Annotated in this window: 112 protein-coding genes and 5 pseudogenes (2 of these 117 cut by a window edge); 44 read left to right on the top strand and 73 right to left on the bottom strand. The window is 46.7% G+C overall.

Features of this window, described 5'->3' with window-relative positions; all coding sequences use genetic code 11:
• The 4 genes and pseudogenes from P3339_RS02690 to mnmH form a co-directional block, all read left to right on the top strand.
• Nucleotides 1–496, top strand: the 3' portion of a protein-coding gene (locus P3339_RS02690; RefSeq protein ID WP_282952351.1) for an SRPBCC family protein. The gene continues 161 nt to the left of window position 1, outside the view; only the last 496 of its 657 coding nucleotides appear in the window; its start codon lies beyond the left edge, outside the window; it ends in the stop codon at nucleotides 494–496.
• Nucleotides 493–1,077, top strand: a complete 585-nt coding sequence (locus P3339_RS02685; protein ID WP_282952350.1) for a hypothetical protein — start codon at nucleotides 493–495, stop codon at nucleotides 1,075–1,077. Before P3339_RS02690 ends, P3339_RS02685 begins: the two co-directional genes overlap by 4 nt.
• A 1-nt stretch (nucleotide 1,078) precedes the next feature.
• Nucleotides 1,079–1,984: a sterol desaturase family protein gene (locus P3339_RS02680; protein ID WP_282952349.1), complete on the top strand. Its 906-nt coding sequence runs from the start codon at nucleotides 1,079–1,081 to the stop codon at nucleotides 1,982–1,984.
• Between the two features lie 483 nt (nucleotides 1,985–2,467).
• Nucleotides 2,468–3,561 (top strand): annotated as a pseudogene (gene mnmH, locus P3339_RS23725) (tRNA 2-selenouridine(34) synthase MnmH).
• Between the two features lie 42 nt (nucleotides 3,562–3,603).
• Here the strand turns inward: mnmH and P3339_RS02665 are convergent.
• From P3339_RS02665 to P3339_RS02620, 10 genes and pseudogenes are all read right to left on the bottom strand, one after another.
• Nucleotides 3,604–4,533 carry an SDR family oxidoreductase gene (locus P3339_RS02665; RefSeq protein WP_020414412.1) on the bottom strand — a complete coding sequence of 310 codons (930 nt, stop codon included), beginning with the start codon at nucleotides 4,531–4,533 and terminating at the stop codon, nucleotides 3,604–3,606.
• Nucleotides 4,534–4,538: 5 nt separating this feature from the next.
• Nucleotides 4,539–4,931, bottom strand: a complete 393-nt coding sequence (locus tag P3339_RS02660) for a VOC family protein (RefSeq protein ID WP_020414411.1) — start codon at nucleotides 4,929–4,931, stop codon at nucleotides 4,539–4,541.
• Between the two features lie 54 nt (nucleotides 4,932–4,985).
• On the bottom strand, nucleotides 4,986–5,354 hold the full coding sequence (locus tag P3339_RS02655; RefSeq protein WP_020414410.1) for a DUF2750 domain-containing protein: 369 nt from the start codon (nucleotides 5,352–5,354) through the stop codon (nucleotides 4,986–4,988).
• A 183-nt stretch (nucleotides 5,355–5,537) separates the two neighbouring features.
• Nucleotides 5,538–6,074, bottom strand: coding sequence for a 23S rRNA (uracil(1939)-C(5))-methyltransferase RlmD (rlmD, locus tag P3339_RS02650; protein WP_282952346.1), 537 nt, complete (start codon nucleotides 6,072–6,074; stop codon nucleotides 5,538–5,540).
• Nucleotides 6,014–6,901, bottom strand: coding sequence for a TRAM domain-containing protein (locus P3339_RS02645; RefSeq protein ID WP_282952345.1), 888 nt, complete (start codon nucleotides 6,899–6,901; stop codon nucleotides 6,014–6,016). The genes rlmD and P3339_RS02645 overlap by 61 nt, the downstream gene beginning before the upstream one ends.
• Nucleotides 6,902–6,948: 47 nt before the next feature.
• Nucleotides 6,949–7,656, bottom strand: a complete 708-nt coding sequence (locus tag P3339_RS02640; protein WP_020414408.1) for a M48 family metallopeptidase — start codon at nucleotides 7,654–7,656, stop codon at nucleotides 6,949–6,951.
• Nucleotides 7,657–7,685: 29 nt separating this feature from the next.
• The gene (locus P3339_RS02635) at nucleotides 7,686–8,114 is read right to left on the bottom strand and encodes a hotdog fold thioesterase (protein ID WP_020414407.1); all 429 of its coding nucleotides are present in this window, start codon (nucleotides 8,112–8,114) and stop codon (nucleotides 7,686–7,688) included.
• A gap of 75 nt (nucleotides 8,115–8,189) precedes the next feature.
• Nucleotides 8,190–8,801 (bottom strand): DUF2799 domain-containing protein, encoded by a 612-nt coding sequence (locus tag P3339_RS02630; RefSeq protein WP_282952344.1) that lies wholly within the window; start codon nucleotides 8,799–8,801, stop codon nucleotides 8,190–8,192.
• A gap of 45 nt (nucleotides 8,802–8,846) precedes the next feature.
• Nucleotides 8,847–9,496, bottom strand: a pseudogene (locus P3339_RS02625) (MBL fold metallo-hydrolase).
• A 37-nt stretch (nucleotides 9,497–9,533) separates the two neighbouring features.
• On the bottom strand, nucleotides 9,534–10,427 hold the full coding sequence (locus P3339_RS02620) for a hypothetical protein (protein WP_282952343.1): 894 nt from the start codon (nucleotides 10,425–10,427) through the stop codon (nucleotides 9,534–9,536).
• Between the two features lie 435 nt (nucleotides 10,428–10,862).
• Here P3339_RS02620 and malT point away from each other — a divergent pair, with 435 nt between their 5' ends.
• The 6 genes and pseudogenes from malT (at nucleotide 10,863) to P3339_RS02585 (ending at nucleotide 19,236) form a co-directional block, all read left to right on the top strand.
• A complete protein-coding gene (malT, locus tag P3339_RS02615) occupies nucleotides 10,863–13,577 on the top strand; it encodes an HTH-type transcriptional regulator MalT (protein ID WP_282952342.1) in 2,715 nt (904 codons plus the stop codon).
• Nucleotides 13,578–13,821: 244 nt separating this feature from the next.
• Nucleotides 13,822–15,170: pseudogene (locus P3339_RS02605) on the top strand (alpha-amylase family glycosyl hydrolase).
• Nucleotides 15,164–15,469, top strand: coding sequence for a hypothetical protein (locus tag P3339_RS02600; RefSeq protein WP_282952339.1), 306 nt, complete (start codon nucleotides 15,164–15,166; stop codon nucleotides 15,467–15,469). The pseudogene P3339_RS02605 and the gene P3339_RS02600 overlap by 7 nt, the downstream one beginning before the upstream one ends.
• Nucleotides 15,470–15,787: 318 nt before the next feature.
• Nucleotides 15,788–16,030 (top strand): cation-transporting P-type ATPase, encoded by a 243-nt coding sequence (locus P3339_RS02595; protein ID WP_282952338.1) that lies wholly within the window; start codon nucleotides 15,788–15,790, stop codon nucleotides 16,028–16,030.
• A complete protein-coding gene (locus P3339_RS02590) occupies nucleotides 16,027–18,318 on the top strand; it encodes a plasma-membrane proton-efflux P-type ATPase (protein ID WP_282952337.1) in 2,292 nt (763 codons plus the stop codon). The genes P3339_RS02595 and P3339_RS02590 overlap by 4 nt, the downstream gene beginning before the upstream one ends.
• A gap of 42 nt (nucleotides 18,319–18,360) precedes the next feature.
• Complete coding sequence (locus tag P3339_RS02585; protein WP_282952336.1) at nucleotides 18,361–19,236, top strand: polyphosphate kinase 2 family protein; 876 nt, start codon at nucleotides 18,361–18,363, stop codon at nucleotides 19,234–19,236.
• A 16-nt stretch (nucleotides 19,237–19,252) separates the two neighbouring features.
• Here the strand turns inward: P3339_RS02585 and P3339_RS02580 are convergent, their stop codons facing one another.
• Complete coding sequence (locus P3339_RS02580) at nucleotides 19,253–19,996, bottom strand: alpha/beta hydrolase (protein WP_282952335.1); 744 nt, start codon at nucleotides 19,994–19,996, stop codon at nucleotides 19,253–19,255.
• 566 nt (nucleotides 19,997–20,562) lie between these two features.
• A complete protein-coding gene (locus tag P3339_RS02575) occupies nucleotides 20,563–20,973 on the bottom strand; it encodes a GFA family protein (protein ID WP_282952334.1) in 411 nt (136 codons plus the stop codon).
• A 112-nt stretch (nucleotides 20,974–21,085) separates the two neighbouring features.
• Here P3339_RS02575 and P3339_RS02570 point away from each other — a divergent pair, with 112 nt between their 5' ends.
• Complete coding sequence (locus tag P3339_RS02570; protein WP_282952333.1) at nucleotides 21,086–21,451, top strand: winged helix-turn-helix transcriptional regulator; 366 nt, start codon at nucleotides 21,086–21,088, stop codon at nucleotides 21,449–21,451.
• A gap of 94 nt (nucleotides 21,452–21,545) precedes the next feature.
• On the opposite strand, the pseudogene P3339_RS23280 reads toward P3339_RS02570, so the two are convergent.
• The 3 genes and pseudogenes from P3339_RS23280 to P3339_RS02560 all read right to left on the bottom strand — a co-directional run.
• Nucleotides 21,546–21,796 (bottom strand): annotated as a pseudogene (locus tag P3339_RS23280) (DUF1203 domain-containing protein); the annotation flags it as partial.
• A gap of 371 nt (nucleotides 21,797–22,167) precedes the next feature.
• Nucleotides 22,168–22,482 carry a cupin domain-containing protein gene (locus P3339_RS02565; protein WP_026305209.1) on the bottom strand — a complete coding sequence of 105 codons (315 nt, stop codon included), beginning with the start codon at nucleotides 22,480–22,482 and terminating at the stop codon, nucleotides 22,168–22,170.
• A 57-nt stretch (nucleotides 22,483–22,539) separates the two neighbouring features.
• On the bottom strand, nucleotides 22,540–23,421 hold the full coding sequence (locus tag P3339_RS02560) for a LysR family transcriptional regulator (RefSeq protein ID WP_020414395.1): 882 nt from the start codon (nucleotides 23,419–23,421) through the stop codon (nucleotides 22,540–22,542).
• 121 nt (nucleotides 23,422–23,542) lie between these two features.
• Between P3339_RS02560 and P3339_RS02555 the strand changes: the two genes are divergently transcribed.
• The 3 genes from P3339_RS02555 to P3339_RS02545 are packed head-to-tail and all read left to right on the top strand — an operon-like array spanning nucleotide 23,543 to nucleotide 25,054.
• Nucleotides 23,543–24,217, top strand: a complete 675-nt coding sequence (locus tag P3339_RS02555; protein WP_020414394.1) for a type 1 glutamine amidotransferase domain-containing protein — start codon at nucleotides 23,543–23,545, stop codon at nucleotides 24,215–24,217.
• Nucleotides 24,218–24,273: 56 nt separating this feature from the next.
• A complete protein-coding gene (locus tag P3339_RS02550) occupies nucleotides 24,274–24,726 on the top strand; it encodes a DMT family transporter (protein ID WP_020414393.1) in 453 nt (150 codons plus the stop codon).
• 37 nt (nucleotides 24,727–24,763) lie between these two features.
• Nucleotides 24,764–25,054: a putative quinol monooxygenase gene (locus P3339_RS02545; protein ID WP_282952332.1), complete on the top strand. Its 291-nt coding sequence runs from the start codon at nucleotides 24,764–24,766 to the stop codon at nucleotides 25,052–25,054.
• A 145-nt stretch (nucleotides 25,055–25,199) separates the two neighbouring features.
• On the opposite strand, the gene P3339_RS02540 is transcribed toward P3339_RS02545, so the two are convergent.
• The 4 genes from P3339_RS02540 to P3339_RS02525 form a co-directional block, all read right to left on the bottom strand.
• Nucleotides 25,200–26,216 (bottom strand): aryl-sulfate sulfotransferase, encoded by a 1,017-nt coding sequence (locus P3339_RS02540; protein WP_282953539.1) that lies wholly within the window; start codon nucleotides 26,214–26,216, stop codon nucleotides 25,200–25,202.
• The gene (locus tag P3339_RS02535) at nucleotides 26,108–26,578 is read right to left on the bottom strand and encodes a fibronectin type III domain-containing protein (RefSeq protein WP_282952331.1); all 471 of its coding nucleotides are present in this window, start codon (nucleotides 26,576–26,578) and stop codon (nucleotides 26,108–26,110) included. Before P3339_RS02535 ends, P3339_RS02540 begins: the two co-directional genes overlap by 109 nt.
• A gap of 361 nt (nucleotides 26,579–26,939) precedes the next feature.
• Nucleotides 26,940–27,320 (bottom strand): DUF1269 domain-containing protein, encoded by a 381-nt coding sequence (locus P3339_RS02530; RefSeq protein WP_282952330.1) that lies wholly within the window; start codon nucleotides 27,318–27,320, stop codon nucleotides 26,940–26,942.
• Nucleotides 27,321–27,328: 8 nt separating this feature from the next.
• Nucleotides 27,329–27,646: a hypothetical protein gene (locus P3339_RS02525; RefSeq protein ID WP_282952329.1), complete on the bottom strand. Its 318-nt coding sequence runs from the start codon at nucleotides 27,644–27,646 to the stop codon at nucleotides 27,329–27,331.
• 768 nt (nucleotides 27,647–28,414) lie between these two features.
• On the opposite strand from P3339_RS02525, the gene P3339_RS02520 reads away from it, so the two are divergent.
• Together P3339_RS02520 and P3339_RS02515 are read left to right on the top strand one after the other, a co-directional pair.
• Nucleotides 28,415–28,624, top strand: a complete 210-nt coding sequence (locus P3339_RS02520; protein WP_282952328.1) for a hypothetical protein — start codon at nucleotides 28,415–28,417, stop codon at nucleotides 28,622–28,624.
• A complete protein-coding gene (locus tag P3339_RS02515; protein ID WP_169337133.1) occupies nucleotides 28,582–29,028 on the top strand; it encodes a L,D-transpeptidase family protein in 447 nt (148 codons plus the stop codon). The genes P3339_RS02520 and P3339_RS02515 overlap by 43 nt, the downstream gene beginning before the upstream one ends.
• A gap of 68 nt (nucleotides 29,029–29,096) precedes the next feature.
• Here the strand turns inward: P3339_RS02515 and P3339_RS02510 are convergent, their stop codons facing one another.
• Nucleotides 29,097–30,503, bottom strand: a complete 1,407-nt coding sequence (locus tag P3339_RS02510; RefSeq protein WP_020414386.1) for an alanine/glycine:cation symporter family protein — start codon at nucleotides 30,501–30,503, stop codon at nucleotides 29,097–29,099.
• A 166-nt stretch (nucleotides 30,504–30,669) separates the two neighbouring features.
• A complete protein-coding gene (locus tag P3339_RS02505; protein ID WP_282952327.1) occupies nucleotides 30,670–32,187 on the bottom strand; it encodes an MFS transporter in 1,518 nt (505 codons plus the stop codon).
• Nucleotides 32,188–32,371: 184 nt separating this feature from the next.
• Between P3339_RS02505 and P3339_RS02500 the strand changes: the two genes are divergently transcribed.
• The 3 genes from P3339_RS02500 (at nucleotide 32,372) to P3339_RS02490 (ending at nucleotide 40,216) form a co-directional block, all read left to right on the top strand.
• Nucleotides 32,372–34,813: a glycoside hydrolase family 31 protein gene (locus P3339_RS02500; protein WP_282952326.1), complete on the top strand. Its 2,442-nt coding sequence runs from the start codon at nucleotides 32,372–32,374 to the stop codon at nucleotides 34,811–34,813.
• 52 nt (nucleotides 34,814–34,865) lie between these two features.
• On the top strand, nucleotides 34,866–36,797 hold the full coding sequence (locus P3339_RS02495; protein ID WP_282952325.1) for an alpha-amylase family protein: 1,932 nt from the start codon (nucleotides 34,866–34,868) through the stop codon (nucleotides 36,795–36,797).
• 302 nt (nucleotides 36,798–37,099) lie between these two features.
• On the top strand, nucleotides 37,100–40,216 hold the full coding sequence (locus P3339_RS02490) for an FG-GAP repeat domain-containing protein (protein WP_282952324.1): 3,117 nt from the start codon (nucleotides 37,100–37,102) through the stop codon (nucleotides 40,214–40,216).
• An 88-nt stretch (nucleotides 40,217–40,304) separates the two neighbouring features.
• Here P3339_RS02490 and P3339_RS02485 read toward each other — a convergent pair whose 3' ends face one another.
• A complete protein-coding gene (locus P3339_RS02485; protein ID WP_282952323.1) occupies nucleotides 40,305–42,356 on the bottom strand; it encodes an alpha amylase C-terminal domain-containing protein in 2,052 nt (683 codons plus the stop codon).
• The gene (locus P3339_RS02480; protein ID WP_282952322.1) at nucleotides 42,353–42,850 is read right to left on the bottom strand and encodes an alpha-amylase family glycosyl hydrolase; all 498 of its coding nucleotides are present in this window, start codon (nucleotides 42,848–42,850) and stop codon (nucleotides 42,353–42,355) included. The genes P3339_RS02485 and P3339_RS02480 overlap by 4 nt, the downstream gene beginning before the upstream one ends.
• A 2,029-nt stretch (nucleotides 42,851–44,879) precedes the next feature.
• Here P3339_RS02480 and P3339_RS02475 point away from each other — a divergent pair.
• Nucleotides 44,880–45,731: a universal stress protein gene (locus P3339_RS02475; RefSeq protein WP_282952321.1), complete on the top strand. Its 852-nt coding sequence runs from the start codon at nucleotides 44,880–44,882 to the stop codon at nucleotides 45,729–45,731.
• Between the two features lie 60 nt (nucleotides 45,732–45,791).
• Here the strand turns inward: P3339_RS02475 and P3339_RS02470 are convergent, their stop codons facing one another.
• Entirely contained in the window at nucleotides 45,792–47,444 is a 1,653-nt protein-coding gene (locus tag P3339_RS02470; protein WP_282952320.1) for an alpha-amylase family glycosyl hydrolase, read from the bottom strand.
• Between the two features lie 276 nt (nucleotides 47,445–47,720).
• Here P3339_RS02470 and P3339_RS02465 point away from each other — a divergent pair, with 276 nt between their 5' ends.
• The 6 genes from P3339_RS02465 (at nucleotide 47,721) to P3339_RS02440 (ending at nucleotide 52,485) form a co-directional block, all read left to right on the top strand.
• Entirely contained in the window at nucleotides 47,721–48,005 is a 285-nt protein-coding gene (locus tag P3339_RS02465) for a hypothetical protein (protein WP_282952319.1), read from the top strand.
• Nucleotides 48,005–48,580: a DUF3014 domain-containing protein gene (locus P3339_RS02460; RefSeq protein WP_282952318.1), complete on the top strand. Its 576-nt coding sequence runs from the start codon at nucleotides 48,005–48,007 to the stop codon at nucleotides 48,578–48,580. Before P3339_RS02465 ends, P3339_RS02460 begins: the two co-directional genes overlap by 1 nt.
• A 127-nt stretch (nucleotides 48,581–48,707) precedes the next feature.
• On the top strand, nucleotides 48,708–48,956 hold the full coding sequence (locus P3339_RS02455) for a hypothetical protein (protein ID WP_282952317.1): 249 nt from the start codon (nucleotides 48,708–48,710) through the stop codon (nucleotides 48,954–48,956).
• A gap of 10 nt (nucleotides 48,957–48,966) precedes the next feature.
• Nucleotides 48,967–49,155 (top strand): hypothetical protein, encoded by a 189-nt coding sequence (locus P3339_RS02450; RefSeq protein WP_282952316.1) that lies wholly within the window; start codon nucleotides 48,967–48,969, stop codon nucleotides 49,153–49,155.
• Nucleotides 49,156–50,231: 1,076 nt separating this feature from the next.
• On the top strand, nucleotides 50,232–52,142 hold the full coding sequence (locus P3339_RS02445; protein WP_282952315.1) for a VCBS domain-containing protein: 1,911 nt from the start codon (nucleotides 50,232–50,234) through the stop codon (nucleotides 52,140–52,142).
• A 43-nt stretch (nucleotides 52,143–52,185) separates the two neighbouring features.
• Nucleotides 52,186–52,485 (top strand): hypothetical protein, encoded by a 300-nt coding sequence (locus P3339_RS02440; RefSeq protein ID WP_020414371.1) that lies wholly within the window; start codon nucleotides 52,186–52,188, stop codon nucleotides 52,483–52,485.
• A 151-nt stretch (nucleotides 52,486–52,636) separates the two neighbouring features.
• Here the strand turns inward: P3339_RS02440 and P3339_RS02435 are convergent, their stop codons facing one another.
• The 5 genes from P3339_RS02435 to P3339_RS02415 all read right to left on the bottom strand — a co-directional run bounded on the left by P3339_RS02435 (nucleotide 52,637) and on the right by P3339_RS02415 (nucleotide 59,676).
• Complete coding sequence (locus P3339_RS02435) at nucleotides 52,637–54,145, bottom strand: tryptophan halogenase family protein (protein WP_282952314.1); 1,509 nt, start codon at nucleotides 54,143–54,145, stop codon at nucleotides 52,637–52,639.
• A gap of 134 nt (nucleotides 54,146–54,279) precedes the next feature.
• A complete protein-coding gene (locus P3339_RS02430; RefSeq protein ID WP_282952313.1) occupies nucleotides 54,280–57,147 on the bottom strand; it encodes a TonB-dependent receptor in 2,868 nt (955 codons plus the stop codon).
• Between the two features lie 166 nt (nucleotides 57,148–57,313).
• Entirely contained in the window at nucleotides 57,314–58,276 is a 963-nt protein-coding gene (gene glk / locus P3339_RS02425) for a glucokinase (RefSeq protein WP_020414368.1), read from the bottom strand.
• A 227-nt stretch (nucleotides 58,277–58,503) separates the two neighbouring features.
• Nucleotides 58,504–58,812, bottom strand: a complete 309-nt coding sequence (locus tag P3339_RS02420) for a DUF1272 domain-containing protein (RefSeq protein ID WP_211214947.1) — start codon at nucleotides 58,810–58,812, stop codon at nucleotides 58,504–58,506.
• Between the two features lie 564 nt (nucleotides 58,813–59,376).
• A complete protein-coding gene (locus P3339_RS02415; RefSeq protein ID WP_282952312.1) occupies nucleotides 59,377–59,676 on the bottom strand; it encodes a hypothetical protein in 300 nt (99 codons plus the stop codon).
• Between the two features lie 450 nt (nucleotides 59,677–60,126).
• Between P3339_RS02415 and P3339_RS02410 the strand changes: the two genes are divergently transcribed.
• Nucleotides 60,127–60,720, top strand: coding sequence for a TetR/AcrR family transcriptional regulator (locus P3339_RS02410; RefSeq protein WP_282952311.1), 594 nt, complete (start codon nucleotides 60,127–60,129; stop codon nucleotides 60,718–60,720).
• Nucleotides 60,721–60,923: 203 nt separating this feature from the next.
• Here P3339_RS02410 and P3339_RS02405 read toward each other — a convergent pair whose 3' ends face one another.
• The 5 genes from P3339_RS02405 to P3339_RS02385 are packed head-to-tail and all read right to left on the bottom strand — an operon-like array spanning nucleotide 60,924 to nucleotide 66,359.
• Entirely contained in the window at nucleotides 60,924–61,955 is a 1,032-nt protein-coding gene (locus tag P3339_RS02405) for a hypothetical protein (RefSeq protein WP_282952310.1), read from the bottom strand.
• A 55-nt stretch (nucleotides 61,956–62,010) separates the two neighbouring features.
• Nucleotides 62,011–62,835, bottom strand: coding sequence for a hypothetical protein (locus P3339_RS02400; RefSeq protein ID WP_282952309.1), 825 nt, complete (start codon nucleotides 62,833–62,835; stop codon nucleotides 62,011–62,013).
• Nucleotides 62,835–63,194: a hypothetical protein gene (locus P3339_RS02395; RefSeq protein ID WP_282952308.1), complete on the bottom strand. Its 360-nt coding sequence runs from the start codon at nucleotides 63,192–63,194 to the stop codon at nucleotides 62,835–62,837. Before P3339_RS02395 ends, P3339_RS02400 begins: the two co-directional genes overlap by 1 nt.
• 11 nt (nucleotides 63,195–63,205) lie before the next feature.
• Nucleotides 63,206–64,021, bottom strand: coding sequence for an outer membrane lipoprotein-sorting protein (locus tag P3339_RS02390; protein WP_020414362.1), 816 nt, complete (start codon nucleotides 64,019–64,021; stop codon nucleotides 63,206–63,208).
• The gene (locus P3339_RS02385) at nucleotides 64,002–66,359 is read right to left on the bottom strand and encodes an efflux RND transporter permease subunit (RefSeq protein WP_282952307.1); all 2,358 of its coding nucleotides are present in this window, start codon (nucleotides 66,357–66,359) and stop codon (nucleotides 64,002–64,004) included. Before P3339_RS02385 ends, P3339_RS02390 begins: the two co-directional genes overlap by 20 nt.
• Before the next feature lie 813 nt (nucleotides 66,360–67,172).
• Here P3339_RS02385 and P3339_RS02380 point away from each other — a divergent pair.
• Nucleotides 67,173–68,474 carry an amidohydrolase gene (locus P3339_RS02380; RefSeq protein ID WP_282952306.1) on the top strand — a complete coding sequence of 434 codons (1,302 nt, stop codon included), beginning with the start codon at nucleotides 67,173–67,175 and terminating at the stop codon, nucleotides 68,472–68,474.
• A 44-nt stretch (nucleotides 68,475–68,518) separates the two neighbouring features.
• On the opposite strand, the gene P3339_RS02375 is transcribed toward P3339_RS02380, so the two are convergent.
• Nucleotides 68,519–69,994, bottom strand: coding sequence for a DEAD/DEAH box helicase (locus P3339_RS02375; RefSeq protein WP_040629100.1), 1,476 nt, complete (start codon nucleotides 69,992–69,994; stop codon nucleotides 68,519–68,521).
• Nucleotides 69,995–70,441: 447 nt separating this feature from the next.
• Between P3339_RS02375 and P3339_RS02370 the strand changes: the two genes are divergently transcribed.
• From P3339_RS02370 to P3339_RS02365, 3 genes are all read left to right on the top strand, one after another.
• Entirely contained in the window at nucleotides 70,442–70,633 is a 192-nt protein-coding gene (locus P3339_RS02370) for a hypothetical protein (protein WP_282952305.1), read from the top strand.
• Nucleotides 70,600–71,043 carry a GNAT family N-acetyltransferase gene (locus tag P3339_RS23275; RefSeq protein WP_353056907.1) on the top strand — a complete coding sequence of 148 codons (444 nt, stop codon included), beginning with the start codon at nucleotides 70,600–70,602 and terminating at the stop codon, nucleotides 71,041–71,043. Before P3339_RS02370 ends, P3339_RS23275 begins: the two co-directional genes overlap by 34 nt.
• A gap of 368 nt (nucleotides 71,044–71,411) precedes the next feature.
• Nucleotides 71,412–72,131, top strand: a complete 720-nt coding sequence (locus P3339_RS02365) for an alpha/beta hydrolase (RefSeq protein WP_282952304.1) — start codon at nucleotides 71,412–71,414, stop codon at nucleotides 72,129–72,131.
• 120 nt (nucleotides 72,132–72,251) lie between these two features.
• Here P3339_RS02365 and P3339_RS02360 read toward each other — a convergent pair whose 3' ends face one another.
• Nucleotides 72,252–73,310, bottom strand: a complete 1,059-nt coding sequence (locus P3339_RS02360; protein WP_282952303.1) for a hypothetical protein — start codon at nucleotides 73,308–73,310, stop codon at nucleotides 72,252–72,254.
• Between the two features lie 425 nt (nucleotides 73,311–73,735).
• Here P3339_RS02360 and P3339_RS02355 point away from each other — a divergent pair, with 425 nt between their 5' ends.
• Together P3339_RS02355 and mmsB are read left to right on the top strand one after the other, a co-directional pair.
• Nucleotides 73,736–75,247 (top strand): CoA-acylating methylmalonate-semialdehyde dehydrogenase, encoded by a 1,512-nt coding sequence (locus P3339_RS02355; RefSeq protein WP_282952302.1) that lies wholly within the window; start codon nucleotides 73,736–73,738, stop codon nucleotides 75,245–75,247.
• Nucleotides 75,248–75,289: 42 nt separating this feature from the next.
• Entirely contained in the window at nucleotides 75,290–76,180 is an 891-nt protein-coding gene (mmsB, locus tag P3339_RS02350; RefSeq protein WP_282952301.1) for a 3-hydroxyisobutyrate dehydrogenase, read from the top strand.
• A 132-nt stretch (nucleotides 76,181–76,312) separates the two neighbouring features.
• Here mmsB and P3339_RS02345 read toward each other — a convergent pair whose 3' ends face one another.
• Nucleotides 76,313–77,035 (bottom strand): SDR family oxidoreductase, encoded by a 723-nt coding sequence (locus tag P3339_RS02345; protein ID WP_020414351.1) that lies wholly within the window; start codon nucleotides 77,033–77,035, stop codon nucleotides 76,313–76,315.
• 121 nt (nucleotides 77,036–77,156) lie between these two features.
• On the opposite strand from P3339_RS02345, the gene P3339_RS02340 reads away from it, so the two are divergent.
• Complete coding sequence (locus P3339_RS02340) at nucleotides 77,157–78,071, top strand: LysR family transcriptional regulator (protein WP_282952300.1); 915 nt, start codon at nucleotides 77,157–77,159, stop codon at nucleotides 78,069–78,071.
• A gap of 68 nt (nucleotides 78,072–78,139) precedes the next feature.
• On the opposite strand, the gene P3339_RS02335 is transcribed toward P3339_RS02340, so the two are convergent.
• Nucleotides 78,140–78,412, bottom strand: coding sequence for a hypothetical protein (locus tag P3339_RS02335; RefSeq protein ID WP_282952299.1), 273 nt, complete (start codon nucleotides 78,410–78,412; stop codon nucleotides 78,140–78,142).
• 1,378 nt (nucleotides 78,413–79,790) lie between these two features.
• Here P3339_RS02335 and P3339_RS02330 point away from each other — a divergent pair.
• Entirely contained in the window at nucleotides 79,791–80,222 is a 432-nt protein-coding gene (locus P3339_RS02330) for a LytR/AlgR family response regulator transcription factor (RefSeq protein WP_282952298.1), read from the top strand.
• 791 nt (nucleotides 80,223–81,013) lie between these two features.
• On the opposite strand, the gene P3339_RS02325 is transcribed toward P3339_RS02330, so the two are convergent.
• A complete protein-coding gene (locus P3339_RS02325) occupies nucleotides 81,014–81,334 on the bottom strand; it encodes a hypothetical protein (RefSeq protein ID WP_020414347.1) in 321 nt (106 codons plus the stop codon).
• Nucleotides 81,335–81,659: 325 nt separating this feature from the next.
• On the bottom strand, nucleotides 81,660–82,142 hold the full coding sequence (locus P3339_RS02320; protein ID WP_282952297.1) for a hypothetical protein: 483 nt from the start codon (nucleotides 82,140–82,142) through the stop codon (nucleotides 81,660–81,662).
• Between the two features lie 659 nt (nucleotides 82,143–82,801).
• Between P3339_RS02320 and P3339_RS02315 the strand changes: the two genes are divergently transcribed.
• Entirely contained in the window at nucleotides 82,802–83,269 is a 468-nt protein-coding gene (locus P3339_RS02315) for a hypothetical protein (protein WP_282952296.1), read from the top strand.
• 190 nt (nucleotides 83,270–83,459) lie between these two features.
• Here P3339_RS02315 and P3339_RS02310 read toward each other — a convergent pair whose 3' ends face one another.
• From P3339_RS02310 to P3339_RS02190, 25 genes are all read right to left on the bottom strand, one after another.
• The gene (locus tag P3339_RS02310) at nucleotides 83,460–84,428 is read right to left on the bottom strand and encodes a contractile injection system protein, VgrG/Pvc8 family (protein ID WP_282952295.1); all 969 of its coding nucleotides are present in this window, start codon (nucleotides 84,426–84,428) and stop codon (nucleotides 83,460–83,462) included.
• Between the two features lie 10 nt (nucleotides 84,429–84,438).
• Nucleotides 84,439–84,648 carry a tail protein X gene (locus P3339_RS02305; RefSeq protein ID WP_020414343.1) on the bottom strand — a complete coding sequence of 70 codons (210 nt, stop codon included), beginning with the start codon at nucleotides 84,646–84,648 and terminating at the stop codon, nucleotides 84,439–84,441.
• On the bottom strand, nucleotides 84,638–85,078 hold the full coding sequence (locus P3339_RS02300) for a phage tail protein (RefSeq protein ID WP_020414342.1): 441 nt from the start codon (nucleotides 85,076–85,078) through the stop codon (nucleotides 84,638–84,640). Before P3339_RS02300 ends, P3339_RS02305 begins: the two co-directional genes overlap by 11 nt.
• Entirely contained in the window at nucleotides 85,075–86,790 is a 1,716-nt protein-coding gene (locus P3339_RS02295; protein ID WP_282952294.1) for a phage tail tape measure protein, read from the bottom strand. The genes P3339_RS02300 and P3339_RS02295 overlap by 4 nt, the downstream gene beginning before the upstream one ends.
• Before the next feature lie 173 nt (nucleotides 86,791–86,963).
• Nucleotides 86,964–87,236: a phage tail assembly protein gene (locus P3339_RS02290; protein WP_282952293.1), complete on the bottom strand. Its 273-nt coding sequence runs from the start codon at nucleotides 87,234–87,236 to the stop codon at nucleotides 86,964–86,966.
• 98 nt (nucleotides 87,237–87,334) lie between these two features.
• On the bottom strand, nucleotides 87,335–87,844 hold the full coding sequence (locus P3339_RS02285; protein WP_020414339.1) for a phage major tail tube protein: 510 nt from the start codon (nucleotides 87,842–87,844) through the stop codon (nucleotides 87,335–87,337).
• Between the two features lie 33 nt (nucleotides 87,845–87,877).
• Entirely contained in the window at nucleotides 87,878–89,386 is a 1,509-nt protein-coding gene (locus P3339_RS02280) for a phage tail sheath subtilisin-like domain-containing protein (RefSeq protein WP_282952292.1), read from the bottom strand.
• Nucleotides 89,387–89,425: 39 nt separating this feature from the next.
• On the bottom strand, nucleotides 89,426–90,052 hold the full coding sequence (locus P3339_RS02275; RefSeq protein WP_282952291.1) for a hypothetical protein: 627 nt from the start codon (nucleotides 90,050–90,052) through the stop codon (nucleotides 89,426–89,428).
• 17 nt (nucleotides 90,053–90,069) lie between these two features.
• The gene (locus P3339_RS02270) at nucleotides 90,070–91,377 is read right to left on the bottom strand and encodes a phage tail-collar fiber domain-containing protein (RefSeq protein ID WP_020414336.1); all 1,308 of its coding nucleotides are present in this window, start codon (nucleotides 91,375–91,377) and stop codon (nucleotides 90,070–90,072) included.
• 78 nt (nucleotides 91,378–91,455) lie between these two features.
• Nucleotides 91,456–92,004, bottom strand: a complete 549-nt coding sequence (locus P3339_RS02265) for a phage tail protein I (RefSeq protein WP_020414335.1) — start codon at nucleotides 92,002–92,004, stop codon at nucleotides 91,456–91,458.
• 13 nt (nucleotides 92,005–92,017) lie between these two features.
• The gene (locus tag P3339_RS02260; RefSeq protein WP_020414334.1) at nucleotides 92,018–92,617 is read right to left on the bottom strand and encodes a prolyl hydroxylase family protein; all 600 of its coding nucleotides are present in this window, start codon (nucleotides 92,615–92,617) and stop codon (nucleotides 92,018–92,020) included.
• On the bottom strand, nucleotides 92,604–92,954 hold the full coding sequence (locus tag P3339_RS02255) for a 2OG-Fe(II) oxygenase (RefSeq protein WP_282952290.1): 351 nt from the start codon (nucleotides 92,952–92,954) through the stop codon (nucleotides 92,604–92,606). The genes P3339_RS02260 and P3339_RS02255 overlap by 14 nt, the downstream gene beginning before the upstream one ends.
• A gap of 20 nt (nucleotides 92,955–92,974) precedes the next feature.
• On the bottom strand, nucleotides 92,975–93,247 hold the full coding sequence (locus P3339_RS02250) for a hypothetical protein (RefSeq protein ID WP_282952289.1): 273 nt from the start codon (nucleotides 93,245–93,247) through the stop codon (nucleotides 92,975–92,977).
• 9 nt (nucleotides 93,248–93,256) lie between these two features.
• Entirely contained in the window at nucleotides 93,257–94,192 is a 936-nt protein-coding gene (locus P3339_RS02245) for an immunoglobulin domain-containing protein (RefSeq protein WP_282952288.1), read from the bottom strand.
• 29 nt (nucleotides 94,193–94,221) lie between these two features.
• Nucleotides 94,222–96,027 (bottom strand): collagen-like domain-containing protein, encoded by a 1,806-nt coding sequence (locus tag P3339_RS02240; RefSeq protein ID WP_282952287.1) that lies wholly within the window; start codon nucleotides 96,025–96,027, stop codon nucleotides 94,222–94,224.
• A 258-nt stretch (nucleotides 96,028–96,285) separates the two neighbouring features.
• Nucleotides 96,286–98,124, bottom strand: a complete 1,839-nt coding sequence (locus P3339_RS02235; protein WP_282952286.1) for a hypothetical protein — start codon at nucleotides 98,122–98,124, stop codon at nucleotides 96,286–96,288.
• Between the two features lie 13 nt (nucleotides 98,125–98,137).
• Nucleotides 98,138–98,500 carry a hypothetical protein gene (locus tag P3339_RS02230; protein ID WP_020414329.1) on the bottom strand — a complete coding sequence of 121 codons (363 nt, stop codon included), beginning with the start codon at nucleotides 98,498–98,500 and terminating at the stop codon, nucleotides 98,138–98,140.
• Between the two features lie 2 nt (nucleotides 98,501–98,502).
• Entirely contained in the window at nucleotides 98,503–99,453 is a 951-nt protein-coding gene (locus P3339_RS02225) for a baseplate assembly protein (RefSeq protein ID WP_020414328.1), read from the bottom strand.
• Entirely contained in the window at nucleotides 99,450–99,791 is a 342-nt protein-coding gene (locus P3339_RS02220) for a GPW/gp25 family protein (protein WP_282952285.1), read from the bottom strand. Before P3339_RS02220 ends, P3339_RS02225 begins: the two co-directional genes overlap by 4 nt.
• Nucleotides 99,792–99,799: 8 nt before the next feature.
• Complete coding sequence (locus P3339_RS02215) at nucleotides 99,800–100,396, bottom strand: phage baseplate assembly protein V (protein ID WP_020414326.1); 597 nt, start codon at nucleotides 100,394–100,396, stop codon at nucleotides 99,800–99,802.
• A complete protein-coding gene (locus tag P3339_RS02210) occupies nucleotides 100,393–100,965 on the bottom strand; it encodes a hypothetical protein (protein WP_020414325.1) in 573 nt (190 codons plus the stop codon). The genes P3339_RS02215 and P3339_RS02210 overlap by 4 nt, the downstream gene beginning before the upstream one ends.
• A gap of 180 nt (nucleotides 100,966–101,145) precedes the next feature.
• Nucleotides 101,146–101,583, bottom strand: coding sequence for a hypothetical protein (locus tag P3339_RS02205; protein WP_282952284.1), 438 nt, complete (start codon nucleotides 101,581–101,583; stop codon nucleotides 101,146–101,148).
• On the bottom strand, nucleotides 101,580–101,813 hold the full coding sequence (locus P3339_RS02200; RefSeq protein WP_282952283.1) for a hypothetical protein: 234 nt from the start codon (nucleotides 101,811–101,813) through the stop codon (nucleotides 101,580–101,582). Before P3339_RS02200 ends, P3339_RS02205 begins: the two co-directional genes overlap by 4 nt.
• A gap of 54 nt (nucleotides 101,814–101,867) precedes the next feature.
• Nucleotides 101,868–102,164 (bottom strand): hypothetical protein, encoded by a 297-nt coding sequence (locus P3339_RS02195; protein WP_020414322.1) that lies wholly within the window; start codon nucleotides 102,162–102,164, stop codon nucleotides 101,868–101,870.
• Nucleotides 102,165–103,612: 1,448 nt separating this feature from the next.
• On the bottom strand, nucleotides 103,613–103,900 hold the full coding sequence (locus tag P3339_RS02190) for a hypothetical protein (protein ID WP_020414320.1): 288 nt from the start codon (nucleotides 103,898–103,900) through the stop codon (nucleotides 103,613–103,615).
• Nucleotides 103,901–104,078: 178 nt separating this feature from the next.
• Between P3339_RS02190 and P3339_RS02185 the strand changes: the two genes are divergently transcribed.
• Both P3339_RS02185 and P3339_RS02180 read left to right on the top strand, forming a co-directional pair.
• A complete protein-coding gene (locus P3339_RS02185) occupies nucleotides 104,079–104,438 on the top strand; it encodes a helix-turn-helix domain-containing protein (RefSeq protein ID WP_282952282.1) in 360 nt (119 codons plus the stop codon).
• On the top strand, nucleotides 104,425–104,880 hold the full coding sequence (locus P3339_RS02180; protein ID WP_020414318.1) for a helix-turn-helix domain-containing protein: 456 nt from the start codon (nucleotides 104,425–104,427) through the stop codon (nucleotides 104,878–104,880). The genes P3339_RS02185 and P3339_RS02180 overlap by 14 nt, the downstream gene beginning before the upstream one ends.
• Before the next feature lie 220 nt (nucleotides 104,881–105,100).
• On the opposite strand, the gene P3339_RS02175 is transcribed toward P3339_RS02180, so the two are convergent.
• Together P3339_RS02175 and P3339_RS02170 are read right to left on the bottom strand one after the other, a co-directional pair.
• Complete coding sequence (locus tag P3339_RS02175) at nucleotides 105,101–105,418, bottom strand: hypothetical protein (RefSeq protein WP_282952281.1); 318 nt, start codon at nucleotides 105,416–105,418, stop codon at nucleotides 105,101–105,103.
• A gap of 54 nt (nucleotides 105,419–105,472) precedes the next feature.
• Nucleotides 105,473–105,967, bottom strand: coding sequence for a hypothetical protein (locus P3339_RS02170; protein ID WP_020414316.1), 495 nt, complete (start codon nucleotides 105,965–105,967; stop codon nucleotides 105,473–105,475).
• Between the two features lie 335 nt (nucleotides 105,968–106,302).
• Between P3339_RS02170 and P3339_RS23270 the strand changes: the two are divergent.
• The 4 genes and pseudogenes from P3339_RS23270 to P3339_RS02155 form a co-directional block, all read left to right on the top strand.
• Nucleotides 106,303–106,470 (top strand): annotated as a pseudogene (locus tag P3339_RS23270) (helix-turn-helix domain-containing protein); the annotation flags it as partial.
• Nucleotides 106,471–106,791: 321 nt separating this feature from the next.
• A complete protein-coding gene (locus tag P3339_RS02165; RefSeq protein ID WP_282952280.1) occupies nucleotides 106,792–107,088 on the top strand; it encodes a phage replication initiator YdaU family protein in 297 nt (98 codons plus the stop codon).
• Between the two features lie 52 nt (nucleotides 107,089–107,140).
• Nucleotides 107,141–107,680: a hypothetical protein gene (locus P3339_RS02160; protein WP_282952279.1), complete on the top strand. Its 540-nt coding sequence runs from the start codon at nucleotides 107,141–107,143 to the stop codon at nucleotides 107,678–107,680.
• 97 nt (nucleotides 107,681–107,777) lie between these two features.
• Entirely contained in the window at nucleotides 107,778–108,023 is a 246-nt protein-coding gene (locus P3339_RS02155) for a hypothetical protein (protein ID WP_020414313.1), read from the top strand.
• 369 nt (nucleotides 108,024–108,392) lie between these two features.
• Here P3339_RS02155 and parE read toward each other — a convergent pair whose 3' ends face one another.
• The 6 genes from parE to P3339_RS02125 all read right to left on the bottom strand — a co-directional run bounded on the left by parE (nucleotide 108,393) and on the right by P3339_RS02125 (nucleotide 114,104).
• Entirely contained in the window at nucleotides 108,393–110,279 is a 1,887-nt protein-coding gene (gene parE / locus P3339_RS02150; protein WP_020414312.1) for a DNA topoisomerase IV subunit B, read from the bottom strand.
• A gap of 14 nt (nucleotides 110,280–110,293) precedes the next feature.
• A complete protein-coding gene (locus tag P3339_RS02145; protein ID WP_282952278.1) occupies nucleotides 110,294–110,914 on the bottom strand; it encodes a YqiA/YcfP family alpha/beta fold hydrolase in 621 nt (206 codons plus the stop codon).
• A gap of 76 nt (nucleotides 110,915–110,990) precedes the next feature.
• Nucleotides 110,991–111,668, bottom strand: a complete 678-nt coding sequence (locus P3339_RS02140; protein ID WP_282952277.1) for a hypothetical protein — start codon at nucleotides 111,666–111,668, stop codon at nucleotides 110,991–110,993.
• Nucleotides 111,669–111,966: 298 nt separating this feature from the next.
• A complete protein-coding gene (gene cpdA / locus P3339_RS02135) occupies nucleotides 111,967–112,791 on the bottom strand; it encodes a 3',5'-cyclic-AMP phosphodiesterase (RefSeq protein ID WP_245556712.1) in 825 nt (274 codons plus the stop codon).
• A gap of 41 nt (nucleotides 112,792–112,832) precedes the next feature.
• Complete coding sequence (locus P3339_RS02130; protein WP_020414307.1) at nucleotides 112,833–113,354, bottom strand: DUF1249 domain-containing protein; 522 nt, start codon at nucleotides 113,352–113,354, stop codon at nucleotides 112,833–112,835.
• A gap of 87 nt (nucleotides 113,355–113,441) precedes the next feature.
• Nucleotides 113,442–114,104 carry an NUDIX domain-containing protein gene (locus tag P3339_RS02125; RefSeq protein WP_020414306.1) on the bottom strand — a complete coding sequence of 221 codons (663 nt, stop codon included), beginning with the start codon at nucleotides 114,102–114,104 and terminating at the stop codon, nucleotides 113,442–113,444.
• A gap of 157 nt (nucleotides 114,105–114,261) precedes the next feature.
• On the opposite strand from P3339_RS02125, the gene P3339_RS02120 reads away from it, so the two are divergent.
• A complete protein-coding gene (locus tag P3339_RS02120) occupies nucleotides 114,262–115,302 on the top strand; it encodes a glycosyltransferase family protein (protein ID WP_020414305.1) in 1,041 nt (346 codons plus the stop codon).
• A gap of 39 nt (nucleotides 115,303–115,341) precedes the next feature.
• Nucleotides 115,342–115,343: a 2-nt sliver of a glycosyltransferase gene (locus tag P3339_RS02115; protein ID WP_040629039.1), read on the top strand. It continues 1,054 nt past the right edge of the window; only 2 of the gene's 1,056 nt are visible here; its start codon straddles the right edge of the window (only 2 of its three bases are visible, at nucleotides 115,342–115,343); the stop codon falls past the right edge of the window.

Below are 115,343 nucleotides of genomic sequence, written 5' to 3'. Positions count from 1 at the left end.
CCTGTTCAAAGTACATCGGAAAACCTTAGAAACAGTCACACCAACCCAAGATGCCTACTACACCGCGGGCTGCAGCAGATGGGCCCTGACTGGAGGCACAATCAAGTCCTTTCTTGGCTTTGGCAAGCCAGAAGATTACCAACTACTGATGCTGCCTCCTAACTTTGTTGCCATTATCGATCCTGTCTCTTTTAGCTGGATGTCCGTTATTCCACGCCATGCGGGTGAAACAGAGGTCCAATCCGGCTCACTGATTTACAACGACCATGGCAGCAATCGCTCTACCCGTAAATTTACGGACAGATTCTTTGCCGAAGACCAATGGATTTGTGAACGAGTTCAACGAGGTATGAACTCATGCTCTGGAAAAGGCGGCACACTAGTTGAGGCAGAGCGCATTGTTGTGGATTTTCACCACTTTCTTGCTTCGCGCCTATTTGGCTGTCCCAGTATCCCTATTTATCGAACATCTACGAGCCGGGAGAGTAGAAATTGAAACTTTGTCATGCCTTACTTTTAACAGGTGTTATTGCCGGCTCAGTGACTTTTCTTGCCTGGGCCCAGCCTTTAGCTCCTGAAACAAGAGCACATATAACCAATGCAGCGAGTGAACCAGGAATTGCCACAAAATCTGATGCTAAATCCTTAGCGCAATCAGGTTCAGAGATTCTTCCAAAAAGAATCTATGGCATGACCCGCTTCATTGCTTTGGAAAACGCTGGCAACCTGGTTGAATTACTATTGCAGCGCGAGGATGTATACACTCGGCTTAAACCGGGCCCTCATAAGATATTTATTATCTACCAGAAATTTTCGAAGAACTACCATGAAGCCCGGGTAACGGTAGGGTTACCGAAGGAAAGCTTCTTATTTCTGAGCAACGTCAGTGAGCCCATACCGGATGGTGATGTCACCCACATTGGAGGAAGCACGGATACTTCCCCAGATGGACTTGAAGGGCACTGGCAACTGGTTCACTTTGGCCCAACACTGCAAGCAGTCATTGAGAAATATACTCTGTCAGAAAACGGGATTGTTCGCTCTGTTGATATTTATCAGGTTAATGAGAAACAGTGACATGAACTTTTTAACTGCAATGTTTACCCAGGAACAGATTGAACACTTAGAGGTGTGGGTGAATGATGGCTTCTTTTTACTGGCTATGGTGGTATTTGTATTCGAACTGCTACGTTATGCTCTCAAGCGCAAACTGACCCTAAACATGCTAGGTGATTCGGCTAGCAACTTCATTACCCTGGCTGCTTTTATTGCAATTACCTCATTAATTGCTGCGCTTTTTTATGTGGCCGCATTTTTCTTTGTTTTTGAAAATTTCAGCATCGTCCAACTACCCATTACCGGCTGGACCATCATGGCCTGCCTGATCCTTGCTGATCTGGCTTACTACTGGGAGCACCGCTTTGCCCACAGAGTCAATTTGGCCTGGGCTTCCCATACAGTGCACCACAGCTCACCCTATTTTAATATTTCTGTAGCCTACCGATTTGGACCACTGGATGGCTTGTTGCCTTTTTTCTTTTACCTGCCATTAGCCATGCTCGGGTTTAATCCGCTTCTCATTTTCTTTAGCGAAATGATTGTGCAGGTTTACCAAACATTACTGCATACTGAGGCAGTTAAAAAACTACCTAGACCGATCGAATGGATTTTAAATACCCCATCCCATCACCGGGTGCATCATGCTGCTAATCGTGAGTATCTGGATAAAAATTATGCCGGTATTCTAATTATTTGGGACCGGATTTTTGGAACCTTTGCTGAGGAAAAATCAACTGTGCGGTACGGGGTTTTTCCCAGAATTAACAGCATCAACCCGTTTACCATCTTTTGCCACGGCTACGCCAAGCTATTCCGGCAGCTCTGGCAGGCTAATAGCTGGAAAGCACGCTGGCATCTATTGATAAAATCCCCTGAGTGGATATGGAAACATCACCAGAATCGCAATTGTTTTCAACAAAATTAAATACTGCGCACCAATAAAGGCAGATTTTTCTATCTGTTAACTATAAATTAAATGGTTCTATCTCATAAACTATTTTGACCATTTTTTGATAAGTGATACTCACGAGCAAGCCTGAACTAGTTAACAAAGACAAAGCGATAATTGCACCCTATTTATTCTCATAACTTAATCTGGCATCAATGTGGCAGAGTATTTCTCCTAAAATCCCAATAGAGAAACAGAAGTAAAAGAAATCCATTTTATTACGCTCAACAATTTCTCAGGAACAGCCCTGCCACTCGCTATATTTGTTGGATATTCCATATTACATACGGACTATTAGTGCTTTTTTACCATCGACAACATATCTTATCTTCCATATCTCAGTTTTCCTCACTCCGGCGAATGACTTTCAAAGCCAGGATATTCTCTTCAGGCATCTGGTTCACAGAAGCGGCATCAAGTATCTTATCGATATTCCCCATATTAATAGAGAGGCTTCCATTGCGGCAGGGTACATCCAATTACCGAGAAATTTTCCTCCGTGATACTCCACTACTGGATGTGCGCGCACCGGTAGAGTATCAGCGTGGGGCCTTCCCCTCTGCAGAAAATCGTCCATTACTGGATGATCACCAACGCGAACTCATCGGCACCGAATACAAACGGCGAGGACAGCAGGCCGCCATAACCCTTGGATGGAAACTCGCCACTCAAGAGGTGGTACAGGCACGTCTCATCGCCTGGGAGGCTTTTCTCGATGAGCACCCACAAGGCTATCTCTACTGTTTTCGTGGTGGCCTACGCTCACATACTACTCAGAAACTGCTTCGCGACGCAGGTTTTGATTACCCTCTGGTAGAGGGTGGTTACAAAGCTATGCGCAACTACCTTCTTGGTGAACTGGAAATCCAAAGCCGGCAGTTATCATTTGCTGTTATTGCTGGCCATACCGGCAGTGGAAAAACGGAACTGATCCAGTCGGCCAGTCGAGCTCTGGACCTGGAGGGCATAGCCAAGCATCGTGGTTCCAGCTTTGGTCGCACCGGATACAAGCAACCAACGCAGATCAATTTCGAAAACCAAATCAGTATCGACTTACTCAAGCTGACACAAACCTCTGAAAGGGTTTTTATCGAGGATGAAAGTCACCTCATCGGACGCTGTGCCCTCCCCCCGCCCTGCAAAGCGCAATGAAAGCTGCACCACGTATACTGGTTGAGGAACCCGTAGAGAATCGTGCCCGCCGTATCGTGCGCGATTATATCAGTGAGGCCTTACCACGTTTTGGCGACACTGAATCCCCTGCTGCGGCACTTGGAGCGGATCTGCGTGACAGCTTGGGGAAAATACGCAAACGCCTAGGCGGGCTGCGCTATCGGCAATTAGACACACAACTGGCCGAAGCCAATGGGGAGCTACAGCGCAGTGGCAACAGCGACGCCTATATTCCATTGGTGATGGCACTGCTGAAGGAGTATTACGATGGGAGTTATAGCTATCTGATGAAGAAGCGTGATAGTGAAGTCCTGTTTCGCGGTACCTACGCTGAAGTGAAAGCCTGGTTGGCAGATTCGGAAACTCTTATCCCCAATTAACTTTCACCCAGCACGATTACCGCAATAATCAGAAGCTACATATCAAGCCTTATGTGCCAACCGATTCAATTTAAAGCGACGCAGCATTATCCAGTCCCGAAGTCCGCGGGGCAGCCAGCGTGCCAACCAGGGCAATAAGCTACTGCGGTTTCCAATGCGTACCAGAGTTCGTGGCCGCTTTCGAAGTAACTCACGCACCAACTTACGTGCAAGCGTGCTGGCCAGAGTGGCATTTTGCTGCGACTCCTGTGCGCGGGAGCGCACGGCCTCCTCCTGGCGCTTATATAAAGAGTCCGGCGGCAGTAACCCGCGCAGTGATACCTCTGCATGACGGCCAAATTCCGAGGCGATAGCCCCCGGCTGCACCGTCATCACGCGAATGCCAAAAGGCTTTAACTCGAGACGCAGTACTTCGGAAAGTGAGTGAAGGGCAGCCTTGGAGGCACAATAAGCACCAGAGAAAGGTGTCGCCAGTACGCCGGATACCGAACCAATATTACAAACAACACCCCCCTTGCCGGCACGCATTAACGGCACACAGGCGCGGATCAGTGCAAGCGGTGCGAATACATTAGTGCGAAACTGATTTTCCAGGGCCCGAGTATCCAACTCCAGCAACGGCCCCATCTGGCCATAGCCGGCATTGTTGATCAGAATATCGAGGCGGCCATAGGCGGCTTTAAGAGCGTGAACAACGCGGTTTATATCCGCCTGGCTGTTTACATCCATGGCTTCAGTGGCAATGCCCAAATCAGCAAGCTCCTGCAAGCTCTCCGGACGCCGCGCCGTGGCAATAACAATTGTACCGCGACGATGCAACGCCAGGGCCAGCTCACGCCCGATACCGCTGGAACATCCGGTAATCAGTGCGACTCGGTCTGGCGCCACATAGCCCCGTCCGATCTGGGCCAGGCTCTCAGCTGCAAAGCCCTGACTTGAAGTGCGAAAGCTGGATACTGGCGGTCTGTTCACGGGGACTACTCCGTTAACTGTTCCAAAACCTCCGGCTGAACTTGTGGGTGCTCAATCAACCCAAAAATATTGCCGTAGGGATCGAGAAAACTTGACATCAGCACGCCCTCGCCAACATCCACCACATCGCTATGTTGTCGCGCACCCATGGTTCCGAGACGTTCGACCTGTGTGGCCATATTCGCAACCGCCCAATAAGCGACCACGCCATCCGCACGGCTGATCGCACTGCGCGCGTCTGGATTCAAGCCCAGTTCACATTGGCCAATTCGAAACCCCACATAACACTCACTATCAAAATAGGGTTTCTGCTGCAGTAATTGTGTGTACCAGTCTTTGGCTTCAGCAATATCTGTTACACCGTAAATAACCGTGTGCAAGCCGAGAATCTGCCCCATTTGAGACACCCTATTGTGTGATTTTTATCCACTGATGGGGCACTATGGCGCAGCTTACTGCAGTTCCTGCTCCAGCTGCTCCAACAGGTCGAGTGGTTCCAGCTCCACTCCCTCCAGTTCAACATTCCAATTCAACCCTACCAGCAGCACGTCTTCATGCATACCGGTAAGCCAATCGTCCATAAACTCTTCCAGATCGATAGCTACAGCTTCATACTCGGCCCAATCACCTTCACAGTGCATCTCAGCAAATTCACGCTGCGACCAAAACGGCATTACTTCAGTCTGTGCACGTTTTTCTGATTCACACAGCGCAAAACCCTCTTCCCCCTGTAGTGCCCAAACACAGCCCTGCTCAGCAGCCTCAGGCAAAAAGCGCGCACAGTTCTCTTCAAAATCATTCGTTAGGGGTGCACTTTGCATAACATCTTCGCTTAATGGATTTGCCAGCAGTGTACGTTAGTTTTCTCTTCGCACCAATGCAGTAACCTGGCGTAATTTTCCCGGCCTGGCCTTAGCGAGGCTCACCAGCCATTTTTAACTTATGCATAAAACCCAGCTAATTTTTTCTTTATCTCGAATATTTTTGCTTAGACAATTATCGGCTTAGGCATCCCTTTCAAATACCGCCATAGATTCAACGTGATCGGTATCGGGAAACATATCCATGACACACGCCTTTGTCAGGTGGTAACCGAGCTGTGTCAAGGCCCCCGCATCCCGCGCAAGGGTTGCAGGATTACAGGACACATAGACAATTTTCTTTGCATTAAAACTCGCAATACTCCGCACAGCCTGCAAAGCACCACTTCGCGGCGGGTCCAGCAGAATCTTATTAAAGCCGCCCTGGGCCCAAGGCTGATTTATTATTTCCTCATTCAAGTCTGCTGCGTAAAATTGCACATTATCCAAAGTATTCAGCTCGGCATTCTCTACACCGCGACGGGTGAGTGCCCCCACGCCCTCAATGCCAACCACCTCGCCGGCACATCGCGCCAAAGGCAGGGTAAAGTTCCCCAGGCCACAGAAAAGGTCCAATACCCGCTCATCGGGTTGGGGATCCAGCCATTGCAGGGCTCTACTTACCATTTGGCGATTAATTTCGAAATTGACCTGGATAAAGTCCAATGGCTGGAAACGCATGGTGAGATCAAACTCTGGCAGCGCGTAACTGAGGAAGGCCTCCCCTGCTCCGGCCATAAACGTCGAACTGATGTCGAATCACCAGGTTGTATATACATGTGTATACCAGATACTTTTGCGAAGCTTATCCAGCGCTCTCGGTCACCTTCCGATAACGGCTTTAGGTGGCGCAGTACCAGAGCCGCAACATCATCACCCACAGCCACATCCAACTGAGAAAAATAGGCTTTGCCATCGCAGTCAGCCACAAGCTGTTTTAACGTCGGTATTTGTCTGGCAATTGCCGGGTGCAGTACATGGCATTCATCGATATCCGTCAGATCATTACTGCGTTTTTCACGGAAGCCAAAAATTAACTCTTTCCCCCTACGGGATTTTAACTGGCGAATGCCGATACGTGCCTTGCGCCGATAGCCGTAGGATGCAGCAACCAAGGGCGGTAATATCTCTTTGGGCTCAATACCAGCAAAACGAATAAGTTGGTCCAGCAGGATTTTTTGCTTCTCAATAATCTGCGCACCAATTTCCAGGTGCTGCAGAGAACAACCTCCGCAGAAGTTGATATGAGGACAGCAAGGCGCGCTACGCTGAGGTGATGCCTGCAAGATTTCCACCGCTGAGCCCTCATCGAACCGGGCCCGACGAGCGCTATAACGAAAAAGTACTTTTTCACCAGGCAAAGCGTTATCGATAAATACAGTTTTCCCCGCAACGCGGGCAATGCCACGCATATCATGGCTGAACTTCTCTACGCAGGCTTCGGCCTGCGCCGGCAAATTTTTTGTCACCGGCTTGCGCGAGGTAATAAAACGCGGTTTCTTGCTCATGTTAATTAATTGAAGAATTCGAAAGATCTGATTTGTACTGATATTTTTTACACAGTGAGGCGGTGGCCATTATCACGGAGCCAACGGCGCAATTCTTTGAAACGGGGACAAACACTTTGCACCAACACCCAAAAGTCACGGCTGTGATTGTGATGTTGCAGATGGCAGACCTCATGGGCAATGAGGTAATCCACTACAGGTTCCGGAGCCAGACAAACCAACCAGTTGTACTGTAGCTCTCCACGGATACTGCAGTGCCCCCACTTGCTTTTAGTACGCCGTACCCGCACTGAAGAAAATGTCAGCCCCAGTCGATCCGCCACCAACTGGGACTTTTCCGTTAACAGGACCAGTGCTTCGCGCTGATACAAGCGCTGCAAAGCTCCTTGAAGTTGCTCCTGTTCAGGAAATTGGGTGCGGGTATAAAGAAGGATTGCCGCTTCACCAATTCCTGCAGCTTTAGTACTAGAGGCACGCGCAAGTGGCAATGACCTGCCGAGCCATGGAAATCGCTCACCAAAAGCATATCGGTAACGCGGCACCTGGGATGCCCGCTGACTGGCGGCCAGTAATTGGGCTCGCACCCACTGAATATTGTCCTGCAGAAACTGATGGCCATGGCGAGCTGCACAGCGCTGAGGGATACGTACCTCTACCCCTGACTGCGCCAATATCAATCCCAATCGCTTGCGTCGGGGTGAACGCACCAAGCGATAGGGAATATCCTCAAAAATAAATTCATCCGCCTCACTCATTGGAGGCACCCCAAAAAATTTGGCATCTGCTAGCCACCGTGAGCCACCACCGCCATGGTGATTCGGGAAATACAGCTTAACTTGCCATTGGGTGCATAAATCAATATTTCCCAAACCTGGCTGCTTCGTCCAATATGCACAGGCTTAGCCCGGCCAGTAACTTCACCCTCCGGCACCGGTCGCAGGTGGTTGGCATTAATCTCCTGCCCAACACAGTAGTATTTATTGGGATCCACCAACAGGTTGGCACCAATAGATCCCAGAGTCTCTGCCAGCACCACATTAGCACCACCGTGTAAAATCCCAAAAGGCTGGCGTGTACGGTGGTCCACCGGTAGTTTACCCTCTAAGTAATCTTCACCAATTGCCGTAATTTCCAAACCGAGATAGCCGGGCATGCAGTTAGCACTGCCCTGATTAATCTCTTCCAAGGTCGGAGTACTGTGCCAAATTGCCATGAAAAACTCTCTAGAAATGAAATCGTAAAGGTGATCATCTGAGTTTAACCACTCGGTAGCACACCACCGTTAAACTCACCAATAAAAAAAGGCGGAGGAGAAAAAACCACGGGGATAAAGACCGGGGATAAAATAACGAGGACCGAAAAGCCCATAGCGATGCAGCTCCAAATCCAACATGCGTAACTCCCACTCGAGCCGACTGTACTGGAAATACAGGGCGCGGCGCTGGCTGTCACTGTCAGTGTGCCGGAGGGCATAATGCAGAGAGTAAAGCTCCCGCTCTAAGTTGTCGCGACGCCACAATAAGTTTTGATACTGTTGTTCGATACGGTATTCAACGAGTCCACGCTGGTAATTTTCGACGAAGAGATCAGCAGTAGGGCCTGTACATACCCCTTCATACTTGTACCCCCGACGCCCTTGCCGATAACCATTATCCGGGGTGCAGAACTGCTCTATACCTTCCTCATGACCGCGCAACCAAGCCTCATTATCCACATAGATTTCGTAACTCAGGCATTCCTGAGCCAACTCCTGCACCAGCAGCGGGGAGCGTCCGCGGGCACCGTCCTGAACGCCACGCTCATACCAGAGCCCAGCGCGGCACTCATCTTCGGAAATTACTGCACAACCACTTAACACAGCAGCAAAAATAAGTAGGTATAAACTCACTTTCGTAGACATAGGGTCGGCCTCCCGTATTAGTTACTGTTCTCCCACAATAAAAACTCAGCCGAAACGTTTATCAGCTACGAAGGGGTTGGTTTTACGCTCCTGGCCAAAAGTCGACATAGGGCCGTGCCCAGGTACAAAGCGTACCTCGTCACCGAGCGGCCACAAGCGCTCCTTGATCGAGCGTATCAGAGTATCGTGATCTCCCTGGGGAAAGTCTGTGCGTCCGATAGAGCCCGAAAACAGCACATCCCCCACCAGGGCAAGGTTACTGGGACGGTGAAAAAACACCACATGGCCCGGCGTGTGGCCGGGACAGTGATAAACTTCGAGCTCTTCCTCACCCACAGTAACGGTATCACCCTGCTCCAACCAACGATCCGGAGTAAAAACTTCCACCGCGGGAAAGCCAAACATCTGGGCCTGCATGGGCAGCTGTTCTATCCAAAAATTATCATCTTGATGAGGGCCCTCAATGGGTAATTGCAGCTGCCCGGCTAGCGCAGCTGTCCCCCCACATGGTCCAAGTGGCCGTGAGTAAGGAGTATCTTCTCCAACTTGAGGCCGCGCTCCTCTACAGCGGCAAGGATCTTGTCAATATCACCGCCAGGGTCCACTACCGCAGCGCGCTTGCTGTCCTCGCACCAAAGCAATGTGCAGTTCTGCTGAAAGGGAGTAACCGGGACCGAATGAAATTGCAGCGACATAGGTATCCTTAATGGGATCAGTTACAGGGAACAGAGATTATACCGTGAGTACCCGTTGAGATCGCTGAGCAGGTGCCGAACCTCCACGCTGTCCGTTTTGCAGCAGCGCGCGCAAGTCCCCAAGCAGCTGTTGCAGCACCAGGTCACTGGACCAGTAATCTTCCAGAGGCAACACCTGTGGACCTTGGCTACCCATATGGGAATCACTTAGTGGACGCGTCTCATAATCTTTATACACGGCCTGGTTATAAGTAGGACTCAGTGGCTTTAGGGGCCAACCAAATAAATCATCGGGGTGATAGAAGTTCTTCCAACGAAATCGATAGCCGCGGGAGTCCGCGGTGACCGCCTGGATCTGCTCACGCCCCCTGCCAGCACACCAGAGCGGATTACTGGCTCCGAGGGTGTACCAGTAGCTCAGGGTCTTCAGTCGCAGGAAGCGTTCTCGCGCAGAACCCTTACGCACACCTCCGGGACCACCATCACGCCAAATTCCATGGCCAACACTCGAACGCTGGGCATCCCAGAGGTAATTGGAAAAACTGACGCAACCGAAAGAATGACTTAATAGCACCACCGGTGTTCGCTCACCGGCCGCTGCTGCAGCCTTTTGCAACATGCGATAAATCGCCCCTTGGGTTTTCTCATAGGCTCCATCACGCTGCTGGATATCTCCCAATTGGGCTGCGCCCTGGGCCATAGTACAAAGCAAGAATTTGCGCGCGCGCAGATAGTCCATCTCGCTCTTGCACATCCCCTGGAACACCCGATCTGTATTGCCCTGAAGGGATTCCACTGCCGTCAGGGTATCGCAATACAAGCGCGACCAGTCACCGCCGAGAGCATCTTTTAACGCCGAGAATAATGGGCTCGCAAAATCCCTGGGGGCCACCCCGGCTCCCGCAACGGCCAGGACTACAATATCTGCCATATTTGCCTCTTCTTATTATTTTTGTTGAATTGGCATCAGACCCTCTGCACACCCGACAGTGATCCAAATTGAACTCACTGCGTAAAAATATGTTGCGTATTTTGGCAAAAATAATCCGGTCAGGAGGACCGGAAATTGCCGCTATAACAATGCGCTAGAAGGTGATTAATCTGGTCGGTAAGACCAGTTTGCACGCCAGCTTTCGGGGGCAAAGGGACGTGCCCCTGCCGGCGGCTAATCTTAAGGGATCAGTGTGACTAATTTGATCCGCCCAGTAATATACTGCCCAAAGTCAAGTCCGCGCCAGTCTTAATCGAAACAAATCTACCAATTCTACCCCTGCCCCCTGTCGCAGCGCTGTCACATTAGCGCTTTCCTGGTGCATAATAACCTTTGTACAAAAATCAGACGTTTAAAACGATCCCGCCCGCAGCGATGCTATTAACCTCCAAATACAGCCTGCCGGATTGCCCCGAGCACACACTGGCGCGCCCCCGCCTGCTGTCGTTACTTAACGACGGTCACAGCGACCAGTTGCTGTTGGTAACTGCACCGGCGGGCTACGGTAAAACCACACTTGTCACCTCCTGGGCCTCAGGCCAGGATAACCCGGTGGCCTGGTATACCCTGGATGCCAGCGACAACGAACCGAATCAATTCTGCCGCTACCTTGTGGAGAGTGTGCACCGCGCAACCGGCAACGGCGTACCCCAGACCTACCAGTTGCTAACAGCACCCCAGTGTCCGGACCCAACCTCTGTCGTCAGCCATTTGCTGGCTGAATTGCGCGGACTGCCTTGCGAGCTGCGCATAGTGCTGGACGATTATCACCAGATCGATAATCAGGTAGTACACGACACAACCCGTTTTCTTCTGCGCCACGCCCCCGCCGGTGTGGGCGTCGTCCTCACCAGCCGCAGCCAGCCGCCCCTGGGGCTCGCTACCCTGCGTGTACAGGGACGCCTACTCGAGCTGGGCAGCGATGCCCTGGCACTCACTACCGAGGAAATCGCCCAGCTGCTGAAGCAGCGCCTGCCATTTAACCTGGACGCTGATCGCGCCGCCCAACTACAGCATTTAAGTGAGGGCTGGCCCCCGGCTGTGCAACTATTCACGCTCTCTGTACGCGACCGCGAAGAGGTCGACCGTTACCTGGCAGAACTGGAGCAGGGCCATAGCCATATTCTCGACTACCTCGCCGAAGAAGTACTGGAACGGCTTGAACCCCAGCTGCGTGAGATGCTCGCATGTACCTCAATCCTCACCCGCGTCAATGCCCAGCTGGCAGAGCGCCTGAGTGATCGCAGCGATGGCCAGCAAATGCTGGAAAGTGCGGCCAGGCGTGGGCTCTTCCTACAGGCACAGGATTCCAGTCGACGGTGGTTCCGTTTTCACCCAGTGTTTGCGCGTTTCCTGCAGCGTCAACTGAGCGACCGAGATCAGTTGCAGCATTTACACACCATTGCCTGCGACACCTGGCAAGAGCTGGGCCAGCCGGTTGAAGCCCTGCGTCACGCCCTCGCCGGTGGTGACCGCGAACGCCTGCGCCAGCTGCTGAACGAGCAGGGAGAGCGGTTACTGCGCGGGGGCCAGTCCCGCCTGTTGCGCGATTGCCTTGAATGGCTGGGCGCTGAAGAGCTACAACTCAATGCGCGATTTACCCTGCTTTCAGCCAAGATGGCGCGGGAAAACTTTGAGTACGACCAGTGTGAGAAGAACCTCGCCGCCACTGAGAGCTGGCTGCAACGCCAGGATCCGCAGCAATGGCACCAGTATGAGGGTGCCTTTGCCACTATGCGCGCCCAGGTCGCTATCGCCCGCGGCCAAACCCTACAAGCCAAGGAATACGCTGAGGAAGCCCTGGGGCTGTTGCACCGTGAACAGCTGGGGGAGCGAATTTCCGCATTACTGGTGACCGGCGAAACCAGCTTCTGCCTTGGCGCATTGGAACAAGCCCTTGCACATATGCAGGAAGTGGAAGCCCTGGCTATTGCCGAGAAAGATATTCCCAGTGTCGCGTGGGCCATCTGCCAGCAGACCGAGATCGCTTTCGCCCAGGGTCTTTTGAAAAAATCCGCCACCCTGCAGGAAAAGGTGTACAACCTGGTGCAGAAACACCACCTTTCCACCCTACCAATTTCCGAGTTTGTCTGTCGCCTGCGCGGCCAATTGCAGTGGGAGTGTGGAGACCTGGAAGGCGCCGAGCGCTCCGCCCGCCGGGGAATGCAAATCAACCGCAAAGTGGGAGAGCACTGGCTTTTGCCTGAATACACCCTATTGCTGAAAATTGCTCAGGCGCGCGGCGAGAAAGAGGAGTCCCAGGAATGGCTCGACCGTATTGAGCGCCTGCTCTCAGGCGAACGCTATCATCGCGACTGGGTTGCCAATGCCGACGCCACCCGTATCCGCACCTGGCGCGCCCTGGGCAATCAACAGGCTATTACCACCTGGCTGGAACAGGCTGAACCGGTAGCCGACAGGCCCAGCAATCACTTTGAGCAATGTCACGGACGCAACCATGTACGCGCATTGATTGAGCTACATCGCTGGTCTGACGCCAATCGCTTGCTGAGCCGCTTGCAGCAGGTCGCCAAGGAGTGCGGCCTGGTGACGGACCGTCTACGCAATCGGGTATTGGAGTCCCACCTGCTTTGGCTGCGCGAGCGGCACGGTGAAGCAGTGGAAGCCATTTCCGTGGCGCTGCAGTTGGCCGCCGGGCGAGACTTCCGCGCCAGCTTCCTGCAGATCGGTAAACCACTGATCGTCATTCTGAAGGCCGCCCTGGAGCAGGGTCTGGAGGAGGCAGAAGCCACCAAGGCGCAGGAATTGATTCGCGTGACCCAGCAACAACCTGAACTGGATGGTGGCATTCGTATTGAACTGGATGACACCATCATCCGGGAGATTCTCGCCAGCGATGCGGTACCCGATTTCCTGCGCCATTCGCCACTGACTCCCAGGGAGTGGCAGGTACTCAATGCCATTCACTCGGGGCTATCGAACGAGCGCATTGCGCGTCACTTCAAGGTGGCACCCAGTACTATCAAGACCCATATCCGCAGCCTCTATCAGAAACTGGATGTCAAAGACCGCCAAGAGGCCATCGCCCTGGCCGAGCAAATGCTGCGTTCAGTGCAGGATCGCCCCTGAGACCACTCACAGCACAAGGATGTACTGACGCATTCCCACCGCAGCTCACTATAATTTGACGACACACCCAGGGTGAGTCAGATATTAGTGTGTCCTCCAACTACTCTCCCCCAGCGCGCCACAACTCTCAGCCTCTCCCCCTGGGTGGGGAGGAGGTAGACCACTGCACGCTACCCCATACTCGGCGCATCCTTCCAGAGTGGGCCTGTCCCACCCTTCAAATAATGAAACAAGGCAGTAATCCATGAGCGGCAACAGCACAGAATGGTGGCGCAATAGTGTTATCTACCAGATTTACCCCCGCAGCTTCTGCGATGCCAATGGCGATGGTATCGGCGATCTTCCCGGTATTACGCAAAAACTGGATTATGTGAAATCTCTAGGCGTAGATGCCATCTGGATCTCCCCTTCTTTAAATCCCCGATGGTGGATTTTGGTTATGACGTGGCGGATTATCGCGATGTAGACCCGATTTTTGGCAAACTCGAGGACTTCGACCAACTGATCGAAGCAGCCCATGAGCGCGGCCTGAAAATTATTATCGACCAGATCCTCAGCCATACCTCAGACCAGCACCCCTGGTTCAAAGAGAGTCGCTCCAGCCATGATAACCCCAAGTCAGACTGGTATGTATGGCAAGATCCCAGGGACGACGGCACCCCGCCAAATAACTGGGTATCCGTATTTGGTGGTGGCTCATGGCGCTGGTGTACCCGCCGCCGCCAATTTTATCTGGCTAACTTTCTCAGGGAACAGCCGGACCTCAATGTGCACAACCCAGAAGTGCAGGAGCAGCTGCTAGCCGACATGAAGTTCTGGCTGGACCGAGGAGTGGATGGTTTCCGCCTGGATGCAGTGAACTTCATTTTCCACCAGCAGGCCCTGGCTGATAATCCAGCGCGCCCACTCAGGATTGACGAAAAAGGGTTGCCGCCGGTGAATCACTACGATTATCAATGGCATCAACACGATAAGTCCCAACCTGAAAACCTCGTCTTTTTACAACGCGTCCGCAAGCTGATGGATCAGTATCCGGGCACGGTTACCGTGGGCGAGGTGGGCGATGACAACACCCACAAGATCATGGCCGAATACACCACAGAAAACCGACTGAACATGGCCTACTCCTTCGATCTGTTGACCGAGGATTGCAGCGCTGAATTCCTGCGGGAAACACTGGAGAAAAACCGCGAGGTAATTGAGAGGGGTTGGCCCTGTTGGTCCATCAGTAACCACGATGTACCCCGCTCGATTAGCCGCTGGAACAAAGGCTTCAGCGATGAATTAACCCATGCGCGCGCCCCGCTATTCCTGCTTATGCAGCTGACCCTGCGCGGCAGTGTTTGTATATATCAGGGGGAAGAACTGGGCCTGCCGGAAGCGGATATCGCTTTTGAGGATTTGGTCGACCCTTATGGCATTAACCTATGGCCCGAATTTAAAGGTCGCGACGGTTGCCGTACGCCTATGCCCTGGTTGCAGGGGGCGGCGAAAGCGCCGGCTTTTCCGCCAGTAAACCCTGGCTACCTGTTTCAGAAGATCACCAGCGACGCGCCGTCAGCATCCAGGAAGATAGCCAGCACTCCATGCTGAACCAGTTTCGCGCCCTGATTGAATGGCACCACACATTGCCGCCAAGCTTAGCGACAGCACAACAGGCAGTGATCAACACTGATAACGAATTATTGGTATTTATTCGCCGTGCCGCAGGAGAAGAACTCCTTGTTGCCCTGAATCTAGGTAAACACAGCGAGCAATATACCCTGCCTGAAGAGTTTACTGGTGCCCAAGACATTACCCCAAGCCTGTTTAAAAACCAGTTTAACAACAGCACCTTAACCCTGGATCCTGCTGGAGCCTGTGTACTGCACCGGAAAAAACCCAATTCGTAACCCGCTAACCCAGGTGTTTTTTTGACCGGTAGTTACTGCTGCTGATCGCTATTTTCAGGAAAATAACAGCACCTCTCCCAGGTATTTTGTGTTGCTTTTCTGTGTCTCTGCAACGTCAGCTTATCCTTTCGACGTCTGCTTCCTCGCCGGCCCCGTGCCGGCCTTTTTATTCCCCATTGAAAATCCTCGCAGGCAGCTCTTACAACATTTGGCTTCGACCCTGCTGCTAAATTAGATATTTGCAAAAGTACAAATTAACTGCCCTGTAAAATTACCCGGAATTTATGCTCAACGCCTGCGACCAAATGGAATATGCCCGTGCCTGAATCTGGGCCAGGAATTCAAACTGCGAATACCTCGTCGGTAGTGGCCAGCCAGGTAGATCTGCAAAAGGCAGAGCTTGGCGACGTCTATTCTGCACTCAAAACTACACCTAAGGGCCTAACCCGGAGTGAAGCTACAGCTCGGCTTAAGCAGTACGGCCCCAATACGATTCAAGAGAAAGAACAGAGCGCACTCGCCAGGTTCTTCCGTTTTTTTGGGGCCCCATTCCCTGGATGATCGAAGCCGCCGCTTTACTTTCCGCACTTATTGGGCACTGGCCGGACTTCGCTATCATCATGGCACTGCTTCTCTACAATGCCATTGCCGGATTCTGGCAAGAGCATAAAGCCTCCAATGCCCTCGCCGCCTTGAAGGCCAGTATGGCTCCACAGGCCGAAGTACTACGGGACGGCAAATTCCAGACTATTGCAGCGGCCAACGTGGTGCCAGGTGATATTTTGCGTATAAAGCTTGGTCAAGTGGTACCAGCTGATGTGCGCTTTATCGACGGCAAATCTATTAGCATCGATCAAGCCGCTCTCACCGGCGAGTCCCTGCCGGTCAGCAAAAAAGTGGGAGATATTGGCTACTCAAGCAGTATTGCAAAACGTGGAGAAATGAGCGCTGTTGCTATTGGCACCGGCCGCAATACTTTCTTTGGACGCACCGCAAAATTGGTCGCAGGTGCAGGCCAGGAGGCCTCGCACTCACAAAAAGCCGTCACTCATATTGGCGACTTCCTGATTGTGCTCTGCCTGATATTGGCGATGTTACTGGTTGGGACCCAGCTGTATCGGGATATAGTAATAGCGCCCAACTGGCACTGGTCCGACATTATCAACATTTTGCGCACAGTATTGGTGCTGCTAATCGCCTCCATTCCGGTAGCTATGCCCTCAGTGATTACTGTTACCAATGCCCTGGGTGCGTTGGCACTATCGCGCAAAAAAGCTATTGTTTCCAAACTCGAATCTATTGAAGAACTCGCCGGTGTGGATATCCTTTGCTCAGATAAAACCGGCACTCTAACGAAAAACCAGTTGAGCTTACATGATCCAAAATTATTTGATGCTCAAAGCAGCGATGAACTTATTCTCGCCGCAGCTCTAGCTTCAGAATCCGCTTCCAGTGACCCCATCGATCAGGCAATTTTTGCCGGCCTTAAAAATAAAAATCAATTAAATAACTTTCGACTAAAAGAATTCACTCCTTTCGACCCCGTTACTAAGCGTGCTCAGGCGCAGGTCACAGACGATAAAGGACACTTACTTTCTTTTTGCAAGGGTGCCCCCCAGGCGGTGATGGCACTGTGCAATCTCAACGGTGATAAAGCAGAGAAAGCAAAATCCTGTGTAGAGGAATTAGCTTCTCACGGCCTTCGTTCACTGGGAGTGGCACGCTGTAATAATGGAAATAACTGGTCTTTTCTCGGAATTCTTTCCCTCGAAGATCCACCTCGGGATGACTCTAAACAAACTATCAGCAGGGCGCGGGAACATGGACTACAGGTAAAAATGATTACTGGAGACGATGTCGCGATCGGTAAGGAAATCGCCTCCCAGGTAGGTATCGGCCAGAATATATTTGCAGCAGGGGATGTATTTGATCAATCGGAAAATATGGACCACCTGCCAAAGAAAGTGGTTGACTGTGTAGAGCGAGCCGACGGATTTGGCAGGGTATTTCCAGAACATAAGTATGCCATTGTAAAAGCATTGCAAGGGCGCGGGCATCAGGTAGCTATGACTGGTGACGGTGTAAACGACGCTCCTGCCCTTAAACAGGCCGACTGCGGTATTGCCGTCAGCGGCGCCACCGATGCCGCTCGCGCTGCGGCTGCTATTATTCTTACCGCCCCAGGATTATCGACCGTTGTCGATGCTATCGACGAAGCACGAAAAATATTCGAACGTATTATTAATTATGTGCTTTTTCGGGTTTCCATGACATTGGACATCATGGTTGTTGTGGTATTCGCTACCATTCTTTTTGGGTTCTCTCCCCTTACCCCCGTAATGATTGTACTTGTCGCATTACTGGATGATATTCCCATAATGACCATCGCCTACGACAATACCTTACTGCCCAAAGAGCCGGTACACTGGGAAATGCGTGATCTGCTGCTTGGGTCAACGATTATTGGAATTTTTTCTATTGCACAAACAATGGGCCTCCTTTTAATTGGCATGGAATGGCTACAGAATAGCCAGTGGCAATCCTGGATATCACTTAGTAAGGAACAAATCCAGACAATTATTTTCTTGCAAATTGTCGCTGGTGGTCATCTGCTGCTGTTTGTAGTGCGCTCACGTAAAGCTTTCTTTAGTAAACCATTCCCAGCAATGAAACTGTTTTGTGCGATTGTCGGCACTCAAATCCTGACGGTGCTAATGTGCGGATTCGGCTGGCTGGTTCCCGCCATCCCTTGGAGTATTATTGGCTTGGTATGGCTATATATGATCATCTGGATGTTCGCCCTGGACTTGGTCAAAAAATTACTCTACCGCCGCCTGCAGGACATTTGAAAAGAGTTTAACTTTTTCTCAATTCACTGAATGGGAATAGCCATGGATTGTTTTAAAACCTTTCAGGTTAAACCTGGCAGTAAAGTCAAACTGGATAAAATAGATCCAGGATTCAAAGACTGTTACAACAGTCGCCAAGAAGCCAATCCAATAATAGAAAAGCTCGATAGGAGAATTCGTGCCCAGCAGTACCTGATGTACGCAGAACATAAGCACTCATTATTGATCTGCTTGCAGGGCCGGGATGCTGCGGGCAAGGATGGCACTATCAATCATGTATTGGGTGCTATGAATCCCCAGGGTTGTAACGTAACCAGTTTCAAACAACCATCTAAAGAAGAAGCTGCTCATGATTTCCTCTGGCGATGCCATAAGGTAACACCGGCTCAGGGCCATGTGGCTATTTTTAACCGTTCACACTATGAAGATGTCCTGATTCAACGGGTTCACAATATGGTACCCAAATCGATATGGTCTAAGCGCTATGAGCATATCAATAATTTTGAAAAACTACTGGCCGACCATGGCACCCTGGTCCTGAAGTTCTTCTTGCATATTGATGCAGATGAACAGTTAAAGCGTTTCAAGCAACGTATTGATGATCCCACAAGGCATTGGAAAATCAGTGAAAATGACTACACAGAGGCAAGCTACTGGGATGCCTATACCAATGCCTTTGAGGATGCATTAAGTAAATGCAGTACGGCTTATGCTCCGTGGTTTATCATCCCAGCAAATCACAAATGGTTTCGTAACCTAGCAGTAGCTTCTATCGTTGCAGATGCTATGGATGCTCTGAAGATGAAATTCCCTGCCCCCACTGTCGACATAGACAAAATCAAGAAAAAATATCACAGCCTGGATAAGATAGATATAGAGGAGGGGCTGGTAAATGCCCCTAAAAATAAAAAGCAGTGAATCTCAGCCACACAGGCTAATTACCTTGCACGTTCTTTATGGAAAAGAATTTCTCAAAAGCATCATAGACAGCCAGATGTAAAGCATCACCGTGATCCAGCTGCCCAAAATAACCAAAGTGCACCCTGGCTTTATTTTTCTCACTATCTAACTTAGTGAATAGCGACCTTGTCAATCTCTCCATAACCTCACCCTCTTTCCCTACGCCGACATAAACTAATTCATCAGCACAGCAATCTTTTGGAAGATCAGCCAATAATGATCCTCCACTCCACCAAAGACTTGGACTGATGATAATATAATTGTCGAAGTGTTCTGCACGCCTAAATAGAATTTCGGTAGCTAGAAGCCCTCCTAATGACTGGCCTATCAAGGTAGAATCCCCTCTCACCCGATAGTGACTTTCAACCAGTGGCCGCACTTCCTTATCAAAAACTCTATAAACTGATCTGCCCCCTGAAGATGGGAATTCCTTACGATCCCGGGATTCCGTAGAGGGGAAGGTAAAATCCCGCTTTCTGCCTACATTCACAACTCCAACAAGAATCGACTCAGGAACCATATCAATCCAGAAAAAGGAACCAAACTGTAACAAGGCTGCAATATGAATAAAATCTTCATTTGTAGATCCATCCAAAAGATATATTACTGGATAGTCCCTTTTTGGTTCTCTTTGATCACTCTCCGCTAGGTAAACATTCAGGCTACGCTTTTCATCCGATATTTTGGATGGAAAACTTATAGAATCTCCAATAACCAAAGGTGGTTTTTTAAAATCCTAAGGTCCCAACAACAGCTGACACCAGTGAAGTACAAAAGAGGATAAGCTATTTAGCTATTATTTTCACAATGGTAAAAATAAATTTTATTATTGAGTAAGGCGACATTAATCACTAGATTTCCACCCAAAATCATACAGCAATCAGTATAAAATTAACTATCGAAAAAACTATTAGATAGTACTACTACCCAGACAGTTTGTCTGCAACCGGACTGATATATCCAGTCCGATTGTATGTCACAGACTGCTGCGTGGTTAACTACCTCAGCATTCCTGCTGAGCATTAAATTCCCTTTTCTTGGCCTCATACCACTCCTGCATCACTTCAGGACTTTCCATCAGATTCTGCTTTTTTGCATGGCTTGTAAGTGAAGGGGATCCTGTTTTTGATACATCTCGACACCATGCCTTTTACTCATTTCCGCCATCTCTTCAAAGGTGCTGGCGCGAAACTCAAGGTCACAAGCATCTCCTAATTGTGTACACGTCATTATTCTCATTGGGATATCCCTCATTCAGTGATGGCCTTTTCAGCTCCAATCAACTTAGAGCTCAGGCATCTTTTCAAATTTAGAGAGGTCTGGGTCCATATAATCCCAGGAAGCACCACTGCCCGAGTACACGACCATGGATGGTCTGAACTTTTCCAAGTCGTGCAAAGTTCCTGCCCGCAAAAATTCAAACTGGGGCATTCCACTATTTTCCGCAGATATATGGGAGCCGCAATGAGGACAGAACCCTCTTGTTATCAGGTTGCCACTTTCCGCATACTTTTCATGGTATGTGAGCTTGCCAGAAATATTAAGACTATCTTTTGGAACTGCAATATTCGATATGTGTCCTGCACCACTAATTTTCTGGCAGTCCGTACACTGGCAATGCCCCGCCATTACAGCATCACTATCACACGTATAACTTACAGCACCACATAGGCACTCCCCTGATAAATTTGACATTTTTTCCTCCATAGTAACTTACGATTTTGAAGTTATTAAATCCTATAAGCATAACTTCAATTTTGCAAGTTACTGTATTACTATTTATCGCATTGAATCGAATGGAACAACCGTGACCCCTGATAAGAACTTTTTGCGCTCCGGATGTCCGATAGTGAGCGGACTGGATGTATTTGGTGACAAATGGACCTTGGTAATACTCAGGGACTTGATTTGTGGAAAAGAGACTTATACCGAACTCGCTAATTCACCAGAGAAGATTCCAACAAACCGGCTGGCCGAAAGGCTTAGAATGCTGGAGTCGGAAAAAATTATTGAAAAATCCTTGTACCAGGAAAAACCCAAGCGTTACAAATATCTGCTAACAGAGAAAGGCCGAGATATTTTGCCGATCCTCCAGGAAATTGCCCGATGGGGCAATAAATATATTGAAGATACCTGGGTTCCACCTAAATGGTTTATGCAAAAAGAAAGGTAATTTAAAGCAAAGTAGAAGTTGTTCAGCTGTTAGACTGATTATCAGTCATCCAGAGCAAGAATTAGCTTTGTCACAAAAGGTAAATACCACAAGATCATATACGGTATACAGCGCAAATAAAGCAACCAGGAGCTGCATTGTGAATATGAACATAATCAACCTTTGCACTACTGAACATTTTTTTAGCCCAGCTTCCAAGTCAACCCCCTGGCATACCTCTGCCGTCACCATTAAATCATTACAACAGTATGCCCTTAAAGAGAGTAGTCGGTGCTTCAACATCTCTGGAATTTCATTAACATTCAATGTTGTCGGTTTTGCACCCTCCCTAATAAAAACCGGACCTGAGGCACAGTAAAAGCCTCGTTAATTGAAATGTACGAATGGTATACAAAGTATTCGTTCACCAACCTCAGCATCTAGCAGTGAGATCCTCAGGGATAACCAGGGCTGGCATCTGCGAATTTCCAATCCATATTTTTAAATTTTAGATGAGGTTCTGAGCAGTTATATAAGTGATGTAAATTCGCTGGATCAAGACCTTTAATTTGAAAATTCACGCTAATTTTTCCCTAACTGATAATTAGGCCAATAAGCATAGTTTCCAAACAAGCCTTCGGCAGGCCAATTTCGGAAGTGCAATAGGTACCAATATGGTTTTACAGGTAACCTTAAAATAGGATTATCCTTGAATGCTTCATTAGAAATGGCGACATCTATGTATAAAAAACAGCAAGCCAAACTGTAGCTTCTTCTGAAGAGGTCTCCAGTACCCGATGCTTTCTCCCCGCTGTAATCTCGACAAAATCACCAGCCTCCAAGCGCACCTTCTCACCGCAATTAAATTCAATCAATCCATACCCTGATAAAACGATTACCCACTCGTTCTGCTCCTGATTATACCAACCCTGTTCAGGGGAGGATTGCCCATAAGATACGATTCTCTCAATACGCATATCCCCTGATTTAACAATGTCTGTAAAGTGCTCCACAGATGTATCTGCAGGTAAGTGAGCGAATATATTTTTCATCCAGGCCAACTCATTATTGATTAGTCGAGGATACATAAGGTAGCTACTTGTTCAAAATTATTCTTTCCAACCAGAGAAATACTCAACCAAGTAGTCAATCGCCATTCTTGCGCGTAGTGGCAAGAAGCGACGATTCTGGTAGACAATCCAGCTACTGGCTCCCCTGCTCCAGAAAGGTTTAAGAATTGGCTTTAACAAACCTTCCTCAACAACTTCACTAAAACTGCCCTTAGGCATATAGGCAATACCTAACCCCTGTTTACAGGCTTCTACAACGGTATGGGCATTATTACTTCTCCAGCGCCCCTTAACCTTCACAACCTCTTGTCCTCCATTTACTTCAAACATCCATTGATCATTATTTGTCACAATACAGCTATGTACTTTCAGTTGACCAGGGCGCTCGGGAATGCCGTTTCGTCTTAAATATTCTTTGCTGGCAACTGCCATCATCTGCCGGTCTGCAAGCTTTCGAGCTACCAAACCGGAATCTTCCAGGCGACCATAGCGAATGGCAAAGTCGATACCATCTTCAACAAAATTAACCATCCGACTATTGAAATCCATATCAATATTTAATTCTGGATGCTCTACACCAAATTCCATCAGGGCCGGGGCGACATATTGCTCGGCAAAGAGGCCAGCACAGCTCACCCTGAGGGTTCCACTGAGCTGGAACTGCTGCTGGCTTACCTGTTCATTCGCCTGTTGCAATCCAGTCACCAGTTCCTTACAGCGCTGGTAATAGACTGCTCCAGCCTGGGTAAGGCTGACCAGGCGTGTGGTGCGGGCCAGAAGGGCGCAGCCCAAACGTTCTTCCAAACGTGAGACCTGCCGACTGACATGGCTGGTGCTACACCCCAACTGCTTCGCTGCCGCAGAGAAACCCTGGCTTTCCGCCACAGCTACAAACTCGACCAAGCCGTCAAAATTTTCCATATTTCAAACTTCTATTATTGCTATATAGCAAAGGTATTTAACCGAATAGATATATTATCAGCAGATTAAGGACAATCTACAATCCCTCCCCACTGAATGCTTACCAATAGAGGAAACAGACATGAAGAAAGTACTTATCCCGGTTACCAATCACGCCACCCTGGGTGAAACCGATCAAGCCAACGGCACCTACTCACCCGAACTGACCCATGCCGTTCATGTATTTAAGGAGAATGGCATCGACTACGATATTGCCTCAATCAAAGGCGGCAAGGCTCCTATTTACGGTACGGATATTGAGGGCGATGAGGTAAACCAGAAGATGCTGGACGATGAGGATTTCCAGAACCGTATCAACAATACCATCCCCGTAGATCAGCTGAATATTGACGACTACGATGCAGTATTTTATCCAGGGGGATTCGGCTTGCTCTCCGATCTGGCAACTAATGAAGAATTCGCCAAACTGAGTGCTGAGCACTATGAAAAGGGCGGCATCCTGGCGGCAGTCTGCCATGGTCCAGCTGGCTTCCTGCCCATCACCCTAAGCAACGGGGAAAAGCTTTTGGCCAGCAAATCGGTAACGGCTTTTACCCGCGAAGAAGAGATTGACTTCGGTACTATTAACGATATTCCCTTCCTGCTAGAAGAGTCTCTCGTTAGAACTTCGGCCCGGTTTAACAAAGTCCAGCCCTGGCAGGAGTTTGTTATTGAGGACGGACGTGTAATCAGCGGCCAAAACCCAGCTAGCGCACACGGCGTAGGCTTGGCCATTGCCAAGCAACTTGCCAGCTAATAGGGCTGCGGGCCGGTCCAAGTACCGGCCCACAACCTTGAGTAGAGGTTCCAAAAGTGCAAAATGCAATTTTTTATCCGTCCTTAATGCTCCTGGCAGGTGTCGGTATACCGGTAATGGCAACACTGAACAGTGGTCTCGGTGTTAAGCTCGGTAGCTCAGCCCTGGCAACGACACTACTGTTTTTTGTTGGATTGGTAATCTCCTCAGTTTACCTCTTTAAAACGGAAGGGATCCCAGGCGAGATTTTTCACAAAGGCATTTCCTGGTATTTCTACCTCGGCGGGATTTTAGTCGCATTTTATATATTGAGTGTCACTTGGGTGTCCCCAAGATATGGAGTGGGCAATGCAGTATCTTTCGTTCTTCTTGGACAGCTGCTCGCTATTAGTGTTATCGATCACTTCGGATTACTTGGGGCGCAGCAATCCAGCCTGGACACAAAGCGCCTAATTGGACTGGCCATGATGGTTATTGGTGTTTTGCTAGTAGTTAAACGCACTTCGTGACCTTTTAAGCACAATTTAAACCTTTGGAGTAGAAGCAATGGCTAATTTATACGTTATGGCGCGAGTCACAGCCCAGCCGGATAAAGCATCCCCGGTATTAAAACTGCTAACAGAACTGGCAAAGGAATCTGAAAATGAATCCGGCTGCCTATATTATAAAATACTGCCCGCCACGGATCAGAGTAATATATTTACGACTCTTGAACTATGGGAGTCTGCGGAAGCTGAGCAGCAGCATTGGAACACAGACCATTTGAAAAATATACTATCCCAGCTAGCCCCACTTTTAGCAGAAGAAGCAAGAATTGAAAAATACACTGAATTATAAAATATAAATTAAGTTAACTGACTATGGAGTTTTCACTCAATAGGTAAAAGCAAGTCCACAGCATCTGATTAACTGTGGACTTGCTGGGCTTTTAAAGGTAGGCCTTTATCAATTGGAAAAGGGTAATAATGGAGCGGCTATCAAACTAGTTGTTTCCAGAACTTCTACCTAAAAGTTCAGCCCAACTAACACGCTCTGCTCGGTAAATTGTGGTATCAACAACCTCCACCTCCCAAGCAGTCTCAGGTATATCTCCTGATGTCACTTCTATCAAGTGCGCATTGCGATCACCACCTGTACTTGCACTTCCTGGGCCCCCAGCACATATTAAGATATTTCCACCTATAAGCTCATCGACATCTCCAAGAGATGCAGTATATTTAGGCGCAACAAATTCCCAGGTTTGCTCCGCAGACATAGTTTCCGTATCTAATCGAAATTTAACTGCGCGGCTGTTGTAAATATCTCCACTTAATTCAGACTCATTTCTATTGTCATAGACTAATATTTCTCCATCGCCAGTCTTCATTGCAGCATGCTGGGAAGCCATCCAGCTTCCATTATCAAGGGCGAACAACTTTTCTGATAGCTCTTTAGAAACTACTGAGTCCCTCCCCATAATCCAGTTAATTTCACCACTCTTATGGTCGATACTGACCACCCAACTTTGGGAACGGCTGGAGAGAAGAATAGAATCATCTTCAGCGATATAATGCAGTGCATTAGAGTGAGTCCAATCCAGAGCCCCATTGGATAACACTCTTGCGGCCAGATCGCCTGGGAAACGGCCTGTATCCAGGTGATCAAAAGCAGACCACTCCCATACAATGTTACCCTGGGTATCGAGCTCTATAATTGCGTCTCCCTGTAATAAAGTTCCATTGATTGTTTCGGTTTCATTGCTCAATAGCAGTATGTGACCATTTTCTAGTAATAGAGCATCATGATGGTAAGGGGGCAGCTCAATAGAGGATAGGGTTTCCCCTGTAAATGAAATAGTGCGCGCCTCACCACTCAATAACAACAGTAGGCGTCCATCATGCAGATTTCTCGCTATCTTGGTACCTGTTGCAGGCAAATCACCATGTAAGTACCAGACAAGCTCGCCCTCTTCATCAAATCCCCAGAAAGTACTACCAGTATTGCCTGATGGCGCGAAAATGGTAAGCCCCCTTCACCCTGCTCATTTTTTGCAAGAAGATTTACCTCAGGTACTCCAGTGGGTTGAGGGCCCGTCTTAAACTCCACAGCCTCACTCAATACTTTTTCACCAGACTCAAATACAGCTACTGCTGTGAATTGATAAGTCGTATCAGATCGCAAACCGAGCACTACTCGGTTATGATCAGTCCCGAAATCAGTATAAGCCGTACGCCTTCTTTCTGTATCAGCAGAGTTGAATCTGATGGCCACTCTCGCATTAGACGCTGTGACCACACTGGCATTAACCATCAGACTATTATCAGGATGAGGGCTCAGTATTAACTCCACTGCCCCCAGAGTTGTTTCATCCGCCTGACTCACCTCTGCCCTGGAAAACCCGCTAAGGAATATATAAAATAATAAAAAAATTTCAGTAACACATTCTTCTTATACATGTTCTACTCCGTTTATTTATGGAAACCCAACTATTCAACGGAACCCAAGGGATTTGGTTTACATAAAATTAATTTTTTACTCTTCCATAAGCAAATACCACATTCATAGCAATATCTATTCGAACATTTTCATAAAAACAGGAAAAAGTTTAATACCACCCCCAAAAAACAAATAACATACGTAAATCAGTTTTTAATATCGGCAAACAAAACTTTAAGCCAGCATAAATCTTCTGGGCCCAGGTGTGCTTTTTACGCCAGCTTTTATTAGAATAAATATCTTTATATTAATGAAAAATTGCTTTCTCAGTTAATCCTCTCCAGTGCTTGCCATCCAAATCTGGAATTGATCCACTAGCCAGATTAGGGTCATTCAACGGATCATGTTGTTCTTGCGTAGTTCTTAAGGCCAATTCCAATTCCTGTAAAATTGGATTGATAACCTTGAGAGTACTAGCCTCAGAAAACTTTAGGGCAACGTCTTTCTCTGCTTTTGCTATGGCTCTCTTAGATTGAGCTTCATCAATTTTCTCACCGACTGGACGCAATCCAAATTTGTTGACTATCCCACCTACACCGGGAACCAGTACTTTCGCTGCCAATCCAGCACCAACAATAGGATTGAAAACCGCCGCCACACCACCAATGAGCAACATTCCCAAAGTCATTTTTCTATCTAAAGCGTCAATATCATCGGCGAGCTTGGCTTAAGGATTTCTGTGCTTTTCTTTATGCTCAAGTGAAAATTCCACGGCAGACTCCACCATGAATTTACGCAGGCTGCCTTCATAATATTCATTGGAGAAGTGAAAATACGCCGCTTAGGCAGGTCATTAACTTCTGGGGTTTCTTTGGGCAGACACCGCATAGTATGCAAGGTAAAACCTACCTCTGAAAGTTCAAAAGGAATTACAAAGTAGTGTTTTTCATCAAAGACCTGAGCAGTTTTATTATTCCTCTCGGAAGAGGCAAAAACAGGCAGCTCTTCAATCAACCCCTGAACAACCTTAACACCGGAAGTAAAGCCCTCAGGAATTCACGAAGATAAATCATCCAGTATATTCTTGCTCTTATTTAGATACTTTTTCATAATTATTCTACTCCCCCCCCCTTTTTACTACATCACGTCTCCATCTCTACCAGTTATCCGGAGAATATTTTTCTATTCCATGAACTTAAGTTTTCATAAAACCCCTTTCGCTCAATCTTTTCTGTCAAAGGATAATCGGTAGACAAAATAGGGGCACCGAGTAGTCCGAAATGGTATCAGCTTTATTAGTTCAAACGCTGACCAACGAGCTTGGCACTAACAAAGAAGTCCCTTATTCCATTTTGGTGTGATTGGCCCAAGATGGCGACCTTAACATCCTCTTGACCTGTAGTGGCAAATACCACTGCTAACCCATCCCGCAGTAAATGCCGAATATAACGGCAATCTGCACTGGGGAATCACTCACTGTTGTCTTATCCCACTTAACTGGGAGCCTGTCTCTCGCCCTGGGATTAGTAACAGTAGTTCGCAACTGCGGTTGTTTGCACAGCCCACGGGCAATTGAGAGGTGTGTAATGCATAACCGACCTTCGCTGCAAAATCATCGAACTATACATACACAACGGAAAACACCCCTACAAAAAGTGCAGGGATCTCTACGTAAAAACTCTTCATTCGCCGCCGCACTGGTGGTTGTAGGATCGGCAATATTAGCTCCCCTGGCCTATGCCGTAGATTACTCCAATCCCCACGCCCGCCAAGGCTCGAGATATGTCTCTCACCAGGGACATGGAGGGCACTATGGCGGGCATTCCAGGTACAGCAGGGATTACAGATACAGAAGGGATTACAGGGGACACTCGAGATACAGCAGGAATCAAAGGGGATATTCAAGATACGGCCGATACCAAAGGGCACAACCACGATATGGCCAGCATATGTGGTTCAAAGCCCATGTGCAGGGTACGCCACGCATTGTGATCGACCTTAGTGACCAGATAGCCTACTTCTATAAAGGTGGGCGCCTTGCCGGTATGTCTCCTGTCTCTACCGGCAAACCCGGCCATCGCACTCCCACAGGCAACTTCCGTATTTCTGAGAAGAAATATAGTCATCGCTCAAACTTATACGGTCACTATATCAGTGCCCGCGGCCAAGTACTGCGCAGCAATGTGGATGTACGCCGCCATCGCAAACCCGCCGGGTCTCGCTTCCGCGGCGCATCAATGGATTACATGATGCGGATTAACGGCCCGGTCACCATGCACGCCGGTTATGTACCCGGTTACCCGGCCTCCCATGGATGCATCCGTATCCCCTGGCATATGGCGAAGATTTTCTACCGCCACGCTAGAGTTGGAACAAAGGTATCCGTCGTACCTTAGGCAAAATTGGAGCGCTATAAAAAGGCGGACTTAACAGTTCGCCTTTTTCTTTTATTGGGAAGTCTCTGCTATTGGGAAACTTTTGCCCCCTTCCGCCTTGAAACTTCCATGCGGGTGAAATAATCATGAGCAGCTCGATTAACATGTCGCGCCAGCAACAGTGTAGATACCATGGTAGGTACGGCCATCACAGCGTACATGCCAATAATAATACTGTTAACTGCACTCAAGGACGCCACCGCCCCCAACACAATCAGCACCATATAGAGCCCGGTATAAAGCCCCTGCCAGCGACTGCCAAAAAGAAACACATAGCACTTCATACCGTAGTACCAGCAGGTAACGATTGTACTAAAGGCCAAGGGAAACACCATAAACAGCAACAGAATGGGCCCCAGCTGGCCAAACACCTGAGAAAATGCCTGTGCGGTCAGAGTCACACCAGCCACACCCTCACCTTGCTGCCAAGCCCCGGTAAGTAATATTACCAGGGCGGTACAGGTGCAGATCAGCAGGGTATCCACAATAGGCCCCAACATAGCAACCACGCCTTCGCGCACCGGCTCGCAGGTTTTTGCCGCACCGTGCGCCAATGATTCGGTACCGATACCCGCCTCATTAGAGAAAGCCCCTCGGCTTACGCCGATCGTGATCACTGTACCAAGAGCACCACCGGCAATCGCTTGGCCACTAAACGCATCACTAAAAATAAGGGCAAATGCCGCTGGAACCTGCTCCCAAAAATTTCCGATCACAATCAGGGTCAAGGTGAAATAAAACAGCACCATCCCTGGCACAATTCTCTCGGAAAATTTGCCAATACGCTGGATTCGCCCGGCAATCACGTACGCTGAGGCAATAGCGATTAATAAGCCAATAATAAAATCAAACAACAGAGAACCACCCGGTGCTACCCAGCCCAGCGGTTCGGCGAAAGACTCTCGCAATAATTGAGTAGTCTGGTTGGACTGAAATACCGGCAACATGCCGCACAATCCGGCCACAGCAAATAAAACAGCCAGTGGCATCCAGCGTTTACCAAGACCTTCACGGATGACATACATGGGACCACCCTGCAACTCCCCATTCGTATCACTGCCACGAAACATCACGGCGAGGGTCGCGGTATAAAATTTTGTAGCCACCCCCACCAAAGCGGTAACCCACATCCAAAAAATGGCCCCCGGCCCACCGGCGGTAATGGCAATGGCCACACCGGCAATATTGCCCAGCCCCAGAGTACCGGAAAGTGCTGTAGATAGTGCCTGGCTATGATTTACCTGGCCTGGATCATTTGGGTCATCATAGCGACCACTTAACAGCCCGATACTATGCCCCAAATGACGATAGGGTCGGCCACGAGAATAAAGCAGTAATGCCAATCCGCCACCAACTAGCAAGACAAGCAGCGGTGGCCCCCAGACAAAATCGGCAAAGATCTTTAGCGCTTGTTCGATTACATTAAAAAAGGACATAGGAGATTGTAATTTTCTGTGAGACAGAGCCAGTCTAGGTAGACAGGCACCAAACTGTCAAAATCCAGGGGCTCCCCCAGAGTTTCTGGCCAATCCATTCAGATAGACTAACACCAATAAAAAAGCCCCTGAATAAGGGGCTTATTAGCGGAAAAAGAGATTTAATTTAAGCTGTAGTACCAGCCCGTAATTCAGTTTCCGATTCTACAGTTTCCCGCACAAAAAATACTGATACCGCACCGAGCAGCATACTCACCCCGGCCAAAACAATAATGTAAATCGCCTGGTTGTCGAACACCGACTTCAAGATCAGCCCCGCCACCAAAGCAGAAACTATCTGGGGTGCAGCAATTGTGAAATTAAAGATTCCCATATACACACCGGTTTTATCTGCCGGCAAGGTGTCGGATAAAATCGCGTAGGGCATTGCCAAAATTGCCGCCCAGGCAATACCGACACCAATCATTGGCAGTAACAAACCCAGTGCACCGCTGGGCACAGAGACCTGGGTGATCAGCAGATTCACCTCGGTCGGCTCGCCACCCTGAAACAGCAAGAACCCAATATAACCCAACCCTCCCAGCGCTAAAGATAGTGAGTAAGTCAGTCTGCGCCCCAGCAGTTGAGCCACCCTCGCCAACACAATCGAAAACAACGCAGCAAACAGCGAATAGGCAGCGAAGATAATGCCCACCCAGTCACCCGCCGCACCCTTAGCTGCGGCGATATACGTGGGAATTTCATTTACAGTTTCAAGGTAAGCGGGATCAAACCACTTGGCTTCCACTCCCCAAACATGCTGGGTAATCGCTGGGGTTGTGTATACCCACATAATAAACAGGGCGAACCATGAGAAGAATTGCACCAGGGCCAACTGGCGCATAGTGCGGGGCATACTCAGCATCAAACGGAAAAAGCCACCCAAACGCTGTAAAAGTGTCCCTTTCTGTTCCCGCTCTTTTTGCAACTGCTCAGCATCAAGGCCTTTATAAGCATTGTACTGCTCCGGTGGGTATTCCTTGGTACGCACAACTGTCCAAAGCACACTACCCAATAATACTGTTGCACCTATATAAAAAGCCCAGATCACCGAAGGGGCCACTTCGCCGGCACGGGCAGTATTTTCCAGGCCGATAACATTGGTGAGAATAAATGGAAGCATAGAGCCAAAAATGGCACCGATATTAATCAGTAGGGATTGGATGGAATATCCCAAGGTGCGCTGCTCTGAGGGCACCATATCTGCCACCAGTGCACGGAAAGGCTGCATGGTGACATTGAAGGCGGCATCCATCAGTGCCAGCATTACACCGCCGAACAAAATTGGCGCCACCAGAGCTACGACAATTCCAGCATTGGGCATAAACGCCATACCCAGAGCTGCGGCAATAGCACCAAACAGGATATACGGATTGCGGCGCCCAAAACGGCTCCAGGTACGGTCCGAAGCAGAGCCCACGATAGGCTGCACAATAAGCCCCATCAGCGGAGCCACTATCCAGAAAAGTGACAGCGAGTGTAAATCCGCCCCCAAATCAGACAAGATCCGGCTGGCATTCGCATTTTGCAGGGAGAAGCCAAACTGCACTCCCAGGAATCCGAGGCTGACATTCCATACCTGCCAGAAGGGCAGGCTCGGCTGTTGGGCCCGGGGCGCGGCGGCGCCGTTTACTGATTGGGTCATTGGGATCACCGCATCTCTATTTATGCTTATTTTGCCATTCTGTCACGCCAACCTCAGGTCTCCATCCTCCCCACAGGGGGAGGATGCAAGCACTAAATAGTGCCTTAGCATAGGCTTGGGTCCCCTGTGCCCGCACAGGTCCTGCAGCCACAAATAGTCAAATAATCAACTGAAGTTCCGCGCGATGATCCCAAATCTGCCCCTTCTGCGTCTAATTGCCCTTGCCAGCACCCTCTGCTTGAGCGTACTCGCTGTAGCCGGTGAATCAAGAAGTTACCTGGCACATCAGCAAAGCAAAGACTCACTTACCATACAATTAAATGATGGCGAGGTCTCCCTTACACCGGTCGGCCCTTCGGCACTCTCCCTGCACTACCACAGCGAAGGTATCAAACAGCTGCCTTCTTTTGCTATTGACGACAAGCCGGAAAGTTCGTTCAAGGCCCAGTTGCGGGACGGAGAGGACAAGCTCATCTACCAAACTGGCTCCCTTACAGCAATTATCCACAAGTCTCCCTTCCGAATTGAGTACTTTCGCGGTAAAGAGCCAATCCTAAGTGAAGAAAGCGGCTTCTTTGCCACCGAGACAATGCGCGGATTCCGCTTTGCACTGTCGCCAGAGGAAAAACTACTGGGCGGTGGAGAGCGGGTTATGGGGATGGACCGTCGCGGTCAACGCCTGCCCCTGCATAATCGTGCCCATTACGGGTACACCACCGAATCCAACCAGATGTATTTTTCCCTGCCTGCAGTACTGTCCAGCAACAAATACATTCTGCTGTTCGACAACTCTGCCACCGGCACCCTGGATCTGGGCGCAAACGAAGAAGATATCCTGCAATTTGAAGCCGTAGCCGGGCGCACCGCTTACATCGTGGTAGCCGGTGAGACTTATCCACAGTTGCTGGAAAATTATGTATCCACCACCGGCAAACAGCCCCTGCCACCCCGTTGGGCCCTGGGTAACTTCGCCTCCCGCTTTGGCTATCACAGCGAAGCCGAAGTCCGCGCAACCGTGGATAAGTTTGCCGAAGAAGATTTCCCCCTGGACGCCCTGGTGTTGGATCTCTATTGGTTTGGCCCGGATATTAAAGGCCATATGGGCAACCTGGCCTGGGACAAGGAAGCCTTTCCCGAACCAGAAAAGATGATGGCAGACCTTAAAAAACGCGGCATCAATACCATTCTGGTGACCGAGCCTTTTGTCCTCTCCACCTCCGAGCGCTGGCAGGAAGCCGTGGCGAATAATGCCCTGGCCAAAAACCTGGCCGGAGAGCCCAAGCGTTTTGATTTCTACTTCGGCAATACCGGCCTGATCGATGTCTTCTCCGAAGATGGCCGCGACTGGTTCTGGAATATTTACGACGGGTTATTGGAACAGGGCGTAGCCGGCTGGTGGGGCGACCTGGGTGAACCGGAAGTTCACCCCTCCGATACCGTTCACGCAATCGGTATGGCCGATGAAATCCACAACGCCTTCGGCCACGCCTGGGCACAATTACTACACGAACGCCAAACGGCAAAACACCCTGAACGCCGCCCCTTTATTATGATGCGCGCCGGTTTTGCCGGCTCCCAGCGCTACGGCATGATCCCCTGGACCGGCGACGTTGCTCGGGAATGGGGTGGCTTACAGCCCCAGGTGGAATTGGCTCTGAGTATGGGCTTGCTGGGCTTTGGCTACACCCATTCAGACCTGGGTGGCTTTGCCGGTGGTGAGAAATTTGACCGTGAACTCTACATCCGCTGGTTACAGTACGGCGTATTCCAACCGGTTTACCGCCCGCACGCCCAGGAGCATATTGCTTCCGAGCCAGTTTTCCACGACCGCCGCACCCGCGACATCCTGCGCGAATATGTAAAACTGCGCTATCGCCTGTTGCCCTACAACTACACCCTCGCCTTCGAAAACAGCCAGACCGGCATACCGTTGATGCGCCCGCTGTTTTTCGAAAACGAAAGTGATCTGTCCCTACTGGACTACAAGGATGCTTACTTGTGGGGTCAGGATTTCCTCGTTGCCCCAGTCGTGGAAGAAGATGTGGATGAGGTGGCGGTAAAACTGCCCGGCGGCACCTGGTTCGATTACTGGACTGATGAACAATATTCTGGCGATCAGGCCCTGGTAGAAGTGAACCTGAAAACTATTCCTGTACTGGTGCGGGCCGGCGCCATTATTCCCACCATTGACGGTATTCACAGCAGTCGTGATTACTCCAGTAAAAACCTGACCTTGGATTACTACGCGCACCCATCAGCAGCAAAATCTGAGCGCTATGTTTATGAGGATGATGGTGCTACCGCGCAAGCTTTTGAAAAAGGCAAATACGAGAAGCTGCATTTCTCAGCAGAAAACAAACAGCAGGGTTTATCCTTTTCCTTTAGGCGTGAAGGCGAGGGCTATACCGGTATGCCGGAGTCCCGCAAGGTCACTTTAAAGATTCACAACTGGCAACAAGTGCCCGTGCAGCTCAATATTACCGGCAAATCCCTGCCTATTTTCGACAGTGAAAAAGACCTTGCTCAGACACCCCATGGGGCCTGGTACAACAAGCGCAAGCAGCAACTGCTGGTTAAATTTGACTGGCATAAAGAACCGCTGGATTTAACGCTCAAAAATCAATAATTCAGCAAACCGCTGTTCACTGACTAAAAACTTTTAAAGTCATCAGGAAACAATGAAGAAGTTACATTCCCTGTTTATTGCCAAACTCATTTCGGCTTCATTACTAGGTGCTGCTCTATTCGGCGCTGCCAGCTGCAGCCAGGAGAGCGGCCCGGAAGAAATACAGCCCGCTGAAAAAGTTGCAGAGAAAAAAGCGGTTATCTACCAAGTGCTGCCGCGCTTATTTGGCAACACTAACAGCACCAACAAACCCTGGGGCACACTCGAAGAGAATGGTGTGGGTAAGTTCTCCGACTTTACCCCAAAAGCACTGAATGAAATCCACGCGCTGGGCGCCACCCATATCTGGTACACCGGTGCCCTGCACCACGCGCTCGTTGGCGACTATACGGAATACGGTATCAGTAACGATGATCCAGACGTGGTTAAAGGCCGCGCCGGCTCTCCCTATGCCATCAAGGATTACTACAGCGTAAACCCGGACCTGGCCAATAACCCAGCAGAGCGATTACAGGAATTCCGCGCACTGGTGGAACGCAGCCACGCAGCCGGTCTGAAAGTGATTATCGATATAGTGCCCAACCATGTAGCCCGCGCCTATCATTCTCTCGATAAACCCCAAGGCGTACAGGATTTTGGAGCTGGCGACAACACCCAGGTCACCTACGCCCGCAACAACAATTTCTACTATGTGGTGGGCGAAGACTTCCGCGTGCCCGTTGCAGAAGACAGTTATCAGCCACTCAATGGCGAAGTCAATGATCTTGTCGATGGGCAGTTTATAGAGAGTCCAGCGAAATGGACCGGTAATGGCGCGCGCAGTGCACAACCTGCCATGCACGACTGGTATGAAACGGTCAAAATTAATTTTGGCGTTCGCCCCGATGACAGCAAGAATTTTTCTGAGCTACCCCAGGAATATGCCGAGCGCGACTACCGGGCCCACGCCCAGTTTTGGGCAGACAAGAAAGTCCCGGACACCTGGGAAAAATTCCGCGATATCGCCCACTACTGGCTGGACTTTGGCGTGGATGGATTCCGCTATGACATGGCCGGTATGGTACCGGTAGAATTCTGGAGCTACCTGAATTCCTCCATCAAAATGCGCAACCCCAACACACTGTTACTTGCCGAAATCTATACTCCGGAGCGCTACCGGGACTATCTGCACCTGGGCAAAATGGATTACCTCTACGATAAAGTCGGCACCTACGACGCTATTCGCGCGGTCATGGAGAACAAGGGCAGTACAGATAAAATCGCAGAGGTGCAGGCAGGCCTGGTAGATATTTCCTCTCATATGTTGCGCTTTATGGAGAACCACGACGAGCAGCGTATTGCCAGCCCACAATTTTCTGGCAACCCAGAGGCAGGCAAACCTGCAATGCTGGTATCCGCCGCGCTCTCTCCAGCCCCTACCCTGGTTTACTTTGGCCAGGAGTTAGGAGAGCCCGCCAACAAAGATGCCGGCTTCGGTAGAGCCAGCCGCACCACCATTTTCGACTACTGGTCAGTACCCAGTGTGCGCCGCTGGAATAATGAGGGCGCTTTTAACACTGCTCTGCTGACAAAAGAAGAAAAAGAATTGCGCAGCTTCTACCAGCGACTGCTCAACTTCTCCAAGCAAAGCTCTGCCTTACGTGGTAACTATTTAGATTTGCATAAATACAATCGCAAGCAAAGTACTGGCTATGGGGAAAAGCAATTTTCCTTTGCCCGCTGGGACAATTGTGAAAAACTATTGGTAATAGCCAACTTCAGCAGTCGACATTCTGAATTTGATTTTGTTTTACCAGAAGAGTTACTTCGTAAATGGAATTTGAAAGATGGAGTGTATCAGGTTAAGGGCCAGATTTCTGATAGGACGATAAATCTCCTAATAAATAACAGGCTAGGGAAGATTCACTTTAAACTAAAACCCTTTGAAAGTAACATATTCCACATTTCAAGTGCATCACCTCAAAATTCACCAACAAATATTTAGTGAAATTATATCGGGGAGTGGACACTCCCCACAAATTCAGAATCGATAAAAATCATATTTCTGGCTATTTCTTTTCTGGAAATCATTCACATCCCCCATTTAAAACCAGATATACGCATCGAAAAACTGTGAAACGGTCAACAATTACTTAAAGAAATAAAAAAATATTTATTTTGCCTCCCATTACAAATAACATGCATCGATTCCAATAATATTAGCTAATAGAATACTAATAACTGAGACACTCGAACCAGTTACAGGGAAATCATGTTGATTATTGCTGCAGATACATGGAGGACAATGTGAGTATATATATTAATAAACCCTGGATTAAACTCATTAATCTGGCAACTATGTCTATAATATTGACCGCTTGTGGAGGAGGGTCATCCAACAGTAGCTCTAATAGTGAGCCCTCCTCAGGTCAAGGGGATGGAGCAAACAATACTCCTCCTGTAATCAATAGTTTATTACTATCACCTGAACAGGCATATAACGATACACCCCTCTCTATTCAGCTAGATGCAACCGACGAAGACGGTGACCAGCTGGAAGTCAGTTATATATGGAAAAATAACGAAGAGGTTATTGGTGAAGCAACCAATAGCAACCTTGAACCTGCCTACTTTAACCGCGGCGACAATATTCTTGTAGAAGCTTCTGTCACCGATGGCAAAGATACGGTAACGCAAACCGCATCTATTACTATTCAAAATAGAACACCGGTTATCGAGAACCTAAGTTTTATTAACTTGCCTGTTTTTACCCAGCCGGATCTAAAAGTTACTTCAACAGTCTCTGATGAGGATGGTGATCAGATAACCTCCACGTATCGGTGGTCAGTTAACCAAAAAGAAGTTATCGGTGTAACAACAGATACATTACCTTCGGACTACTTTTCAAAAGATGACCAAATAACAGTAACATTAATCGCCTCAGATGGCGATCTAGCTACCGAGCTATCTGCCAGCACTGAGGTACAAGATTCCCTGCCTGTACTGACTATTGTCAATATGCCGGAAACCGCACAATATGGTGCTGAAGCCACTTTTCAAATAGTAGCTGAAGATTTTGATAACGATCCATTCACGCTTGAATTTCAAGCACGCCCCAATGGTATGGAAATGGATGAAAGTGGTATGGTCAGTTGGACGCCAACTGGGCCTATGTTCGATACGGAGATGGATGTCACTTGGGAAATTCTACTGACCCAATCAGAATATTCACATAGTGAAAGCAGAACAATTAAAGTACTCGACCAGAATCGGCAATTTCCACTTGCAAGAGGCCATTCAAATATATTTTCTAAGATTCAATTATCAACTGTTGGAGATTTTGATGGAGATGGAGCACAAGAAGTATTGTCCACCAGTCAGAACAGCAGGCGACTTTCTATCTGGGGATATGACGGTTCTGATTTCGCAATTAACTGGGAATACCCTTTCTCGATAAGCAGCTATAATGATGGTCTTTCACCCGCATCAACTATTTCATCTGTTGCCTCTGCCGACTTCGATGGCAATGGCCTAGATGAAATATTGGTAGGGTTAAAATATTATAACTCCTTGGTAGGAGACCCGCCCCAATTAGGCCTGTATAAATTCAATGAAAATTTTAAGCCTGCGAAAATTTCAAGTGTTGATGGTTACGATATTCATGAAATCAAGGTTTACAATCTGGACAATGACCCAAATTTAGAGATCATTCTATTAGTCCAAACCACAACCTCCCCTTTTCCAGTACCTGACGGTTATCAGCGCAAAGAAAAACTAGTCATTCTGGACAGCACAGATTTTTCAATTAAATGGCAGTCAGAATCACTAGCCCTAGGGACTAATTTTACCATCGGTAATTTAGACCTTGATGATGAAATGGAAATCGTAACCGGTAATGGCTTTCTATTGGACCGTGATGGAAATAGTTATAAAACAGCTTGGCACTATGAGAATGGTTTTACTAGAGAATGGCGTAGTATAGAAACAGCAGATATAAATATGGATGGGGTAGAGGAAATTATTGGAATTCACCCGGACACCGGATATCTTACTGCGTACGACACTACAACGAAAAGCATAATCGCTGAGAATCCGGGTTCCATAGATTATTTTCGCATCATCCAATCTCCAGAGGAAACGTCTGCAAGGTTTGTGACGACATCAGGTTCGTTCCCAGTAGTATATTCCTTTAGCCCAGATACTCTCCAATTTACCAGCTTATTAACAGGAGAAAGAACAATACCTAATCAATTCTCCTCAAATGTGATGATTTTCAATATGGATGGAGATCCAGAACTGGAGTATCTTTATTACGATGGAAAGAATTTGGCAATTTTCTCAGAAAATCCAGGAGACTCTAAGCTCCAGTTAGAATGGAATTCAGATGAAAGAGCACCCAACTTCCGCAGCTACATGCTTCCTATAGAACAACATGAGTCTAATACTTCTGAGATCCACGCTTTAGTTCTTTCGAATTCCCTAGATGAACCCACATATGTATTTTCTTTAGACTCAAGCAACGGAAAAACCTCTTTGAGCCCAGAAATCTATCTTCCAAAAGGCGATGATTATGACACTCAATTAACACTTTTAGACTTACAGGATGACGGCATAAAAGAGCTAGTTTTCGTAAATAATGAAAGGCCTGGAATTTATGATTTCTTTTCAGAGTCAATAATCTGGTCTGGAGAAGCCACAGGGTCAGATCCAAGGCACATGGTAGTAGGTAAACTTGGCAATAATACGGAAAGCAGCATCGTAGTCACGAATGAGGACTCATCTCTTCAAGCCTATAATGCAAACACTTATGAATTAATTTGGAGTAATACATCTGATGGTGGCAACCATCTAGAATTATTCAATATCAACAACAGTGGGAAGATGGGTATTGCTGTCTCAAACTACGACAAAATAAGTATTTTAACTGAAGAAAATAGCTACCAATCCCCAGTATTTCAATTCCAAATTAACGATACTCCAGATGAGTTCAGAGACCCAATATTTTCAGAAAACATTGAAGACATATGGTTCAACCCTATAGAAACGGGGGATATAGATGGAGATTCAATTGATGAAATTATTGTCACGATGGGTTTAAGACCCGAATACAACCACCATTGGATGATGATATTAAATCAAGATTTAAGTGTGAGAAGTGTTGCTTACCTTCCGGATGTCGATCGGGTTAATGCAATACAGATACAGAACTACGGCTTATCACACAGAAACATTTTATTAGCTATAGCTAAATTCAATACAGTTTACATTGCGGAAATGGACCCCAAAACTGGAAAAACCATTAGCATATCACCCGAATTGGCATCCTCTCCGTGGAGGCACATGAATTTTACAGACACCAATAAAGATGGAATTTATGAATTAACATGGTTGTCGGGGGAGCTCACTATTAATGTAACTCGATAACCTAAACTATTCTTTTCTGTATATATTGACAATTTAAAGCAAGAAAAAATAAAGCAGGCCTAATGCAAGGCCTGCTTTATTTGTTCATCTATAGACCATCCACATTGTAAGTCATCGTTTGATCATTAATCCGCACCGTATAAATTCCTGTAACAGAGATGTAAATATCAGAACCATCCCGCTCAAGAATTTTGTCGGTATTGTTATCGCCGTAGTTTTCACTCCAGTCACCATTGACATCAAATTTAAAACGCTGCTGGGATTGACCATCGAAGTTAACCGAAATTTCCCAAAGGTTATCCGCCACTAACTGCATTGCCTCAGCTCCCCAATTATTTGGCGTTCCACGGAAATATAGGGAGGAAAAATTAGAGGCGTGGCCGCCACAATCCACACAGGTTAGGGAGTAACTGAGTGTTTTATCATTCACTTCAACAAGATAAGTACCAGCCACATTGGTATAAATATCATTGCTGCCCTGCTCCAGAAACCCATCGGCATTGTTATCCCCGTAATTTTCATCCCAGTTAGTACTTACATCAAACTTGAAACGCTGATTACTACTGCCATCAAAAACGACTGTTGTACGCCAGGTATTATCCGCTACCAAACTCATGGCCTGAGTGCCCCAGCCATTGGGCGTTCCCCGAAAATGCAGTGCAGTGAAGTTTTGTGCATAGCCTCCATTGGGATCAATCACTGTAATAGTCGCAGTGGCACTATCCGTCAGGTCATCGTTATCCGTTACCGTCACTGTTTCTGTATAGGTACCAGCACTGTCGAAACTCAGGGAAGTACTGACGTTGCTGCCACCACTACTCCAGCTATAGGACACCACACTGCCATCAGTATCGCTAGAAGCGCTGGCATCCAGAGTGATACTTTGATTGATCGCAACGGTAACTGCTGAGGGAGAGACAACCGCTACCGGTGCCTGCTGGGAGGAAACTTCAGTAAGGGTATAGCTCAGGCTCTGATCATTGACTTCGATTCGATAATTACCACTTACAGAAGTATAAATATCTGCACCGGTCTTATCCAAAGTACCATCGGCACCATCATCGCCGTAATTTTCGGCCCAATCACCATAAATATCCAGTTTAAAGCGCTGGTCCGCCTGACCGTCAAAGTTCACTACCAACTGCCAGATATTATCGCCCACCTGTTCAAATGCTGTACTGCCCCAGTTATTGGCAGTACCGCGGAAGTACAGGCTAGGGAAGCCAGGTTCAGCGCAATCGTCACAAGGTGTTACTAACTGGCCACCATGAATTGCCGCAGCAGAGTTGGCAGCCACATTAAAGGTAGCATAGCCATTGCCATCCACAGTAATCACATCACCACTGCATTCATGATCGTCCGCCAACACATTGCAGTAATCCCCCGCGGGCATGCCGGTGTAGAGACTTTGGCTCAGGGAGCCCCCCTCATTATTGATCACCACAAAACCCTTGTTGCCGCGGCCAAAAGCAATCTGGTTATTGCCATTGTCCCACCAATTGTTCATGGCAGTACCGTTGGTATAGTTACGGAAACCTACCATATTGGCGATATTGCCCCAGCGGTGTTGACAGACCCAAGCGCCATTTTGACAATTATTCGGGCCATTGCTGGGAGGACCAATATCAGTATCGGTAAAGTCATACCCCGACATTACCTTGGGATAACCGTAGGGATGAGCCAACATAAAGACATTGGCCAGGTTGTATTTGGCCCCATCGTGATAAGTCAGATTACCACCACCACCATGACCTCGCTCGCGGTCGTGGTTATCGATAAAATGTACCGCATCGCCAGAAGGGAGCAGCCCCCAGCTTTCACCAATAGTGGCAAGATTTTTAATCTGACCATTGAAGTTACTGGCCACATCAGTGCCATATTTGAATTCGGTGACACTGCCTAAAAAAGTGTAATTGTAAGGCTGAATTTCCGAAGCTTCGCCGGCAGCGCCAATAACCTCAGAGAAGACCCAGGGGTTGCCCGCTTGATTCACAATGGCGTGCAAATCGCTTGGGGACATATGCTTGACCGCATCTATACGAAAACCATCAATTCCCATGCCTTTTAATTTACTCAAGTAACCAGCCAGTTTTCCCTGTACATAGCTGGAACCGGTATCCAAATCCGGCAAGCCACTCAACCTACAGCTCCATACGTGATTGGCATCATTGTAGTTATTGATGGTGCAATCGGAGTGATAGTCGTTATAAGAAAACTCCGGATGGTCCAGCAAGGTCCACTGAGTGCCCCCCAACCGGTACCACCGCCATTCCAGGCCGCCGTATGGTTAATTACCGCATCGGCGTAGACTTTCACACCTGCTGCATGGCAACGGTTGATCATGCTTTGCAGTTCCTGCTCAGTACCGCTGCGACTGGTTAAGTTGGTATAAGTCACGGGCTGATAGCGCGCCCACCAGGTGGATAGGCTGATATGCTCATTGGGCGGAGATATTTGCACCGCATCAAAACCCTTAGGCCCGAGAAAGTTCTCACACTCACTGGCGATATCATTCCAGCTCCACTCGAATAAATGTACAAAAGCGGTACCGGCATTAACATGGGCACTAGATAGTGTACCAAGCACAAGGCCCGTACTGGCCAGTAGCCTTTTTAGGGGAAATGGATTGTTCATTATTGCTTTCTCTTAGTCATCTTTTCGCTGTTATTTTTTTAATCCAGGTATCTGAGCCCTCAATCACACAAACGGCAGGTCAAGGGAGCAAGATTTCCTGAATTTAAATACCAAAGTCACCAATTTAGAAACAGCAAGCCTTAAAGCTCAGGAGAGCCTCCCAACAGAGATAAAAGAAGCTAATGCATAACAATCAATATGAGGTTCAATTTACTAAGTACTCACAGCAAATGCTCACCAGTTGAATCCAACCAAGCGAATGACTTGCATCAGTGAGTGCAAATGATTGCCGGGAAATGACAACCTGAGAGATAACTAAACCTAGTTATCGTTGTTATATTTAACCCTAATAAGTGCTTCTAACCCAGTGACTCCAGTACAATGGGCCACCCTCCATGAAGAATGACCTATAGCAGAGTAAAGAAGTGGTACTAATGCATACATCCCCCTTCAGGGGGGCGTAGTAGCTTTATCTGCAGAGGTTTGAAATTAGCGACAAGTGAAGCTCTGCACTGTTCAAAAAACAAACTTAGCTTGTCGACCGGCTTTCCGCTAAGCGCCAAGCCAGGCCCAACTACGGACGTTAATGATCACAAAACATGTGAGAGTCATACTCCTCTTTTTAGCAGCCTGCTTGGCACGTATGCATTTGCATACTCAGGCAGTGAAACTTCAAAAATTTCAGAACAATATAGTTCTTCTGATGCTGTCTTTCTGGCAAGGCTTAGCACTACAAGTTCTTCCTAGTTTAAGTGGGAGATAAGTGAGGTAATAAAAAGCTCCAAGCCGCAATTATCAAAAACTATTGAGCAAAGTATAATTTCTTGTGACCCACGGCTTAAGGAGGAACAAGAATGACTTTTATCCACCAAAGGAAACGAACCCCTATACTGAGCAGGTGCAGCTTTAACATTCAAACTGAATGTCTCAATAGGGACTGGCGTAATAAGCTATCGAACAACCATTAACATATCTAAACAAACAGGCATACTAACGCTTGTGTTTGTTCAAAGCGTTAAAACATGATAAATACGGTGAGCTTAAAGAAATCCTCTCTGATAGTTTTTGTCTCTTGTATTCTTTCAGCATCCTCTTTTTATGGTTACCTACTAATGCATGATCAGATAAGTAGCTACATCAGGTTCGAAGATAGAGCAGGGAGCAATCAATTTATTGAGTACAAGCCAAATAGCTTCCACCTTAGGGCACAATTAGAAGAATCTAAAGGCAACATAGAACAAGCATTGCTAAATCAGCTTCATCAAGATTTTGAGGAATACCAGGGATCACTATCATTATGTAAAGTTAGGCAAATTTATGGTGACCCTACCTACTCTATTTTGGCAGAAATAGACTGCGAATACTCCCAGTGAGTTTTAACAAACGGCTTTTCTTACCCCTTCGGGAGTTGCCCCGCTACATTACGCTTAATTACCGCAAATTCAGGGTGTTAAGAAATTTTTCACTGGAAAAGAAGGTGTCAATAAATCAATGTAAAATGCCTAACCAAATAGATTGCCACTCCCTGCTGAACTAAAATATACGGCACCATGCACCCTAGTATAAAAACAACGGCACTAAAATAGGTAATCACTTCTAGATATGTTGGACTTGCTTCTTAACCGTCTAAAGCAAAGCAACTGCCCAGTTATAGAAGCCTTCTCCCGCAGGGGAGCTATTCCCCAAAAGATCTGCACAAGTCGCGAGTCTGTCCAAATCAGTAATTGCAACTATTGCCAATACCTAACAAATACTGCCATCACTAATAGCTGAGTAATGTATTTCAGCCAGATAGCGATTATTGTATCGATAGCCCCTGAGGATAGCCCTGCTGGCAACTCAACTTGATCTAACTCAATACGTGCTTCCCCCATTGCTTCATTATGCGCCGATAACAGGGCCAAATGGCGCATATTTCTACGTATTTCAATAACAAAATCTCCGCGCCACTATCGCCCCGTGATAGATTAGACCCAAGAGTCAACTGCATAAGGCAGGGACCAGAAATACCCTTTGATCTGGAGGAAAGATGGAGCAGCAAAGCACCGTATTCGTGGTAGTGGATCCCAACGATGAAAAGCATGTAGCTCTGGAGCGAGCTCTGACCACTTCCCGCGGGCGCAATCCACAACCGCGCCTTGCAGTGTTTGTAGCCGTTGATGGTGAGGCTGTAGATACTCGCGCAGTAAACGACCACCTCTTTCGTGATGAATCCTGGTTTCGCGAGCAAATCCGCGAGCCTATTTCCGAAGCAGGGTTATCCTGTGAAATTACTGTATGCTGGTCCAGCGACTGGCAAGCAGCCATTGTGCAGGAATCCAAGCGCTACAATGCGGAAATGATCTATTTGCCGGTACACGCAAAATCCAGCCGCCGCTTTACTTTTGCCGAGTCCAAGTGGCAGGTATTAAAAACTGCACGCTGTCCAGTGGTTCTAATCCGTCCTGGCGCCAAGGAAGAGCGAAAAGTGGTATTGGCCACCGTGAACTACCAGGCTAAAACCCTGGAACAGCGCCAGCTAAATCGCCAGATCAGCGAGCGGGCTACTTATATTGCCGGTCACTATGGTGCCGAACTGCACTTGGTAAACGCCTACCTGGATTCCATGCTTTACCCGGATCGAGGTGCGCTGGCCAAACTCGCAGACAAAACCGGAGTACCAACACACCGCATTCACGTGAAGCAGGGATATACCAGTGATGTGGTGGAAACTATTGCCCGCGAGATTGATGCGGACCTGGTGGTAATGGGAACCCTGAACCAGTACGGTGAAACCGGCTCCTTCCTGCGCGGTAACACCGCCGAACGAGTGATCGGCCAGCTAGACGTGGACGTGATGGTGTGCAACCAGTTCACTACCACTGACATGAAACACGATTGAGCGGCTTTAATAAAGCCCTTTAAGGCCTGGCAATCGAAAAATTGCCGGGCCTTATGCTTGCTATGATTTCTTCGGCTTGGCCGAGAGCAGCAGTAACTCAGCCTGAGTATCAAACATTACCCTACCGCTTTTAACCCTGGCACGTTTGCCAGAGTAGTAGTCCGTCAGCTCAGTGCCATCAGCAAAAACCCCCACTACAGAGACAGTCTTTTCTCCACGAGGCAGATCCATAGCAACTACGACCGATTGCTCGCCGGATAAGGTACGAGCGAAGGTGTAAGGTATATCAGCGATTTTCTTGTGCACACCAGCACCCAGCGCCGGGTGGGCTTGGCGGAACTGGCCGAGCTTTTGCCAGTGAGCCAATAATTTACGGGTCTCAGGCTTTTTTAGGTCATCCCAGTTCATCCTGGTACGCATGGAGGCATCTCCATAGGCACGATCATCGATCATGGGGCGAGCCAGTTCATCGCCGTAATAAATCTGTACCGCACCGGGAGCCAACATCAACTTGGTAGCAGCACTCACAGTTTGCTCGCGCTCACGATCAAATGAATGGTGATCATCGTGTGAACCCAAGTAGTTGAGTACCCCTAAACCTTTCAAGTCTCCGTTATTTAGTGCTGCTGAATAGCTGGAGAAGATCTCCTCAGCAGATTGGCCGGCAACTTGGGCGAAGTCAAAATTGATCAAACTGTCGAAGCCATGCCGGTAGAAATCCACTTTCTTATCATTGTAATTGTAGGCACGCCCAACTGTGGGACCGAAGTTATTAACCCCAAAGTGATAGACCTCCCCCACCATAAAGAAGTCACGGTCATCAAGTTTCTTATGCGGGTTTCTGGCTTTCCATTCCGCCAGTGCCAGATCTGCTTCTTTTCTCAATACTGCCCAGGCTTCTGCCTCTACATGTTTTACTGTATCCACACGAAAACCATCCACCCCATACTCACGCACCCAGTCTGTCAGCCATTTGATCAGATAGTACTTGGGCGCACGGGGATAACCTGTACGCTCGAAGAATGCATCCAGTTCACTCTGCTCCTGCTCCAAGCGTCCCTCATCCTTCCACTTTTCAAGCAACTGCGGCGGTAACGCCACAGCATCTTCACTTTCCGTAAGAATATCTGTGAGGTTCTCGTGTATCGCACATTCAACATTCCCGGCGTAATCAGACCAGTCACACTGCTGACCATTTCTCAACCAGGAAGCCGGCCATTTCGCGTCTTGTTCCGTAACAGGCCCGGTATGATTAATGATCACATCCATTAGTATGCGAATACCGCGGTTATGGGCGACTTCAATCAGCTCCGCTAACTCGGCCTCAGTACCGAAGTTTGCATCCACAGCGGTCCAATCCTTGGGCCAGTATCCATGGAAAGCATAAGTGCGCTTATCGGACTCGTTATAGCCGTGGATATTCTCAATCACCGGAGCCATCCAGATAGCATCCACCCCGAGATCATTAAAATATCCCTCCTCAATTTTCTCTATCACCCCACGCAGGTCACCGCCCTCAAAGCCGCGCAAATAAGCTGCGTCAGCTTTCCGTTCGTAGGGGAAATCATTTTTGGTGTCGCCATTCAAAAAGCGATCCGGCAACATAAAGTAGACAGTAGCATTACGCCAGAAAGGATCTACCGGCTCGACAGCTACAGCAGCTTGCGCGGCTCCCAATAGCAAGGCCATCAAAAAGCTGGTCAATTTATACATTATTTCCTCTTGTCTCACCGCTCACTATTTGCCCATTGCACTCTAATATGCACAGTAAAACACACATCCTCCTGCTAGGGGGCGTAGATTCGGGCTATTGCGACCGCAGCGTCCGGTTAATATCCCTTTTTCACCATAAGCCTCATGAAAGCACAATTCCCCTTTGCGACTGGCTGCAACGGAGAGTAATGTAAAACTCATACACCACGGAGAAACCGCAGGGCTTTATCGTGGTCCAACCGTTACATTCTGATAGCAGCAAAAAGGAGGCAGGGAATGTCGGAACACCAGTCTAGGCAAGGGTGGATCATCGGAATTATTGTGGTGATTGTCGTCGCCGCGGCAGCCTATTGGTTGTGGACCGGCGAGGAAAAGAAGAATGAAGTTCCCATCACCAAAGTAATCGAAGAGCCCCAAACCACCCCCGAACCGGAAACAATGGCGCAGCCAGAAGTGGCCGCACCCATTCCAGAACCCCAAGAACCCGCACCGGCAGAAGAACCCGGTAGAGAACCCCTCCTCCACTCAACGAGAGTGACAAAGCCGCTTATGATGACCTGATGACCCTGGCACCAGATAACGCACTATCCCGCTGGCTGGTGTCCGAGGAGGTAATCCGCAAATGGGTAGCCGCTGCCAATGCAGGCTCACGCGGCCAATTGATCCACAAGCATCGCCCACTCAAAACAATTCGCGGCCCGATTATTGTCGATGGCTCATCTATGGAAGGCTACCAGTTATCTCCGGATAACTATCGCCGCTACGATCAACCCGTGCGAATTTTCGCCCTGATGAACACCGATATGGCGGTAGGTCTCTATCAATACTGGTATCCGCGCTTGTCCCAAGCCTGGGGTGAACTGGGTATCCGCGATAAAAGCTTCCACCAAGTAGTACTTGAAGCCATTGACCAAGTGCTAGCAGCACCGGAAGTAGAGGGCCCTATCCAGCTGGTACGTCCGTCGGTTTACTATAAATTTGCCGACCCTTCACTGGAAAAACTGCCCGGTGTGCAGAAATTGATGATCCGTATGGGTCCAGATAACGCCACACGAGTTAAAGAAAAACTCAAAGAGCTAAAGGAAAAGCTACAGGCCATACCAGTACAACAGCCCCAACAGGAACAAAACCAGTAATTTCCATAACCAGCCTGTGCCAACCTACTGGCACAGGCTAATAAAAGCCCTCTCTCAATATCTTATTCGCCCCCTGATCTCCTTCTTACCGATAAAGCCCCTGCTAACAAGCCTATAGAGGCCCACTTTGAAATATCTTGCCCCCGGCAGGCCGCTGGCTGTCGCACTTATCCTCATCGATTCGGTCGCGCACGCAACCCTGGAAATACATTTTGCACCGGCTCCAGAATGGGTAGTAGAGCTGGCACCAGCAAAATCCGGGCGGCCACCAGAAGACAATGAGCGTGTGCATTTATCCAAGTCCCAGATACTGCACCAGGGACAAGAACAGAAGTATTATTTCCAAGCCACTATGCAGCCACTGTACCAGCTTTAGGTCAGTGAAATTGTGGAGCACAACTGGCCAATGGGAAAATATTGAAGGGTTATTTAAGCAAGCTATTGAAGCAGATTTTCCCGCTGCTTATTTTCATTATGGCAGTTATCTGCTTGAAATAAGCGATAAAGATCATAACAGCAAGGGGATTGAATATCTGAATAAATCCGCCAATTCAGGATTTCCTCTCGCTCTCTAACTGAGTGCATATATCGCCAAAAACAAATTGTATGACCAGAAAAAAATGGACAGCTAGCCCCGAAAAACTAAGAAGCTACCATCAAATGTCGATGCATCAAAGATCAGTTTTACATGGGCGCTCTGAATGCCAATGGAAATCTAGTACAGACCAACCACGAAAACGCCTACGACCGGTAGGCTCTCTGTGTCAAGACAAATAATCTGGGATGCCTTACCAGCACTGCCTTAGGGCTGGTGTAAAACAGAACTATCAGCATGCAGCGGAAAAGAATCAGTATGCTGTAATACAGGGTTCTGTCAGGGCCAGTTATAATCTAGGTTCACTCTATCAGGGTAGTCAGGAGGTGGAGCAGGACCTCGGGCTGGTAATCGAGCTCCTCACTCAGGCAGCAGAGGGCGGCTCGGCAGTGGCAATGCAAAACTTGGGCTTGATCTACTCAAATCCCAAATATAGGCTAAAGGGTTACCTCAACGCTCTCCAATCGTTTGAGCGAGCAACGGAAAATTAATTTTCATGAGGTTATTTTAATCAAACTCGCATGCTTGAAGAATGTCTAGAGGTAGACAGAAATCAGGATCGCGCAATAGAACTCTATAAGAAGTCTTCCAGACTTGGGCATGCTACTTCATCTCTTAAACTAGCAAAGGTATACAGTAAAAAGTATTCCAATGGCAGAGACCAAGCAAAAGCATTGCATTATTTAAAAATAGCCATAGAACAAAGCGAGAATAAAACCATAAGACATACTTTAGAGAATGTGTCAGAAATCACAAAGTTGTGATTTTATAGATTTAGAAACAATAATCAGTTATTTATCTACCGAAGATCATTAAAAAATTACTTATAGTTCCAGCACCTTAATAAGATGAGCATCCTGCTTGTGATACTCCCCTCACACTAGCACCTACCCCCCGTTGGCTCATATGGACGGAAATCAACTGCTTCAAACTCTAAGGTTGTTCATAATTTGTAATGAAACCTTAAATTCATACCCGACGTCACAGAATAACAATTTACCCTCCCTATAATTCGATTCAATTTTCATCAACTACATTCGAATTAATTAAGAAATTATGAGAGAGCCATTAAAACTACTAACAGTCTTCAGTTTATCCGTTTTCTTGACAGCCTGCGGTGGCGGCAGCGGTGACAGTGGCCAGAGTCCGGACGATGACAATGCCAATAACCCCGTAAGTGATGGCAGTGGCGATAACGGTGATTCCAATAATGGCAATGACGGTTCAGACAATAGCACTGGCGGCAATACAGATACTGATACCGGCAATGACACAGATAGTAACGGAGTAATCAGTGGAGGTGAGGGTAGCGTCACAGAAAATGTTGAAATAACTACTTCAGGTCAATTGATAGATAGCGGCAACACAGATCAAACCTTTGAGGAAACTGGCCTTCAAGGAAAATATGGCAACCTGAAAGTCTCTTCAGATGGCAATTGGAGCTATACCCTAGAAAGTAATCTGGCTGATCCACTAAATGCAAACGAACTGGTTACAGATGAATTTTCTGTTGGCATTGGAAGCACAGAAAAAACAACAACTATTACCATATCAGTCACAGGTACTGATGACGCTTACACTTTTGATCCCGGCTCTCCCTTAGCTACTATGATCGTAAATAGCAGAGAGCATGCTAACGGAACTATGATGATAGAGGATGTCGATGGTAATACTCCAGAATTTCCTGAGGAGACTATTTCAGGTAGCTATGGTGAGTTCAAACTTCTAAAGAATGGAGATTGGGAGTTTACGCTAAACAACAATGCAGATAGCCTGAAAGAGGGTGAAACAGCTGAAGATACCATTGCATTTCAATTAACAGACGGGACAGAGCAATCTGTTACTTTTACCATAGCCACTATTGACCCATCAGAGAGTAGTATAGTATTTATTTTAATGAACTTCTCTGATGGCCTGGCAACAGACCAGGGGGATCTTACTCACATAGCGAATACTGTCTTCAATGATAAAGATTCACTGGATAATGCCTATAGAGAAAACTCTTTTGGGCAGTTAAAGTTCCTACGCCATAGAATCAACGATAAGTCTCTACAGCACTACTGTTACGGCGAACCAGGCAATGAGGATACCTCTGTTGACTGTGTGGTCTTCAATATTCCAGATAGCGAGAACGGCGGTACATTAAGCATTGCAGATGCAGTTGCCCGTGCCGAGGCCGGCCAGGAAGGGGAATATACAGATGACGGCTTCACATGGCGTGACAAAGCCTACCAGTGGGCTAGTGATAATCTCGTTGACGAAAATAACCAGCCACTAAACTTACGCAACTGGCGTCATCAGGTCTTCATTTATCCAAACGCGTCTTACAAAGCTGGTCTTGTAGGAGCTGGTGTTGCCAGCGTTGGAGGGGGTATGAGCCTTGTTGCCTCTTTCTCCGATCAAAATGTTATGGGACATGAACTAGGTCATAATATCGGCCTAAGCCATGCAGGCCTGGATAGCAATAATGATGGTGATACTAACGATAGCGGAGATAGTGAATATGGCACTGATGGCTCATTAATGGGCAATCGTTCTCGATCAAGATTATTTGGCAGTGCGCATCGAGAATATATGAAGTGGTATAACCTCTTCCCTGAGTACACAACAACAGTTGAACAAGTTTCCAGCTCATCCCAAGATGTGGAAATCGAAGCCATTGAATTAACTGCTGGAGAGCTTTCTGGCTCTCTTCCCCAGCAATTAAAAATAGAGAGTAATGGTAGCAGCAATGGACAAAACCACTATTATGTTAACTACCATGTAGCTCACGATATACTGAATCCTAGGCCTCACTTTGAAGATTCAGTAACCGTTCACTATCTCAATGGTAGAACGTCCAACCATGTAGCAGTTTTAGAGCAGGTTGGTGATAGCTTCACTGACTCAAAAATCGGACTCACAATTACGTACAAATCATCCGACTCAATCAAGAAATCTGCTGTAATCACAGTGAGTTACAACTAATTACCTTAGAGAAAGTTAACAAAGTATTGGAAGGATAAATAATATGCTTAGAGTTTTGACACTGATCACAGGTATAACACTCGCCGTTTTTGCTCAAGCAGAGGAGGTCGTAACCGGCACTTTGGAAGAAATTATTTCTGAAGACTTTGAAACGGGAAAGGTAGAAAGACGCTTTTCCCTCAAAGATGAGCAAAGTGGTCATTATTACTTTATTGAAGCTGAAGAATTAAAGCGCAAGGGTATGAAAACTGGGGATCGAGTAAAAATTCGCGGTGAACGCGGAAAAAAACGGATGCTACATATCAAGGAGACCCAAAAACTTGAGACTGAGGGAGAGGAATAAGTTAGCCTGTCGATTTACTATAGTAAACACTGACTATTTAAATTTTTCTCTCTGGACGCCTACATATAGTGCGCCCAAGAAGTTACAGCTTTATACTGACCTCCAGCCCCGCTTTACGCGGGGCTCTTAACATCCCTGGATTGCAATGCATCTACGAAACAAGTAACTTCAACTGTTGAATATGTGAGGTAAAATTTAGGGCACAGCGACGATTAAAATCCATAATTTCTTCAATTTTATACTTGTTCGCCAACTCATTACCTGGACGTAACTGCGCCTGTCCCGGGTAAATTCCCTTGCCAGTCAATAGGCAATTCCAGGATACATTCGGGAAATAGACATCCAGTTTTTGATCCAGTAGTTCATCAGTAATATTCTTGCCTGCCATCCAGGACATCAAGATTGAGCGCAGGGAGGGAGATATCTTTTCATTAGTGCCATTGGCAATCCAATAATCCGTATCTGTTCTCGAACTAATACGGTAGTGACAGACAATATAGTCCCGTACCGCATCAAAACGAGCGCTGATACGATCATTAAAGTCAGCCCTATACTTATCTGTATGATCACCATTGTTATAGGCCTCTATAAAGCGCACAACGGTTTCCTGAACCATATCCAACGCCGTTGCCTCCAAAGGCTCAATAAACCCTTGGGAGAGCCCCACTGCCAGGCAGTTCTTGGCCCAGTGTTCGGCAACCCGACCCACCTTGAACTTTAATCTACGCGCCTCGACATCACTGTCCAACAGTCCCAAGTGAGCGCGAAATTCCGTTTCCGCCTTGTCATCATCGACAAAGCGGGAACTGTAAACATAGCCGTTGCCATTGCGATTAGTCAGTGGGATTTTCCAGGCCCAGCCATATTTCATCGCAGTAGAAATAGTGTGCGGTGCATACTCCCTTTTTTGGTCTGTAGCAAATACAACCGCAGAGTCGTTAAACAGACTCTCAGCGCTACTAATAAAAGGAATTTTCAGGGATTGTTGTATGAGACTTCCACGAAAGCCGGAACTATCCACATACAGATCCGCTTTGAGTACCTCACCATCAGAAGTTTTCAGGTGATCAATATTCCCCTGTGCATCGAGCATGGCGCCAGCCACTGTCGCCACCTTATAGCGAACCCCTTTCTTTTCTGCAACACGCCGCAGGAACTGGCCCAATAAACCAGAATCAAAATGGTAGCCATAGGCAATTTCAAAGGGGAAGTTTTCCGATGCGACTGGAGCTAATTTTTGCCGGATCAACTCAGTTGCCAGAAAGAAGTGGTCCGGGTGCCCCTCCAGGTCAACGCCTTTCCTTCGCAGATAACTATTATGAAAAAATGCCGGGATAGTAAATTGGTCCGGCTGGCCGACAAAGGGATGAACATACTCGGTATAGCCCGGTTTGACCGACCAATCCCTAAAGGTAATACCGACCTTGTAAGTAGCGTTACAAGCAGGCATCCACTCCGATTCGCTAACCCCTATAGTCTCCATAAAACCCTTTAGTGGCGGAGTTGATCCCTCCCCCACACCGATAATTCCAATATCCGGTGATTCCACCAGGGTGATTTCAAACCCTTTATTCTGCCAATGGGTCGCCATCAGATTGGCGGTTATCCAGCCAGCGGTACCCCCGCCAAGAATAATTATTTTTTTACATTGATTGCTCATGGCGACTCTCAAAAATTCGGCACCGCACTTGTTTTCGGGCCATTTGATATTCCAAAAAAACCGCCCGGCAAGCGTAGCTCAGCGGGCGGTCTCTTATCACATCTCCGGTTTTACACCGAAAGAATCAGCGATACTTAGTAGCTATAGTTCAAGCCGAGGTAGAACTGACGCCCAAACTCAGTGTATTCACCGAGAACGCCATCTACTCCGTAGGATTTCACATCAGCCTCATCAGTAAGATTGTTCGCTGAGAAAATCACATCGATACCATTATCAAATGCGTAGGATATCTGTGCATCGACAGTGGTATAGGCTTGTGCTTCCACAGGTGTGGAGCTACCTGGTACCGGCATATTCAGGATAAATTCATCCCGATAACGAACATTGACGTGGGAGCTGAAATTACCGATGTCCCAGAATACTGTAGTGCTCCAGACATTTTCAGAGAGGCCCGGCAACGGCAGGTTTTCACCATAGAGGTTACCGCCACTCACTTCGGTTTCACTCTCAGTATATGAATAGCTGGCGGTCATACCCAAGCCAGCCCAAATACCTGGCAGCTGATCAAAGGTTTTGGTACCCGCAAGCTCGATGCCTCGAATATAACCACCCTTGTCGTTGTTCACGTAAGTCTCGAAAGCGCCGGCTTCCAGACCCACGGGAATTTCAATGCCCAGGGAATCAAACAACGCCGTTCGATCTGCCTGGCTGTCCAGGTAGATATACTGCTTTTCTACGAGGCTTTCGATATCTTTCCAGAAAATGGCTGCAGTTACCGCGCCGCCATCTTCGAAATAGTGCTCATAAGCCAGGTCAAACTGGTTTGCACGGAAAGGATCGAGGTAGGGAGACCCCTTGGTCCAAACGTTGTACTCCGTAGCGCCATCGTTGTTAACACTGTTCCAGGAGCCAGCGCCGCCCTTCAGCTGCCCAACCGGCGGACGGCCCATCACTTTAGCTGCAGCAAAGCGAATGTAGTCCTGCTCGGTCAGCTCAAAGTTCAAGTTAAGGGAAGGCAGGGTGTCTGTGTATTCGGGGCCGTACTCAACATAGTCGTAGCTATCTGAAGTTACACCCACGTCATCAGTAATTTCGATACCATTGCCAGCACCCACATTTTGGATACCGCTGGACTTCACATCGGTTTCAACAACCCGTACACCGAAATTACCAGTTACTGGAATACTACCCAGCTGGGTTTCAATATTGGCCATCAGGTAGTAGGCAAAAACTTCCTCTTTCACAGCACCGGACTCAACGAAAGTCCAGTCCTGGCTAAATACCTTTTTACCTTCGTAATTACCGGCACCAAAAATGCTGGAAGCCAGGGCATCCATATCGTTGACTACGAATTGTGGTATCCCATTGGTGGATTCAACGCTGACATAGCCGTCCAGTAGTTGCGGCTCACAATCGATGTCGGACAGGTTATCCGCACAGTAGTCATTGAATTGACCATCGCGGCTACCGTACAGGAAAGCACCACGCTCAGAATCGAAAGTACGCTCAGAGACACGGAATCCAGTCTCAATAGAGGCAATCGCTCGCCACTCCAAATCAAACTTGTAATCGAACTTGAAGGCTTCAACTTTATCGGTGTACTCGTGGGGGTACTCTTCGTAGCGCGACAAACGCATGGTATCCAGATCGGTGAAATCTACACCGGAGAAAACGCCTGAGGGAATACCGTCACCATTAAGGGAATAGGCAAAGCTCTGGCCAGCAGCTTCTTCCCAGGTCTCTAAGTTACCATTGTCATCGTAGGTCAGGTCGTAAGCGTGCATGGATACAATCTGATCCTTGCGCGTCTTGGTGCCCTTACTATAGGAGTAGTCAACGGCCAGAGTGTGGCGGTCACCAAAATTCCACTCCAGGTTCAGGCCAATACTATCGCTATCCGCCTGAGTGGATTGATCCTCAGAGCGGGATTCAAACCAGGGGCTGGAATCGTAAACAGTTTTTGGATCGGTAATAATTACCGTTCCATCGGTAACCACTCCGCCGTTTACTTCCGTATCGGAAAGGGTATACATGTCTGTATTGGCCAGCCCACCAACCGTAATACCGTGGCGAGTATCCACACGCTCAAAGTCAGATTTGAAGTAATCCAACTGGGCCTTGAAACCATCGGTAGGCTCAAAAACGACGCTGGCCAGGTAACCATTGCGGGTATCGGTACCATCACCTGACTGCCATTGGAATGCGCGCGGCAAGGCATCTGCGCTGCCGTCACCATCGTAATCGCTTGCCGGCGGTTCATAACCGATCTGGGCGTCTGCACCCGTGCGGGACTTTACAAAGCTGTTCGGCTGCTCAAGGTGGGAATAACCCAAAGCGACGCCCACCTTGTCATCCATAAATTTACCCATGTACGACAGCGTGACACGCTCACCGAATTCGTCGGCACCGACGTCGTCGGCTGCGTCGTTAAACGACATACGCACATTGGCATTAAAGTTGTGTTCTTTCTCGGCGTCGAGAGGATTGGCTGTTTTCAGCTCTACAGAGCCCGCTACACCACCTTCGATATGAGAGGCTTTCGGAGTCTTGTAGACCGCGGCCTGATTAATCAGCTCAGCTGGGTACTGGTCAAAAGATATCCAGCGAGTACTTTCGGTATAACCACTGGTAGAGGCCTGCTCACGACCATTCAGGGTGGTCTGCAGGAAGTCGCCGTTCATACCGCGGATATTTAGCTGTGAGGACTGACCGTTGGATCGCACGGTGGTTACGCCGGGCAGACGGCCCAGGGCATCGGCGATTGATTGGTCGGGAAGAGATGACAGAGCGCCCGCATCTACCACATCGGCCACAACATCGGCGGCGCGCTTGGCTTCAACGGAGTCCAAAACGCTGGTGCGAATACCGGTAACTGTTACTTCTTCCAGTGTTTCCTGCTCCTGCGCATAGGCCCCAACCGAGGTGGACACGGAGGCCGCGATGGCAGCAGATAGCAAAGTGGGTCTGAGCGCCCCTTTACCTTTATTGGATAGACTCATCATCTTCTCCCTGGACTTATCGTTATGTTGAGACCCTGCATCCTAGGGCGGCCCCTAATCCATAACATCCTCCCCCGAGGGGGAGGAGGTGGGAGAAACTGTGATTTTGTTCACAGGGGCGCATCTCTACACCCCACACTTTAGTATGTTGGCTATTTATACAGGAAAATCACCCCTCAAGCTGTACCGCAGCGCCAATCAAGGCTTGGTAACCGGCTTTAAGTGCATAAACAGGCACAGCCTCCATCCACTGGGCTACCCGGCCCTTATTCAGAAAACGTTGCTCGAATTCACTCTCCGGCAGCAGTTCCGCAATACGTGGCAGTATCCCACCACCTAAGAAGACACCCCCTCGGGCCCCGATATACAACGCCGCATCCCCAGCCGCACTTCCAAGGAAATTCAGGAAATCCAGTAAAGTTTCACGGCATACGGGATCTGTTCCGCCCAATCCGCGCGCGCTAATGTCGGGAGGGCTCAAGTCTTCCGGTTCCTGTCCATTCAATTCGCAGACCGCGCGATAGAGGTTCACCAAGCCATTGCCCGACAGCACCCATTCATTAAAAATAGGTGCGCGGCTCTTCATCATGATTTGCAGAAGCTGTAATTCTCGCTCAGTGGATACTGTCAGATTGGCGTGGCCGCCCTCTCCAGCAAGGACATGATAGCGGCCATCTGCCTCAGCCAAACCTGCTACACCAAGACCGGTTCCCGGCCCAAGTACAGCCATTGGCGCACCCCGCAGCCGGGGAACATCTCGCAATACCTCATAATCGTCTTTTCCCAGACGAGGCAGGGATTGCGCCAATGCGGCGAAGTCATTGATCAGTTCGAGGTGCGGAAAGGAAAACTCCCTGGCCAACTCTCCTGCATCAATACTCCAGCCAAGGTTGGTCATATAGACGCGGCCACCGGAGGCGGTCTTTTCTAGAGGGCCCGCGGCCGCAATACACGCCTTCTCAGGCCGGGGGCCTTCCAGTTCATCAAGCCAGTGTTGCAGGGCGGCATCAAAGCCCTGAAACCGCTTACAGTCCACTACTTTCAGATCTTCAAGCTGGTAACCAGCCGCCACCGGTTTGGCAATGGCAAAGCGGGCATTAGTGCCGCCGATATCCGCTACGATACTTGTCATATTTATCCCTATGAGATCCCCCAAAAAAGGCGATATAAGTTACGGTGTCAGAGAAAATATTGCCAGCCCCAAAAGTTTGCCAAAGGGGCTATCTCAGCCCGGAAAGGAACCGGATAGTCGATAGACTGGCCATATTTGCGATTAGGCACTTAATAACAGCAAAATCTAGACTGCAGGGCTAGATTTGGTCAAACAACCGAACTAGCTTTATACCTCTTTAAGGGCTTTCAGCGCTCTTGAGGGGCTACTCCCTTCACCGACACAGCAAAGTCCTGCATCTCCTTTTTACTGTAGCGACTCAAAACTCGCTTTTGCGATGCAGGTTGAAACCGGATCCCCACTCCTTCACGTCTTGCCAACCGCGGCCGTACAGGGCGAGGGCAAAATCCACCACCGCAATTGGGGCAGACATTACTCAAAACCTCTTCAACACAGGATTTGCAGAAGGTGCACTCATAAGTACAGATCATTGCCTCAACAGAATTTGGCGGTAGATTTTTATCACAACATTCACAATTCGGCCTCAGCTCCAGCACTGGAAACACTCCTTTATTATTTTGCCAACTCCACTAATTGATCATCTATCGAAAAGAAAAACCAACCCATAATCAGATAGACATGTCTGTTTTTATACTGAAAATTTTTCTCATAAAAAATAACAATAAATTTCTCTTCTACTTAAACTCGTTTTACAAAAAGTCCTCACTTTTAAAATAAGTGAAAAGCAGTTAAATACCTCTCTCATGCTCTATGACCAGAACCCTTGCCACCCCTAAAGGATGTACGAGATGTTCTGTACCTTCCCACGTATAAAATATACCCCTTGCATTAAGCACTCCGGAGCATACCTTACCTTCACGCTTGTAAAATATTTCCACGCTTCCATCCATAACCGCAAAACCTCCTGTCCGTCATTTACATGCCCAACATAAGATTTGTCCATCCAGTGCAATTTGGTAGTAATTCTCTTCATATTGACAATCAACTTTGATTGCCAGGCCTTCCCTCCAACAAATTGACAACGCTTTACAATTTCCATCAGATATAAAGTTCCAAACTCAACAGAGAGACAAAGATTAAATAGCCGTTGAAATTTACTACTAGAAAGGGGTGCCCCCAATCTCCTGTGCCTGTTTAGGACGCTCAGTCTCATCATTATAGTTCTCAGCAGCATCGTCTATTCTGCGCACGCCAAAAGTTACAGTAGGAGGAATGCCCATGCTCAGATCAATATCAGCAACACGATAATTACATCCCTTGGCCCTCAGAATGGCATTCACTTTCTCCTGTTTTTCTACCGCTTTAATAACCGTATTGGCAATCACTTCATCACTACTAAATGCGGTCACAGATTCATTGACCTTGTCGCCAAGTTCCCTGGCTTTATCGAAAATACCCACATCTGTTCCCCTTATCATCTTTACCTATAAAATGAATAAGATCATAGGGAATAACTCAACTCTTAGGAACTGTCTCCAGGCATTCAGCTGCGATGGGTTGCACTACCCAAAGTATTACTTTTACCCAATATCCCTTTACTTATAACCTGATAAAAGTGTACAAAATTGTTTGAATAGTAAACGGCAATCTGACGAATCAGTCATTAACCTTATTATCACAAAGGTAAAATTTATACTGAATATTAGTGGGGATTGTGAAACTGAGAAGTAAAGATTGACTAACCAGCCACCTCCAGAACTATCCTCTACAAACAAAGCGGGACGAACCTTACCCTGCAGTATCAACGGCTATAGACATCCTGAAACTCTATATTTTACTCTGTGCCGCTCCATGTCTTGCCCCCCTGGTCGTTATGTCAATATGATTTTTTTGATGTTTGGTAACAACGCATGAGTGGACGCAAACAGTTCAATGAGTCAGAAGTCCTCGATAAAGCCATGCGCGTCTTTTGGGAGAAGGGCTACAAAGGCACCTCCCTGTCCGACCTTGAATCAGCTATGGGTCTGAATAAATCGAGCATCTACAACTCATTTCACAGTAAAGAAGAGTTGTACGGTCGCTGCTTGGAGCATTTCCACTCCCAGTACGCCTGCGACGCAATGAACACCCTGGACCACCCGGATTTTAACATTGCCATGGGCAGCTTTTTGGAGATGCTACAGGCGGGTATGGAAAGCTCAGAAAATCCAGAAGGGTGTATTGCCACCATGGCAGCTATGGAAGTTGGCGCTAGCGAGGGATTTCTCGCCGACCTGGTGGCCAAAGGTACAAATGAAATGCTGGAGCGTATTGAGTCCAGAATGCAAAAAGCGGTAGAAGATGGCCAGCTGAAGGTTGATACCGACTGTGGTGCTCTTGCAGCACTGGTGATGGCTGTAAGCCGTGGCGTTGTAGCCTTGAATAAAGGTACTGGTAACAATATAGCGGGCAAACGCAGTTACCAGCAGCTCACTGCAATACTGGGCCAATACACCAAGCCCTAATCATCTTGCTGGCTGGAGCTATTTTACGCTGTAATTACATTGCCCTGAGTAACATAAGTAATTTACTTCGGCAGCATACCTTGTAGTGGTGCAAATTCGTTTAGCTCTTTAAATCTGCGCTCGGCCAATGGCCCGGGATGCAGACGTGGTATCCTCGTCCGATCTGTTGCCTCGTTTGCCCGCTCAAAGGCTTGCAGAAATTCCTAGTCGCTATTCAAATGCCCCTGTTGCCTTAGAATTACAGACATTCTGGCGATCTTATTAAGGCCTACCGTGCGACTAAAACGGCGAAACCCTGCATAACTAAAAATTTGATCGACATGGTCATTACTCATGGCTAAGAGCTGATCCATCAACGCAAATAACAGTGTGTTGGCATCCAGCTGGGTTAACAAAAGGGTAATCTCTCCTGTTTCTAACTCCGGTAAATCGCATCCATTTGGCAATTCCATAAAAATATCTACAAGCCACTGCCCTTTGTAGCGCATTTCCATATTCCACAGTTGAAAATTCGCTCCAGCATATTCAACCTGCTGTAAACAATTTCGTAACACATTGGTAATTTCACCTTCATCAATAGGTGAATCACCCAAAATAAAGTACTCAGAGTTGCGCGCTATTTGCGAAAAATTATGATGGTTATTAAATGGCGTGCTGGTATGACAGCCTACTTTCAGGCGAAAGCGCTCACGTATTTCATGCTCTCGCGCTTTTTTGATCGCCAGAAAAACAGTTTGAATAATTTCTAAAGTTGGCAACTCCGGCTCTACCCGCCACTTACGCCCATATGCAATTTTGTTTCCCCAACCCTTACTCCGGTAGTTATCAGGACCAATAACACCAACTTGAATAAAAATTCCCCCGGCATCCTGGTCTACGAATATCGGATAATTCTCCGAGCACTCAACTTCGGGTATTAACTGTTCCACAGTTTCCCCTGGTTTGTTTGTAGACCAGATAATGCTGTGGAATGCAGTGATTCCCATTTTCCATGGCGAACACTGGGGGCATATTCGATGGGGGACTCCCCCAAGCCGGGAAAAAAAGAAAATTCCTTTAGGTTTATCTTTAGGTTTATATTGTTCAAGGTTCCAACATTTCGATGATTGATGCCGATCACAGGTTGATATTCTAAAGCCGCACTCTATACTGGGAAGCGCAAAAAAACCGACAGTATGTGGCGAAAATTCACCACTAGACAGCCCCCTACAACTTCTGCTTATCGTAAAAAACACCCTTTCAAAACTGATTTTGGAAAGGGCGCAGAGGGGTTCCTGTGAAAACTATTTTTTAGAAATAGCGACGCAGCTCCAGTTGTAAATAGTCGTCGTTGCGTAGGCTGTAAGTTGGATCCCCCTCATCGGCATTACCGAAGAAACGGGCCTCGGCCTCCAAAAGCCAGCGATCGTCCAATCGATGAGTAACTTCCAGGTTGGTAAAGCGGCTGCCATTATCCAGATCGGTACTTACTGCCAGCAGGAACTCAGTATCCTGTGTATTATTAAGAGCGTAACGAACCCCTACCGCTATATCATTTTGGTTTGCAGTAGACCAAGGCCCACGGCGATCATCAAATTGATATTCCATCAACAAGCCAAGATCGGCCACAGTTTCACGAATACCATATAAACTATATTCGAAACCGCCGACAGCAGCTGTCTGACGATCTTCACCGCGCGGCTTAAAAGAAATGGCTTCAAACTTCCACAACCAATCACCTCGAGTAGTCTGGATATCCACTCCTGTTTGGTCTACCTGAGCATAGTAAGGTGTGAGCAAGCCATCATTGCTCGACAACAGCAGAGGATCCCGATTTGTACCAGAAAAATGACTTAACCCCAGATCCCAATCTCCAAGCACATGACTGTAGCGTAAGGCCCAATCTATGTGTTTTTCTTCCCGGTCAGACTGGTAGATTGCCCCACCCTCATCAACAGGTAGGGAAGCACGCAGCCGTCCCTCACGACCAGCAAATTGCCGCTCGCGAAAACCCAATAAGCCATAAACCTCTAAAGTGCCCCAATCACGTTCCATCAGAAGGTTCACCATGGGCTGGCCTAACTTGTCTTCACCATCGATATTTTCCAGAGCATCGTCCTGATTAATCACATCCACTAAATGCAGGGTTTCAGTAACCCCCCAAAAACCTTACGCACACCAGCATAGAGTTCAAAACTATCATAGGCCTTCCACCAGTACAGCTCACCGAGATCACCATGGCTGCGCTCGCCATCCTCGCTATCCCAACGACCAAAGGCACTGGCTACAAAGCGCTGATTACCATCGTCAAGGTCCCGATAATACTCAAGACTTAAAGATGCGGAAATCCCTGCATCACTCTGGATAGAATCTGCTGGGTCCGCAGTAAAAGCGCGAGCCTCCAGGCCCGCGTAACCGGTTAACTCATTTGCCACTGGCGCCTGACTTAATACAGCCATCAACGGAAAAAAGGCGAGTATTTTTCGGTTTGCCATGGGCACGCTTCCTACTTCGCCCTTGACAGACTGTTTTTGGTAAAGTCACGATCGGTAAAGCCGTTGCCAAAAACCCAGTCGCTATACTGCAACACAGTAGATTTACCGGTTTGGTGATTTACCATCTCCATTTTATTTGCGCGCCAGTATTTATCGTCATACTGGTTGTAATCGGAAACCGTAAGAGTCTTCATCAGGTCTCCTTTACGATCATAAAAATCTGTCCTCCACGCCCGATATTCTTCCATATCAATCCAGATATGCTGGATGGAGTAACCGGATTTAGGGTCTACAGGGTCCAATTCCAAAACAAAGTGATCTCGCCCATCAAAAGTCTCATTGCGCAGATACTTGTAGGTATATTTCTCCACTTCTTGAGAGGCAATATCCTCATAGGCAAATTCACTACCCATAAACGGGCCGGATTTATTGCTGGAGGAAATACGCTTAACGCGTTTTAGTGCAGGTAAGTAGAGCCACTGATCATCGGAACCCACTTTATGGGTAAAGGACAAAAATGCAGTGCCCTTCACATCTCGCGGGTTGTCAAAAATTACCAGGGATTTATCTCCATCATCTTCCTGCTCAAGTGTCTTGGTACGCATAGAGCGCATGCTCGCCTCACCATATTTATTTCGTAAAGTCATTGTGAGGTTGTTACTGATATCACCGAATCCTAAGTCGCGGCGATCGGCCTCTTTCGCAATTTCCAGGCCTTTCTCTGCGGCCAGGTCCAGTTCATTAGCAGCGACTGAAAAAGTAGCCAGTGCCAGTGTGCCGGCAAGCACTCGAGTCAGAAATTGTTTTTTAGAGCGGTTGGGTTGCATAGTCTTGCTCCTTACTTTCAATAGAGGGGATAGCTGGGTCATATGCCTTGGCATCAAGTTTCATCAGAAGAATCGGTAATAGTAGGAAGTCCGCCAGTAAGGCCATCAGAATACAAATTGCAGTTAATATGGCCATGGAGGAATTCATACCGAATGAAGACTGAGCCAGTACCATAAATCCGGCAATCAGAATCAAAGAGGTCACTACAATTGCCACACCCACAGAAGAGAAGGCGTAGCGCAGCCCATCTTCCACGTTGTAGCCGGCACGGCGGCGACGAAGATATTTACTGAGAAAGTGCACGGTATCATCCACCACAATACCCAGTGCCATACCAGTAACCATGGTTACCGCAACATTGACCTCCGCTACCAGGGCACCCCAGAGGCCAAAAGCCAAGCCAGCGGGTAACAGGTTGGGTATCAGGCTCAAGGTGCCGAGTTTTACACTGCGCAGGGCAATACCAATAAGAGCGGAGATCAGCACCAGTGCCACCAGAGTACCCACCAACATGCCCTCCATATTACGCTCAGCAATATTCGCAAACATGATGGCCGGACCTACTCCGTAAGCAGTGAGGCCAACATTTTTTTCCAGCCAATTACTGCCGGCGTCAGCCACTGCTTTGAGCTCCTTCGACTTTAGATTGTCGAGGGTTACGACTACCTGCGTGGAGGACTTGGCCACATTAAGCTGGTTATTCAAGTCCAGACCATAAGGCAAGGATAATTCATACAACAGTAGATACTGAGCTGCCAGCTCCTGATCGTCAGGCAGCTTGTAATACGCCGGATCATCACCATGCAGGTTTTTGTTCAAACGTTTGAAAGTATCGCCAATCGTATTGACATGACGCACGCCAGGTTGGGTTTCCATCCACTCGGTAAAACGATCCAGCTTAGCGAGGAACTCAGGGTTACTTACACCATTGCTATCGCCAGATTCCAGGGAATAGATCAATTGATAAATACCAGACAGGTTTTCATTGATGTAATCGGAGTCAGCCCGGAACTCTACAGATTCATCAAAGTAACCAACGAAGTCATCATTGATTTCGTTACGCGGCACCATAACCAGTAAAGCCAGGGAGATGATGACACCAACCAGAAGTATCGGGCGTTGGCGACTTATAACAAAATCTCCAAGGGCATCCATAGAGCGGCCAATCTTGGATTCACTGACACGGCTCTTGACCGGCAGAATCGCCATCAGTGCGGGCAGCAAAGTGATTGACAGGAAGAAGGCCACCATCACACCCATAGCAGTGATATTACCCAGATCATGAAAAGGGGGCGCATCGGAAAAGTTCATTGACAGAAAGCCGATCGCTGTAGTGATCGACGTAAGAAACACTGGACCCATGTTGAGCTGCAGGCTCTCTTTAATAGCCGCATGCTTACTGAGGCCACGGCGCATAGCAGCAAACAAGCTGACCAGGATATGTATCGAATCTGCCACCGCGAGGGTCATAATAATGGTTGGAGCGGATACAGAGGGAGGAGTCAGTTTAACGCCGATAAAACCAGCCAGTCCCATACCTGCGGCCATGGAGAAGATAATTACTAATAACGCGGCAAATGTGGCACTGACACTGCGCACCAGCAAGAAAACTACAGCAATGATGACAAGATACATGAGTGGAACCAGAGTACTCATGTCTGACTGAGAAGCTTCAAAGAAGGCATTACTTAGCAAAATGATACCAGTCGCATAGACTTCAACATCATACTTAGCTTCAATCTCTTCCATCAGCGCTTGAGCCGCGGCAGCTGCCTCAGGTGTTTCATTCATGGATTTCTGCGGTAGCTGGAAGGTAATATTAATTCCAGTCACAGAGCCATCACTATTTACCAGACGCTCTTTCAAGGTAGGATCCGCAAGAGCTGTGGATTTAATGGAAGCTAATGTTTCGGTATTGAGCCCACTGGCATTTTCCACCAAATCCTGAACTAAAAGATCATCTTCCTCAGCAATGGTATGCTGGAAATTAGTAATAGAATCCACCCGCAGTGCATAAGGCAACAACCAGGATTTTTCGGTCATTTCTTCCACCGCCGCTAGGGCACTCGTGGAGAAGGCTTCGCTACCTTTAGGCACTATGGCAAAAAGAATGTTGTCATTCTTGGTATAAGTACGCTGAATCTGTTCATAGGCCTGTAACTGAGGATTAGCATCACTAAAGAATGCTCGGTAATCGTTGTTAAAACCGAGGAACCTAGCACCACTTACCGCGAGAAAGGTTAACAACAGGGCGCCAATAGCGACCAGCCAGCGATATCGAATGAGCCAGTCCGCATAGCGGCCAACCCAATTCGACTGTAATTGGGGGGAAGACATAAAAGCAGCTCCTTCAAACTACCTGATAGAGAAGAAAAAATAGTCTTTAACCAGTATTAATAGATTTCATTTCCCCATGCGGATTGAGGAAATTAAAAAGTGGGCAACAAATTCATTAAATAATTCAGTGTAATTTTATTAGCATCAAAATAAATGCGGACCTATATATATTAACTTTTAATTGAATTAACCAGCCAAGTTTTTATTGGCACACACCCACCCCTCCCAGTTAAAGGATGACTATAAAACCTTAAAATTAATTTAATAAGAACCTAAAAAAATCTAATGTTGTAAATAACAAAGCTATTCCTAGTTAAGCCAAAATTTTTAAGTCCTTTCATCCCCCATTATTAAGAAGAAGAAAAAATCCGGGACAGAGGGTGCGCCTTTATATTGGTTGGGCAATCTCCATCTCTCAATACATGCCTTCAAGTCCTAATGAAATTAGTAAACGGGCACACAATGCACTCTGTGAAATAAGCACTTTTCCCTTCCGATCCATTAGAGTCCGGATTTACTAGTCATTACATAGCAAACACACTTAAAAGACCGGCCTCTAGTATCCATTCGAGCATCGCATGCCCTCTTATTATTTCTGTGGCTGTATTGATTCCCACAAGCTCTGCCAGCAATCTTGAACCGTTCGGTTCACCTTGTCAACAAATTATGATTGCCTGGTAGCACGAGAGGATTGCCTAAAAATACGACCACCTAAGCCTCATCAGTCGGACACTGATTGAATTAGTCATCGGAGCTTTAAAGCCTATGAGGTTAGAATCCCAATAACCATAACGATAACCAAGGAAATATGCTGTGAAGAGATTACTCCTGCCCTTGGCCATCGGCGCCTCGCTGCTGGTCACTCAGATATCTGCTGCCGACACCAAACCCCAGCAGTTGCTGGAAAATACCGAATCCAAGGTTATTGAGTGGCGTCGCCACCTGCACCAGAATCCAGAGTTGGGTAACCGCGAGTTTGAAACAGCTAAATATATAGAAAAACATCTCCGTTCATTAGGGCTGGAGGTAGAAACTGGCATTGCCCATACCGGGCTTGTTGGGTTTCTGAAAGGTGCCAAACCAGGGCCGACAGTAGCGCTACGCGCCGATATGGACGCTCTACCGGTAACTGAAAGGACCGATGTTCCTTTTGCATCCAAGGTGAGAACCACTTACCAGGGCAAAGATGTAGGCGTAATGCACGCCTGCGGCCACGATACCCATGTCGCCATGTTGATGGGCGCCGCTGAAGTACTTGCCGGCCTACGTGAAGAACTCGCCGGCAATGTACTCTTTATTTTCCAGCCTGCCGAAGAGGGGGCGCCAGATGGTGAAGAAGGCGGAGCCGAGCTGATGCTCAAAGAGGGAATTTTCAAGAAATACAAGCCAGATGTTGCTTTTGGCCAGCACGTTACCTCCTCACTTCCTGCTGGCGTAGTCGGTTACCGCTCAGGCCCCTTGATGGCCGCCGCTGATGAATTCCGCATCACTATTAATGGCCACCAGACTCATGGCTCCCGCCCCTGGGGCGGAGTGGACCCTATTGTTGCAGCCGCGCAGGTAGTTATGGGTACCCAGGCAATTGTCAGCCGTCAGATAGATATCACTAAGGAACCAGCAGTTATCTCTTACGGACGTATTGATGGCGGTGTGCGCAATAATATTATTCCGGATAGTGTTTATCTGAATGGCACCATCCGAAATTTTGATATGGATAATCGTGCGGAAATTTTCAAGCGCTTGAAAACAACAGCTGAATTAATTGCTGAGAGTTCTGGCGCTAGCGCAGATGTAGAAATTTTGGAAGGATACCCTGTAACTATCAACAATGCGGAATTAACTGAAATGGCTCTCCCCATTTTGAGATCCGTAGCGGGTGACAAGCGGGTGATAGAGATACCTAAAGTTACTGGTGCGGAAGACTTTTCCTACTTCGCCAATGAAGTGCCCGGTTTTTACTATTTCTTAGGAGTAACCCCACAAGGGCAAGATCCCAGCAAAGCCCCCAGTAACCACTCACCTCTATTCTATGTGGATGAAAGCGCTATGCGTAAAGGGACTGAAGCTCTAACCTTACTAACCTTGGACTACATGGCCAATTATAAACGACGGTAATGGAAAGCGAGCCTCCATTGAGGCTCGCTTACACTATTTTTATTTTACGCGCTTTCCGAGCGCCCCCTTGCTGGACGGCGGCGTGGTGCACGTTGGAGCCCTTGTGAATCGGAGCGGTCTGTTCCTTCAACTCTATCTCGCCCCTTGCCATTATTTCTTGAGCGAGCCCCAGCATTCCCACCATTATCGTTATTACTGCGAGAACGGCTTTTCCCCCGCCCCTCATTATTACCGCGGCTGTTTGCGCGATTACCTGAACGACTGTCCTTGCTGCTTCGGCTACCACGGCTGTCGTTATTGCCGCGAGCGCTCTCTCTGCGTTTTTCCCCACCAGAACGTGAGGGCTGGACTCCTCTGCGCTTAGGGGTGCCTGAGGCCGGCAGCTGATGATCTGGCTCGAAATCCTCAATTTCCTCACGAGGGATCGGTTTACCAATCAAGCGCTCGATATCGCGTAATTGCTTGATTTCATCGGCGCTCACAAGAGACAAGGCTTGCCCCTGAGCCCCCGCACGCCCTGTGCGACCAATACGGTGGACATAATCCTCGGGGACACTCGGCAGATCAAAATTCACTACCTGAGGTAATTGATCGATATCAATTCCGCGGGCCGCGATATCCGTTGCAACTAGGATCTGCACCTTGCCAGCTTTAAAGTCCGCCAGGGCCCGGGTTCTGGCATTTTGGCTCTTATTGCCGTGAATAGCAGCTGCCAGAATGCCATCTCCTTCCAGCTGCTTCACAAGTCTATTGGCACCGTGCTTGGTACGACTAAATACCAGTGCCTGATGCCAGCTATTCTCCCGAATCAGGTGACTAAGCAGTTTTGTTTTTCTAGCTTTATCCACAGGGTGCAGCTTTTGGCGTACCGTTTTTGTGGTGGAGTTACGAGGGCTGACATCAATCTCCAGCGGGTCCTCCACCAATCCTTTGGCAAGCTGGCGAATTTCTGGGGAGAAGGTTGCAGAGAACAGCAGATTCTGGCGTTTGGCCGGCAGAATCTTTAACACTCGCTTAATATCATGGATAAAGCCCATATCCAGCATACGGTCTGCTTCATCCAATACCAGAGCCTCTAGCCGATCGAAACGGATTGCCCCCTGGTTGTGCAGATCCAACAGGCGCCCGGGGGTCGCCACCAGAATGTCGGCACCGCCGCGCAAGCGGGATATCTGGGGATTTATCTTAACACCACCAAATACTACCGCATGACGCATTGGCAGGTACTGGCTATAGCTCTGCACATTATCGAACACCTGAGCGGCCAGCTCGCGGGTTGGGGTAAGTACCAGCGCACGCACATGCCCCTTACGGGCACGTTCACCGGCACTAAGCCGGTGCAATAGTGGCAAAGTAAAACCGGCTGTTTTACCTGTACCCGTCTGGGCCGCCGCCATAATATCACTGCCCCTCATTACCGCAGGGATAGCCTGCGCCTGAATGGGCGTAGGCGTACTGTATCCCTGCTCTGCAACTGCACGGGCAATATCCTGGGCAAGCCCCAGATCTTCAAACAACATAAAAACCTCAAACTGCGCTCCAGGCGCAAGCAAACACATTCGCACCACAAGGGTGCAAATTTAAAAATCGGAGTGGGTATACAGAGCTTGTTGGTGCTCAATGCATACAGCCGTCTATTCACCGGTCGTCCGGCGCGCGGCATTCAGTAGAAAGTTCCGGGAAGAATTTAAGAAATGTTCCTGGGAGGGCACCGGTGAAATACCGGCCTACAAATGACGCAGCTGAGAAATCACAGCGCGGGCACTATAACATAAATGTACTGACTGTATAGTTCTATCTGTTAACACCCAGGCTTCATAGCCTTATACATAGGGGTTGTTAGGAAAACGCCCAGCGCGACCGTAATATAGTTTTGCGTTCGCAACGCGAGCGTCTATCTTTTTGATATCCACCCCCGTTGCGAACTAGAAACAAAGCTGCCAAGCGCAGTTGGGATTTTTATTGATATGTCATTTAACAACAGAGTTACCCCGGAACGAAAAATAGAATTAATCACTCTCGGCAACGGGCGCAGGGTATCAATCCGCCCCATTTGCCGCAGTGACGGGCAGCTGGAGAAAGAGCTCATTGAGGACCTCTCCCCCAAACCCGACGCGATCGCTTTATTGGGGGCAGCTGTAAAGCGAGTCAGCAACTGATTGAACTGCTCACCGACAACGACCATCAGGTTCATGAAGCTTTTATTGCCCTTTGCAGCAGCGACCACGCACAGAGAGCGGTTGCCACCGCGCACTATGCAGTAGATCCAGACGGACAAGCCTGTGAGTGTGCCGTAGTGGTTAGTGATGATTGGCAGGGCCTTGGCCTTGGTAGACTGATGTTAAAACGCCTAATTCACTGCGCCCAAGAACAAGGCTTAGAGCGTATTTACTCTATTGAATCTGCCGAAAACAAACGCGTTCATTCTTTCGCAAGGTCAATGGGCTTTGTTTGCCAGGCCGACGCTCGAGATTACACCTTACTGACTTATACTCTAAATCTACAGCCGGCAGCGCAAACCATCGAATTTGAGCAGAAGTCAGAAGATAACCGAATTAATCTAAACTGAAATACCATCGATTAGGGGCTGCCTGGTATAGCTTGGCAGCCCTTCATCAACCTATTACCTTGGCCGAATCTCCAAAAACATAACGCACTGACTAGCCGGTCAGCACTATATTCTTTCCAGTACTCGAAATCCAAGCATTAACAGCTACATATTAAACAATCAGCCTTTAAGCTGATAAAAAGTCAAACAACGATTAAAAAAAGTAAATGAAGCTGAAAAAAAACTATTTCTATTTTCGTACTATGTTTCTGCATATCATCCTGCTCTTCAAGTATCCCCTCGTATATTAATAACTCAAAAAGCTTCCCACACAATCGCTTAGTTACTCAAGAACAGATTCAGCTATGGGGATTCAATAAGAGTAAATATTGCCAGGGAGAAACAATCTTTGTGTTAACTATTTTCATGCAACTGCTTTGATCAATAAGAAAATTAATTATTCTATTGAAGTTGAATCCTACAAGTCTGAAAGTACAGTTAATCTCAAACTTAACCGAAATGCTTTGGAAAGTTCTTTTTCAGGTACTGTAATACTTCTACATGGATTTCGCGTTTCAAAGGAGTTCATGCTTAGCTCAGCGCTCTATTTTCGCTTTCTTGGGTTTGACGTAGTAATCCCAGACCTTCTGGGTCATGGAGAATCAGGTGGCAAAAAAGCCTTTGGAGTGGGCGACAGTGAGATCGTCAACGCTTTGGTCGATAACCTTATCCAAAAAAGCATTATTAAGAAAGATAATCTCTATTTTCTAGGCCATTCAATGGGAGCCCTAACCACTGCACGAATCTCTGCCTCTCGCCAAGATATCAGCGGTCTTATTCCAGAAAAAAACTTCCGCGAAGGAGCTACTCGTGCACTAGAAAAAGTCAATATCTATCTCGACGACACAAGAATAAAAGCACTCCTAATTTCCTCCAATAGTCCAACGCTTCTATTCCTCTCATCATCAGACCCTATTGCCCCCTATAGCGAATTTAAGGACTTAACAGATAGTAATATAAATTTGGTATTACTTAGGGAGAGAAATCATCCCAGCATGGGAGTGATCGGAAAAAATGAGTATGAGCTACTTGTTAATTGGCTAAATTAATATGGTTAGGATTGCATGCTTAATATATTTTTATTTCATCATAATTTCAGCATTCAGTGATACTTTTTGTATCACTGAATGTCAAATAAAAACTAAAAGTAAGTAAAATCAATTCAACAGCTATTCAAAAAAATCATCACACGCTAGTGGACCACTAAACTCCAGCAAGGCTTGCGGCATTGTGACTGTTTCAACAAGATCTCCTTTTTTATAAAGCGAGAAATTTACGTTAGCCTGCATAGATTTCATATATCTCTGCTCCCCACCAAAAATAATTACAGAAGGAAATTCAAGAGGATAGAAACTATTGATATCAGCCTTAGCTTCCACAACAAGCTTATATCTTATCTTATTGAGTTCAATTCTCATAAATCCAGAACATGAGTCTATCACCCTTTTAACAGATAAATTATTAAACGCAGGATAGAATATCAAATCGTGCTCATCAGAAATATACCGACCAGCCCACATTTCAAAGTCAGAATTGCCAAGCTTGGCTCCAGTAAACATATAGTAAAGTTTATCAGATAGCCCCATACTGTATGCCATCCCCGCACTGGACTCTTTGTCATACCAACCTTTGTCCAGCTGGGCATACCCTACTCCCATCAGTGATTGTGTACCATCGTGAAAGCTATACTGTATAGGAGTCCCTACCGTGTATAGAAACCATCGCCCCCCTACCCCTGGAATCTCAGGAATAATACCAAATGGTGTTTGCCCCGGATTCAAACCATGCCAATAATGATGGTGTTCACCATTCCATCGCATACTGAAATTAAAATTTTCATGGTTCACCCAAATAGCTTCATCATCAGCCACAAGGACTCCGGGCACTTCATAATAAAACTTACCGGGATCATCCGGGTGAGTTAAAATCACCTCATCCAAAAACAAATCATATTTTACAGATTCTCCATTTATTGGCGTAAAAGCCAGATGAATATAGGCTTTTGGAATGGGGTCAGAAAAATTTGGAGCAATATATGTCTGAAAGCTGACCTTGAAGTAGCCTACATCAGGAACCGCAATATTGTAGAACCACTGTTCGGCCCAGGTCTTATCTGAGGTTGGGTTATGAGCCTTTACGTCATCTAGAGTTGTTGCGTACCCATTTATATGTGAAAAAATCAATACTGAAGCAAATAGAAAATATCTTAATTTAATAAAGCAGCGCATAGCATTCTTCCCATGAGAAATACTGTAGACCAGCAATATAACTGACTATTCTTTACAAAAAATGTAAATAGTAATAAATGTCAGATTGAAAAGCCCACCGAGCTAGAAACAGCTAAGCCGGTTTTTTGGCGAACAGGAGCATAACAGTCTTTATCAACCAGATAGGATACCCACCAACATTAGACTGCATAAAATGAGAGAGAGCCCACAATTAAAATCAAAATATTTTTTATATTGAATGCTATTACATAATTTTAACAATAATTAGTGAAATCAAGGGATATCGGCCCGACCAAAAAACCTAGAATCACTAAAACTGGTTAATTTTAGGTTCTATTTAAATAATATGTGGCGGATAATTTCTCTTTTATTTTTGAATCACATCTAAAATAAGAAAATCCAATTCCCAGCCTGACTCTCTTAAAATGGATAGATCTATTCCTCCCAAACTCCCAATCTACATAAATGGTACATGGGTAAACTCTAACAGCAAAAAATGGCTAGATGTCACCAACCCCGCCTCAGGGGATACACTCTGCCATGCACCATATACAACTTCAAAAGAGCTACAAAATGCAGTAATTTCTGCCACCGAGGCATTTAACGACTGGAAAGATACACCAGTTTCCATACGAGCTCGGATAATGTTGAAATATCAAGCTTTATTGAAGGAAAACCAGGAATCACTAGCTGAAATACTGAGTGAGGAGACTGGTAAAACCTTTGAAGATGCCAAGGGCGATGTTTGGCGTGGTATTGAAGTGGTCGAACACGCAGCGAATATTGCCAGCCTGATGATGGGCGAGACCGTTGAAAATGTCGCCACTGGTATAGATTGCTATTCCTACCTCCAGCCAATAGGTGTTTGTGCCGGAATAACTCCGTTCAACTTTCCTGCAATGATTCCCCTCTGGATGTTTCCCATGGCAATAGCTTGTGGCAATACTTTTATCCTCAAGCCATCAGAGCAAGACCCGATTACTCCCTGTAAGCTCGCAGAACTCTTTGAGGAGGCCGGTGCGCCGAAAGGAGTTTTACAGGTAGTACATGGAGGCAGTGAGCAGGTAGATTTCCTACTGAAAGATCCAGGCATCAAGGCAATATCCTTTGTTGGATCAGTACCCGTAGGTCGTCATATTTATCAGACAGGTACTCAACACTTAAAGAGAGTCCAGGCATTTGCAGGAGCTAAAAACCATATGGTTGTTATGCCTGATGCTAACAAGAGGGCTGCGATCAATAATATCATCGGCTCCTCTGTTGGTGCGGCAGGTCAGCGATGCATGGCAATTTCAGTCGTGGTGCTAGTAGGTGAAGCACAGCAATGGATACCTGAAATCCGTGAAGCCATGGCAAAAGTTAAACCGGGCCATTGGACAAATCCAGACTCTGACTTTGGCCCACTGATTTCTCCAACAGCCAAGAAACGGGTATTGGGGTATATTGCGAAAGGAAAGGCAGAAGGCGCAGACTGCCTGCTGGATGGTTCCAATATATCAGTCGAAGGTTACCCCAATGGAAATTGGGTAGGGCCAACCCTGTTTGCTAATGTCTCTCCAGAGATGTCCATTTACACTGACGAAATATTTGGGCCGGTCTTATGTCTCGTCAATGCGGATTCACTGGAAGATGCTATCCATCTGGTCAATTCTTGCCCCTATGGTAACGGTACTTCAATTTTTACTTCCAGTGGTGCCGCCGCTCGCAAATATCAGCATGAAATTTTAGTGGGGCAGGTAGGAATAAACGTTCCCATTCCTGTCCCCCTACCTTTCTTTAGCTTCACTGGCTGGCGAGCCTCATTTTACGGGGATCAACATGCCTATGGAAAGCAGGCCGTGCGCTTCTATACGGAAACGAAGACGGTAACTGCGCGGTGGTTCGACTCCGATATCGAACATGCGGAGCATACCAATATGACTATACAGCTCAAATAAATTTAAAAGTGCATTAAACTACGTTCAGTTAAGGAGATCATCGTGGCCACATCAGTCGCCTTTTTTGGATTGGGGCATATGGGAGCTCCAATGGCATCTAACCTGGTAAAAGCTGGATTTCAGGTCAAAGGGTATGATCCCGTTACAGAGCTCCTCGATAACGCAGAAAAGCAAGGTATAGAAAAGTGTGTATCTCCACATCAAGCAGTTGTGGGTGTAGATTTTATTGTGAGTATGCTACCTAATGATAGTGCCGTCGAATCACTCTATCTTGATGAAGAGAAATTACTGGAGCAAATTACCGAAAATACATTGGTAATCGATTGCTCAACTATTTCGACAAAGAGCTCCAAGAGACTTCTTGCTTCTGCTCAAGATAAAAAGTTACATGCTATTGAAGCTCCTGTATCTGGTGGTGTCGCCGGTGCAGCAGCAGGTACGCTTAGTTTTATGTGCGGTGGAAACCATAGCGATGTCGAGCGAGCAAGGGAAATTCTTCAGCATATGGGGGCCAATATCTTCCATGCTGGTCCCGCAGGCGCAGGACAAACCGCAAAAATCTGCAATAACATGCTACTGGCCATTCATATGATTGGTACAGCCGAGGCCTTGCAACTCGGGGTAGATAATGGCCTCGACCCCATTGTACTCAGCGAGATAATGTCGAATAGCTCTGGGGCCAACTGGTCACTGCAAAAATATAACCCCTATCCCGGTGTAATGTCTGATACCCCCGCAAGTAAGGATTACACCGGTGGATTTATGGTGAAGCTGATGTGTAAAGATTTGGGACTTGCGCAGCAGGCTGCAAATAACAGCCAAAGTTATACTCCACTTGGTTCCCTGGCCCGTAATCTTTACGGGCTACATGATCTTGCAGGCAATCATGAGCTGGATTTTTCCAGTATACAGCGAATGTTCCAGAAGACTTGATAACTACCTGAAATCTGCTGGAATTAAGTACGAATGCGTTTCCTCAGGAAAAAATAATCTATTTAGAAAACTAGACCTAACTGTTGTAGGCCCCTATAAAAGAGAGGCCTAAATTATACTTGGGATTAACTATTAGCGCTCTTGTCCTGTAGGTGCTATCTGGATTTCTCTGATAGTTACTTGTTGAGGCTGTGAATACATAAATAGTGCTGCGCGTGCTATATCATCTGCATTTATTGCGCCACCAATAGAATCCTTCCACTTTAGATAGTCGTCAATAATTGCCTGTGAAGTGGTATGGCTTACAAGATCAGTTTCCACTGCACCTGGACTTATTGTCATCACACGTACGCCACTGGATGCGACCTCTTCTCGTACCGTCTCACCAATGGCCGTAACCGCATATTTGGTCCCACAATAAGCAGCGTGGTTAATAAAGGTTTTCACTCCTGCCAGTGAACTGATATTGATAATACTGCCACGCTTTCTGTTTTTCATGCCACCAAGTACTGCCTGCATACCATTTAGAGTTCCAAGCACATTCACATCAAACATCTGCCTCCATTCAGTAGGGTCTTGGGTTTCCACATTACCTAAAAGCATCATACCGGCATTGTTAATCAAACAATCAACAGGGCCAAATTGATGTTCAGCTTCTCTAATTGCTGCTTCAAGGTCCTCTCGATCGGTGATATCTACCTTCTTACACAAGGTATTAGGTAGATTAAGGGATTCCATCTTCTCCAAACGGCGCGCCAACAGTAGAAGGGGATATCCAGCATCTGACATATGCCGAGCGATGGTGGCGCCGATGCCTGAGCTGGCTCCAGTAATCACAATAAGTGGTTTGGTCATAACAATCTCTCTTTTCTTTTCCATACCCGGTCTATCTTTCGGCACTCATTTGATGGACCAAGTATAGGATTTACGACTATCATGATTATCCTCACCAATCTGAAAACATTGTTTGGTTTTAATGAACAAGCTATCCTGGCGAGCCATCAGGGCCTTTTTATCTGTAGCAGAATATGGGAGCTTTACTGCCGCCGCCGAGCACAGTGGGTTTTCCAAGGCCAATCTGAGCCAGCAAGTATCTGAGTTGGAAGCTGCTCTCGGAGTCCAACTCCTTTACCGCACCACCCGCAAGTTGCGGCTGACGGAAATCGGTGAGGGCTATTACCAGCGTTGTAAACTGGCAATGCAGCAGCTGGATACTGCCGCGGAGTGGGCATCTCAGAGCAAAGCAGGGATTAAAGGCAGTATTCGGATAAATGCTGTTGGCGGGGTGATTGGTGAAGAGCTTATTGCGCCACTCGTGATAGATTTCCAGCGTAAATATCCCGAAGTGCGGGTTCACTTAGACTTTTCCAGCGTACGTGTAGACCTGGTTGAAGAGCAATACGACCTGGTCATCCGTATGGGTACGCTGCCGGACTCATCGCTGATAGTGCGCAAGCTGCATAATATTAAAACCCGATATGTCGCGAGCCCCGACTTTTTAAGTACCCACGGGCCTATAACCAAACCTTCTGACCTTTCCCTGGTGCCTCTGGTTTATGGCAGTGTTGACCAATGGGTCATGACACGAGGTAAAGCCCAACAGGTTGTTCAAGCTAATCAAGGAATTAAACTCGTCAGCGGCCGGGCTATGCATCTCGCATCATTGGCTGGCCTGGGAGTGACTCGCTTGGCAGATGTTTATGTGCAAGCAGATATTGCCGGGAACAGGCTTGTAGAAATCTTACCTGGCTGGTCAGAGTCCACGATATTGTCTATGGTGTGCCCACCCCTGAAGCACCAGCTAATAAGAGTTCGCAGTCTTATGGAATGGCTAAAAGAGCGCTTCCCTAACGCATATCAACTCTTACTGGAAAATGGTCCGGCTGGTTAACTCCGCACCTGCTTATTTTTCTTCTTGTTTTCAAAAAAATTCTATTAACAATTTGTCTCGGAAAATATTTATTCCTCTGATTTATCAGCTCGCTTAATCGCCTCTAACTCTTCCAAAGTTAACGACTTATAACCACGTAAATAAGGCCATCCAAACCCCCACCGAAAAGGTGTAGGCAAAAAGGGTGTCCCACCGATACGGACTCCCACCAACATTAGTAGCGCAACTTCGTCCTCACCAGTACCAACAACACAAGCTTTTAATTTTTCATCCGCCAGCTTGCGCTCTTCATAGGTACCGCCTTTCCAGTAAGCGTAGTCATGAGCCAAGCAACAGCTCATCCATAGTTCTCCATGCTCAACAGTCCCATCAGGAAAAACACTACAACCATCTGTTTGAAAAGGTTCTATTTCCAAAGCCCATAATGTAGATGAATAAAACAATACGATTATTAATAGGTACTTCATAATACTTAAATTTGATCAGCAGCAGACACAACCTACCCAACCAACTCCAGAATAGGATGAACTATATTTTATAACATCCCCCTCCAGTTAGGGGGTTTACCATAGAAATAAATGGGAGCTTCCAAGATTTTCCTGCGATCAATTCTTCCAACCAGTTGGCTACAGGTACCGGTTAGATAAATAAAGTTTCAATCAATTCTCATTGGGCTCGAGCCTTGCCCACTAGAGTTTCAAAAAAATCCAAAGAGCTTGCTGGTGGAGCTGGATAACTATGCTGTTCACCCAATTCACCTAAGGCAGCAAGAATAAGTGTGTCACCAATGACCTGGCGCACTCGAGCAAAAACCAAAGTAGCACGAGAATACCTGCCATGTGAGGACTCAGCGCTGACCAGGCTAAGATTTGGCTTATGGCTATGGACTTCGGCGCTCTGATATCGCTATCGCTCATAGGAGATCAGCCCTTCCATAGCAACTCTTCCCTGATAACGTTCCAGCATCAACAGCTCTATATACTTAGCTATGGATTCCACCAAGAAGGCTCTATCTCATTTAATCCCATTTCAAACCAATGGCCAAATCATTAGCCAAACCGTTAGCCAAACCATTGGTATGCAGTTTTATGAACTGCACGGCGATAGGCCTGACTGCTATCTTACCCTTTATTTGGCACCCTTATCTTACAACTACCCCTGAATATTCCTACATTAAGTTTATTACCATCAGAAAACCATAAACCTTTCGACACACTAAATTTGCTTGTGGTCTTGATTTTCTGGTTAGTCACCACTCCTTTAATTTTGGCCTTCGAGCGAGAACACAATACTCGGAAGCTCGCTGAACTGACAAATGAACAGACCCAGACTGAGCTAAGAATGTTACAACAACATGTTAATCCCTACTTTTTTTAATACACTAAACAGTCTATATGCATTACGCTTAATGCAGTCGAATCAAGCGGCACCGATGCTGCTGATATTATCTGACCTTCTACGCCTTTGGTGTATCAGGGTCAAACAGCTGAAGTAGTACTAAAAGATAAACCTGCCTATTTACAAAATTATTTTGAACTAAAAAATTAGGAGTAGAATTTCTCTGCAGGATTGGAATAGATATAAATTACCAGAGGAATCAAAAAAATTCCGCCTCTACTACTGATTATACTAGTAAAAAACACCTTTAAACATAGTGCTGAAATCAGCCACGATAAATGCTTTGATCACATCCTTTTATATGTGCAAAGTAACAAATTAATGTTTGAATCTATTAATCGCGCACCTGATCAATCTATCAATAAGAGCACCGTGGGTATTGGTCTGGAAAATATTAAACATCGTTTACAATTAAGACAACCAAAAAGTTTTACCCTACAAAGGGTAGTTGCAGGAACAGCATTGGCATGCTCAACTAACAATACAATTATGAAAACCTTAATTATAAATGATGAACCATTAGCTCATGATATCCATATACACCAAAGCCATATACATGTTGATCTTGAAATAGCAGAGCAGTGTTATAGGGCTGCTGAAGGACTTTCTTTTCTAGCTGATCAGGAATTTGATCTGATACCATTGGATATTCACATGCCTGTTTTATCCGGCCTGAAAATGATTAACATACTGGCTAACCGCCCTCAGGTTGCTCTTTGCACTGCTTATCAAGAATACGCACTTAAAGGTTAAGAATCAGATGTAACCGACTATCCGTTGAAATCAATCAGTAATGAACGTTTTCCCCAAGCCATGGATAAAGTCAGACGTCATTTTGGAGAGTCAACACCGCCAGTAAACCTAGAACATATAAATTGTATCGTAGAAAGAGTAGAACAAAAAATCCTAAATATTAAATTATAAAAATACTTTATTTTGAAGCTTACGAAAACCATGTAAAAATCTGGCTTGGGGATAATATTTGCTTACCGCATCTACCAAAAAAATTTAATCAGAACTCTACCTTATGGGCACTTTGTTTAAATACATAAATTAATTTTACCTATTAATAAAAATTTTTTAGCCTAAACAGAAAAATGTCATATCGGCCAAAAAAAGCAGTAAAATTTGGTAAAAAACTTCAGCAAAATACTATAGATTAATGGTCATGCTAAGTTCATTCATGAGTGCTCCACAATAAGAAAATTAATATAGACAAACCTCAATATGCCATCCGGCCTATTAGAACAATAGTATAATTATAAAAATTAATACAATATATTCATAAACCATCATTTTTTCTAAAAAATGAAAATTTGAATTTCACATAAAGCTCTTTTAATTACAATTAAAAATTTGTCCGATAATCTTAAGTCATCTTTCTTTTCAAGTTGCCTCTATCATTACACACAAATAAATTTCTGCAGATATCTTATTCCGAGCAGCCTTAGCAAACCTATAAATTTCTTCACTTATAACTAGCATCTCAGCAAGAGACTTCACATTTACTTATCTTCATACTATAATTAATTAAATATAAACATTTAATCTTCCTTGGGAAGCGGTACTGCGGTATCTAATATCGTTACCCCATTCAAGCTATAGCCATTTATATCTGGGTAATCTACTTGCATTCTTTTAACAAATTCACTAACCAAGAAGTCTAGCCCAACGTCTGAGATAGGTCCACGAACACGACCAAAATTACTGCAATGTAGAGTCCAAGCTTTCTCTGCCTCTCCCCCACTAACAGTATAATTAATTAAAAGTAGTTTTGGACCAAAACGATTCCACAACATATCACCTAAATTAACAATCTGTAATAAGACAATAATTATCATTATGCCTAATACTGTAGCATCCATTTAAAACTCCTACATATAACTTTTCAGTAGATTAGATTTACTCTTCAGTTGAAGGCCTTTTCCAATGGATAAATTTACTTTTAGCCTCTGTAATTATGGCCACTCGTTTTCGTTTCTGACGCGCATCTTTACGTCGTAGGCTATCACAGGATTTGCATCGACTATCGCGACCACTACTATTTTGGGAGTTTAAATAGTAGTTCTCAGGAGTTTGCCAGTAGCGACATATGCAACACTGTAGGCGGCCTTGACTATCTGTCTTCCGGCGAGGGCGCCCTACTGTAGGGTGTTTAATCATATTAGGAAACTGCCTATGAATTTATACTTATTCTGCATGCCAGGTTTTAATCCGTGGAGTGCGAGGTTGGCGCTGCTCAAACGCTGTCTTTTTAAAGTTTGCTGCGTTAGCCTTTCCGAACAACATGCCAACTAACATCCAGCGTCCAGTATTGAGATACTCCACATATTGACGACGACTCATTTGAATAGACTTGGCTCTTGCAACTTGAGTTTCAAGGCCCGGCTTGCCAGCATGTAACTCTAACTCTACGACTTGACGAGCTTCAGATAGAAGCTGCCCTAACGTCATTAGACAGCGATCTACTTCTTCTGCTCGAGGGCATTGATAGCCATTATGCGGAGAAGTTGATCGTATTATTTCACCACCACTAGACATAAGTGCAGCAATTATATTTCCGCCTCCTGATAACCCTTGGGGAAGGCCGTCATACCCTGCGGAGCTCCATTGCAACCACTCCTCTAAGCGTTGCTCTAAAGCTTTTTTTAGTTTGTTATCTAATTGCGCCATAAATTTATAGTCCCAATCCTGTGAACAAGGGCGATCTATAATTTTTAGAATGTCACTCTGATGTAAGTAACTATTAATAAATTATTTCAAGTTTCAGTGATATCATTTTTTCATTGTCAGCGTGGATAGTTTTTTTATTTAGCCGGTATGACCTTTTTTCCTTTATTTAATGATCGAGAATTTTCTTAATACGACAGTTGCGCTTTAGTTCTTTGTATTTGTTGTTATTTCAACTATAAATATCTCCCTACTAACAATTAAGCCAGGAGGAGTTTTGTCAAAGTACAGAGGCCAACAGCTGACCACCCCACATGTTCACTTAAAGTGAACATGTGGGGCAATGTACATTTGAAACGTACTTTTATCAACATTTATTTCTAGATTTTTTGTGTAACGTTCATCTCGAATGGGCTTACCCCTCACAAAAAGGGTAATTTTTTGCTAGATGGAGCTGTAGACTGAGTTATCAACTTCTCGTACAAAAGTACATGCTCTATAGTTGCTTAGTGAGTTCTACCGATTAGAATGTGCCTGTGCCTTAAAGGAAGCGACGTTCGTTCCCCGCTGAAAGGTTCATTTATAATGGACTTATGATAGTGGTTCACCAACAGACAAAATGAAGCATGAAAACAGTGAAAACTGGTAAGAAGAGTGAAACTTTGAAAGATCCCAAAGGCCGGGGAGCTAGTGAACGTTTACATAAGCTCCTCACTCAAAAAGGTTACCCCGTAGGGCGTGGTCGATTGTCTAGCTTCTGCAAGGAGTTCGGTATTGGCAAGACTACAGCTGCAGCTTGGCTTAACAATGATGTATTGCCTAGAGACAGAGTTGAGCAGCAACGCATCGCCAATGCGCTGGGAAGTAGTGTTGGCTATTGGGCGACGGGTGAGGGCGAAACAGAATTACGACAAATTGACTTTCTGCTAGTTGGTAAGTGCGTCAATGCTATCGTGGTCTATTTACGCGATGAGTGTGATCTGGATCCGGATACTTTACCAGACGTGGTACTGGCTGATGCATACGGTAGCTTGTATCGTTACGCCCAGGAGAACAACGGCGAAATTTCCTCAGAGTTAGTCGCCAGGGTTTCTGTTCAGGTACTTGCGAAACTGGCTCAAAAAAGTTAAACATCAACCTCAGAAAACTACTATTACACATACTTAACTAATAAGTGATCACCTATTATCGAGAGAGGTGTATTAGCCGATTTTGAAGTTATCCCACTTATAAAGCAGAGAATACTTACCGTGAATGAAAACTATTTCTCTGACCGTAAAGCTAATAACATAACTCTGATACTTACGAATTTTCAGCAAGCTATGGCTGTAGCGCCGCTTGAACTTGCGTTGTGTAACGCTGGTTTTTCCCAATACTGTGGGTAGCCTGATCCACAGTCCATATACCATCAATTTGCTGGTGGAAGTTACTTAAGCGCAGAGGGGTTTTGGCTCTAAGATTGGGATTTCCATCCAGGGTAAATGACAGCTTTCCGCTCTGGCGGTTTAGATTACGTAGACGAGCAGCTGCTGCAGTTTCCGCATCAGTTGGTCCAGATCTCAGTTGTGGTAACCGATCTACCGCCCCACTGCGATCGCCGATTAATACCAATTGCTCTGTAGCGGTAAGCGGGTCATGCCAGCGAGCTTCAACACCACTATAGAGATTACGATCGGGTAGGGTAAATCGCCAGTTCTCGCATGTATCTGAGTTAATTTGCATCTCAAGTAACTTCTTACCACTGGCACTTTTGGCTTCATCTACTGGAACAAAAATCAGACGATCCTCTACCAGCTTGGCTATAGCCTGCATTTCCAGTGCAAGACGAGTAAGTAAGTTCATATCACTTTCGTTGGTTTGATCTAGATGCTGGAACTTGTGCTTTGCTAGGGATTCAGCCACAACTGGAGTTAAACGGTTATCTTTACAGACTTCTGTGATTAGCTCCTTTAAAGTGAGATTATCCCAACTACGTGATTTATGCGTCTTTAATTTATCACGAAAGTTGCTACCACGGGCAGTTATAGTCATCTGACGCAGCGGCCCACTTAATTCAATCTCATCTACAACAAACCTTGGTAACATTTGTAAGTCATTGCCATAACCTAGCTGAGCGGAAATTAAAACACCCTTTCGCGGTATAGCTAGGCGACCTTCCGTATCATCCAAAATGACACTAAACGTATCAGAAGTTTGGCCTGCCTTATCCACCCATGTGAAGCCTAGAGCTCTTTGGTTGAGTTCACTTCCCTCAATACCATCCACCTCTATTACAAAACGCGGCTGCATAGAAAAACCTCTAATCCCATAAGTTAATCATTGGACTTTTTACCTTCGCATCGCTCAATTCTGGCAGAATTATACGCACGCCCTCTGGCAACACTGAAGGCAAAAGGGCTAACTTAGGATTTGCTTCTAGCACTTCCGGTACGGCGGACTCTCGGCCATAGTAACTTTTGCAAACTTGGTCCAGGACATCCCCAGCTCTTGTACGGTAATCAGTGACCATACTTTGCTCCGTAATACGTCAAAGAAATAGAAAACTCCACACAGCGAGCCACTCCATCTGCCAATGGATCTTTGTCGGTGCGCTCTATACTGGTAATTGCCCAAAACCCCATTACTTCACCCATTCCGGATACAAGCTGTAAAGGCTCTCCTTGAGCAGCAGTATCTGCCATTTCTTGAAGTTGATTAGGCTTACCAAACTCTAAAGGATAGATTGTCCCACTCAGAGTAATGTCACGTGTTCCCTGCCCAGTAAATTGAGGCTGTGGATACCCCCGAGGACGGTTACTATTCTGCCAGTTGAATTTCCATGCCTGGCGCAACTGATCGTAACCAGCGGTCTGTAGAGCAAATGGAAAGTCTCCTAATTTCAGCATAGTTTCTGATGGAACGTCTCCTAATTTCAGCAAAGTTTCTAATATATTCATCATGTCGCCGCTCCATTCATTATACCCAGGTCAAACATTACACTGCGTTGCTGAGCTTCTTGGCTTCGTTGACGTTTATCCAGTTCTTCACCTACTTTGCGTCCTATGGACTCTTCATCTAACCCTGCTGAAGGGTAAATATTGATTGGAGAGTTAATACTGTTTTGTACCATGATATTGCTGCCACCTCGAGGTCGTACATCTGCTTGCATGTCTATTGTCGTTGGCTGATTTTCAGGATTCTCTTCTTTACCAAACAGCTTTCCACTCAACCAGGAGGCTCCACGAAATAGCAAAACTAAAGGACTTTTACCCAATATTTTGAAGGCAAAGTCTTTGATCTTGGTTAGGGATTTACGTGCACCTTCAGGTAGCTTATCCCATAAACTACCCAAAGTTTTATCGCGAATCTCTTTAAGCCAATCTCCAAACTTACCAACCGCTGCAACAACTTTGTCCCAGTGCACCCAGAGTAAGGCTACGGCAGCAACGATACCTGCAATAATAATCCCAGGGAGTGATAACAAGCTAATAAAAGGCAATATCGCAACAGTCATTATTCCAGTTAGCACAGCACCAATAGACTTAGCTATTCCGCCAAATTCACTAAATTTACTGACTAAAGAGCCAACGCCTTTAACCACTTCGATTAAACCTAGAGCAAAATTACGGATAAACTCTTTAGCTTCTGGTTTTTGTAGCCACTGCGTAAAATCCTTGAACATACTCATAAGTGTTGGCATCAGCTCAGTAGCAAGAAGGTTTTTAAAGCCAGTAAGCGTAGTGGTCAATTTTAGCCAGCTAGTGTTAAAATCCGCTGCAAGCTGAAGTTGTTTACGGTCTAAAACATTACCTGTCGCGTTAGCTTCCTGGTGCATCTGCTCAAGCCCACTACTCCCACCGCCTAACATGTTGACCATGTCGATACCTTGAGAACCAAAAAGTTTATCCGCTATAGATATACGCTTACTTTGACTTTCAATAGTCACCATAGCGTCCGCTATAACTTTCAATTGTTCTTCAGGTTTCATCTGGGCCAGGTTCTGTGCATCCAAACCCAGATCTTTAAGTGCAGACGATGCCTTCACATCACCCTTCGCAGCCGCAGTAATACCTTTGATCATATTCTGGGCGCTCATATCAAAGGTTTTGGCAGTTATGCCTGAGCGCTCTGCGGCAAAACGATACTGCTGCAATCCCTCTACAGTGAACCCAAGCTTGTTAGCGGTATCAATCGCTTGATTACCTGAGTCAGCCGTACTTTTTACAAAATTGAAAAGCCCTAAAGCTGCGGTGGTTGCACCTGCTCCTATGCCTTTTAAGTGAGAGATGGATTTTTTAGCTATGCCAGGTAGACGCCCGAGGGATTTAAGGCCTGCCGAGCGTCTTTCTAAGCGCTCTAATTTTCGATCCACATTAGCAACACTGATACCATATTTTTGAGCCGCTGTGGCTGCTCTCCAAAGCTCCTTACGTTTACGCTCAACAACCTGACGAGCTCTCTCCCCTTTAATACTACTGGCCTCGTAACGCCTTTCCAGTTTGGAAAGACCATCTCGTTGCTTTTTTAAACCCTCGGCCGCAGCCATTGCTTCATCGGTCTCGTTAATAGACTTACTAAAGCGTTGCAACATTGTCTGGCCTTGTGTAACAGCACTTTTAAATCCAGACGTTAAGGTGCCATCTAGGCTCACTAATAGGGAAAACTTGCTCATGGATACGGATCCAAAGGGGGTAAATTAGATAGATTGCCTCGGTACAGCTTCATCTTTAGGCAGATGATCAACCCAACTACTCAGTTCCTCACAACTCATATTTGAGAGTTCTGTGAGACTCCAGCCAGTCCAGCTAGCCAGAGTTATTAATAGTCTTCGGATAGCAGAGGCGCTTAGGATAAAAAACCTTCATAGGTCTCATCTAGTTTTTTGAAGTCTGCAGCATCCATATCTTCAATGACTGCGGGGGAGACTTCACAGAGATTGGCATAGGTTTCAGTCGCCAGCTCACCATCTCCCACCGGCTGGCGTTTGCGTTCTGATTCTTTTTGTTTACGCTCAATAGCTAGCAAGTCACGCACCTTGGGACGCCGCATTTGCAATTCGGAATAGATAATACCTTGATATTCAACTGGAAAATCCAGCTTAATTGCGTTCTCGGACATATTTTCCTCAAAAAAAGCCCACAAGCATTAAGAACTTGTGGGCAAGTCAATTTAGAGAGTGATAAAAAAAGGGAATTGAAAATTCTTAAGAGCCTGGGTTATCGGCCAATAGCAGCGCGAAGCTCTGCCGTCTGGTCAACACCATCAACAACACGCTTGCCATTTAGCACGTCAATTTCAACGACTTGACGGCCATCAATGCTCACAGAGTAATAACGCAGTTCCGCACTGTATTTCTGTTTGTTCATCTCACCGGGCTTATGAGAACCTGCTTCATAAGTACGCACCAGCCCTCGCATCTTAATAACCACCGGTACCACCGAGCCATCGGCTTCACTTTGAGCTGCCGCGCGTAGGGTTAAGGGTGTACCAGCTTGTCCTGCTTGACCCCACTGGGCCAATGTTTCGGCATGGTAGCCTGCCAGGGTCCAACTAGCTTCCAGTTTCTCGACCCTGCCCATATCTATCCCAATAGCGGCCCCTAAACCGCCCCCGTTATAGTCTTCAGTAACGACTTTGAGGCTAGGTGCTTCAAACTCCTCCACCAAACCGGCATACCCCTTACCATCAGCAAAGAGCTCCATATCTTTAAAAATAAAACCTTGCATTTGTTTCCCCGCTCAGTCGAAAATAATATTAAATTAAGCTACCAGATCGGTTAGGTAGCGATTAGTGCTAGCAACTTGGAAGCGGATACTCTCTGCGATACCAACAGGGGTATATTCTACGTTGAAGTACACTCGTCCAGCAGCCAATTCACTTGTACTATTAAGCTCTGGATCTGGGGTACAAGTGCCTCCATGAATTGCTCCAAGCAGAGTCAAGCGACGTAAGAAGTTATTAACACTTTCTGCGACATCTTCAAAAAAGGTTCGATTTAAATTACGATCTACTGCCCAAGCAACACCTTCTTGAATACTGTCATCAATTGCATCGGCGATACGTACATGCGTTTCAAATGCCCACTTGGGATCTGCAGAACAAGTACGGTTTCCCCAAAGACGAAAACCACCTTGGCGAATTACTGTTGTAATCTCATGTTGATTCAGTAGATTAGCGCGGCTATTAGGGTCACCTTGAATGAAATCTACAGGGCGACTGCTACCAACAATTCCTGAAATTTCCTGATTGGAGATGGATGCCCAAAAACCTTCTTCGCTATCTCGCTTAGCACGGATACCTGCAGCAATCGCCGACAGAGGGACTCGTTTATTATCTCCACTGGTCTTATCAAATTTGAGCACGGACGGATCAAAAATCTGTAGACGCTTACTGCCGAAGTTAGTTCGAAATGCTTTTGCGGCAGCATCATCGGTGTCAGGGGCATCAATATATGCAACGCCTTTAACTCGATCAGCGACGACGTTCATTTCACTCGCGACTGCCGAATCAAACGAAAAGCCTGGGGCAATCACAATACGGGGGCGCTCCCCCACGGCACTTTCCGCACCACGTAATGAATGTAAGCCAGTGTACTGGCCAGCACTTTCGCCCCCAATAACGTTTGCACGAGTGGAGGAATCATCAGGGCCTTCTGCTACCCTTACTACTACAACTAAAGCGCCGGCCTGATCTAAAATGGCATCAAGAGCATCAGGTAAACTGCCTTTAGCAGTACCCAATGTATCCAAGGCTGATGCTTGCAGTTCAGAACCCGCAATCAATACGGGTTTGTTGAGAGGGAAAGGTTCATCGGTACCGCCAGACATCCGGAGTGCTGGCTGCGGCGAAAGAACACCACTACCATCACTATCACCGTTTACCACAGAAAATAGTGCTGAAGCCTCCGCATTTGCTGCTAATGCCGTGCGAACATTATCAGCTGTGCTAATAAGCTTGCTACTTGAATCTGTGGCGAGTGATACCGTTACTGATTTACCATTAATGTTAATGGAGAGAACAGCATCTGCGGTATTTGGATTGACAAACTCAATACTGATGACATTGCCCGTATTACCAGGGCTTGCTGCCGTAAAAACAAGCTCTGTATTTGCTTCAGTAGTGCCAATAGTCAGAGAGGCATTGGTTGCTGCCGCAGCATTTGGGGCCGTCCCCACAATACCAATACAACCCAGTTTGACTAGGTTGATATCGCGTGCGCCGGCGTCACTATGGGTTACCCCTACGCCGTGTAAAATGTTGGTGCTCATAGAATAGCTCCTGCTTTTAGTGATCAGTTAGTAGAGACATCAGCTGATAGCCAGTGCCGCCAGTTCATCAATAGTTTGTTGTGCTTGGGCCCCATAGTCTGAGCCCTCCGCAAGCTCCAAAATCTGAGCCTTACCACGTAGGCGGAGATCGCGGATTTGGTCGAGTGCCTCGAGCCAGACACTATGTTGGAATTTAATTTCTGCCACTGCTTCTACAGCAGTTTGTCCAGAAGTATCCATTTGTACTTGTACAGCTAGAGGGGTGGGGCCAGGAAATCCATCAACCTCATAAGCTATTGCTACTTCATAAGCTCGGCGACGTTCTTCATGCATAAATTCACCGGGCCCTAGGAGTTGAGCACGTACTTGGCCGGCAAAGTGATCGATGCTGATTAAAGCATCAGCACGTCTCTGTTCCTCACTACGGGTATCAACCTGCAGTTCTGCCCATAGAGTGGCATGGTCAGCAATTACCTGCTTAAAATCATCGAGAGTTAAAATTACATCATTAGGGCGAATGGGGTCTTGCCATTCAATCTCTCCCTCTACGCCATCGAACTGTACTGCGTGCACTGCATCGAGAATATCGTAGTCAGCCAAGTCCATTTCCACAGTGTTACCATCCACTGTAACTAAGCTCTCGGTAGCCATAATCGTCAGTTGCATTATCTTTGCCTCTAAATTTATGGTGCTATACGCTGTACATAGGCCAGCGCATAATAAGGAGGTAAAATCGCCACAGTGTGCTCATGGCCATCATGAGTAGAGGCGCTTGCCGTGTGGTTATGTGCACCACCACCACCACTGTAGCGGGTATATGTATTGAGCCCGTTATCCCAAGTACCTCCATCCCACTTAAGTATCCATCTTTGCTGGTATGTTCCGGTACTTCCGTTCGTGTAGGCACCTAGATCATGATGGTGCCGGTGGCTAGGAATTTGTGATAAGGTCAATGTGTGGTTATTAACTGTTATCGCGTGGGAGTGGGCACCATTCTTACTTGTCCTTGCTGATGTGGCACCACCAGTCGCCCCAACTGAATAATTGTCCCCAGCGCCAAGTACAAATCGGTTACGCAAATCACGTGTACCGTTACTGCCATTACATAGCTTGTATCCAGCTGGCAAATCTTGGATCTCCCCGCCCCAGATATAAATTAACTGACCAGGAAATTGCTTATTGATATATCCCTTTAATGTTTCTGGAGTGACGGCCTTTTTCTTTTCATTGCCAATGTCAACTTCACTCTGACTGGCCAGCGCTACGATTCCGCTCTGGCTAGTACCAGCTGCTACTGGTTTATTATCATTGAGTTTATTCTGCAGTGTCTTTGGAGTAACTACGAGTGTTGAGCTATTTCCATCATCCACAGCCTCCTGGGTAGCCAAACGGGTAAAACCATCTCGATTCGTAGTTGCATAAACATGACTGTGGCTGGAAAGAGCCAATACCGACAAGCGCTGATGGAGCGTTTTTGGCGTTACCACTTTATCATCAACGCTCCCTATATTAACTTCGGCTTGAGTCGCAATAGGAATAACGCCCGCACGTTCTGTGGTAGCTGTTGGGTTGCTAAAGCCTGTATCTCCAACGGAAATATTATCCGCGTTACTACCAGATAGTTTGATATCTAGGGATAACAAGTAAGTTGAATTGGCTCCTTTATTCCCTACCGGGTCAGCTCCAGGGCCTACCGAATATACGGCATAAAGTATTCCCGTATCGGTATACAAGCCAAACTCATTAACATCATAGATATCACTGCTCTCATCTTTTAAGGTGATATGCAGCATATCATTGGCAACTTCTACGTTACCGGATATGGTAGGCAGTCTTTTAAATTCTTGTTGCAACCCTGTAGCACTGGCATCCGGGTTCCAGCGCCCTGTACCCAGGGCAATCTTTGACAGTTTTACCGGTAAAGTACCGGCGTTATTCTCATCCACAATGGCCTTCTGGCCTGCAGTGGTAAGTACTAGCGCGAGTGTCACGGGTTTACTCCATGCACGGGCGAGCCACTCAGCCAAAAAATACCGAGTGACTCGCGGGCAGATTTATGGGAAAAGTGTTTAGGTCGCGGTAAACCGCAATCGGTCAAATACAGCAGCTCGCGCTAAACCTACAGATAAAGTCGTAGCACTTGCCTGTGTCCCCAGTCGCATAGTGAAATGGGAACGAAGCGGTTTAACATATGTTACCGCTTTCACAATATCTTTCTGAAATTCAGCACTCACTGGCTTACCAAATGCATCCACAGCATTTAGTACCAGATCAAAAGTATGAGGCTTACCTGGAGGATCAGTTTGAAACCACTCAACAATTGCTACATCTCCACCAAAAGCTGCAGCTGCAGTTTCTACTGCAGATCGAGTACCTTTTGTTGTATGTGTAGTAAACGCTGAGCGAATTACGGCACGTTTGGTAGCGGTAGGCCAACTATCATTCCATGTATCCACACTATGTTGCCAGGCTAAAAAAGGTAGGAACGTTGGTGGACATTTATCTGGGTCATAGAGTTCTGTAATGTTTACCGGTATTGCATTGAGTCTGGTAGCAATAACAGACTCTACAGCTAGCTCCAACTGGCTCGCATTGGGTGGCAATAAAGTGTTATTCAAGATTTACCCTCCATTAGTCAGCATAAAAAAGCGCGTTGGTCACAATATATTTTGTACCCTCTAACACTGGTAAAGATTCATGTAGCTCCGAGGGTGGAAACAGCAACAAATCTCCAGTAGTCGGAGCGATATTCTGACCACTTTGCAAAAATTTTAGCTGTCCACCTGAATAGTTGTCGTTCAAATAAAAGACCAGGGTGAATACTTTGCGCCACCCAAGGTAATAGTGCCCCGCACGAGCCCCATGATCAGGATTTTCATGAAAACTCAGCGGACGAGGATTATCCTCGTGAGCCCGTAGGTATTCACCCATTTGGTAACGAATTACACGAGACTCATAGAAGTAACGCTGAGGTCCTCCACTTCCTAAGTATTTATCTAAAGTACGTGTAGCAGCCGCTATCAATTGATCCCTTACCCAAAGCAGTGGCTCATAGCGCTCAACCCAAGTTTCTGAACTGGTTCGTGAATCGCCGACAAAATTATCTGATGTATAACCAACTTGACCCGATCGTAGCCACCGACCATGTTTCTCAGCAGCCTCAATAATTTCTGCACATATTGCTGGAGGTAGAGCTCCCTGGTTAAAGCAGGCTAACTCATGCGGCAGCATGGGATGCTCCCTTTTTAATGCCTATTAGTTCAGCCTTATCCGCAAGAATATCCTCACAAGCAGAGAGCCAATTTAACAAAATATACTTATTATCATTTTCCGGCGGGAATGCCTCATGGAGGTAATTATCAGATACTGGAAATACTACCGCGCTCCCGGGATTTGTATTACAGCAGACATTCTGCTGAGGGAAAAACAGCTGCCCACCATAAGTGTGATTTAGATTAATGACCATAGTTAATTGACGCCATTCACCTGGTCGGCAATGGCGTAAGTCAGAATGCAACCGAAAAAATCCGGTTGGCCTATAGCGTACTATACGCGCAGGCTCGGCCACTAAGTAAGCCTCTACATTCGCTACATTTTTTCGATATAATTCGGCAATATCTTGGTAGAGAACTTCCAGTTTTTTTCCAAATCGGTCAGCTCAGAATGCTGACTAAGCCAGATCTCATGACAGCGGCGACTACTGGGGACCACTACATTTCCCACGCCGTTCCCCATTACTACCCGGCCGGGCGTGTTAAATTTTACTGATTCAGCTAGCTGGATAATTTGCTCACATTCAGTTTTTTTAAACACATCGTGGACGTAAATAATTCGGGGATCCGTAGTACGTTCTATTTCCATCGAGTTCTCCTACGGAATATGTATTCCCATACCTACGCCTATACCCATACCAACTGTAGAATATTTTGTAGCTTTCAGGCCAATAACGTCATCAAATAGGTAACTACCACCAATTAATTTTATACGTACCCGCACTCCGCATGTGTAGGATCCATTACTGGTTCGATTGCGGTATGCATAGCGAGTACCATTAATAGTCCCCACAGAACCTACTGACGGCGAAGCACCAGAAATATCGGAATTGTCGCCGGATACACTGGCATTATCGAAGCGCATCTGGAATTTATCACCTACAGTGCTACTAGCAGGCTTAATCCAGGCTCCCTGACTAACGGGAGAACTAGACTGACTTTCCAAATATATGTATCCGTTGCGGGCAATTTCTAAACGTGCTACCGCGTTAGTCGGTGAGCCCGCTGACGCTGAAAAACTACTTGGTAGATTACCTGGGAGAAACTGGTAATGGTGAAAGGTTATCGTAACCGTATTACTGTAGACAGTACCTACACCATCGGTCACCTTGCAACGGTATTGGCTGGTTGTTATTTCTCCTGTATCCGAGCGGCTAAGAGTCACGCTCCTTCCATTAGCGGAAACTGACAAAGTGGTACCACTGACCTTTTGCCAAGTGTAAATAAAATTCCCAGTGCCATTGCTCGGTTGGCTACATGTCAATGTAGTACTGCAACTTACTGAACCCGTACCGGCATTTTGCTTGACTGTGGTACCAGATAAAGATGGTGTACCCATAGCTACATAATCGGTAGCACTATAGAAATCTGCACTATCAGCAGCACCTGAAGTCGGAATATTATTATTTTGTGAAATATTCGGTACAAAACTACCGCCTCGATAAAATTGTGAAGTATTACCGGCACCACTCTGTCCAAATACACTTTGTAGATTGGCACTACTAGCCTGGCCGCTACTGGGCATAGTTGCCATAATTATCCTCGCTATTTAGTTTGATCTCGCTAATTTTTCTGCAGCTCTTTTATCGTTTTACTACATTCTTTAATGATCTCAGCCTGCTGTTCAAGTCGTACTTCCTGGTCTTTACATACTTCAACGAGTAATCCCGTCACAACGTTATAATCGGCCTGATCATATCGCTTACCATGCTTCCTGAACTTCGATTTGTAAACAGTACCTGGTAGTGCTTTACGAATATCGGGGCTCATCAAACCGCCAGAACCACGACCACTGTCTTTCCAATCGAAAAGAACGCCATTAAGTTTTTTCAATCTGGAAATTGGCTTGTCAATCGTGCGTACATTGGTTTTAAGAATTGGGTCTGATCCAACCGAACTAGACTGCCAATACACATGGCCATCAGCATGGAAATTACCATTGGAAACATCGAACAAATATTTCGTTGTGGTGCCTGAGCGAATATATAAGTCACCAGTATGTAGACTCAAATAACCGTGGCTTCCGCTATGCATCATACGCATATCCGCACTGTTGCCCCAACGAACCTCTTTGAGGTCCTGCCATTCGGTATGTCCTGTTACATTATCATCAGTATCGGAACGAATAAGCTGTGAACCGTGTAAATTATCTACGGTGTCCGCATTCCCGGCACTAGTAGCACTGGTAGCACTATTGGCACTAGTGGCATAACTAACATTCAGATTCAGCGAGAGGTCGCCGTTTGCATCAAAACTTGCTGAGCCACTGGCATTACCGCTGACTGAAACAGTACCACCGGTTTTTATCGCACCGATTTCTGCTGGCGTAGGCTTTTGCCCTTCATGATAGATTTTTTTATTATCGCCATAAGTCAATCCGCCAGATTGTTTTATATAAGCTGCGCTAGGTTCCGCAGCCTGCCAAACGGCCTCATCATTGTAGGTAGTAGATACGCCATTAGATTTCGTCGCGCCAATTTCGAATACACTTACTCCGAAGTGATCAACAGCCTTCTGTACCCACAGCTCAACCGGCTGACCATACCCCGCACTAATCAGCCGAAAAGCGTCATCTTTAAAAGCTCCACTATGGTTAAATGCATAGGAGATACCGCTATCGGACACTAGGGTATTTGGTGCGGTCTGCTGAACGACATGGACACTCACCATTGCATGACCACGAATAGATGAACCATTAGTTGTCAATAATAAAATCGATGTGGCATTGGCATAATCAGAATTGGGCATATTGAATGTAGCAATTTTCGCCCAATAATTTGCACTGCTCATTCCCGCATTCTTTAAATTGCAAACCCGCCTCCCCAAGCCCTCTACTGGAAAGGGGCCGGTGTTTTCTTTTACTCCATCGGTATAGGTAATTCGCAAGGTGCCATCAACTAAAACTTCCATGCTGGAAATACCGCGCCCGGAGTCGCCCTTGGGACCGGCCAAGTTACCAATTATGGACCAACTACCAACACTCTTTTGATAAAGAATTTTATTTGGGCTATCCAGCTCCACATAATGCTCGCCATTTCGGCCCAGGCTGTCTGCAGGTATACCATTACCAGCGAAAATACCCAGGCCTTGTTCGCCCTGAATTCCTTGTATACCTTGGTTACCCTTATCGCCCTTATCTCCTTTTGGGCCTTGGGGGCCCCGTAGATTACGCAACTTCGCCCAACTGTTATCACTTTTTCCATACAGGTCGGCACTATCATAGTCCAAGTATTGGTCGCCATTGTTACCGAGGCCCGCAGCAGGTATACCACTACCCCAATGAATTGTTGCGCCTTGAGGGCCAGTTGGGCCGGATGGGCCCGCTACACCGCTCTGCGCCAGAGTTAATGTCTGGGTGATTTCGCTCATAATTTTCTAATGGTTAAACAGTGACGTGCGGCGTCACAGTGACGCAGCCATATATCAGGCATTTGCACTATCAGTTTTGGATTTTAAAGAGAAGCTGTAGAGGGCAGCAGGCCGAGCAATTATCAGCCTCGCAAGGGCTAAGTGTGCATAGCAAGGAGCAATACCCTCACGACTAAAGTCTTGAGATTTTTATTTTTGTCTAGCTAAAAATAAGCACTGCTTACTTAACTTTCGCTAGGTATAACGGCATAGTTAATACTAGTTTTCAATCCGGCTTTGAAGACTTTTCATCATATGCTGGAGTTTATTAACAGTTTTACCTTGGTCCTTGATAGCTTTAAAGTCATCACTCTGCCGCTGCAATCTATTCTCCAAGTCTTTACACACCTCAACCAACAAACCAATGACCGCATTATAATCGGCCTGATCATATCGCTTACCATTCTTCTTAAATTTGGATTTGTAAACGGTACGTGGTAGTGCCCTACGAATATCCGGGCTCATCAAACCGCCAGAACCACGACCACTATCTTTCCAATCGAAAAGAACACCATTAAGTTTTTTCAATCTGGAAATTGGCTTGTCAATCGTGCGTACATTGGTTTTAAGGATTGGGTCCGATCCAACCGAACTAGACTGCCAATACACATGGCCATCAGCATGGAAGTTACCACTGGAAACATCGAACAAATATTTCGTTGTGGTGCCTGAGCGAATATATAAGTCACCAGTATGTAGACTCAAATAACCGTGGCTTCCGCTATGCATCATGCGCATATCCGCACTGTTGCCCCAACGAACCTCTTTGAGGTCCTGCCATTCGGTATGTCCTGTTACATTATCATCAGTATCGGAACGAATAAGCTGTGAACCGTGTAAATTATCTACGGTGTCCGCATTCCCGGCACTAGTAGCACTGGTAGCACTATTGGCACTAGTGGCATAACTAACATTCAGATTCAGCGAGAGGTCGCCGTTTGCATCAAAACTTGCTGAGCCACTGGCATTACCGCTGACTGAAACCGTGCCACCGGTTTTTATCGCACCGATTTCTGCTGGAGTAGGCTTGTGCTCCTCATGATAAATCTTCCTATTTTTTCCATAAACTAGCCCGATAGATTGTTTGACATAAGCTGCACTAGGCTCCTCTGCCTGCCAGCTAAAATCGTTATGATAAGTAACCGTCACTTCATTAAGTGCGGCAGCCACTTCGTGAACACTCAAAGATACAAAAGAATGCTTCTTTCTCACCCAGAGTTCTACAGGCTGACCATATCCATTAGATATCAATTTAAACGAATCATCTGCAAAAATTTCACCATGATTTGCAGCAATATATACCCCAGACTCTGCCGCCAAAGTATCGGGGCTGGCTCCCTCACGAAACTTTACAGTGATCACGGCCGCGCCATGTACTGCTTGATCCCCACAAACTAGAGCTAAAACCAGACCAGCATCAGCTGTACCTGTCGTAGTTCTTAACGTTGCGACTTTGGCCCAGTAATTTGAATTATCAGCTCCTGGATTTTGTGATAGTGCTACACGCCGTCCCAAACCCTCTATCGGAAAGGGGCCAGTATCTTGATTCGTACCATCAGTGTATGAAACTCGCAAGGTGCCATCTGATAATACTTCCATATCGGAAATACCTCGGCCAGTATCACCCTTTGGACCAGCTAAGTTACCGATTACAGACCAATTACCAGCACTCTTTTGGTAAAGGGTTTTACTTGGGCTATCCAGCTCCACATAATGCTCTCCATTTCGGCCCAGATTATCTGTAGGTACACCATTACTGGCAAAAATACCTAGGCCCTGTTCACCCTGAACTCCCTGGATGCCTTGATTGCCCTTATCCCCCTTATCTCCCTTTGGCCCTTGAGGGCCACGGAGATTGCGCAGCTTTGCCCAGCTATTATCACTTTTTCCATATAAGTCGGCACTATCATAGTCGAGATATTGGTCGCCGTTGTTACCGAGGCCCGTGGCAGGTATACCACTGCCCCAATGCATTGTTGCACCTTGAGGGCCTGTTGGGCCGGATGGGCCCGCTACACCACTCTGTGCCAGAGTTAATGTCTGGGTAATTTCGCTCATAGTTTTCTCATAGCTAGACAGTAACGCGCGGCGCCACAGAGACACTGCCATATATCAAGCGCTCAGCACTATCACTACTGGGATTTAGAAACAGATCGTAGATAGCATCGCGCCAGGTAAAACCAGCGGTTACGAGACCCGGAATTTCAATTTTTAGCTGGCCATTATTTGGGTCACCGCTGTCGCCTCCCACCTTCAGCCCATCTAAATTGTCTAAAGATAGCAGTAGTGTTTTATCATCATGGTTATCACGTATTTGTAGACGTGCCGTGTAGCCAGTCAAGTTACGAGGTGTGCCTGGTGGAGCTTCAATAGTCATTAGCAAGCCATAGCCAGCCCCTTGCTCCAGTTCAATATTGTAATTAGAGCCGTACATATTTACCCCCGTATAATTTCAATACCTGCACACCACGCGGTCTGATGTGGTTCATTGAGGATATCGAATTCTGGTTCGTGCAATTGCACTCTTTCTATACCCTCTTGATGCAATACTTTGGATAACCCCGATCTGGCTACAGTAAGGCCCAAACCATGGCGTTTCTTTGCATAAGCAATTGCGGCCTCTTCAGCACGTTGATATAACGCTTCATCCACAGGTCCTGGCATTGGAGTCAGAGTTGCACTAATAGAGTACTGTTTAATTTCAGGCTCTATTATCTCTACCTTATCAGTTAGAGGACGTATGGACTTTTCTGATAAGGCATTATTCACAGCTTCAAGTAAATCCGGTGAAGCCGAGCCATTACCCTCAGTGCTGAGGATAACCACATGTACCACTCCATCACTAGGACTGCTTGCCAATGCATCTTTTACGCGGGGGTCAGCTGCAAGCGCATGGCTCTTATAGGAGCCTTTAGGACCAGCAGTGGTGAGGCCCTCGAAGGCAAGAGGAATTCGCCCGCGGTAGCGGGTGTCATCCTCACCTTCTAGCCGGCGAGTCTTGTTGTTCTCTCCCAGCCGATCCAAATCTCCATCAACCGCAAAAGCAACCATGACGCCCCGAGCCGCATCATTGACTCGCTGACGAGTGAGCATCTCTCGGTAGGCAGCTACTTGTAATAAGCGAGCTAAAGGCTCGCTTTCCATTTGTACATAACTAAGATTCATCAGAGAATCCGCTGGGATTTTGAAGTAAGGTGCTCCATCATCAGTAACTAGGTCTGCCCTCACTGTTTGTGGCTTAATCACCTGCCCCATTTCATCAAGTAATAGAGGGGAGGCACCATCAAGCAGAGCTACCATTTCGCCATAGATACTTTCAAAATCTAGAGTTTCCACTATATTTGGTGCTGGTAAGCGACTGATGTCCACTGCACTTTCTGTTGTCATATTTTTATATTCTCCAGAGTTATAAACTCGCCGCTGTCCACCATATAGCCGGACAGTTTCATAGTTATACCGCTGCTCTCCATACGTACTACCTGCATTTCTGTACTCTGAAAGCGAGGTTCCCAAAGGCTTAAAGCCTCTGCTGCATTGGAGTAGATATCCACTATGGTGGAGCGAGTTAATGGTGCATCCAAGGAATGGAAAATTTTTGCACCATAGTTCCGACGCATTAATCTAGACCCTACTGGAGTAGTGAGAATGTCGGTGATTGACTGACGCAAGTGCTCCAGCTCTGTGATAGCCACACCACTACTACTATCCATACCGTATCGCTGCACGCTTCCCCCTATTGTGGTTTCTCAGTGGGGCTACCCACCGATTTCACTATATGTGTATGCTTGGGTAGGCTGATGCCATTACTGCTAAGGTCATCACCGGTATGCTCAACCTTTCCTTTCATTTGAATTTCAGTCCCTTCTAGCCTGAGACTTTCGCTCTCTAAGTTAATATTTTTCGCTTTTAAACTTATATTCTCAGCCTCAGCAACAATCGAGCCCGCCACTTTCAACTGGGTATTACCATTTTGATACTCAATCATGTCACCATTGGCGAATGTGCGGCGAAAAAGGTCGGCAGTATCGCCATTAGCTGGTGCTTTATCGCTATAGATCGCTGGTAAAATCACACCTGCACGTAGCTCTCCACTAGGGCTTAATACTGCAACCTGTTCACCAATACTCGGTGGACGCCACTCGGTATCATTAGTCCCAGCCGCTGGGGCAAACCAACGTAACCAGGTTGTTAGGTTTTCTCCTAAGCGCACGCGAGCGCAGGCTGTGTCATAGTCCACCTCCTCCACAGTACCGAGACGTACTATATTGTCGACCCGACGCTGTAACTCACCAAGCTGCTGTAGAAGTGCAGTTACTACTTCTGAGTTCATGCCTCGCCCACCTCACCAATTTTGGTATAGTCATCGCGATGCTTTAAGCCAACTTTTGGTTCATAACCCACATGAACTTCTACCGGCTTAGGTATTGGCGTAAGATCATGTCGCCGGTCTTCTCCGACCCATATTTTCTGAGTAAACCTTAAGGTGTAAGCAGCAAGAACACCGTCACCAGTTTCATTAAGCTGCAAAGGCTGAAGCCCTTGGAAATTCAAACGTCCAGACTTTTCAATTAACTTGGCTTGTGAATCGGTCAAGTGCTGCTCAAATACTAGGACTGTTGAAACCGCAAGATCTCGAGCTGCTCGGTTATTAGCCACCAAAGTAGTCAGATTGCCTACAATGACTATAATTTCCCATTCTACTGAAAGCGGCTGCACGCCATTATTAAAAGCAGCTATTGGTTCACTAGAAACGAGTCTTAACAGTAAGGCTGGAGTGCTATCAGGAATCTCACTACTACCTACCTGAAGTTCCTTTATTATTTCTTCACATTTAATTATGCCGGGAATACTTTGTAATTTAAGTAAAATATTGTCAGATATAGTGTTAATACTGGTCATAAATGTGCATCTCTTATCCGACCTCAAGGAGCAAATAAAAATTAGATCCAATGTGAAATTCAAAAACTAAATCTGAACCACTGAAATTTTAAAAACCCAAAAAAATAAATAAATTTGAGCAACACAACCCAAAGGAATTTAAAACTTTTGAATCTAAAATTTTTCGGCCACTAAATAAATTTAGCTATCTTTAGATAAACCCGAAGGAGAACGGGCCATATGATAGCGAGCTATCGCTTCGCTGATTTTATTCGGAGCAAAATAAAAAGTAAGAATTACTCCTACCGGTAATCCCATTTTCGAGGCTGCTGAAAAAGTAATTTCAGCAGCATTAGCGAAACTTTGATTATAAGGCTCAAATGCTGACCACACACACAATATCAAAGCTACGAGACTTTCTAGCAGCCAAATAAACGTAATTGATAACGCTAATAAACGCCGGGTAAGGTTCTGGCCAGCAGTTACCTGCTGCCACTTCAGCATCCAATCTAATACTCTTGCTTTGAAATCAGCTTTTTCCTCTTCAGTATAAACTAAAGCATCACCGGTTCTAATTACGGCATCGACACTCTGTTCGATAACATCGCTAGTATCCCATAATCTCTTCCATAAACTCATGATTTAAGCCCCAATTTAATTCCCCACAAGCATGGCTCTCGAGATAAATATTGATAAGCTGCTTCCGCCGCTTTATCATAAACTTCGTTTAGAGTTAAGAATCCGGCATTAGTTGTCTCTATATATGGATATTCCTTTAGTGGCTTAAATAGCCCTCCGCCATTACATTGCCAGACTGTCATAGTTTCGCTATTAGTAGATACTGCTATCATAAATTCTTTTGTTGGCACCACTAATACAAGTACTTCTGATGAACCTATAGACTCTAAGGTAAGGGGCTCTTTTCAGTTTTGTTCATATTTGTGTACAGGATTTCGCATTAAGAAATTCTTAACTTGGTTCACATCAGCTCCCACTTGATCAATACTATTCTGTAAATTCTCAAATTTACGGTCAGTTTTCTCTTCCAGGCGACGATTAGCCTCATCCAGGCGTGCAATATCATTCTTGTGGTTGTGCTCTAATGCTTGCCATTTGCTCCAAAACATTCCAAAAGAAAAAACTGCCCCACATAGCATAATTACCAAACCAATAGCCACCGGTGTATCACGGTCGATCGCTTGAGGTTGATCACAACTCATAAATTCCCCAGGATACAAAAAAGCCCCAGAATTTCTGGAGCTTTCTCAATATTCAGATTAAACGACTTCGAAAAATATTAATCGAAATTAAATTTACTGTCTTAGCTTCTGCTGGTCTTACCTTACCCACACTACAGAAACCTTATCGAAAAAATCTGTAATCACCAAATATATGACCCTTTTAAATCGGGCCTGTAATTTGACTATGGACTAATAAACAATTTAGGCACGCAATAACGACCACAAAAGCATACTTCAATACCTGTCATTCTCCTCAGAGCATATAGACAGAAAATTCAAACTATCAAGCCAACTGCCACCAAAGCAGCACTGGTGGCAGCTATCAATCAAGCATAATTAATTAACATTTTTGGAAAACCAAAAAAATCTGTGAATTTGTGACGCAATCGATTAACAGCCGCAGCAGCTATCGTTACATCTCATTTTCCTACCCTCACCTTTATGGGCTTACTTCGCCCACAATGCAGAAACTTTAGCAAACAAATCCGTAACTGCAAAATACATGACCCTTTTAATAAACCTCAAAGATTATATCTATATTGCAGTGTATAACTCTACCTAAGAATGCAATACGACTCTTATGAATACCCCTCAATAACTTCCATTTTCTTCAGAGGATATAGATGAAAAAATTGCACCATATAGATATCAAGCCAATAGCCGCAAAATTAAATTTTACAGCTCTGGCCTGTTATTCACGAGCTTACCTTGCCCACGATACGGATACTTTAGCGAAAAAATCCGTAATCACCAAACACATGACCCTTTTAATTCAGACCTCACTTATAGAATATGGAAGGAACAATAGATTAACAGGCAATAAATTCTTCACACTAATCAATATGTAAGCAGGCATTGCAGTAAGAAGAGTTCAAAAACTGAAGCTAGCTTGATAGCTTAAGCCTAACTTACGAAAAACTAATAAGTGCTAGAATGAGTCCTCACCACTAAGTTCCTCCATAGCTCGCTAGGCTAGAAACTTCATGTGCCCAGAAATTTAGACCTCAAAAAAATGCGTCAAGGCTTCGCTCTATACCTGCCAAACACTTTAGGCCGTTTAGTGCTCGCACAGGTTAAGTTTCCGATAGCTGTGCGCCATTGTTTATTCCTCTTCAATCCCTCATTGCTTATAAATTTCCGAAGGAGTCTTGAATATCTGGATATCCCACCATAACTATTACCTCGAATGTGACAATTCTCTTGCACAAGTCACAAAGCGACGATAAATAATTATTTCAGTAATATTTGCAATTAATTGCTCAGAAATCTTTTACAAGATATTTCGCCATAATAAGAGATAAAATAGGACCTAATAGGTTGAAGCGTTTTATTTAGATTAATTAGGGCTAAATATATCGCAACAACCTGAAGTCGAGAAAAGGTAATGCTTTAAGGTAATTTGATTTGTTTTACTCTATCTAACTTTGTCATCGGGTACAGTTAAGCTTTAATGTACATGCCTCGCATTTTCTACAAAGATCTGCACGTACGGATGCAATACAATGTAAGGTGCCCTTTGTTTTAACCTCAGCTTTGTAGGTATCCTCAGACAGTGCTTCGAATAGCTGCCGTTGAATAGAAAGGGCTTGTGTCATAGTGGCGCCCTTAGCTAGAGCAATTTTTGCTGTTACTCTGGCAGCTACTCGCGCAGCTCGATTTTTAGTGTTTATACCCCCATTTTTTTCCTGAAATTGGGTTATTTTTCTAGCTTCCATGACAATCCTCTCACTTTATTGTCGTAATACAACAAACAAGAGAACAATATACCTATTGAGGTCTATCGTAAAAATCCCTGATGGGTCAGACTTGAACCGGTTTATTAAAATAGATTCGACATAGATACGATTTCATGAAAGTTGCACTATCGTATAAATGCTTTTAAGGAGAATGGTGGTGAATCGCTTACCCACTAACTGGCTTGAGTTGAGCCCAGGGTTGCGCTTGGCTCAACAGCGTCGAGCGCTGGGTTTGAGTCTAGTGAAAATGGCTGCGATCTCGGGTATTACCGCAGAGCGCTTGCAGCGTATAGAGAGAGGCAATGGCAGGTTGGCTCCTGGAGAACTATTGCCTTTACTGGGCGGCTACAATTTGAGCCCCAATAGCTGGCTGGTCGGTATGGAGAAAGTGCCATTATTAGGCATCGAAGCCAGCCCGCAATTCCAACAACACCTAAGCCTGCTAGACCTGGATGAAATGCAGGCTGTAGAAAAATTTGTGTTCAACATCACCGCGGGACGTAATGCCCAGCCGTGAACCCACCAGGGAAGAGCGGGACTATATGGAAATGTTGGCAGCGATAGCAAAATCTCTGCGCTTGGATGCCGGGCAGGGAATCACCGCTACGGCACGGGCTTTGGGGATGAGTCTATCGAGTTACAAACGTTTAGAGCGCAGTGAATACCTAGCCAATGGAGCGGATTTACAGCAGCTCGGGCGCTTATATGGGCTTGATGCCAACCTCTTAGTTTATGGGGTAACCTTAGTCGGGCAACCGCTTTCTGGTGAGGCGAAGTTAGCGCGCACTTGGCAGCGTCTACTATATCGTCTACGCGCACTGGACATTCAGACTCAGGGAGCAGTAGGGGAATTAGTGGCAGATCTATATCAGTTGCACCTAAAGCGTGGTGGAGCTCCAGCCGAGATAGCTATAGCAAGAGATCAGCGACGCTTACAAGCATTATTAAAATCAGAGTAAGGGCTACTAGCTACAGTATATTCATCTTGTCTTGTCGCTCCCTGCGATGCATCTCAACCAGTACCCTTACGGCTGCGCGTGCTACTAGGTCCTTGCTAATTTTGCCTTTGTTCTTCTTGGCATCGGCATAAAGTTCGCTGTAGGAACGTGTAAGGATTTCATCATCTACAGCGATATCTACATCCCCCCCAAGGCCTCATCCAAATAACACACTACTTCGTTAACACATTGGCCAGCGAGTACAAAGTCTTTGACAGTTTTTGGGGGGGAGATCGGAGCATAGAGAATTACGATCGGCAGCATAGGCCCACCAAATAGCATCTGAACCCAAAGCTTCGGCGATATCATCCATTTCCTTGAGGTCGCGGGGGAGAATATCCTGACTGAGCCAGCGGGTGGTATTTGCCTTACTTACTCCAAATCTGCGTGAAAATTCCGCGCTACGTCCCGATCCTTCAGGAGGAAAGCCAGCTTTATCTAGTAAGAGATTCAAACGCTCACTACATCCCTCTGTAGCCACTAAGTATTTATCAACCATTTTCCCCTCTACCTATTGTTGAGTTGGGTAAAAACCTTATGGCTATCTACCCTGTCATTGCGCACTCAATTGTTTTCTATGTACTGCTAATACGTTGACAGCTGTTAGTGATACACGGTCCGGATCAATGTTTCCGCTATTACTACATGCATACTCGTAAAGCTCGATATAACCGCAGTTCAAAGCCTCTCCTTCAAGATCCAGCGGTCTATCCATCAGGTCTGCCAATCGTTTTAGAAGTGCATTTGCACACCGGCCAAAAAGTGAAATATCGAATACCTCTTGCACAGAGGACTCCTCTTCTCCTTTACCTATTGCCCACCAAAATGGATCTGTACCCAGAGCATCAGAGATTCGTTTCAATTCTGTCATATCACGAGGTACTTTATCGTCATTAAGCCATCTGGTCGCGTTAGCCGTATTTACCCGAAACTCCCTCGAAAAGGCGGCTACACGCCCCTTACCGTCTGGTGCGAAGCCTTTTGCATCCAACAGTCGATGCAGGCGCGCGCTACTCCCGGCAGTACCTAATGACTTCTTTTTGCTCAAGTGTATTTCCTTAGTACTGCAAGTATCACTTGCGAAGTAATCTTTGACCCGTCTTCTGTAGCGTGACTTTTCTTTTCCAAACCGCCCAAAGTCGATTGATAGTGGGCCTTTTGTACTGAGAAATGATCATACCATAAGTGTCACTATAAATTGTCAGAATAAAAATCAGGCAATTAAGCCTAAAATTACACAATGAAAGAAATAAATTTATCAAATTTTGGTGAAATAATATCCATATAGCAGGTTAGACAGGTTGCAACAAGCACCACATGTGGAGTATTGTTTTTTAATCCACAAGCGATACCTAAGGGAAAGGGACTGTGAGTTTAGAACTAATGATGCGAGTCTGGAAGCTCGAAAATCTAAATAGTACCGAAAAATTTGTTCTTCTAGCTTATGGTAGCTACGCCAATGAAAAGGGTTGCTCCTGGCCGAGTAAAGAAACTGTTGCCCGTCGAACTTCATTATCCAAAGCCACTATAAAGCGCACAGTAGCTCGGTTATGTGCCAAGGGTCGCCTAGTAGAAATGCCCTTACACATGGGGTATGGCGCAGATAATAAAAGACGCAAAGTACGGGCGTATTTGGTTCAACCCGAAGGACTATGCAACGACGAGAGCGTGGAGAAACTAGGTGCATTAACTGGGGTTCCAAAGCACTGGGGGCAGAGTGAGCCAGGTTCATTGAGCTCCCAAACTAGGAGCACCGAGTACCAGGAACACCGGAAAAACGCGTCAAGTGGGGTTACTGTTAGCCCCAATAATATAAAAAATAATAAATCTATAAAGTATATAAATCGACACAGAGGAATTATCCTTGATAACTTGCCTGATTCTATTGACCCAGAAATTGCTCGGGAAGTTATAGATCACCGAGAGAAACAGAAAAAACCACTAACCCAAGGCGCATTTAATCGACTGATAAAAACTGCTCTGCAAGCACCCCAGATCGCAGGTATAACAGCCAATGAAGCCCTACAAAAGATTCCCGATCGTGGCTGGTACGGACTGGAATTGGAGTGGCTGGTACCTATGCAGTCAAAGATGTCCCCTCGCACATCAAGCAGCAACCGCCGCTCTCGTGATATCCCCATCGCCGACATGCTCAATGACCAATGGTAGGTATGCAAAATTATTTATTCAACCACCATTACTAAGCTTTTGAGCCTCCACAATGCTTGATTTTTTAACTCCAGCCAATAGAAATTATTTTTCTTATAAAGAACTGCAATGTCGCTGTAACAACTGCATAACAGAGCGCCACCAGGGCGATACTTGTGTGGGCAATGCACAGAACATGAATCATGAATTTATGCAGCATCTAAATCGGGTACGTGAGAGAGTGTACTGTCGCTCAATGCCAATTTCCAGCGGCTACCGTTGCAGTCGCCACCCTGTAGAGTTGCGCAAGCGTGAGCAAGCCAAGCGAGATGGAAAACCATATATTCACGGCGATCATCCCAGTGGCGTGGGTGTAGATGTAAGAATATATGGTGCTAATGCCCATGATTTGATTGAGGCACTGCACATTTACAATTGGTGGCATAGCCAAAGAGGCATGCCGCGCCCTTTTACTGCTATTTGTCCCAATCAGCGCGGACCATACACAGGGCGCTTTATTCATATTGGAGGGAACACTGATTTCCCTGGGCGCCCGCGCCCTGGCTATGGACCTATTGAGGGGACCGAGATATGGAAACAATATTTGTCATAAATTCCCATCTATATTGAATTTCCCTTATTTACGATGAAAACCAATATGGATTTAACCAATTTTTAAAAAAATAAACTTATTAGGAGACAAAAGAATAATGGACAGATTTGCAATTTTTTACGGCAGCTATAATCTGCAGATGGGTGGAGCAAAAGATTTTAAAGAGTCTCACCCAAATAAAGAAGAGGCACGGAAAAGAGCAGAGGAAATTGCCAAGGAAAATTTCTTTGCTAGCTGGGTTCAAATCTTTGACAAAGTAACCGATGAGCTTACCATCTACAATGTGGTTGATGGTGAACTCAAGGAAAGGGACTGCGATCAATATTTGGCTACCCCCAAGTAAAAATAAAAAAAGGCCAGGAAGCACTTATCAAGTACATAACTTAGATGGATCAAATTAAGCAAAAGCTGGAAATTTGTCTCTTGAAAATAAGCGTTTTACTCAGCTGATCAAGGCAACTAAATTTAAAAGTAAAAATGGAGGCGATCGCATGAATGAAGAACTAACGTAAAGATAGATATCCTACTATTCATCATATTTAAATGAAATGGTACTATTAATGACAGATCCTTTTAATTTACGAGCAGGGATATTCCCTTCATGAGATATTTAGAGCTTCCTTGCTCAGACAATATACGTTAGTTTAATGCTTTCCCCCAAATTTATAAGATGTTCCTGCACTCCAATAAATTATTGCTACAAACTAAAAAATTAACCGACCTCGGCAAGGTTCCCTTTACTCTCCAGCCACTGCTTGCGATCACCCGCACGCTTTTTGGCAAGTAACATATCCAACAACTGATTGCTGTCATCACCGGCATCTATATAAAGCTGTACCAGGCGACGGGTATTGGGATCCATTGTGGTTTCACGCAGCTGCATAGGATTCATTTCACCTAGGCCTTTAAAGCGAGTAACCTGGATCTTGCCCTTTTTCTTCTCTGCACTGATTCGATCGAGAATGCCCTGTTTTTCTGATTCATCCAGCGCGTAATAGACATCTTTGCCAATATCGATACGAAATAATGGCGGCATTGCTACATACACATGGCCATTGGTCACAAGCGGGCGGAAGTGTCTCAGGAATAGGGCACAAAGCAGAGTAGCAATATGTAATCCATCTGAATCGGCATCTGCAAGAATACAAATTTTGTTATAGCGCAAACCTTCAAGGTTATCGCTACCGGGATCTACTCCCAAGGCTACAGCAATATCATGCACTTCTTGGCTGCCCAGGATTTCTGCTGAATCAACCTCCCAAGTATTCAGAATTTTTCCGCGCAAGGGCATGATAGCCTGAAACTCACGGTCACGAGCCTGCTTGGCGGAGCCACCCGCAGAGTCCCCCTCGACCAGGAAGAGTTCACTGCGGGAGGTATCGGCACTGGAGCAGTCTGCTAATTTGCCGGGCAGTGCAGGTCCCTGGGTTACTTTTTTACGTGCAACTTTTTTGGCGGAGCGCATACGTTTTTGCGCATTGCTGATGCATACTTCAGCGAGTTTATCGCCCTCTTCCGTGTGCTGGTTCAACCATAGGCTAAAGGCATCCTTAGCCACACCGGAGATAAACGCAGTAGCTTCGCGAGAGGACAGCCGCTCTTTGGTCTGACCTGAAAACTGAGGGTCAGCCAGCTTGGCAGAAAGTACGTAGGAACATTGACCCCAGATATCCTCAGGACCCAACTTAATACCGCGAGGTAACAAGTTGCGGATTTCACAATACTCCCGCATGGCATCCAGCAAACCTGCTCGCAGCCCATTCACATGAGTGCCACCCTGAGCGGTGGGAATCAGGTTTACATAGGACTCTGCAGTAATTTCTCCACCTTCAGGTAACCACTGTACTGCCCAGTCTGCAGCTTCTGTAGATGCAGCAAAACTACCGACAAAAGGTTCTGCAGGCAGAATTTCCCATCCTTGGTTAGCCGCAGCAAGATAATCTTTTAGTCCATCTTCGTAGTACCATTCGTCCGACTCCCCGTCCTGCTCATTGATAAAGGTAACTGTGAGCCCAGGACAGAGCACAGCTTTGGCACGTAGCAGGTGGCGTAGGCGCACCACGGAAAATTTTGCGGAATCAAAATACTGCGGGTCTGGCAAAAAACGAACGCTGGTTCCGGTAGTACGCTTGGGGCAGTCACCGACCACTTCAAGATCAGAGGCTTTTTCTCCATCCTTGAAACCGATTCGATGTACTTTACCATCCCGCTGGATAGTCACTTCAAGCACCTTCGACAGGGCGTTGACCACGGACACACCCACGCCATGCAAACCGCCAGAAAACTGGTAGTTTTTATTGGAAAACTTACCTCCAGCATGCAAGGTGGACAAAATTACTTCAACACCTGGACGCCCCTGCTCGGGGTGAATATCCACGGGCATGCCACGACCGTTATCACTAACAGAGATCGATTGGTCTTTGTGTAAGACGATTTCGATTTTATTGGCATGACCTGCGAGGGCTTCATCGACACTATTATCGATGACTTCTTGGGCCAAGTGGTTGGGGCGGGTAGTATCTGTATACATACCGGGGCGTTTGCGCACCGGATCCAGCCCTGTGAGAACCTCAATATCTTCGGCGGAATAATTGGCCATAATTTAATTAATTACTACTGATTAAATAAAAATTCAACTATAGGATCGCAATATCGTGCGAACCCCTGAAAGCTGTGATCACCACCGTCTTCGATAGTTTGACGCTGGCCCCGATAAAAGTCCTCTGCATCACGGTAATCGAGTGTTTCATCACCTCGCTGGGCTAAAAGCCAATAGCGATTACTCAAAGGGCTGGGCAGCTCAGCTTCCAAATGCTCCATGGTATCTACGTCCCCCCTACCAAGGCGATAGTCTCGCTGTTCACCACTATAAGGCCGTAATACCTGCCCAATATAGGCGGGCATAAAGCGGGACGGTCGTACTGCAGGGTTGATAAGTACTGCTGGCAGGTTAAAGCGCTCTCCCAGATAGGTGCACCAAAACCCTCCCATAGAACTTCCCACCAACCCAATAGGGCCACAATCAGCAGACTTCAGGAAACCCTTTAATAAGCTAACCAGGGATTGCTGTGCAATTGCCGGATAAGGAGAGATTTGTGGCGCACAGAAAATAATGCTCGGATGATCAGCACCGAGCTGTTCGCGCATCAACTGACACTTAAAAGATTGCGGGGACGATAGAAAGCCGTGCAAGTAAATCAGCAGCGGCCTTCCCTTGGAGTCTTGTGTTTGCATAGGCGGGGATTATAGCGCCCTTGAGAGCCTGTGGGAGCGTAAGCTCCATACCTACCCGCCGAATATTTCACATTATCTACAGTAGAGCCTTATCGAGGCTGGCAAAGGCCCGGCGCATATCTACACGCATATCAGACCAAAAAGTTACGCTTGTAAAGCGCTCAAGCCGCCCCCCCGGCCCGTTCGTACCAAAGTTTTCTCCAATATCCCGCCGGTCACGAAAGCGCATCACCGCATTGCCATCGCGGTCGTAGAGAGTTCCTACCAGTACACCATAGGCACTCTGTTCAGTGTACACACGCCACGCCCAGGGTGAGGGGTCCAATGGAGCAGCCACTGAAAATTTTTCCAGTGACATTGCCAGGGTGTAATCGGCCTCTGACTGCTCAGAAACCAGCACACCATTGCGCGCACTAAGAAACTTATCCGAGAAAGTTTGTGCCAACAGGTTATTAAGGCGCTGCAGATCCCGTTGGTCCAGCTCATAGTCCTTCTCGCGATAATTACTGCGTGGCAAAGAGGAATAACGCTTACTGTATTCAATTTGTACAGGGCCGACATAAACCTTTGCGCCACTGAGATCCAAAGCAAAAGCTGCTGATACCTCATCCAAATGGCTGGGACGAGGCTCCAAACCATCCTGCTGTACCTGAACAGAGCTACCTTCAGCAGATGTAACCTGTATTGGTTGCTGGGTACAGGCTGTAACTATTAATACTGTACCCAACATTGAGCTAAGTAATAATTTTTGCATTTCTAAACTCCTGACTTCCCGATGTTATCAACCCGGCGAATGGAGCTCGAACACAGCGATCAATTACCACACTTTTTAGGCTGCTCATTGCAGCGTCACACTTTTATAGCTCTGATTTTCGCCGATCAATCCCTATACCAATGATTGGACTTGCGCCCAATCCAGGGAATTTCATTGTACGGCGACCGGTGAGGAAAGATAGTAGTTAGTTCGTTAAGAATGGTTTTGTACTATTCAACAATCAAGAGACAGAAGACAGGCAACCCGCTACAGCTAATTGGTACCGGGTTGATGCAAATCAATAACCTGAAGAGGCAAGATCCACATAATATTTAGAGATGGCCACGCGCTCCACGCCAGTGGTGTAGGTGCCATCATTGTGCAGCTCAAACCAACGATAGCCAGGCATTTCGTCATCTACCGCGAAAGGGCCGCTGCCAGGGGTGAACTGTACCGAAGTAGACGGCGTTGCGTGCAAGCCGATCTGTCCTCGGTTGCTGTCAAATTGCTGGTGTACATGGCCCCACACCAAGGCTTTAACTTGAGGTGCTTGATCCACCATCTGTAAAAGTTGGTCACGCCCCGCACGAAGCATATGGCCATCAATCCATTTACTGCCCACAGGAACAGGCTGGTGGTGCATCATAATCATCACCGGATGCTCTCGAGTTTCCCATAGTAGCAGTTGAAGGCGTTCCAGTTGTGCCTCACCCAGTCCACCACATATCTGGCCCTCCACACTGGTATCCAGCAGTAATAATCGCCAATTACCCAGTGCGATCAAATCCGTGCTCCGATTGGGAGCCAACTGTCGCATACGTGCACTCACATCATGATTGCCGGGAAGCCAGTACCAGGGAATAGGAATGGTGCGAATTTTTTGCAAAAAGCGACAATAGGAGGCCTCCGAGCCGTTCGCACTGATATCACCGGTGGCAACCAGGGCTTGAGCACGGGGTTGTTTGGCGATAACTGTCGCCAAAACCTCGTCGAGTGTGTGGCCGGTATCCAGACCCAGCAATTGATAATCGGGCCTGCTGCCGATATGTGGATCTGTGATCTGGATCAAACGGTGCGATGTCGCCCCAGGGGGAGACTTCGACTTATTGTGTTCGCGAATCACTTGCTCACCTTGTGTTCACATCCATGTGCTCTACTGCAGAATCAAAATCTCCGGCCATCCAGCACCAGATCAAATTCTGCGCGACCATTTGCGAGACAGTACTCAAGCCATTCGCCGAGATAACGGTTCGCCTGAGGTCTCTCATCTGCGCGTTGCATACGGGGATTCGGGTAAGCGGTATCAACTCCTTTACCACCCACCGGCCCGCGACCATTGGCTGTGATTACCTCCGCCATGCACGCATCGTGATAAAGACGTACAGTTAAGTCCGGGGGTTCCAGCCAGCGGCACTTACTGAGGCTTACCTCCGCGCTCAGGGACACTTCCGTCGTGTACCTAGATCGCGCCTTCACTCCCAGTATCAGAGTGCCTCCGGGCAATTGATAGCGCCACAACTCCCTCTCTGAAAGCTGTGGCAGCAATTTGATCAGACGCAGGTAGTTTGCATCGCAGTCGGCATGATATGACGGCAGATCGACTCTATACACTGCACTTTCATTGCCATTTGGCGACAATTGTTGCCGTTTGCGCTGTCGCGCCTGTGCCTCGCCCAGTACAGCCATTATCAACACTCCGATTCTATTGCCGCCGTGACTCAGATCTCAGTTTGCCCTTACAGCAGGTAACAGAGTGCAAGGCATAATGACCGGTCAGGCAGTTAACGTCATCTTTACTAGTTTTTCCCGGTTTAACTCCAGCCACTGCATGCAAATGATAGTGGGTGCATTATCGATAGGGTTCTCCCCTGGAGCATAGTCCCCACCCAAAGTCCTAAGAATCAGATCCCGGGTAAACACCCTTAGGTGTATATCTTCATTCTCATCTTCCAGGCCAAAGTACCCCTCTGCAGAACTCAAGTCCACTAGCCCACAGTAAAGGTGTAATCGCTCTGAACTGCCCCCTACACTGGGCATATAGCTGTGGATAAAGTGCAATTCCTGCACTTTCAAACCGGCCTCTTCCTGCACCTCGCGTTGGGCCACATCCCGCAGATCTTCTCCCTCCTCAACCATTCCGGCGACCACCTCCAGACACCAGGGCCCAGCTGAACGCTCTAGAGCACCCGCGCGAAACTGTTCAGTTAATGCTACAAGGTCCCGTTCTGGATCATAAAGTAGTACTCCGACAGCAGGCCCACGGACAAACACCTCGCGTTGAAATGTGCTGCTCCAACCGCCGCGAAATAGCCGGTGGCGTAGCCTCAAGCGCAACATGGTGAAAAATCCCTTGAACACTGTTTCCTTGGAAAGGATTTCCACAGAATCCGCAGAAAACTCAGGATACAAATCGTTTTGACTACTTTTTCTTGGCATTGTTCGCCTTCCTCTTTGCGATACAGGTCTTTCGCACTCTGGGTAGTACAGGGCTATATGGACCCGAGCCAGCTGTTATACTCTGCGCCCACCGTAACAGCCTCTGAACCAAGCGGCCATACGAATTATCTCCCTGGATTTTAGAGAGTGCGCCACTATGAGAGTGCTCAATATCGCCTATCAGCAACTGCGTCGCTACGGCAAGACACGGGTCAGCTGGGCGCAGAAATTGACTTTTGGCCTGATCAAAAATGATCACAACACCCAAGTATTCAGCGATCGGGATGTAGCCGCATTTGAGGCCCCGTTTGGCATCCGCGACCTGGGTGTGAGCAAAGCCAACCGCCGTTTGTTAGAAACCGTAGAAGCATTTGAACCGGACTTGGTGATCGCAGGCCATTGCGACATGATCGGTAACGATACCCTGAGGGAAATTAAAAAGCAGCAGCCCAACTGCATGATTGCGCACTGTAATAATGACCCTCTGTTTGTCCCCAGTAATGTGGAGCGAATTAAATACCGCGCGGAAATCGCCGATGCAGTTTTCGTGTCCACTGGGCGCCGCGAACTGAAAATTTTTGAAGGCTTCGGCGCTCGGGTTTACCACATGCCAAACCCAGTAGAGACATCGATCGAAAACCTTAATAATGCTGAGCGCACAGATCTGCCCATCGACTTATTGTTTTGCAGTAACAGCAACAATTTTACCAAGCGCCTGCAGATGGTTAAGAACCTCAAGGATGCCTTGGGGGACTCATTGAATTTTAAAACCTATGGCAGTTTTGGTGAGCCGCCGGTCTGGGGAAGAGATTACGATCGTGCACTCTCCCAAACTAAAATGGGGCTGAACTTTAATCGTCAGGATACCCACTACTGGTATTCATCCGCACGCATGGCACAACTTGCCGGTAACGGCATACTGCAGTTCACCAGTGACAAATTGCACTTTGATGAGTTACTACCGCCAGAGAGCATCGTTTATTTTTCAGAAGAGCAAGATCTACTGGAAAAAATCCGAGAGTTTCAAAATGATGATGCCAAACGCCGTGCCTGGGCAGCAAAGGCCCGGGAATTTTTCCATACGGAAATGAACTCCAAGCTCTATGCGCAGTATATTGTCGAAGCCACAAGCTTGCAGCCATTTAGCCATGACTATGCCTGGGCACGCGATATCAACCTGGATGGCACCCTGAAATAACGGCACTGCCAAACCAATCACACTTAATATGTTGGATTTAT

Source organism: Microbulbifer sp. MLAF003 (genome assembly GCF_030012965.1).
GTDB lineage: Bacteria > Pseudomonadota > Gammaproteobacteria > Pseudomonadales > Cellvibrionaceae > Microbulbifer > Microbulbifer variabilis.
This window is presented reverse-complemented; position numbering and strand designations above follow the sequence as displayed.

Excerpts from the sequence above, each read along its gene's own strand:
- P3339_RS02240 (WP_282952287.1), bottom strand. The coding sequence starts at position 96,027 with ATGAGCGAAATCACCCAGACATTAACTCTGGCGCAGAGCGGTGTAGCG.
- P3339_RS02630 (WP_282952344.1), bottom strand. The coding sequence starts at position 8,801 with ATGTCTACGAAAGTGAGTTTATACCTACTTATTTTTGCTGCTGTGTTA.
- P3339_RS02465 (WP_282952319.1), top strand. The coding sequence starts at position 47,721 with ATGTCGGAACACCAGTCTAGGCAAGGGTGGATCATCGGAATTATTGTG.
- P3339_RS02250 (WP_282952289.1), bottom strand. The coding sequence starts at position 93,247 with ATGGAAATAGAACGTACTACGGATCCCCGAATTATTTACGTCCACGAT.
- P3339_RS02590 (WP_282952337.1), top strand. The coding sequence starts at position 16,027 with ATGATCGAAGCCGCCGCTTTACTTTCCGCACTTATTGGGCACTGGCCG.
- P3339_RS02575 (WP_282952334.1), bottom strand. The coding sequence starts at position 20,973 with ATGTCAAATTTATCAGGGGAGTGCCTATGTGGTGCTGTAAGTTATACG.
- P3339_RS02325 (WP_020414347.1), bottom strand. The coding sequence starts at position 81,334 with ATGGATGCTACAGTATTAGGCATAATGATAATTATTGTCTTATTACAG.
- P3339_RS02310 (WP_282952295.1), bottom strand. The coding sequence starts at position 84,428 with ATGCAGCCGCGTTTTGTAATAGAGGTGGATGGTATTGAGGGAAGTGAA.
- P3339_RS02275 (WP_282952291.1), bottom strand. The coding sequence starts at position 90,052 with ATGCAACTGACGATTATGGCTACCGAGAGCTTAGTTACAGTGGATGGT.
- P3339_RS02515 (WP_169337133.1), top strand. The coding sequence starts at position 28,582 with ATGTGGTTCAAAGCCCATGTGCAGGGTACGCCACGCATTGTGATCGAC.
- P3339_RS02635 (WP_020414407.1), bottom strand. The coding sequence starts at position 8,114 with ATGGCAATTTGGCACAGTACTCCGACCTTGGAAGAGATTAATCAGGGC.
- P3339_RS02530 (WP_282952330.1), bottom strand. The coding sequence starts at position 27,320 with ATGACTTTGGGAATGTTGCTCATTGGTGGTGTGGCGGCGGTTTTCAAT.
- P3339_RS02645 (WP_282952345.1), bottom strand. The coding sequence starts at position 6,901 with ATGAGCAAGAAACCGCGTTTTATTACCTCGCGCAAGCCGGTGACAAAA.
- glk (WP_020414368.1), bottom strand. The coding sequence starts at position 58,276 with ATGACAAGTATCGTAGCGGATATCGGCGGCACTAATGCCCGCTTTGCC.
- P3339_RS02140 (WP_282952277.1), bottom strand. The coding sequence starts at position 111,668 with ATGCAAAAATTATTACTTAGCTCAATGTTGGGTACAGTATTAATAGTT.
- P3339_RS02280 (WP_282952292.1), bottom strand. The coding sequence starts at position 89,386 with ATGAGCACCAACATTTTACACGGCGTAGGGGTAACCCATAGTGACGCC.
- P3339_RS02330 (WP_282952298.1), top strand. The coding sequence starts at position 79,791 with ATGTTTGAATCTATTAATCGCGCACCTGATCAATCTATCAATAAGAGC.
- P3339_RS02225 (WP_020414328.1), bottom strand. The coding sequence starts at position 99,453 with ATGACAACAGAAAGTGCAGTGGACATCAGTCGCTTACCAGCACCAAAT.
- P3339_RS02160 (WP_282952279.1), top strand. The coding sequence starts at position 107,141 with ATGCTTGATTTTTTAACTCCAGCCAATAGAAATTATTTTTCTTATAAA.
- P3339_RS02175 (WP_282952281.1), bottom strand. The coding sequence starts at position 105,418 with ATGGTTGATAAATACTTAGTGGCTACAGAGGGATGTAGTGAGCGTTTG.
- P3339_RS02260 (WP_020414334.1), bottom strand. The coding sequence starts at position 92,617 with ATGCTGCCGCATGAGTTAGCCTGCTTTAACCAGGGAGCTCTACCTCCA.
- P3339_RS02600 (WP_282952339.1), top strand. The coding sequence starts at position 15,164 with ATGCTGAACCAGTTTCGCGCCCTGATTGAATGGCACCACACATTGCCG.
- P3339_RS02375 (WP_040629100.1), bottom strand. The coding sequence starts at position 69,994 with ATGTTGTTTGAAGATCTGGGGCTTGCCCAGGATATTGCCCGTGCAGTT.
- P3339_RS02120 (WP_020414305.1), top strand. The coding sequence starts at position 114,262 with ATGAGAGTGCTCAATATCGCCTATCAGCAACTGCGTCGCTACGGCAAG.
- malT (WP_282952342.1), top strand. The coding sequence starts at position 10,863 with ATGCTATTAACCTCCAAATACAGCCTGCCGGATTGCCCCGAGCACACA.
- P3339_RS02475 (WP_282952321.1), top strand. The coding sequence starts at position 44,880 with ATGGAGCAGCAAAGCACCGTATTCGTGGTAGTGGATCCCAACGATGAA.
- P3339_RS02500 (WP_282952326.1), top strand. The coding sequence starts at position 32,372 with ATGATCCCAAATCTGCCCCTTCTGCGTCTAATTGCCCTTGCCAGCACC.
- P3339_RS02520 (WP_282952328.1), top strand. The coding sequence starts at position 28,415 with ATGTCTCTCACCAGGGACATGGAGGGCACTATGGCGGGCATTCCAGGT.
- P3339_RS02360 (WP_282952303.1), bottom strand. The coding sequence starts at position 73,310 with ATGCGCTGCTTTATTAAATTAAGATATTTTCTATTTGCTTCAGTATTG.
- parE (WP_020414312.1), bottom strand. The coding sequence starts at position 110,279 with ATGGCCAATTATTCCGCCGAAGATATTGAGGTTCTCACAGGGCTGGAT.
- P3339_RS02505 (WP_282952327.1), bottom strand. The coding sequence starts at position 32,187 with ATGACCCAATCAGTAAACGGCGCCGCCGCGCCCCGGGCCCAACAGCCG.
- P3339_RS02470 (WP_282952320.1), bottom strand. The coding sequence starts at position 47,444 with ATGTATAAATTGACCAGCTTTTTGATGGCCTTGCTATTGGGAGCCGCG.
- P3339_RS02445 (WP_282952315.1), top strand. The coding sequence starts at position 50,232 with ATGAGAGAGCCATTAAAACTACTAACAGTCTTCAGTTTATCCGTTTTC.
- P3339_RS02345 (WP_020414351.1), bottom strand. The coding sequence starts at position 77,035 with ATGACCAAACCACTTATTGTGATTACTGGAGCCAGCTCAGGCATCGGC.
- P3339_RS02210 (WP_020414325.1), bottom strand. The coding sequence starts at position 100,965 with ATGACCAGTATTAACACTATATCTGACAATATTTTACTTAAATTACAA.
- P3339_RS02390 (WP_020414362.1), bottom strand. The coding sequence starts at position 64,021 with ATGCAACCCAACCGCTCTAAAAAACAATTTCTGACTCGAGTGCTTGCC.
- P3339_RS02305 (WP_020414343.1), bottom strand. The coding sequence starts at position 84,648 with ATGGTCACTGATTACCGTACAAGAGCTGGGGATGTCCTGGACCAAGTT.
- P3339_RS02640 (WP_020414408.1), bottom strand. The coding sequence starts at position 7,656 with ATGAGTGAGGCGGATGAATTTATTTTTGAGGATATTCCCTATCGCTTG.
- P3339_RS02680 (WP_282952349.1), top strand. The coding sequence starts at position 1,079 with ATGAACTTTTTAACTGCAATGTTTACCCAGGAACAGATTGAACACTTA.
- P3339_RS02620 (WP_282952343.1), bottom strand. The coding sequence starts at position 10,427 with ATGGCAGATATTGTAGTCCTGGCCGTTGCGGGAGCCGGGGTGGCCCCC.
- P3339_RS02430 (WP_282952313.1), bottom strand. The coding sequence starts at position 57,147 with ATGATGAGTCTATCCAATAAAGGTAAAGGGGCGCTCAGACCCACTTTG.
- P3339_RS02300 (WP_020414342.1), bottom strand. The coding sequence starts at position 85,078 with ATGATGAATATATTAGAAACTTTGCTGAAATTAGGAGACGTTCCATCA.
- P3339_RS02410 (WP_282952311.1), top strand. The coding sequence starts at position 60,127 with ATGAGTGGACGCAAACAGTTCAATGAGTCAGAAGTCCTCGATAAAGCC.
- P3339_RS02355 (WP_282952302.1), top strand. The coding sequence starts at position 73,736 with ATGGATAGATCTATTCCTCCCAAACTCCCAATCTACATAAATGGTACA.
- P3339_RS02435 (WP_282952314.1), bottom strand. The coding sequence starts at position 54,145 with ATGAGCAATCAATGTAAAAAAATAATTATTCTTGGCGGGGGTACCGCT.
- rlmD (WP_282952346.1), bottom strand. The coding sequence starts at position 6,074 with ATGCGTTTCCAGCCATTGGACTTTATCCAGGTCAATTTCGAAATTAAT.
- P3339_RS02190 (WP_020414320.1), bottom strand. The coding sequence starts at position 103,900 with ATGGAAGCTAGAAAAATAACCCAATTTCAGGAAAAAAATGGGGGTATA.
- P3339_RS02290 (WP_282952293.1), bottom strand. The coding sequence starts at position 87,236 with ATGTCCGAGAACGCAATTAAGCTGGATTTTCCAGTTGAATATCAAGGT.
- P3339_RS02285 (WP_020414339.1), bottom strand. The coding sequence starts at position 87,844 with ATGCAAGGTTTTATTTTTAAAGATATGGAGCTCTTTGCTGATGGTAAG.
- P3339_RS02440 (WP_020414371.1), top strand. The coding sequence starts at position 52,186 with ATGCTTAGAGTTTTGACACTGATCACAGGTATAACACTCGCCGTTTTT.
- P3339_RS02320 (WP_282952297.1), bottom strand. The coding sequence starts at position 82,142 with ATGGCGCAATTAGATAACAAACTAAAAAAAGCTTTAGAGCAACGCTTA.
- P3339_RS02335 (WP_282952299.1), bottom strand. The coding sequence starts at position 78,412 with ATGAGCTGTTGCTTGGCTCATGACTACGCTTACTGGAAAGGCGGTACC.
- P3339_RS02180 (WP_020414318.1), top strand. The coding sequence starts at position 104,425 with ATGCCCAGCCGTGAACCCACCAGGGAAGAGCGGGACTATATGGAAATG.
- P3339_RS02545 (WP_282952332.1), top strand. The coding sequence starts at position 24,764 with ATGGCTAATTTATACGTTATGGCGCGAGTCACAGCCCAGCCGGATAAA.
- P3339_RS02555 (WP_020414394.1), top strand. The coding sequence starts at position 23,543 with ATGAAGAAAGTACTTATCCCGGTTACCAATCACGCCACCCTGGGTGAA.
- P3339_RS02145 (WP_282952278.1), bottom strand. The coding sequence starts at position 110,914 with ATGCAAACACAAGACTCCAAGGGAAGGCCGCTGCTGATTTACTTGCAC.
- P3339_RS02340 (WP_282952300.1), top strand. The coding sequence starts at position 77,157 with ATGAACAAGCTATCCTGGCGAGCCATCAGGGCCTTTTTATCTGTAGCA.
- P3339_RS02125 (WP_020414306.1), bottom strand. The coding sequence starts at position 114,104 with ATGCCAAGAAAAAGTAGTCAAAACGATTTGTATCCTGAGTTTTCTGCG.
- P3339_RS02480 (WP_282952322.1), bottom strand. The coding sequence starts at position 42,850 with ATGAACAATCCATTTCCCCTAAAAAGGCTACTGGCCAGTACGGGCCTT.
- P3339_RS02230 (WP_020414329.1), bottom strand. The coding sequence starts at position 98,500 with ATGTACGGCTCTAATTACAATATTGAACTGGAGCAAGGGGCTGGCTAT.
- P3339_RS02155 (WP_020414313.1), top strand. The coding sequence starts at position 107,778 with ATGGACAGATTTGCAATTTTTTACGGCAGCTATAATCTGCAGATGGGT.
- P3339_RS02660 (WP_020414411.1), bottom strand. The coding sequence starts at position 4,931 with ATGGGGCAGATTCTCGGCTTGCACACGGTTATTTACGGTGTAACAGAT.
- P3339_RS02565 (WP_026305209.1), bottom strand. The coding sequence starts at position 22,482 with ATGAAAAATATATTCGCTCACTTACCTGCAGATACATCTGTGGAGCAC.
- P3339_RS02655 (WP_020414410.1), bottom strand. The coding sequence starts at position 5,354 with ATGCAAAGTGCACCCCTAACGAATGATTTTGAAGAGAACTGTGCGCGC.
- P3339_RS02245 (WP_282952288.1), bottom strand. The coding sequence starts at position 94,192 with ATGGCAACTATGCCCAGTAGCGGCCAGGCTAGTAGTGCCAATCTACAA.
- P3339_RS02460 (WP_282952318.1), top strand. The coding sequence starts at position 48,005 with ATGACCCTGGCACCAGATAACGCACTATCCCGCTGGCTGGTGTCCGAG.
- P3339_RS02215 (WP_020414326.1), bottom strand. The coding sequence starts at position 100,396 with ATGAACTCAGAAGTAGTAACTGCACTTCTACAGCAGCTTGGTGAGTTA.
- P3339_RS02235 (WP_282952286.1), bottom strand. The coding sequence starts at position 98,124 with ATGAGCGAAATTACCCAGACATTAACTCTGGCACAGAGTGGTGTAGCG.
- P3339_RS02585 (WP_282952336.1), top strand. The coding sequence starts at position 18,361 with ATGGATTGTTTTAAAACCTTTCAGGTTAAACCTGGCAGTAAAGTCAAA.
- P3339_RS02195 (WP_020414322.1), bottom strand. The coding sequence starts at position 102,164 with ATGAGTTGTGATCAACCTCAAGCGATCGACCGTGATACACCGGTGGCT.
- P3339_RS02205 (WP_282952284.1), bottom strand. The coding sequence starts at position 101,583 with ATGAGTTTATGGAAGAGATTATGGGATACTAGCGATGTTATCGAACAG.
- P3339_RS02385 (WP_282952307.1), bottom strand. The coding sequence starts at position 66,359 with ATGTCTTCCCCCCAATTACAGTCGAATTGGGTTGGCCGCTATGCGGAC.
- P3339_RS02295 (WP_282952294.1), bottom strand. The coding sequence starts at position 86,790 with ATGAGCAAGTTTTCCCTATTAGTGAGCCTAGATGGCACCTTAACGTCT.
- P3339_RS02130 (WP_020414307.1), bottom strand. The coding sequence starts at position 113,354 with ATGGCTGTACTGGGCGAGGCACAGGCGCGACAGCGCAAACGGCAACAA.
- P3339_RS02560 (WP_020414395.1), bottom strand. The coding sequence starts at position 23,421 with ATGGAAAATTTTGACGGCTTGGTCGAGTTTGTAGCTGTGGCGGAAAGC.
- P3339_RS02370 (WP_282952305.1), top strand. The coding sequence starts at position 70,442 with ATGTCATTTAACAACAGAGTTACCCCGGAACGAAAAATAGAATTAATC.
- P3339_RS02395 (WP_282952308.1), bottom strand. The coding sequence starts at position 63,194 with ATGGCAAACCGAAAAATACTCGCCTTTTTTCCGTTGATGGCTGTATTA.
- P3339_RS02495 (WP_282952325.1), top strand. The coding sequence starts at position 34,866 with ATGAAGAAGTTACATTCCCTGTTTATTGCCAAACTCATTTCGGCTTCA.
- P3339_RS02510 (WP_020414386.1), bottom strand. The coding sequence starts at position 30,503 with ATGTCCTTTTTTAATGTAATCGAACAAGCGCTAAAGATCTTTGCCGAT.